The 115,343-nt window shown below is 70.9% G+C and carries 90 protein-coding genes, 1 tRNA gene, 3 rRNA genes and 1 other RNA gene (1 of these 95 only partly in view); 34 read left to right on the forward strand and 61 right to left on the reverse strand.

All coding sequences use genetic code 11. The features are described from left to right. Positions 1-22 precede the first annotated feature (22 nt). On the reverse strand, positions 23-2,461 hold the full coding sequence (locus OG514_RS08075) for an immune inhibitor A domain-containing protein (RefSeq protein WP_266892342.1): 2,439 nt from the start codon (positions 2,459-2,461) through the stop codon (positions 23-25). 359 nt (positions 2,462-2,820) lie between these two features. On the opposite strand from OG514_RS08075, the gene OG514_RS08080 reads away from it, so the two are divergent. Next, positions 2,821-3,135: a hypothetical protein gene (locus OG514_RS08080; protein ID WP_266892344.1), complete on the forward strand. Its 315-nt coding sequence runs from the start codon at positions 2,821-2,823 to the stop codon at positions 3,133-3,135. 9 nt (positions 3,136-3,144) lie between these two features. Here OG514_RS08080 and OG514_RS08085 read toward each other — a convergent pair whose 3' ends face one another. Both OG514_RS08085 and OG514_RS08090 read right to left on the reverse strand, forming a co-directional pair. Beyond that, positions 3,145-3,900, reverse strand: coding sequence for an RDD family protein (locus OG514_RS08085; protein WP_266892346.1), 756 nt, complete (start codon positions 3,898-3,900; stop codon positions 3,145-3,147). A gap of 97 nt (positions 3,901-3,997) precedes the next feature. Next, the gene (locus OG514_RS08090; RefSeq protein ID WP_266892348.1) at positions 3,998-5,479 is read right to left on the reverse strand and encodes an RDD family protein; all 1,482 of its coding nucleotides are present in this window, start codon (positions 5,477-5,479) and stop codon (positions 3,998-4,000) included. Between the two features lie 370 nt (positions 5,480-5,849). Here OG514_RS08090 and OG514_RS08095 point away from each other — a divergent pair, with 370 nt between their 5' ends. Further along, entirely contained in the window at positions 5,850-6,341 is a 492-nt protein-coding gene (locus OG514_RS08095) for an SsgA family sporulation/cell division regulator (protein ID WP_266892350.1), read from the forward strand. 29 nt (positions 6,342-6,370) lie between these two features. Here the strand turns inward: OG514_RS08095 and OG514_RS08100 are convergent, their stop codons facing one another. Beyond that, a complete protein-coding gene (locus tag OG514_RS08100) occupies positions 6,371-7,738 on the reverse strand; it encodes an FAD-binding oxidoreductase (protein ID WP_266892352.1) in 1,368 nt (455 codons plus the stop codon). Between the two features lie 98 nt (positions 7,739-7,836). On the opposite strand from OG514_RS08100, the gene OG514_RS08105 reads away from it, so the two are divergent. Beyond that, the gene (locus OG514_RS08105) at positions 7,837-9,279 is read left to right on the forward strand and encodes a lipopolysaccharide assembly protein LapB (protein ID WP_266892354.1); all 1,443 of its coding nucleotides are present in this window, start codon (positions 7,837-7,839) and stop codon (positions 9,277-9,279) included. Between the two features lie 169 nt (positions 9,280-9,448). On the opposite strand, the gene hppD is transcribed toward OG514_RS08105, so the two are convergent. Then, the gene (hppD, locus tag OG514_RS08110) at positions 9,449-10,594 is read right to left on the reverse strand and encodes a 4-hydroxyphenylpyruvate dioxygenase (protein WP_266892356.1); all 1,146 of its coding nucleotides are present in this window, start codon (positions 10,592-10,594) and stop codon (positions 9,449-9,451) included. A gap of 121 nt (positions 10,595-10,715) precedes the next feature. Here hppD and OG514_RS08115 point away from each other — a divergent pair, with 121 nt between their 5' ends. From OG514_RS08115 to OG514_RS08130, 4 genes are all read left to right on the forward strand, one after another. Continuing rightward, positions 10,716-11,192 carry an Lrp/AsnC family transcriptional regulator gene (locus tag OG514_RS08115; RefSeq protein ID WP_266892358.1) on the forward strand — a complete coding sequence of 159 codons (477 nt, stop codon included), beginning with the start codon at positions 10,716-10,718 and terminating at the stop codon, positions 11,190-11,192. A gap of 86 nt (positions 11,193-11,278) precedes the next feature. Next, positions 11,279-11,860, forward strand: a complete 582-nt coding sequence (locus OG514_RS08120; protein WP_266892360.1) for a transcriptional regulator — start codon at positions 11,279-11,281, stop codon at positions 11,858-11,860. Between the two features lie 19 nt (positions 11,861-11,879). Continuing rightward, positions 11,880-12,077, forward strand: a complete 198-nt coding sequence (locus OG514_RS08125) for a hypothetical protein (RefSeq protein ID WP_266892362.1) — start codon at positions 11,880-11,882, stop codon at positions 12,075-12,077. After that, positions 12,074-13,441 carry an MFS transporter gene (locus OG514_RS08130; protein ID WP_266892364.1) on the forward strand — a complete coding sequence of 456 codons (1,368 nt, stop codon included), beginning with the start codon at positions 12,074-12,076 and terminating at the stop codon, positions 13,439-13,441. Before OG514_RS08125 ends, OG514_RS08130 begins: the two co-directional genes overlap by 4 nt. Here the strand turns inward: OG514_RS08130 and OG514_RS08135 are convergent. Continuing rightward, entirely contained in the window at positions 13,374-14,168 is a 795-nt protein-coding gene (locus tag OG514_RS08135) for a S16 family serine protease (protein WP_266892366.1), read from the reverse strand. The two genes, OG514_RS08130 and OG514_RS08135, sit on opposite strands and share 68 nt — an antisense overlap. Before the next feature lie 40 nt (positions 14,169-14,208). Beyond that, the gene (locus OG514_RS08140) at positions 14,209-14,520 is read right to left on the reverse strand and encodes a hypothetical protein (RefSeq protein ID WP_266892368.1); all 312 of its coding nucleotides are present in this window, start codon (positions 14,518-14,520) and stop codon (positions 14,209-14,211) included. An 80-nt stretch (positions 14,521-14,600) separates the two neighbouring features. Between OG514_RS08140 and OG514_RS08145 the strand changes: the two genes are divergently transcribed. Next, positions 14,601-15,524, forward strand: a complete 924-nt coding sequence (locus tag OG514_RS08145) for a helix-turn-helix transcriptional regulator (protein WP_266900787.1) — start codon at positions 14,601-14,603, stop codon at positions 15,522-15,524. Positions 15,525-15,616: 92 nt separating this feature from the next. On the opposite strand, the gene OG514_RS08150 is transcribed toward OG514_RS08145, so the two are convergent. The 5 genes from OG514_RS08150 to OG514_RS08170 all read right to left on the reverse strand — a co-directional run bounded on the left by OG514_RS08150 (position 15,617) and on the right by OG514_RS08170 (position 20,965). Continuing rightward, complete coding sequence (locus OG514_RS08150) at positions 15,617-16,258, reverse strand: IclR family transcriptional regulator (protein WP_015033894.1); 642 nt, start codon at positions 16,256-16,258, stop codon at positions 15,617-15,619. 433 nt (positions 16,259-16,691) lie between these two features. Continuing rightward, complete coding sequence (locus tag OG514_RS08155; protein WP_266892372.1) at positions 16,692-18,482, reverse strand: DEAD/DEAH box helicase; 1,791 nt, start codon at positions 18,480-18,482, stop codon at positions 16,692-16,694. Positions 18,483-18,591: 109 nt separating this feature from the next. Next, positions 18,592-18,984: a type II toxin-antitoxin system death-on-curing family toxin gene (locus OG514_RS08160; RefSeq protein ID WP_266892374.1), complete on the reverse strand. Its 393-nt coding sequence runs from the start codon at positions 18,982-18,984 to the stop codon at positions 18,592-18,594. Next, the gene (locus OG514_RS08165) at positions 18,981-19,169 is read right to left on the reverse strand and encodes a hypothetical protein (protein ID WP_266892376.1); all 189 of its coding nucleotides are present in this window, start codon (positions 19,167-19,169) and stop codon (positions 18,981-18,983) included. The genes OG514_RS08160 and OG514_RS08165 overlap by 4 nt, the downstream gene beginning before the upstream one ends. Positions 19,170-19,459: 290 nt before the next feature. Next, positions 19,460-20,965, reverse strand: coding sequence for an MFS transporter (locus OG514_RS08170; RefSeq protein WP_266892378.1), 1,506 nt, complete (start codon positions 20,963-20,965; stop codon positions 19,460-19,462). A 202-nt stretch (positions 20,966-21,167) separates the two neighbouring features. On the opposite strand from OG514_RS08170, the gene OG514_RS08175 reads away from it, so the two are divergent. Next, a tRNA-Cys gene (locus tag OG514_RS08175) sits at positions 21,168-21,242 on the forward strand. 211 nt (positions 21,243-21,453) lie between these two features. After that, positions 21,454-21,741 carry a hypothetical protein gene (locus OG514_RS08180; protein WP_266892380.1) on the forward strand — a complete coding sequence of 96 codons (288 nt, stop codon included), beginning with the start codon at positions 21,454-21,456 and terminating at the stop codon, positions 21,739-21,741. An 18-nt stretch (positions 21,742-21,759) separates the two neighbouring features. On the opposite strand, the gene OG514_RS08185 is transcribed toward OG514_RS08180, so the two are convergent. From OG514_RS08185 to OG514_RS08195, 3 genes are all read right to left on the reverse strand, one after another. After that, positions 21,760-22,308, reverse strand: a complete 549-nt coding sequence (locus tag OG514_RS08185; protein ID WP_266892382.1) for a hypothetical protein — start codon at positions 22,306-22,308, stop codon at positions 21,760-21,762. A 92-nt stretch (positions 22,309-22,400) separates the two neighbouring features. After that, positions 22,401-23,054: a hypothetical protein gene (locus tag OG514_RS08190; RefSeq protein ID WP_266892384.1), complete on the reverse strand. Its 654-nt coding sequence runs from the start codon at positions 23,052-23,054 to the stop codon at positions 22,401-22,403. A gap of 59 nt (positions 23,055-23,113) precedes the next feature. Beyond that, positions 23,114-23,287: a hypothetical protein gene (locus OG514_RS08195; protein WP_266892386.1), complete on the reverse strand. Its 174-nt coding sequence runs from the start codon at positions 23,285-23,287 to the stop codon at positions 23,114-23,116. Positions 23,288-23,613: 326 nt separating this feature from the next. On the opposite strand from OG514_RS08195, the gene OG514_RS08200 reads away from it, so the two are divergent. From OG514_RS08200 to OG514_RS08210, 3 genes are all read left to right on the forward strand, one after another. Then, a complete protein-coding gene (locus tag OG514_RS08200) occupies positions 23,614-24,519 on the forward strand; it encodes a serine/threonine protein kinase (protein WP_266892388.1) in 906 nt (301 codons plus the stop codon). 56 nt (positions 24,520-24,575) lie between these two features. Then, on the forward strand, positions 24,576-26,759 hold the full coding sequence (locus OG514_RS08205) for a protein kinase (protein ID WP_266892390.1): 2,184 nt from the start codon (positions 24,576-24,578) through the stop codon (positions 26,757-26,759). A gap of 103 nt (positions 26,760-26,862) precedes the next feature. Continuing rightward, positions 26,863-28,980 (forward strand): protein kinase, encoded by a 2,118-nt coding sequence (locus OG514_RS08210; protein WP_266892392.1) that lies wholly within the window; start codon positions 26,863-26,865, stop codon positions 28,978-28,980. A 17-nt stretch (positions 28,981-28,997) separates the two neighbouring features. Here OG514_RS08210 and OG514_RS08215 read toward each other — a convergent pair whose 3' ends face one another. The 15 genes from OG514_RS08215 to OG514_RS08285 form a co-directional block, all read right to left on the reverse strand. Then, entirely contained in the window at positions 28,998-29,648 is a 651-nt protein-coding gene (locus OG514_RS08215; protein ID WP_266892393.1) for a hypothetical protein, read from the reverse strand. Next, positions 29,645-31,987, reverse strand: coding sequence for a DUF6571 family protein (locus OG514_RS08220; protein ID WP_266892395.1), 2,343 nt, complete (start codon positions 31,985-31,987; stop codon positions 29,645-29,647). Before OG514_RS08220 ends, OG514_RS08215 begins: the two co-directional genes overlap by 4 nt. 36 nt (positions 31,988-32,023) lie before the next feature. Continuing rightward, a complete protein-coding gene (locus OG514_RS08225) occupies positions 32,024-32,440 on the reverse strand; it encodes a hypothetical protein (RefSeq protein ID WP_266892397.1) in 417 nt (138 codons plus the stop codon). 47 nt (positions 32,441-32,487) lie between these two features. Next, positions 32,488-33,741, reverse strand: coding sequence for a type VII secretion-associated serine protease mycosin (gene mycP / locus OG514_RS08230; protein ID WP_266892399.1), 1,254 nt, complete (start codon positions 33,739-33,741; stop codon positions 32,488-32,490). Positions 33,742-33,758: 17 nt separating this feature from the next. Next, the gene (locus OG514_RS08235) at positions 33,759-35,249 is read right to left on the reverse strand and encodes a WXG100 family type VII secretion target (protein ID WP_266892401.1); all 1,491 of its coding nucleotides are present in this window, start codon (positions 35,247-35,249) and stop codon (positions 33,759-33,761) included. Positions 35,250-35,344: 95 nt separating this feature from the next. Further along, on the reverse strand, positions 35,345-35,815 hold the full coding sequence (locus OG514_RS08240) for a hypothetical protein (RefSeq protein ID WP_266892403.1): 471 nt from the start codon (positions 35,813-35,815) through the stop codon (positions 35,345-35,347). A gap of 120 nt (positions 35,816-35,935) precedes the next feature. After that, the gene (locus tag OG514_RS08245) at positions 35,936-38,221 is read right to left on the reverse strand and encodes a xanthine dehydrogenase family protein molybdopterin-binding subunit (protein ID WP_266900788.1); all 2,286 of its coding nucleotides are present in this window, start codon (positions 38,219-38,221) and stop codon (positions 35,936-35,938) included. A gap of 35 nt (positions 38,222-38,256) precedes the next feature. After that, positions 38,257-39,729, reverse strand: a complete 1,473-nt coding sequence (locus tag OG514_RS08250) for a (2Fe-2S)-binding protein (RefSeq protein WP_266892405.1) — start codon at positions 39,727-39,729, stop codon at positions 38,257-38,259. Next, positions 39,726-40,601, reverse strand: coding sequence for a xanthine dehydrogenase family protein subunit M (locus tag OG514_RS08255; protein ID WP_030324484.1), 876 nt, complete (start codon positions 40,599-40,601; stop codon positions 39,726-39,728). The genes OG514_RS08250 and OG514_RS08255 overlap by 4 nt, the downstream gene beginning before the upstream one ends. Positions 40,602-40,826: 225 nt before the next feature. Continuing rightward, positions 40,827-42,470, reverse strand: a complete 1,644-nt coding sequence (locus OG514_RS08260) for a beta-N-acetylhexosaminidase (protein ID WP_266892409.1) — start codon at positions 42,468-42,470, stop codon at positions 40,827-40,829. Positions 42,471-42,474: 4 nt separating this feature from the next. Beyond that, positions 42,475-43,314, reverse strand: a complete 840-nt coding sequence (locus OG514_RS08265; RefSeq protein ID WP_266892411.1) for a carbohydrate ABC transporter permease — start codon at positions 43,312-43,314, stop codon at positions 42,475-42,477. Then, the gene (locus tag OG514_RS08270; RefSeq protein ID WP_266892413.1) at positions 43,311-44,273 is read right to left on the reverse strand and encodes a carbohydrate ABC transporter permease; all 963 of its coding nucleotides are present in this window, start codon (positions 44,271-44,273) and stop codon (positions 43,311-43,313) included. The genes OG514_RS08265 and OG514_RS08270 overlap by 4 nt, the downstream gene beginning before the upstream one ends. Positions 44,274-44,278: 5 nt before the next feature. After that, entirely contained in the window at positions 44,279-45,583 is a 1,305-nt protein-coding gene (locus OG514_RS08275) for an extracellular solute-binding protein (protein ID WP_266892415.1), read from the reverse strand. A 251-nt stretch (positions 45,584-45,834) separates the two neighbouring features. Beyond that, the gene (locus tag OG514_RS08280) at positions 45,835-46,122 is read right to left on the reverse strand and encodes a DUF3039 domain-containing protein (RefSeq protein WP_015033918.1); all 288 of its coding nucleotides are present in this window, start codon (positions 46,120-46,122) and stop codon (positions 45,835-45,837) included. A gap of 52 nt (positions 46,123-46,174) precedes the next feature. Then, a complete protein-coding gene (locus OG514_RS08285) occupies positions 46,175-46,735 on the reverse strand; it encodes a YqgE/AlgH family protein (RefSeq protein WP_266892418.1) in 561 nt (186 codons plus the stop codon). Positions 46,736-47,036: 301 nt separating this feature from the next. Between OG514_RS08285 and murA the strand changes: the two genes are divergently transcribed. Then, positions 47,037-48,383 (forward strand): UDP-N-acetylglucosamine 1-carboxyvinyltransferase, encoded by a 1,347-nt coding sequence (gene murA, locus OG514_RS08290; protein ID WP_266892420.1) that lies wholly within the window; start codon positions 47,037-47,039, stop codon positions 48,381-48,383. A 170-nt stretch (positions 48,384-48,553) separates the two neighbouring features. Here the strand turns inward: murA and OG514_RS08295 are convergent, their stop codons facing one another. From OG514_RS08295 to OG514_RS08320, 6 genes are all read right to left on the reverse strand, one after another. After that, positions 48,554-48,835, reverse strand: a complete 282-nt coding sequence (locus OG514_RS08295; RefSeq protein ID WP_017237029.1) for an HU family DNA-binding protein — start codon at positions 48,833-48,835, stop codon at positions 48,554-48,556. 312 nt (positions 48,836-49,147) lie between these two features. Next, positions 49,148-50,578, reverse strand: a complete 1,431-nt coding sequence (locus tag OG514_RS08300; RefSeq protein WP_266892428.1) for an NAD-dependent malic enzyme — start codon at positions 50,576-50,578, stop codon at positions 49,148-49,150. A 433-nt stretch (positions 50,579-51,011) separates the two neighbouring features. Further along, the gene (locus tag OG514_RS08305; RefSeq protein ID WP_266892430.1) at positions 51,012-53,363 is read right to left on the reverse strand and encodes a UvrD-helicase domain-containing protein; all 2,352 of its coding nucleotides are present in this window, start codon (positions 53,361-53,363) and stop codon (positions 51,012-51,014) included. 95 nt (positions 53,364-53,458) lie between these two features. Continuing rightward, positions 53,459-54,595 carry a uroporphyrinogen-III synthase gene (locus OG514_RS08310; protein WP_266892432.1) on the reverse strand — a complete coding sequence of 379 codons (1,137 nt, stop codon included), beginning with the start codon at positions 54,593-54,595 and terminating at the stop codon, positions 53,459-53,461. A gap of 84 nt (positions 54,596-54,679) precedes the next feature. Beyond that, a complete protein-coding gene (locus tag OG514_RS08315; RefSeq protein ID WP_266892434.1) occupies positions 54,680-56,038 on the reverse strand; it encodes a NarK/NasA family nitrate transporter in 1,359 nt (452 codons plus the stop codon). Positions 56,039-56,218: 180 nt separating this feature from the next. After that, positions 56,219-57,211 (reverse strand): LysR family transcriptional regulator, encoded by a 993-nt coding sequence (locus OG514_RS08320; protein WP_266892436.1) that lies wholly within the window; start codon positions 57,209-57,211, stop codon positions 56,219-56,221. A gap of 83 nt (positions 57,212-57,294) precedes the next feature. On the opposite strand from OG514_RS08320, the gene OG514_RS08325 reads away from it, so the two are divergent. Next, positions 57,295-58,572 carry an MFS transporter gene (locus tag OG514_RS08325; protein ID WP_266892438.1) on the forward strand — a complete coding sequence of 426 codons (1,278 nt, stop codon included), beginning with the start codon at positions 57,295-57,297 and terminating at the stop codon, positions 58,570-58,572. Positions 58,573-58,701: 129 nt separating this feature from the next. Here OG514_RS08325 and ssrA read toward each other — a convergent pair. The 5 genes from ssrA to ftsE all read right to left on the reverse strand — a co-directional run bounded on the left by ssrA (position 58,702) and on the right by ftsE (position 62,674). Further along, positions 58,702-59,094: a transfer-messenger RNA gene (gene ssrA, locus OG514_RS08330) on the reverse strand. Between the two features lie 122 nt (positions 59,095-59,216). After that, a complete protein-coding gene (gene smpB, locus OG514_RS08335; RefSeq protein ID WP_266892440.1) occupies positions 59,217-59,756 on the reverse strand; it encodes an SsrA-binding protein SmpB in 540 nt (179 codons plus the stop codon). Between the two features lie 18 nt (positions 59,757-59,774). Continuing rightward, positions 59,775-60,962 (reverse strand): S41 family peptidase, encoded by a 1,188-nt coding sequence (locus tag OG514_RS08340; RefSeq protein ID WP_266892441.1) that lies wholly within the window; start codon positions 60,960-60,962, stop codon positions 59,775-59,777. A gap of 78 nt (positions 60,963-61,040) precedes the next feature. After that, entirely contained in the window at positions 61,041-61,961 is a 921-nt protein-coding gene (ftsX, locus tag OG514_RS08345; protein ID WP_266892442.1) for a permease-like cell division protein FtsX, read from the reverse strand. Positions 61,962-61,984: 23 nt separating this feature from the next. Further along, entirely contained in the window at positions 61,985-62,674 is a 690-nt protein-coding gene (ftsE, locus tag OG514_RS08350; RefSeq protein WP_266892444.1) for a cell division ATP-binding protein FtsE, read from the reverse strand. Positions 62,675-62,909: 235 nt separating this feature from the next. Between ftsE and OG514_RS08355 the strand changes: the two genes are divergently transcribed. Further along, complete coding sequence (locus tag OG514_RS08355) at positions 62,910-63,092, forward strand: hypothetical protein (protein WP_015033932.1); 183 nt, start codon at positions 62,910-62,912, stop codon at positions 63,090-63,092. Between the two features lie 132 nt (positions 63,093-63,224). Here the strand turns inward: OG514_RS08355 and OG514_RS08360 are convergent, their stop codons facing one another. The 4 genes from OG514_RS08360 to OG514_RS08375 form a co-directional block, all read right to left on the reverse strand. Next, on the reverse strand, positions 63,225-63,932 hold the full coding sequence (locus OG514_RS08360; protein WP_266892446.1) for an LPXTG cell wall anchor domain-containing protein: 708 nt from the start codon (positions 63,930-63,932) through the stop codon (positions 63,225-63,227). A gap of 391 nt (positions 63,933-64,323) precedes the next feature. Then, on the reverse strand, positions 64,324-65,427 hold the full coding sequence (gene prfB / locus OG514_RS08365; protein ID WP_266892448.1) for a peptide chain release factor 2: 1,104 nt from the start codon (positions 65,425-65,427) through the stop codon (positions 64,324-64,326). Between the two features lie 29 nt (positions 65,428-65,456). Beyond that, a complete protein-coding gene (locus tag OG514_RS08370) occupies positions 65,457-66,695 on the reverse strand; it encodes a serine/threonine-protein kinase (protein ID WP_266892450.1) in 1,239 nt (412 codons plus the stop codon). Between the two features lie 138 nt (positions 66,696-66,833). Beyond that, on the reverse strand, positions 66,834-68,564 hold the full coding sequence (locus OG514_RS08375) for a serine/threonine-protein kinase (RefSeq protein ID WP_266892452.1): 1,731 nt from the start codon (positions 68,562-68,564) through the stop codon (positions 66,834-66,836). A 548-nt stretch (positions 68,565-69,112) separates the two neighbouring features. On the opposite strand from OG514_RS08375, the gene OG514_RS08380 reads away from it, so the two are divergent. From OG514_RS08380 to OG514_RS08395, 4 genes are all read left to right on the forward strand, one after another. After that, entirely contained in the window at positions 69,113-72,898 is a 3,786-nt protein-coding gene (locus OG514_RS08380) for an FtsK/SpoIIIE domain-containing protein (protein ID WP_266892454.1), read from the forward strand. Between the two features lie 123 nt (positions 72,899-73,021). Continuing rightward, a complete protein-coding gene (locus OG514_RS08385; RefSeq protein WP_266892456.1) occupies positions 73,022-74,389 on the forward strand; it encodes an ABC transporter substrate-binding protein in 1,368 nt (455 codons plus the stop codon). A gap of 9 nt (positions 74,390-74,398) precedes the next feature. After that, complete coding sequence (locus OG514_RS08390; RefSeq protein WP_266892458.1) at positions 74,399-75,712, forward strand: carbohydrate ABC transporter permease; 1,314 nt, start codon at positions 74,399-74,401, stop codon at positions 75,710-75,712. After that, positions 75,709-76,629, forward strand: coding sequence for a carbohydrate ABC transporter permease (locus OG514_RS08395; protein WP_266892460.1), 921 nt, complete (start codon positions 75,709-75,711; stop codon positions 76,627-76,629). Before OG514_RS08390 ends, OG514_RS08395 begins: the two co-directional genes overlap by 4 nt. 105 nt (positions 76,630-76,734) lie before the next feature. On the opposite strand, the gene OG514_RS08400 is transcribed toward OG514_RS08395, so the two are convergent. Continuing rightward, complete coding sequence (locus tag OG514_RS08400) at positions 76,735-77,334, reverse strand: TetR/AcrR family transcriptional regulator (RefSeq protein ID WP_266892462.1); 600 nt, start codon at positions 77,332-77,334, stop codon at positions 76,735-76,737. A gap of 217 nt (positions 77,335-77,551) precedes the next feature. Between OG514_RS08400 and OG514_RS08405 the strand changes: the two genes are divergently transcribed. Genes OG514_RS08405 through OG514_RS08415 form a run of 3 tightly spaced genes read left to right on the forward strand, consistent with a single transcriptional unit; the run spans position 77,552 to position 80,575 of the window. Further along, a complete protein-coding gene (locus tag OG514_RS08405; protein ID WP_266900789.1) occupies positions 77,552-78,412 on the forward strand; it encodes an ABC transporter permease in 861 nt (286 codons plus the stop codon). Next, the gene (locus OG514_RS08410) at positions 78,405-79,214 is read left to right on the forward strand and encodes an ABC transporter ATP-binding protein (protein ID WP_266892464.1); all 810 of its coding nucleotides are present in this window, start codon (positions 78,405-78,407) and stop codon (positions 79,212-79,214) included. Before OG514_RS08405 ends, OG514_RS08410 begins: the two co-directional genes overlap by 8 nt. A 26-nt stretch (positions 79,215-79,240) precedes the next feature. After that, positions 79,241-80,575, forward strand: coding sequence for a glycosyltransferase 87 family protein (locus OG514_RS08415; protein WP_266892466.1), 1,335 nt, complete (start codon positions 79,241-79,243; stop codon positions 80,573-80,575). A gap of 58 nt (positions 80,576-80,633) precedes the next feature. On the opposite strand, the gene OG514_RS08420 is transcribed toward OG514_RS08415, so the two are convergent. After that, positions 80,634-85,607, reverse strand: coding sequence for an NAD-glutamate dehydrogenase (locus OG514_RS08420; RefSeq protein ID WP_266892467.1), 4,974 nt, complete (start codon positions 85,605-85,607; stop codon positions 80,634-80,636). A gap of 434 nt (positions 85,608-86,041) precedes the next feature. On the opposite strand from OG514_RS08420, the gene OG514_RS08425 reads away from it, so the two are divergent. Next, a complete protein-coding gene (locus OG514_RS08425; RefSeq protein ID WP_266892468.1) occupies positions 86,042-86,596 on the forward strand; it encodes a DJ-1/PfpI family protein in 555 nt (184 codons plus the stop codon). 138 nt (positions 86,597-86,734) lie between these two features. On the opposite strand, the gene OG514_RS08430 is transcribed toward OG514_RS08425, so the two are convergent. Then, the gene (locus tag OG514_RS08430) at positions 86,735-87,406 is read right to left on the reverse strand and encodes an HAD family hydrolase (protein ID WP_266892469.1); all 672 of its coding nucleotides are present in this window, start codon (positions 87,404-87,406) and stop codon (positions 86,735-86,737) included. A 45-nt stretch (positions 87,407-87,451) separates the two neighbouring features. Then, positions 87,452-87,958 carry a hypothetical protein gene (locus tag OG514_RS08435; protein WP_266892470.1) on the reverse strand — a complete coding sequence of 169 codons (507 nt, stop codon included), beginning with the start codon at positions 87,956-87,958 and terminating at the stop codon, positions 87,452-87,454. A 279-nt stretch (positions 87,959-88,237) separates the two neighbouring features. On the opposite strand from OG514_RS08435, the gene OG514_RS08440 reads away from it, so the two are divergent. Further along, positions 88,238-88,699 (forward strand): Rv3235 family protein, encoded by a 462-nt coding sequence (locus OG514_RS08440; RefSeq protein ID WP_266892472.1) that lies wholly within the window; start codon positions 88,238-88,240, stop codon positions 88,697-88,699. Between the two features lie 57 nt (positions 88,700-88,756). Here the strand turns inward: OG514_RS08440 and secA are convergent, their stop codons facing one another. Then, the gene (gene secA / locus OG514_RS08445) at positions 88,757-91,567 is read right to left on the reverse strand and encodes a preprotein translocase subunit SecA (RefSeq protein ID WP_266892474.1); all 2,811 of its coding nucleotides are present in this window, start codon (positions 91,565-91,567) and stop codon (positions 88,757-88,759) included. A gap of 238 nt (positions 91,568-91,805) precedes the next feature. Between secA and OG514_RS08450 the strand changes: the two genes are divergently transcribed. Both OG514_RS08450 and OG514_RS08455 read left to right on the forward strand, forming a co-directional pair. Next, a complete protein-coding gene (locus OG514_RS08450; protein ID WP_266892476.1) occupies positions 91,806-92,396 on the forward strand; it encodes a GNAT family N-acetyltransferase in 591 nt (196 codons plus the stop codon). Positions 92,397-92,471: 75 nt separating this feature from the next. After that, on the forward strand, positions 92,472-93,635 hold the full coding sequence (locus tag OG514_RS08455; RefSeq protein ID WP_266892478.1) for a winged helix-turn-helix domain-containing protein: 1,164 nt from the start codon (positions 92,472-92,474) through the stop codon (positions 93,633-93,635). A 24-nt stretch (positions 93,636-93,659) separates the two neighbouring features. Here the strand turns inward: OG514_RS08455 and OG514_RS08460 are convergent, their stop codons facing one another. The 6 genes from OG514_RS08460 to mtrA form a co-directional block, all read right to left on the reverse strand. Continuing rightward, positions 93,660-94,412: a response regulator transcription factor gene (locus OG514_RS08460; RefSeq protein ID WP_266892480.1), complete on the reverse strand. Its 753-nt coding sequence runs from the start codon at positions 94,410-94,412 to the stop codon at positions 93,660-93,662. 208 nt (positions 94,413-94,620) lie between these two features. Further along, positions 94,621-95,301, reverse strand: coding sequence for a ribosome-associated translation inhibitor RaiA (gene raiA, locus OG514_RS08465; protein ID WP_055603779.1), 681 nt, complete (start codon positions 95,299-95,301; stop codon positions 94,621-94,623). 295 nt (positions 95,302-95,596) lie between these two features. Continuing rightward, on the reverse strand, positions 95,597-96,418 hold the full coding sequence (locus tag OG514_RS08470; protein ID WP_266892484.1) for a ComF family protein: 822 nt from the start codon (positions 96,416-96,418) through the stop codon (positions 95,597-95,599). A 153-nt stretch (positions 96,419-96,571) separates the two neighbouring features. Further along, positions 96,572-98,377: an LpqB family beta-propeller domain-containing protein gene (locus OG514_RS08475; RefSeq protein ID WP_266900790.1), complete on the reverse strand. Its 1,806-nt coding sequence runs from the start codon at positions 98,375-98,377 to the stop codon at positions 96,572-96,574. Between the two features lie 118 nt (positions 98,378-98,495). Next, the gene (gene mtrB / locus OG514_RS08480) at positions 98,496-100,514 is read right to left on the reverse strand and encodes an MtrAB system histidine kinase MtrB (RefSeq protein WP_266892486.1); all 2,019 of its coding nucleotides are present in this window, start codon (positions 100,512-100,514) and stop codon (positions 98,496-98,498) included. 1 nt (position 100,515) lies between these two features. Beyond that, positions 100,516-101,193, reverse strand: coding sequence for a two-component system response regulator MtrA (gene mtrA, locus OG514_RS08485; protein WP_010356958.1), 678 nt, complete (start codon positions 101,191-101,193; stop codon positions 100,516-100,518). Between the two features lie 472 nt (positions 101,194-101,665). Here mtrA and OG514_RS08490 point away from each other — a divergent pair, with 472 nt between their 5' ends. The 6 genes from OG514_RS08490 (at position 101,666) to OG514_RS08515 (ending at position 107,524) form a co-directional block, all read left to right on the forward strand. After that, positions 101,666-101,896 (forward strand): hypothetical protein, encoded by a 231-nt coding sequence (locus tag OG514_RS08490; RefSeq protein WP_266892488.1) that lies wholly within the window; start codon positions 101,666-101,668, stop codon positions 101,894-101,896. Between the two features lie 214 nt (positions 101,897-102,110). Next, positions 102,111-103,331 carry a hypothetical protein gene (locus tag OG514_RS08495; protein WP_266892490.1) on the forward strand — a complete coding sequence of 407 codons (1,221 nt, stop codon included), beginning with the start codon at positions 102,111-102,113 and terminating at the stop codon, positions 103,329-103,331. A 4-nt stretch (positions 103,332-103,335) separates the two neighbouring features. Then, positions 103,336-104,028, forward strand: a complete 693-nt coding sequence (locus tag OG514_RS08500; protein WP_266892492.1) for a DUF4129 domain-containing protein — start codon at positions 103,336-103,338, stop codon at positions 104,026-104,028. Further along, on the forward strand, positions 104,025-105,221 hold the full coding sequence (locus tag OG514_RS08505; RefSeq protein ID WP_266892493.1) for a DUF4350 domain-containing protein: 1,197 nt from the start codon (positions 104,025-104,027) through the stop codon (positions 105,219-105,221). Before OG514_RS08500 ends, OG514_RS08505 begins: the two co-directional genes overlap by 4 nt. Then, a complete protein-coding gene (locus tag OG514_RS08510; protein WP_266892495.1) occupies positions 105,218-106,201 on the forward strand; it encodes a MoxR family ATPase in 984 nt (327 codons plus the stop codon). The genes OG514_RS08505 and OG514_RS08510 overlap by 4 nt, the downstream gene beginning before the upstream one ends. A gap of 12 nt (positions 106,202-106,213) precedes the next feature. Then, positions 106,214-107,524, forward strand: coding sequence for a DUF58 domain-containing protein (locus OG514_RS08515; protein WP_266892496.1), 1,311 nt, complete (start codon positions 106,214-106,216; stop codon positions 107,522-107,524). 71 nt (positions 107,525-107,595) lie between these two features. Here OG514_RS08515 and OG514_RS08520 read toward each other — a convergent pair whose 3' ends face one another. The 5 genes from OG514_RS08520 to OG514_RS08540 form a co-directional block, all read right to left on the reverse strand. Then, entirely contained in the window at positions 107,596-108,099 is a 504-nt protein-coding gene (locus tag OG514_RS08520; protein ID WP_266892497.1) for a hypothetical protein, read from the reverse strand. Positions 108,100-108,289: 190 nt separating this feature from the next. Beyond that, a 5S ribosomal RNA gene (rrf, locus tag OG514_RS08525) occupies positions 108,290-108,406 on the reverse strand. A 74-nt stretch (positions 108,407-108,480) separates the two neighbouring features. Next, positions 108,481-111,599 (reverse strand): 23S ribosomal RNA (locus OG514_RS08530). Between the two features lie 288 nt (positions 111,600-111,887). After that, positions 111,888-113,413 (reverse strand): 16S ribosomal RNA (locus OG514_RS08535). Together the 16S, 23S and 5S rRNA genes form the textbook arrangement of a ribosomal RNA operon. 589 nt (positions 113,414-114,002) lie before the next feature. After that, positions 114,003-115,010, reverse strand: a complete 1,008-nt coding sequence (locus tag OG514_RS08540; protein WP_266892499.1) for a stage II sporulation protein M — start codon at positions 115,008-115,010, stop codon at positions 114,003-114,005. Positions 115,011-115,129: 119 nt separating this feature from the next. Here OG514_RS08540 and OG514_RS08545 point away from each other — a divergent pair, with 119 nt between their 5' ends. Then, positions 115,130-115,343: the 5' end (the start) of an RDD family protein gene (locus tag OG514_RS08545; RefSeq protein WP_266892501.1), read on the forward strand. It continues 713 nt past the right edge of the window; 214 of the gene's 927 nt are visible here — the first part of the coding sequence; its start codon is at positions 115,130-115,132; the stop codon falls past the right edge of the window.

The following is a 115,343-nucleotide window of genomic DNA, read 5'->3' on the forward strand; positions in this document are numbered from 1 at the left end:
ATTTGACCTGCAGTTTTACTGCTTACTTCGTGGACGGACCCACGCGAACCGTGATCGTCTCGCCGTTCTTCGGCTCCTTGACGACCTGGATCTTGGTGTTGGTGTCAGTTACCTGGACACCGGCGCGCGCCGTCTCCTGGAGCCAGTACGTGCCCTTGCGGTCGTCGAAGACCGGGTTGCCCGGCAGCGACGGGACGAAGGCAGCGACGTCGGCCTTGTGGAGCAGGAGGCTGTCGGTCCGGTAGGTGCCGAAGGTGGAGTCGTAGGCCTGGACGCGGTTGCGCATCAGGCTGCCGTCCTTGAACTTCAGCGGGGTCGGGTGGGAGTCGATCGGAAGGATCAGACCCTGGCCCGGGTGGACCGCGGTGTTGTTGTCCTTCTGGGAGAGGTCCCACTTCCAGATGAGCAGACCGTTCTGGTACGGGTAGTGCTCGACCCAGCTCGCCTTGTCACCGGTGAACCCGAAGTTGTACGGGCCGACCTTGAGGGTGGCGTCGTACGAGACGTACTGGCGGTTCTCCGCGATGTAGTACTGGTCGTACGACTTCGTGAAGCCCTTGCCGACCCGCGAGAAGCCCTTCGCGACCCAGCCGTTGTCACCGTTCTCGGCGTTGTCCGAGAAGACGGTGGCACCGTCGGCGGTCAGCGTGATGGCGTCGGCCGTGAAGCCCTTGCCGCCGGCGCCGCCGTCCGTCTGGTAGCGGAAGCGGAGGTCGAACTTCTTGCCCGCGTAGGCGTCGAGGCCGTAGACGAGCTCCTTGTGCGTGCCCGAGACGTCGGTCAGCGCCGGGGCGCCGCTGGCGTCACGCGGGAGCGGCTTGCCGTCGGCGGTGCCGTCCAGGGCCGTCCAGTTGGCACCACCGTCGGTCGACACCTCGGTGTAGAGGTAGTCGTAGTCGAGCTCGATGTCGTACCAGCCCTTGAGGTTCAGGGAGGCGGACGTCTTGCCCGTCAGATCGACGGAACGCGTCAGGGTGTTCTTGAGGTCGTCACCCATGTTGCTCCACCACTGCGTGGCACCCTCGGCGGGCGCGACGACATCGGTGGTGACGGCCTTCTTCGGCAGCTCGACGACGAGCGCCTGGGGGTTCTTGGTGTTGTACGCGGCCACACCGAGCTTGTGCGTGGAGTTCCAGGCGCGAGCCTCGTTCGCCACCTTGGTGTAGTTCAGCCAGCCGAGCTGGAGCTTGTCCCAGGCGTTCATGTCGCCGGGCAGGTCGCCGATGGCGTCCTTGCCGCGGCCGAGCCAGGAACCCGAGGACATGAGCGACCAGAAGCCGGTCGAGTTCTCGGCACCCTTGGCACCGGAGGTGTCGTACAGGTCCGGCAGACCGAGGTCGTGGCCGTACTCGTGCGCGAAGACGCCGAGGCCGCCGTTCTCCGGCTGCATCGTGTAGTCGCCGACCCAGATGCCGGAGTCACCGATCTGCGTGCCGCCGGCCTTGTTGTTCGCCGGACCGGTCTTGCCCGCGTTGGTGCCGTAGGCGTACCAGCGGTGGGCCCACAGGGCGTCGCTCGCCTGGGCGCCGCCGCCCGCCGACTCGTCCTCGCCCGCGTGGACGATCTGGAAGTGGTCGATGTACCCGTCGGGCTCGTTGAAGTTGCCGTCGCCGTCGAAGTCGTACCGGTCCCAGAGGTCGTACTGGGCCATGTCGGCCTTGATCTGGGCGTCGGTGCGACCCTTGGCCTTCTGGTCGGCGACGAAGGCGGTGACGCCGTCGCGAACCGCGTCCCAGACGTTGGCGCAGTTGCTGTTGCCGCAGTAGTTCGAGCCGTAACGGGCCTCGTTGTACTCGACCTTGACCCAGTCGGAGACGCCGCCGTCGACCGAGTAACGGCCGGACGAGGTCTTCTCGTAGTAGGTCTTCAGCGACTGCTTGGGCTGTCCCTTGGCGTCCTTGCCGGTGCCGAAGTACAGGTCCTGGAAGTGCTTCTGGTTGTAATCCGCCTGCCAGGCCGTGGAGTTGTCGTGCTCACGGTCCGGCTGGGCTATCTGGTTGTGCAGGGGGCCGGGCGTGCCGCCGAACTTCGGCTTCGGCTCGGTCGTGTCGTCGTCGGCGCGGTCGACGAGGGTGGTGTTGTCCACCTTGTCGCCGAACTCGACGAGGATCGTGAAGATCTTGTCGGTCTTCTCGCGGCCCAGCTCGACGAACTTCTTGTCGTCGAGCTTGACCACCTGGGAGCCGCCTCGGCGCTCCACCTTCGACTCGCCGCTCAGCACCTGCTCCAGGGCAGCCTTACGCTGCTGATCCTGCTGCTCGCTGAACGGGCCCTCGAGGTCGTGGTCGACGGCCGTCTTGTCGATCCCGGCGCCGGGCGCCGGGTCGTGACGGACATCGGCCGACGTCACGCTGCCGTGATTGTCGGCCCAGGCGGTGGTGAAGGTCGAGGCGGTGGCGGCGGTGGCCGCGAGCGCTACGACGACTGCGGACGCTCTGATCGCCCGTCGTCTGTTGGTCACTTGATATGTCCTCCCCGGCGCCCGCGCTCTCGGACCGAAGGTGGGGTGTCCGTCCGGCGGGGTCGCGCGTCACAAGTGACGACATTCGACCGGAGGGAGACAAGAAAAGACAGATCTTGACTTGCACATACCAACTGCACTATGTGGGAGCGAGATTTCGATTATCGGACACTTTACGGTCCCTCCCCGGCTGCCTCTGCGACCTCAACAGGCGCATTGACGGCGGCACTTGCCCGCCCGGATGACTCCGTGCGCCCCCCGTGCACCCGGCACCGTGGGTTAGGTCACGCTTACGTTTGGTCCGCTCGGGCATCCCTGTCATAGAGCCGGACCATTGTCCTGAGAGGGCGGTATTTGTCATGCAGCGTCCGAACGCCGCGCAGCTCGCCTACGGTTCGGCCACCGTCGTCCTCGCGACCGTCGCCCTCCTGCTGCTCTCCGGTACGACGACCACGCTCGGGATCACGGTGATCAGCCTCGCCGGCCTGCTGCTCGGACTGCTCGTGGCGGTGACGATGCCGGTGCGGACGACGACCGTCAAGACCACCGCACCGACTCCGGCCCCGGCTCCGGCACCGACTCCGGCACCGACTCCGGCACCCGCCGTGAACGAAGAGGTCCGGGCACCGGCCGCACGCGTGGGCGTGGGGGCCGATACCCGGACCGGTTCGTAGCGGGTTCCGTCACTGCGGGACGGAGACCACCACCGTCTTCGCCGCCTTGTCGTGCAGACCCTGCTTGTAGGGCTTGTCGACCAGGATCAGGATCAGGATCAGCAGCGGCCACAGGCAGGCGCAGCAGATCAGCGCGGGCAGCCAGAGCACGATCGCGCGCAGCAGCGACTGGTTCATCGGGGGCGTCGAGCCGTCGTTGAGCATCGCGACCCGCAGCTTCATCCACTTCTTGCCGAGGGTCTGGCCGTTCCTGGCCACCATCACCGTGTCGTAGGCGACGTACGCGACGATCGTGATCAGCTGGAAGACCAGCTGGCTCCCGCCGTTGAGGCTGTTGACCGTGTCGCCGAAGTCGTTGCCGTCCCTGGTCGCCCGCGAGTAGATGTCGAGCGGGATGCCGATGATCGCCAGCGGGATCGCGATGATCAGCCAGTCGATGATCCGGGCGATGATGCGCTTCCCGGACTCGGCGAGCGGCGGCATCCCGGAGAGCGGATCGGTACCGCCGTAGCCGGCACCGTAGCCGCCGTACGGAGGCGGGGGCGGCGGCATGTTGTCGTACGGAGAACCGCCCGAGGGGCCGTACGGGGAACCTCCCGAGGGACCGTACGGACTCCCGGGCGGGGGGTCTCCCGGAGGAGGCCCCTCCGGGGGCGGACCCGACGGTGGCGGCTCGCCCGCGGAGGGCGGCGGGGGCTCCTGCGGCCTCTTGAGGAACGGGTCCTCCTCGGGCGGCTGGCCGGGCGGCGGCTGGTCGGTGCTCATGGGGGCAGTGCATCCCGGGTGCGGCGCCCCCGCAAGGAATCACCGCCCGTTCGGGGGACCCCACCCCCTGGGGGGGGTCCCGTCAGCCCTTCGGAGGTCAGCGCGCCACGAAGGTACGGGCGGCCTTGTCGTGCCAGCACTGGCGCCAGGGACGGTCGAACAGGCACCACAGGACGTTGAGGACGCCGATGGCCAGGAGCCCCAGGACGCTGTAGACGAGCCAGCGGCGCAGGGCCGCCCCGAACCTCGGCGGCTGGTGCGCCTCGATGTCCCGCACCTCGATCCCGCACAGCTTCTTGCCGAGGGTGCGGCCCCACTTGACGGTGGGCAGCACCTCGTACAGGACGCCGATGACGAACAGCGCGGCCAGCACGATGCCGAACTGGACGGAGGTCGTGCCGTCGAGCAGCCAGACCTGGACGGTGACCCCGGACTGTTTGGCCGCCTCGATCTTGCCGTTGATGTGGTCGAGGGCGGCGGTCACGAACGGGAAGGCGGCGGCGCCGACGAGCGCGCCCAGGACGACGGTGTCGATCAGCCGGGCGAGCAGCCGCCTGCCGTGCCCGGCGGGGCGTGCGGAGGCCTGCGCGCGGGCCGCCTGGACGAACAGGTCGTCGACGGGCGGCTTCCAGGGGACGACGGGCTGCTGCTGCTCCGGGGGCTGCGGCTGCTGGGCCTGCGGCTGTTGCGGCTGGGGCTGCTGGGCCCAGGAGGGCGTCGCGGGCGTGGGGGTCGGAGCGGGCGCCTGATGAACGGGCGTGGGGGCCGCTGCCGTGGGCTCAGGAGCCGGTTGGGCGGCCGGCTGGGGCCGAGGGGCCCGCGGGGTCGGCTGGGGCTGCTGAGGGGCCGGGGTGGGCGTGGGGATCCGCGTGACGGGCATCCCGCCGAGACGCGCCGCTCCCCCGGTCGCCCGGGGGTCCGCCGCCGGGGCGGCGGACCGCGCCTCGGCGGGCTCGCTCGCACCGGCGACCGGCCAGTCCGCGGGGGTACGCGGGTCGGGGGCCTGCGGCGCCCCCCAGGAGACCTTCTGGTCGCGGTCGCCGCCGAAGCCGGTCTGGCGGGAGGTGTCCGCCTGCCAGGCGGAGGCGGGTTCCGCGGCGACCGGCTCCTCGTCGAAGAAGACGGGCCCGGTCTCCTCCACGGCGGGGACGGGTGCGGGTGCGGGGACGGGCGCGAGGGCGGGCGGCTGCGCCCGGGCCGGCAGGGAGGCGACGGGGCGCACGGGTTCGAGCTCCGCGACGGGCTGCGCCTGGAGCTCGGGCCGGGGCTGCTGCGGCTGGTGCGGCTGCTCGTGGTGCTGCTGCTGTTCGTGGTGCTGCACGGGCTGGTACTGCTGCTCGTGCGGCTCGTGGTGGTGCGCGACGACCGGTGCAGGGGCCGGGCCGGAGGCCAGGATCGGGCCGGCCGGGATCGCCGAGGCCGGCGGATGCGGCGGAACCTCACCGTCCGTGGGGGCGGGCCTGCTCGTACCGGGAACCCAGGCGCCCCCGTTCCAGTACCGGATGTACCCGGGAATGGACGGGTCCGGGTAGTACCCCGCCTGCGGTACCTCTCCGCCGCCTCCAGGAGGAGTAGCCACTGCCCCGACTCCGTTCAGTCACAACGCCTTTGATCCGCACGGCCGCGTGCCGGGCGTGCCGCGCCCAAGGAGGACAGTAACGAAGAACGTCCCCGAGGGAACAAAGAGCCCGCGAGAAAGCCCGCCTTCGGGGGGACGCGTACCGGAATCGATCACTCCCGGTGATGTTCGGGCCGGTACATCCGGTCGGGCGTACGACCCGTCACCCCACCTCTCATCCGGACCGCCATCCGGCCCGTCATCCGGCCCGTCGTCCGGCCCGGAAAAACTTCCCGAAAAAACTTCCCGAAGTCGCGTAATGAAGTGCGGGCACCCCGCTCTCTCCCTGTGAAGGCCCGCACGGGGCCGGTCCGCGAGAGGGAGTACGACCATGCAGAACACCGACAACACCACCGTCGAGCGCGAGCTGGAACTGAAGCTGGTGCTCTCGCCCGAGCGCGCCGTCCCCGTCCCCGCCCGGCTCGCCTACCGCACCGGCGACCCGTACGCCGTCCACATCACCTTCCACATCGGCACGGACCACCCGGTCAACTGGACGTTCGCGCGCGAACTCCTCGTCGAGGGCGTGTTCCGCGCGTGCGGGCACGGTGACGTGCGGATCTGGCCCACCAAGGTCGACGGCCGCAGCGTCATCCTGATGGCGCTCTCCTCCCCCGACGGCGACGCCCTCCTCGAAGCCCCCTCCGCGCAGGTGTCCGCCTGGCTGGAGCGGACCCTGCGCGCGGTGCCGCCGGGCACCGAGTCCGAGCGGCTGGGCATCGACGACGGACTCGTCGAACTCCTGGCGACCACCGTGATCGCCGACGACCTGTGGCTGCGCGACCCGTGGCCGTCGGACGAGTCGCAGGACGGCGAGCTGTGAGCCCCGTACCGGACGAGTCCGTACGAACGTCAGAACAGCTTTCCGGGGTTGAGCAGCCCCAACGGGTCGAACGTGGCCTTGATCCCGCGCTGGAGCTCCAGACCGACCGGCCCCAGCTCCCGTGCCAGCCATTCCTTCTTCAGCACGCCCACTCCGTGCTCGCCGGTGATCGTGCCGCCGAGCTCCAGCCCGAGCGCCATGATCTCGTCGAAGGACTCCCGCGCGCGCCGGGACTCGTCCTCGTCGTGGTGATCGAAGCAGACGACGGGATGGGTGTTCCCGTCGCCGGCGTGCGCGCAGACGCCGATGGTGAGGTCGTACTTCTCCGCGACGGCCGCCGTGCCGTCGAGCATCTCGGCCAGCCGCGTCCGTGGCACGCACACGTCGTCGATCATCGTCGCGGGCTTGATCGTCTCCAGGGCCGTGAGGGAGAGCCGGCGCGCCTGGAGGAGGAGTTCGGACTCGGCCGCGTCTGCGGCCGGGACGACCTCGGTGGCGCCCGCCGCCACGCACAGCTCCCCCACGGCGGCCAGATCGGCGGCCGGGTCCGGGGTGTCGAAGGCGCACAGGAGCAGCGCCTCGGTGGTGTCGGGCAGACCCATGCGCGCCAGCTTGTTGACGGCCCGGACGGTGGTGCCGTCCATGAGTTCGAGCAGCGACGGGGTGTGGCCGCGCTCCATGATCGTGCAGACGGCGGCGCAGGCGGCGGCCGCGGAGGGGAACTCGGCGGCGAGCGCGAGCTGCGCCGGAGGCTGCGGCCGGAGCGAGAGCACGGCCTTGACGACGATGCCGAGGCTGCCCTCCGAACCGACGAAGAGCCTGGTCAGGTCATAGCCGGCGACGCCCTTGGCGGTGCGGCGGCCGGTGGTCAGGAGACGGCCGTCGGCGAGGACGACGTCGAGGCCGAGGACGTACTCGGCCGTCACCCCGTACTTCACACAGCACAGGCCGCCGGAGGCCGTGCCGATGTTCCCGCCGATGGTGCACGTCTCCCAGCTGGACGGGTCCGGCGGGTAGTAGAGGCCGTGTTCGGCGACGGCACGTGACAGCACGGCGTTGACGACACCCGGTTCGACGACGGCGATCCGGTCGACCGGGTTGATCTCCAGGATGCGGTCCATCTTGACCAGGGAGAGCACGATGCAGCCCTCGGAGGCGTTGGCGCCGCCGGAGAGGCCCGTGCGGGCTCCCTGGGGGACGACGGGGACACGGAGTTCCGTCGCGGTGCGCATGACGTGCTGCACCTGTTCGACGGTGCGCGGGAGCACGACGACCGCGGGGGCGCCCGCCTCGCAGAAGCTCGCCATGTCGTTCGCGTAGGAGGCGGTCACGTCCGGATCGGTGAGCAGCGCCTCGGCGGGGAGCCCGGCGCGCAGCCGCGTCAGAAGATCGTCCATGCGTCCAGCGTGGCACCCGGGGCCATCGGTGTGAACCCGCCGGGGCAGGCGCTTCGTGTGCTCTTCGTACAGGTGCGGGCGGGCGCACAGTGAGCGCCATGAAGACGCAGAACGTGTCGAGGACGGTCCTGGCGGCCGGAGTGGGCGCGGTGCTCGCGGCGACGGCACTGCTGTACGTCCCCGAGCTCGTCGGCCAGGGGCCGCCGCGCCCGCCCGGTCCGGCGGAGCGGGCGACGATCGCGGCCCACGCGGGCGCGCAGGCCTCGCTCCCTGACCTGGCCGCGCTGATCACGGACCGGGAGGAGTGGCTGCGGGCCCACCCGGACGACGAGGCGTCCTGGGCGGAGCTCGGCGCGGCGTACACGCAGCGGGGCGCGCGCCTGGGCGACGTACGGGACTATCCGCGGGCCGAGCGGGCGCTGCGGCGCTCCCTCGCCGAACGGCCCGCCGCGAAGGGCAATACGGACGCGCAGCTGGGGCTCGCGGCGCTCGCGGGGGCGCGCGGCGACTGGAAGTCGGCCAAGGAGTGGGGCGAGCAGGTCCGGAAGGCGGATCCGCGCCGCTGGCCCGCGTACCCGGTCCTGATGGACGCGTACAACGGTCTCGGGGAGTACAAGGCGGCCCAGAAGGCGATGGAGACCCTGGAGGGGCTCCACACGGGCGCGGTGGTGCGGGCCAGGGCCGCGCAGACGTTCCGCGACCGGGGCTGGCGCGAGGACGCCGAGGTGGCGGCCCTCGACGCGGTGGCGCTCGCGGTGACGGACGCGGACAAGGCGGCCTCGCTGGCACGGCTCGGTGACCTGGCGTGGGAGCGGGGCGAACCGGACGAGGCGCTCGCACGGCACGGGACGGCGCTGGCGCTCGTACGGGACCACGGGCCCTCGCTCGCGGGCCGGGCGCGGGCGCTCACGGCGCTCGGCCGCACCGACGAGGCGCTGCGGGACTGGCGGGCCGCGCTGGCCCGGCTGCCGCTGCCGGAATACGTCCTGGAGGCGGGCGAGCTGTCCGAGTCGCTGGGCCTGGACGGGGACGCCCGGGCGCTGTACGAGCGGCTGCGGACGGGCACGTGGGCGGGGGGCGAGGTGACCCTGGCGCTGCTCGACGCGGATCACGGCAACGCGGCGGCGGCGGTGACCCGGATGCGGGCGGAGTGGGCGCGCGGGCACCGCTCGGTGCGGGCGGCGGACGCGCTGGGGTGGGCGCTGTACCGGTCGGGCAAGACCGCGGAGGCGCTGGGGTACGCGAAGCTGGCCACGGAGGAGGGCCTGCGGAGCGCGCTGTTCTCGTACCACCGGGGCGAGATCGAACGTGCCCTGGAGGAACGCGGCCCGGCCCGCCGCCACCTGACGGAGGCGCTGCGGATCAACCCGTACTTCTCGCCGCTGCTCGCGCCGAAGGCGACGGAGGCGGTGACGGCCCTGGGCGAGCCCCCGGACGAACTCCCGAAGGAACTCCGCCCGGAGCCGGAGACGCCCCGGCGGGAGGGGTCGGGCGGCACGACGGGCACGTCGAGCACACTGGCGAGGCCCGCGGCGAGGTAGGGCTGGGGCGGAGAGTTGCGGCGTCCCGGGCAGGCCCCGTGTCCCGCCGGGACGCCGAGGGTCGCACCGGGGCGCTCGGCATCGGCCGGGCGTCCGGGACGGCCCGGTCGGTGGCGCGCGGTGAGGGGCCCGGGGCGTGGCCCCGGGCCCCTCACCGTGCGGGCAGCCTCTAGAGGTTGCCGCGCTTCTCCTGCTCGCGCTCGATGGCCTCGAAGAGCGCCTTGAAGTTGCCCTTGCCGAAGCCCATGGAGCCGTGGCGCTCGATCATCTCGAAGAAGACGGTCGGGCGGTCCTGGACCGGCTTGGTGAAGATCTGCAGCAGGTAGCCGTCCTCGTCGCGGTCGACGAGGATCTTCAGCTCGCGCAGGGTCTCGACGGGCACGCGGGTCTCGCCGGCCCACTCGCCGAGGGTGTCGTAGTACGAGTCGGGGGTGTCGAGGAAGGAGACACCGGCGGCACGCATCGCGCGCACGGTGGCGACGATGTCGTTGGTGGCGAGGGCGATGTGCTGGACGCCGGCGCCGCCGTAGAACTCCAGGTACTCGTCGATCTGCGACTTCTTCTTCGCGATCGCCGGCTCGTTGATCGGGAACTTCACCTTGAGGGTGCCGTCCGCGACGACCTTCGACATGAGGGCGGAGTACTCGGTGGCGATGTCGTCGCCCACGAACTCCTTCATGTTCGTGAAGCCCATGACCTTGTTGTAGAAGCCGACCCAGTCGTTCATCTTGCCGAGCTCGACGTTGCCGACGCAGTGGTCGATGGCCTGGAAGGTGCGCTTGGCCGGCGGCTCGACGATCGGCTTGGCGGCGACGAAGCCCGGCAGGTAGGGGCCGTCGTAGCCGGAGCGCTCGACGAGGGTGTGGCGGGTCTTGCCGTACGTGGCGATGGCGGCGAGGACGACGGTGCCGTTCTCGTCCTTGAGCTCGTACGGCTCGGTGAGGCCGGTGGCGCCGTGCTCGACGGCGTAGGCGTACGCGGCCCGGGCGTCCGGCACCTCGATCGCCAGGTCGACGACGCCGTCACCGTGCTCGGCGACGTGGTCGGCGAGGAAGCGGCCCCGGTCGGTCGCGACCTTGATGACGGAGGTGAACACGAACCGGGCGGCGCCGTTGGTGAGGACGTAGCTGGCGGTCTCGCGGGTGCCGTTCTCCGGTCCGGAGTAGGCGACGAGCTTCATGCCGAAGGCCGTGGAGTAGTAGTGCGCGGCCTGCTTGGCGTTGCCGACGGCGAAGACGACCGCGTCCATTCCCTTCACGGGGAAGGGATCGGCCTGCCGCGCGGTGGAGGGGGTGTGATCGATGGTCTCAGTCATGGCAGCAATGTCCCGCCGTTCTGCAAGGTGCGCAAGAGTTCGCTGATCCACTGGTCATGTTGCACAGCGACGGGCGAGTATGGCCGTGCGACTTGTACATCCTGACCATGGGGAGACCGCTGTGGCGATCGATCATTTGGACGGCCGGCTCATCACGCTCCTCGCGCGCGAGCCGCGCATCGGGGTCCTGGAGGCCTCCCGGCGGCTCGGGGTGGCGCGCGGCACGGTCCAGGCACGGCTCGACCGGCTCCAGGCGAGCGGGGTGATCAGGGGTTTCGGGCCGCAGGTGGACCCGGCGGCGCTCGGCTATCCGGTGACGGCGTTCGCGACGCTGGAGATCAAGCAGGGGCAGGGAGCGGACGTACGGGGGCACTTGGCGACGGTGCCCGAGGTGCTGGAGCTGCACACGACGACGGGCCACGGCGACATGCTCTGCCGCCTCGTCGCCCGCTCGAACGCGGACCTCCAGCGGGTGATCGACAAGGTGGTGGCGTTCGAGGGGATCATGCGGGCGTCGACGGCGATCGTGATGGAGAACCCGGTGCCGCTGCGGATCATCCCGCTGGTGGAGCAGGCGGCGGGCGAGGAGCCGCGGTAGACCCGCCGGACGCGAGGAACCGGTTGCAAAGAACCAGTTGCAAAAAAACCCTTGCAACTGGTTCTTTGCAACTCTACGCTCCGAGTATGTCCGAGCCCGAGGAATACCTGAGCCGCCGGCTGGACCCGCGCTCCCTGCGCGGGCTCGCCCACCCGCTCCGCATCCAGCTGCTGCGCACCCTGCGCCGACACGGCCCCGCCACCGCCTCCCAACTGGCCGAGCAGCTGGGCGAGTCCAGTGGTGCGACCAGCTACCACCTGCGCCAGCTCGCGGCCCACGGCTTCGTCGAGGACGATCCGACACGGGGCAAGGGACGCGAGCGGTGGTGGAAGGCCGGCCAGCAGGGCACGAGGGTCGACGCATCGCTCTACGAGAACCCGGACCCGGAGGTCCGCGGCGCCCTCGACATCTACGTCCATGAGATCGCGACCATCCACACGCAGGAGCTGAGCACCTACCTCGGCACCCGGCACGACTGGGACCAGGCCTGGCTCGCCGCCTCCGACATGAGCGACTTCACCCTGCGGCTACCCCCCGAGAAGCTCCGCGAGCTCGACGAGAAGATGCACGCCCTCATCGAGTCCTACCGGGACACCGAGGACGGAGACGCGCCGGACGCCGAGCGCGTACGGATCCATCTGCACGCGTTCCCGCAGCACGAGAACTGACGGAAGGAACCCCTCAGCCATGCACGCCGACATACACCTCCAGTTGCACGCCCTGACCGCCGCCGAACTCCACCGCGAGGCGGCCGCCGCCCGGCGCCACCCCGCCACCCGCCCGGCCCTCCCCACCCTCCGCGTCCAGCTCGGCTGGACCCTCGTCGAGCTGGGCCTGCGCCTGGCCACTCCCGCACACCGCCGTCCGGTCACCCTGGCCGCATGACCGCTCCGGGGGGACACGACACGGATACGACGAAGAAGGGGCCGGCGACGAGGGACCGGATCCCCCTGGCGACCGCCCTGGCCGCCAACGCCGTATCCATCACCGGCAATTCACTCACCCTCATCGGCGTTCCGTGGTTCGCGCTCGACACCACGGGAAGCCCCGGCAAGGCCGGGCTCGTCGCCTTCTGCGCGGCCCTGCCCGTCCTGGTCTCCGCGATCGCCGGAGGTCCGGTCATCGACCGGCTCGGCCGTCGCCGGGTCAGCATCGCCTCCGACCTGGTCTGCGGGCTGGCACTGGCCGCGATCCCGCTGCTCAACCGGGCCGGTCTCCTGCAGTTCTGGATGCTGTGCGCCTTGATGGCCGTCACCGGGCTCTTCCACGCCCCCGGCGAGACCGCCCGCAACGTCCTCATCCCCGACCTGGCCCGGCACGCCGGCACCCCGCTCTCCCGCGCCGCCAGCCTCTACGACGCCGTCTCACGCGGGGCCCGTATGACCGGCGCCGCCCTCGCGGGCCTCCTCGTGGCCTTCATGGGCGCCGACACCGTCCTGTACGTCGACGCCGCCACGTTCGGCGCCTCCGCGCTCCTCGTTCTCGCGGGACTGCGCGGCATCCCGTCCGCCGAGCCCTTGCGGGGAGCCCCGCCGCTCTCCCCGGCCGCCTACCGGGCCGATCTGCGGGAGGGCTACGCGTTCCTGCTGCGGACCCGGCTGCTCGTCGGCATCAGCCTCACGATCATGACGACCAACGGCCTTGCGCAGAGCTGGGGTTCGGTCCTCCTGCCGCTGCACGCCCGCGAGGAGCTCGGCGGTTCGGCCTCGCTCGGCCTGCTCGTCGCCGTCTCCGGGGGCTGCGCTCTCGTCGGGGCGCTGCTCTACGGGGCCGTCGGCCACCGCTTCCCGCGCCGCCCGGTCTTCGCGGTCGGATTCCTGCTCACCGGCGCCCCGGCGTACGTGACGGCAGCCTTCACCGATTCCACCGTGCCGTTGCTCGTGGTCATGGCCCTCGGCGGGCTCGGGGCCGGAGTGCTCAACCCGATCCTCTCCACGGTGTTCTACGAGATAGTCCCCGAGGAGCTGCGCAGCCGCGTCGGCGGGGCCAGCACGGCCTCCGTACTGATCACCACCCCGCTGGGCGGGCTCGCCGCCGGATTCCTGGTGGAGCGGGCGGGACTCACCTCGGCGTTGCTCGCCGTCGGCGGCGTGTACTTCCTGGCCTCGCTCTCACCGCTGGTGTTCCCCGCCTGGCGGGGGATGGAAGCCTCCCGGGCCGCCCCCGCGGGCAGTGCGGGGCTCAGCAGACCGGAACCTTCGACTCCTGCCCCTGTTCCAGGGCCCGCAGGGACGCCGCCGCGTCGCTGAGCGCGGTGACGGGGATGAGCCGCAGGCCCTGCGGCAGCTCGGCCTCGGCGTCCGAGCACTCGGCCTTCGGTACGAGGAAGACGGTCGCGCCGTCGCGGGCGGCCGCCTGGGTCTTCAGAGAGACCCCGCCGACGGCGCCGACCGTTCCGTCCGCGTCGATCGTGCCCGTACCGGCGACGATCCGGCCGCCGGTGAGGTCACCGCCGGAACCGTCGCCCGCGAGTTTCTCGACGATGCCGAGGGAGAAGAGCAGCCCGGCGCTGGGCCCGCCGATGTCGGCGAGGTGCAGGGTCACCTTCACCTTCTCGGGGTCCATCTTGAGGTAGTCGAGGGCGGCGAGGGTGGCCGAGTCCTGCGACTCCTTCATCTGGCCCAGGTTGTGCTTCTCGATCTCGGCGTCGGACTTCCCCGCGGGGTAGACGGAGTCGTGCGGCAGGACGGCCCGGTCGGTACGGAACCAGGCGTCGGCCACGTCCCCGAAGTCCACGTCCGTGGACGGCCCGGTCGCGACGATCGTCGTCATCCGCAGCTGCCCATCGGTGGGCCGGACCGGGGCGCCGGTGATCGTGATGATCTCCCGCCCCTTGTCCTTGCCGAGCACGTCGGCGGTCGTACCGGGCTGCGCGATGGCATAGGGCAGCGGCGCGAGGCCGACGACGGCGAAGAGCGCGGCGACGGGCAGGGCGCAGAGCGCGAGAGCACGGGGACGGGAGAGACTGGAGAGCACGCCCCCAATCTACTGGGGCGCGTCTCCCGGGACACCCGAGCTACCGGGGCACGGGCAGGTGGCGGGCGAAGAAGGACCGTACGAGCCCCCGCACCGCGGGCACCGAGACCCGGGGGTCGACGGTGCCGACCATCTCGGCACGCCCGGCGGCGGTCGTCAGACCGGCGGCCTGGAGCTGCGGGACGAGGGCCGCGTAGTCGGTGAAGACCCAGTGGTCGCTGCCGGCGAGCTGTCGGCGGGCGACGGGGCCGCCGTGGGCGAGCAGCGCCGACCAGGAGCGGTCGAGCCGGTCATCGCGGAAGCCGTCGGTACCGGCGAGGAGCAGCGGCCGGTCCGTGCCCTCGCGGGCCACCGGGAGGAGTGCGCCGTCCAGCCAGGGTACGGCTCGCGCCCCGCCCCTCCCCCGTGCCCGAGCTGCACGCGGCGCTGCTGATGCTGGGCGCCCCGCATGAGGGGCTGCTCTTCGGCCGCTGGCGGGGCAGGCTCCTGCGGGCCCTGCCGGGCGCGGCCGAGCCGCTCGCGGAGCTGTCGCCGGGCGGGACGGCCCCGTACTTCCTCGACGTCCTCGGCGAGACACGGGAGGAGGGCTTCGCGCTGATCCGGTCCGCGCGGCCGGAGGTCGTACGGTCCGAGCTGGCACGGGTGTACGCGGGACGGGGCACCGTCCCGCCGTGGATCCGGGCCCTGCGCGCCGGGGACGCCGAGGCCTGGGCAACGCTCGACCGGGCCCAGCGGGCGGCGTACGAGACGGTCCTCGCGCCGGTGTGGCCGCTGGTCCAGGACCTGCACCGGGCGGAGTTCACCCGGTACGCGCTGACGGCCGCCGAGTGGGGCCTCGCCGCCGCCCTGGCGGCGGTGGCCCCGGGCTCACGGCTGCGCAACGGGGTCTGGGAGTGGCCGGCGGGCCCGGCGGGCGGTGAGGTCCGGCTCGGCGGGCGGGGCCTGGTCCTGCTGCCGACCTTCCACTGGCGGGGTGGCCCACTGGTCCAGGACCTGCCGGACCGCCCGGTGGTCGTCGCGTACCCGGCGGGCGAGGGCCTGCCGCTCACCCCGGAACCCCGGGGAGAGGGCCTGGCGGCGATCCTGGGCCGCACGAGGACCGCCGTGCTGCACGCCCTGGCGCAACCCCGCACGACGACGGACCTGGCCCGCCACACCGGCACAAGCAACGCGACGGCCTCGGCCCACGCGACGGCCCTCCGAACAGCGGGCCTGATCACCACGACAAGAACAGGCAGATCGGTCCACCACGAACAGACCCCCTTGGGGGCCCTGGTCGTGGGCATGCGTTCCGCCGGGGCGGTGGGGGCACCCCCGGACGAAGTCCGGGGGAGGGTGGACACAACAACCCCGTAGGGCGGCACCGACGAACTGAAGGCCGCCCCCAGGGCCGTAACCGAGTGAGCCGCGCCCTAGGGGGTGTCTGACGATTCCCGTCGGGGCCGGCCCTAGCGCAACGCGTCGGCGACCTCGCGGGCCGCGTCCACCACCCGCGGCCCGACCCGCTCCGGCACCGCGTCCGCGAGCATCACGACGCCGACGCTGCCTTCCACGCCCGTGACGCCGACGAGAGGCGCGGCCGCACCGCTGGCGCCCGCCTCCAGTTCGCCGTGGGTGAGTGTGAAGCCCGGTTCGATCAGGCCGCCCTGGCGGGCTGCGAGGATGGCGCGGCCGGCCGCGCCCCGGTCGAGCGGGTGGCGGAAGCCGGCCCGGTAGGCGACGTGGTAGTCGGTCCAGGTCGGTTCGACGACCGCGACCGCGAGCGCCTCCGCGCCGTCGACCAGCGTCAGATGGGCCGTCGCACCGATGTCCTCGGCGAGGGAGCGCAGCGCGGGCAGCGCGGCCTCCCGGACCAGGGGGTGGACCTGGCGGCCGAGCCGGAGCACGCCGAGGCCGACGCGGGCACGCCCGCCGAGGTCGCGACGGACGAGGGCGTGCTGCTCCAGGGTGGCGAGCAGCCGGTAGACGACGGTCCGGTTGACACCGAGTTTGTTGGACAACTCGGTGACGGTCAGGCCGTGGTCGGTGTCGGCGAGCAGTTTGAGGACTCTGAGTCCCCGGTCGAGCGTCTGGGAGGTCTCCGCGGTCACGACGCCCTCTCCTTCGGAGTGAGTGGCGGCGGGGCTCTCACGGGGTTGCGTCACCGGTCCCGTCGGCGACGCACGTCAGAGGCCGCCGGCAGGAAGGGGTACACCGGCTGCGCTCCGCGGCGGCGCTGCCACGGGGCGATTGCTTTTGAGCCGGGACAGTAGCGACCCGCTCCGCTCAGCGGAAGACCTCGTCCAGAATCCGGGCGCCGCCGACCGTATAGAGACGGTTCGGGACCTTCGTCGGTCGGACGCGGGACTTTGGCGGACAAGATCGGCTTTGTCGTGCACGTAGCGTGGAGGTGCCCGGAGGCCGACCGTGGGGGCCGGTCTCCGACGCCGTTCCGCCGCCGCTCCTTCACCGGTTCCGCCGCGGTGGGACGAGTGAGGCCCGTACGAACGCCGTCGTACGGGCCTCAGCTGTTCATCCGACGGGTCACCGCATCCGGGTGGCCCACTCCTGCACCTTCTTGATCCGTTCCCGGATCTGGCCGGCGGTGGCCTCCGCGCTCGGCGGCCCGCCGCACACCCGGCGCAGCTCCGTGTGGATCACGCCGTGGGGCTTGCCGGTCTGGTGGACGTACGCGCCGACCATGGTGTTGAGCTGCTTGCGCAGCTCCAGGAGCTCCTTGTGGGAAACGACAGGACGCCGCTCGGCGGGAAGTTCGAGCAGATCCGCCTCGTCGTCCGGCTTCTTGCGGCTGTGCGCGATCTGCCGGGCCTGGCGCTTCTGGAGGAGCAGTTGGACCTGGTCGGGTTCGAGGAGGCCCGGGATGCCGAGGTAGTCCTGCTCCTCAGCGCTGCCGGGGTGGGCCTGCATGCCGAACTCGGCGCTGTTGTAGAGGACGCGGTCGAAGACGGCGTCGGACTCCAGCGCCTCGAAGGGCAGCATGTCCTGCTCGCCGGTGTCCTCGTCCTGCTGCCGCTCGGCCTCGGCGAGTTCCTTCTCGGACTCGGCGTACGGGTCCTCCTCGCCCTGCTTCTTGGGCTTGTCGAGGACGTGGTCGCGCTCGACCTCCATCTCGTTGGCGAAACCGAGGAGGCTGGGGATCGTGGGAAGGAACACGGAGGCGGTCTCGCCGCGCCTGCGCGAACGCACGAAACGGCCGACGGCCTGCGCGAAGAAGAGCGGGGTCGAGATGGTCGTCGCGTACACCCCGACGGAGAGACGGGGCACGTCGACGCCCTCGGACACCATGCGGACGGCGACCATCCAGCGGTCGTTGTTCTCGCTGAACTCGTCGATGCGGTTCGAGGCGCCGGTGTCGTCGGAGAGGACGACGGTGGCCTTGGTGCCGGTGATCTCGCGGATCAGCTTGGCGTACGAGCGGGCCGAGTCCTGGTCGGAGGCGATGACGAGCCCGCCCGCGTCGGGGATGGACTTCCGGACCTCGGTGAGCCGCTGGTCGGCGGCCCGGAGGACGTTCGGCATCCAGTCGCCCTTCGCGTCGAGGGCGGTGCGCCAGGCCTGCGAGACGGCGTCCTTCGTCATCGGCTCGCCGAGGCGGGCGGCGATCTCGTCACCGGCCTTGGTGCGCCAGCGCATGTTGCCGCTGTAGGAGAGGAAGATGACGGGCCGGACGACGCCGTCGCCGAGGGCGTTCCCGTAGCCGTACGTGTAGTCCGCGGAGGACCGCCGGATGCCGTCGTTCCCCTCCTCGTACGTGACGAAGGGGATGGGGTTGGTGTCGGAGCGGAAGGGGGTGCCGGTGAGCGCGAGCCGCCGGGTGGCGGGCTCGAAGGCCTCAAGGCAGGCCTCGCCCCAGGACTTGGAGTCTCCGGCGTGGTGGATCTCGTCGAGGATGACGAGGGTCTTGCGCTGCTCGCAGCGGTTGCGGTGGAGCATCGGTCGGACGCCGACACCGGCGTAGGTGATGGCGACCCCGTCGTACTCCTTGCTGAGCGGCCCGGCGCTGTAGTCCGGGTCCAGCTTGATGCCTATCCGCGCGGCTGCGGCGGCCCACTGCTTCTTGAGGTGCTCGGTGGGCGCGACGACGGTGATCTGCTGCACGACGTGGTGGTGCAGCAGCCAGGACGCGAGGGTCAGGGCGAAGGTCGTCTTGCCGGCGCCGGGGGTGGCGACGGCGAGGAAGTCACGGGGCTGCTCCTGGAGGTACCTCTCCATGGCGCCCTGCTGCCAGGCTCGCAGCTTGCCGGCGGTACCCCATGGGGCCCGGCCGGGGAAGGCGGGAGAAAGGTGATGGGAGGAGGTGGTGGTAGTAGTCACGATCTCCGGGTTCGACGCTCGTCCAGATATGACAACCGGGCCACCTTACCGGTGCGGGTGCCTCGCCCCACCCCCGGCGAGGGTGTGGCGAGGCCGCTTGAGAGAGTCCTCACAGCTCCCGCAGCCGCTGCGCAATGCCGGAAATGTCCCCCTCGGTGCCGGCCGCGACATCAATGACCAGCGCGTATGCCCGGTCCTGGTCGACCTCGGCGAGATCGACTCCGTTCACGGCGAGGAAGGTCGCCGCGGAGAGCCAGGCGGCGCGCTTGTTCCCGTCGACGAAGGGGTGGTTGGCGGCGAGCGCGTGGAGCAGCACGGCCGCCTGCTCCCAGAGATCGGTGTACGCGCTCTCGCCGAACATCCGGGCCCTCGGCCGGTGCACGGCGGACTCCAGGAGCCCGGGGGCCCGCAGCTCGGGCAGGCCCTCGCCGGTGAAGGCGATCCGGGCGATCTCCTCGACCTCTGCGACGGTCAGGAACCGAGTGGTCGCACGCGTGGTCATTCGCCGAGCCTCCTCAGGAGGGACTGGTGCCCCAGGGCGAGGCGCATGGCCTGCTGCCGCACGAAGGCGGCCTCGACGACCAGGAACCGGTCGAGGGCCTGCTCGGCCAGCTCCTCCGGGGTGACGCCACGGGCGTCGGCGAGGTCGGCGAACCCGTCGCCGACCGGAAGGGTCATGTCACGCATGGCCCGAGGGTACGGAGGCGGGCACACGGCCGCGAAGGCTTTACGGGCCGCGCCGGCTCCACGGGCCGTGGCTGACGGTCTCGGGGCCGGCCCCTGCACCGGGCCGGTGTGCGGCGTGCGTCGGGCACACGAGCCACCGCGGTCCGGGCCCCGCCGTACACCCCCGCACCCGCGCATCCGCGCCGCCCTGCGTACAGCCACAGCCCTGCCCCCGACGCCTGCCGCGTGCACCCCTACGCCCCCGCCCGGCCCGCGTACACCCCCGCACCCCGCCTGCCCCGCGTGCAGTCCTACGCCCGTACCTGCCCCTTCTCCCCGTGCAGCCGGGTCGCCACCCAGGCCCCCACCGCCGCGACCCCCGCCATCGGCAGGAAGACCGCCGCGAAGGCCCCCGGGTGGGAGCCCGAGCCGACCGAGGACGTGACCGCGTGGCCCACCGCGCCGCCGCCGAGCGCCGCGAAGGCCGCGCCGCCCGCGGCGAGGAGCAGGACGTTGGAGAGGCCGTCGGAGATCTGCAGGGCGGCCGAGTTCGCGCCGACTTCCTCGGGCGCGGAGAGCTTCATGAGCAGCACGCTCGTCGAGGCGATCACGGCCCCCATGCCGAGGCAGCCGAGGCCCCAGGCCACGGCGAGCACCCACACCGGCACCGCCGTGATCAGCACGGTCGGCGCCGCCGCGATGGCGAGCGCGACCAGGACCATGCCGAGGACCACGAGCCGCTCCCGGTACGGCTCCGTCCACGGCCGGGCCTGGATCCAGGAGCCGAGCGCCCAGGTGAGGCCGCCCGCCGCGAGGGAGAGCCCGGCCAAGGTGGGACTCAGACCGCGCTGGGTGACCAGCATCAGCGGCACGAAGGACTCGGCCGCGATGAAGGCGCCCGCGGCGATGCCGCGGAGCAGGACGACGGACGGCAGGCCGCGGGCCGCCCGGTAGGTGCCCTGCGGAAGGAGCCCGCGGACGGCGGGCACGAGGAGCGCGGCGCCCGCGGCCGCCGGGACCAGGGAGAGCCAGCGCAGCTCCTGACCCGCGTACTGGAGGAGCGCCGCGCCCGCCGAGATGCCGAGCGCGAGCAGGATCCGGCGCCGGTCCCAGGGGCCGACGGGCGCGGTCGGGTCGGCCGGGCCCGAGGCGGTGCGGCGTATCGCGGGGAGGGCGAGGGCCAGCGGAAAGACGACGAGGGCGGGGATGCCGACGAAGACCCAGCGCCAGCCGAGGTGCTCGGTGATCGTTCCGGCGGCGAGCGGCCCGACGACGGAGGGGACGACCCAGCTCGCGGCGAACGCGGCCATGATCGCCGGTCTGAGGTGCTCGGCGTAGGCCCGGCCGACGATCACGTACAGCGCGACGATGACCAGCCCTCCACCGAGGCCCTGGACGGCCCGGCCGAGGATGAACATCCACATGGCACCGGCGGTCCCGGAGAGCAGCAGCCCGCCGGCGAAGGCGCTGATGCCCGCGGTGAGGGGCGCGAGCGGCCCGCTGCGGTCGGACCACTGCCCAGCCAGGACCATGGCGAAGAGGCTGGTGGTGAAGTAGGCGGAGAAGGCGAAGGCGTAGAGGGGGATGCCGTTCAGCTCGCGGGCGGCGACGGGCATCGCCGTGCCGACGGCGGTGGCCTCGAAGGCGATGAGCAGGACGACGGAGACGATGCCGATGCTGAGCGCCCGGTGGGCCGGGTCGAGGACGGACCCCTTGGATTCGACGGTGTCGAGGATGTCGACGGTGTCGGCGTCGCGCGCGGCAAGGGGTCCGGGGCTTGGGGCGACGTCGGTGTCGCTGGGTTCGAGGGCGCTCATTCCCCCAGGGTAAGAGGTGAAGAGGTAAATGACCCCTGTCAGGAGTCCCGGTACGACTCAGCCCTTGGACGTACGACGGACGCCCGACGGCCGCAGGACTGTGAACGCGGTGTGGCAGCGTCATTGCAGTCGCATGGCACGACCCCGGAACCCCTTGAGCCCCTCCCGGCCCCCGCCTACGGTCGTACTCGTTGCACCACATGACCGTGTGCCCGAGTGGTTGAGGGGCTCGCCTGCAAAGCGAGTTACGTGGGTTCAATTCCCGCCACGGTCTCCAGCTGCCTGACCAGGCAGAAGCAAAGGGCGGCACCCCTCACAGGGTGCCGCCCTTTCGTTCGCCCGTCTCAGTCTCCGTCTCAATTGGCCGGCACGAGCACGCCGGCCGTCCCCTCTTCGCCATCGTCTGGCCGATCCGTTACGGGCTGCTCTTGCCATCGTCTGGCCGATCCGTTACGGGCTGCCAGATCAGGCCGTCCACCTGTCGGGCGATGTCCGTCCTGGCGGCCGCCACCCTGGTGATGGTGATGCTCGCCCAAGTGATCCACATCGGCCCCTCGGGCTGCGTCCCGCTCGTCCCCCTGGCCACCCTCGGCCTGGCGGGCTTCGTCCAGGACACCCTCATCCGGCGGCTGCTGTCCTGGCTGGGCCCGAAGATCGGCGACCTCCGGATCGAGGGCCTGGGCACGGTCCTCCTCGCGGCGCTGATCACCCGCGCGACGGTGCTCCTCCTGTCCCAGCTGTCCCCGCCGGCGATGTCGGGGACGGCGGAGGACTGATGGCGGAGGCCGCGCACGTCACGGGAGCAGATCGGCAGGGACGGACACCGTCTCCGTACAGCCGAGAAGCCGACGCGTGTTCTCGGCGAGGGCCCTCAGGAGCTGCTCCGTCGACACGGCCGAGTCCGCCTTCCGGCCCTCGTCCTTCACGGCGACCTGGAGCGGCAGCTCGCGACCCTGGCCGGCGGCGGCGCCCGGGACGGTGCAGGGCACGACGAGCGGCGTACCCCAGGCGTCGGGGCGGGAGGCCACGTGGACCCCGTCCGCGACGGTGCGCCAACGAAGCCTGCCGTCGCCGGAGCCCACGGAGTCGATGTCGTACATCGACCACCCGACGGTGCCGGTGACCCGAGCCGCGCCCGCTCCGCCCTCCATCTCGCACGGGTGATAGGTGGTACGCCGCAGATCGTCCCCAACGGCGCTCCAACTACGCGCCTCCACGACCAGGGCGTCCCGCATCCCGGCCGGCGAACGTCCGAACGCCCGAAACCCGCCACCGAACTCGGCCCGCACCGCCTCGACGCCGGCCACACCGAACACCTCCTGGCAGGACTTGAGAGCCGCCAAGTGCTCCACATCCGCCGCGTCGGAGGCCTTACCGGTGTCCCCGCCTCCGGAACACGCCGAGACGGCGAGAAGCACGGCGACCGCAGCTGCCGTTACTGCTCCCCGCGCCACTGCTTCACCTCGAACACGGGCTTCTCCGGGAGACCGGCGTTGTTCTCGCAGCCCAGTTCCTTCACGACGGCCAGCGTGACGGAGTGAAGGACGGTGAGGTACGCCTCGCGGGTGGCGGGGGTGTTGGCGGGGAAGGTCCCCTTCGTGATGGACTTCTCGAAGCTGAGCACGCTCTCGATGGGGGTCGGCTGCTCGTCCGACCCCTTGAGCCGCGGACTGGTGCACCCGACGAAGAGACGCGCCGTCTTGTTGTCGGAGCTCGCTTCTCGTCCCCACCCGTAGAGGTACCGGCCGTAAGCCGTCCACTTGGTGCCGTCGTCGTACAGGTCGGCCTTCTCATAGAGCCGGAAGTCGATCTCGACCCCCCGGCTCGGGCCGGCGTCGGCACTGACCCGGCACATCGGGCGATGGCCGGGCGGCCTGCCCTCCCTTGCCTGATCCTCGATCACCTCGTTCACGCTCCGATCCAGCCCACCGCTCCCGGCCTCCGAGAACTTCTTCGCGCCGAGCACCGACTCGAGCGCACCGGCTGCCGCGGGCGAGAGCGTGCCGTCGCACTGCTGCGCGGCGGTGACCCGCGGCGGCTCCTCCTCATCCCGCCCACAGGCGGTGAGGAGAAGACCGAGGGCAAGCACGGTCGACCCTGATACGGACGCTCTTCTCATCTGGTTCCTCGTGGAGTCGGGGCGGGATCTCAGCCGGTCTCGGGGGCATTGCCGATCTGCTTCGCATGGTCGTTGCCCAACCCGTAGCCGTTGCCCACGGACTCGACCATGTCCTGCCGGAAGCCGCTGCCCACCGTGGCGCCGAGCTCCACCCAGCCGGCCTTGGCGGCCTGCGCCTTCTCGTACTCCTCGTGCTTCTTCATGCCCTCGGCCTCGACCTGCGCACCCCCGTGACGTGATCGTTCCGGCTTCGCCTCAGCAAGTTCTGTTCCCACGGAAACATGGCGATCGTAGTCCTCCGGGGGAACGTCAGGGCACTACTCACCGGGAATCACCGACGCCCCCGAGATCTTCACGGGGTCCGCATGCCGCTTCGCCTTCGCAACCGGGACAGCCCGGACTTCCCGGACCACCACGCACCCGGGCCCCGCTCCCCCGCACCTCCCGGGCACAGCTCCCCACCCCCCTCTCGGTAGGCTCGTCCCGCCCCCGTCACCACGGGGTGCACGAAAGACGGGGGGCACGAACGGTGGAACAGTCGCGCACACAGCAGGAATCCGCGCGGCAGGAATCGGCGCGACGGATCGGACCGTACCGGCTGATCACCCGCCTCGATCCGCCCCACTCCGCCCTGCCCTGCCGCCGGTTCGTGGCCCGCAGCGAGGACGGCGAGCACACCGTGCTGCTCAGCACTCCGCTGCCCGGCACCGATCCCGACCGGTTCGCCGTGGAGGCCGGCGCCGCCCGTCACCTCCTCGGCCCCTGGATCGCTCCGGTGACGGGCGTGGCCGGCCCCGGCGAGGCCCCCTGGTACGCGAGCCCCTACGTCCCGGCGCTCCCGCTCCCCGTCGCCCTCGCCGTCCACGGCGGTCCGCTGCCCGAGACCACCGTCCGGGCCGTCGGCGCCACCCTCGCCGAGGCGCTGGCCGGCGCGCACGGCCAGGGCCTCACCCACGCCGGGGTCTCCCCCGCCGCCGTCCTGCTCACCGCGGACGGCCCCCGGCTGACCTGCTTCGGCGCGGTACGGGCCGCCTCGGCCGACGGCGAGCGGCGCACCGGCCTGCCCGGCCTCGACCCGGGCGCGCTCGCACCCGAGCAGGCCTCTGGGGGCCGGCCGCGCCCGCCCGGTGACGTCTTCGCGCTCGGCGCCGTCCTCGCGTACGCCGCTACCGGACACACCGTGCCCGAGCGGGACGAACTCCCGCCCGCCCTGCGCCCGGTGCTCGCCTCCTGTCTGGCCCGCGACCCGGCCGACCGGCCCACGGCCGCCGCCCTGATGACCGCCCTCGCCCCGCCCGCGACGCACGGAACGGTCCTGAACTCGGCCGGATCCCTCCTCGCCCCGGGCTGGCTGCCGGGCCGGGTGGTCGCCGCACTGGCCCGCCAGTCCTCGGAACTCCTCGCCGCGGAACTCCCCGCGCCGGCCCGGGTCTGATCCCCCCGGCACAGCCCGCCCTTCCATACGCCCCCGGACCTGACGGACCTCATCCCATGCTGTCGCCCCTGACCCACGACGACCCGGCCGCCGTCGCCACGTACCGTCTCCTCGCCCGCCTCGGCTCCGGCGGCATGGGCACGGTCTATCTGGCGCGCACCCCCGGCGGCCGTACCGTCGCGCTGAAGACCGTGCACGCGCGGCTCGCCACCGACCCCGCGTTCCGTGCCCGTTTCCGTCTGGAGACGGACGCGGCGCGGATCATCGGCGCCCGGCACGGCGCGGCCGTCGTCGACGCCGACCCGCTGGCCGAGACGCCGTGGCTGGCCACCGAGTACGTCCTCGGCCCGCCGCTCGACGACGCCGTGGCGCTCGGCGGCCCGCTCCCCGAGCCGACCGTCCGCGCCCTCGGCGCCGCGCTCGCCGGGGCGCTCGCCCAGCTGCACTCCTCGGACGTGGTCCACCGCGACCTCAAGCCCTCGAACGTCCTCGTCACCGCGTACGGCCCGAAGATCATCGACTTCGGCATCGCCCGCGCGGCCGGCGACGACCACCTCACCCGTACGGGAGCGGCGGCCGGCACACCCGCCTTCATGTCGCCGGAACAGGCGAGCGGCCAGGAACACCCGCCTGCGGGCGACGTGTTCGCGCTGGCCGGCGTCCTCGTCTTCGCTGCCACCGGCCACGGCCCCTTCGGTACGGGCTCCGCCGCCGACCTCCTCTACCGCGTCCGCTACGCCGACCCCGACCTCACCGGCGTACCGGAAGCACTGCTCCCGCTCCTGACGGCCTGCCTGTCCAAGGACCCGGCGGCCCGCCCCACGACCGGCGTCCTGGTCGACCACCTCCACGACGGCCACGGCGAGTTCGCCGACCACCTCCCGCCCCTGCTCCTCACCGACATCGCCCGCCGCGCGACCGACGTCTGGCTGCACGCCCCCCGCCGCCTGCCCGCCCCGGCGGAGTCGGCGGTGGCGGAGACCGTGGCTAGCACGCCGCTCTCGCGGCGACGGCTGTTCTCCCTGGGCGGCGGAGCCCTGCTCGGTGTCACGGCGGCGGGCGGAGGCCTCTGGGCGTGGCTGGGGTCGGAGGACACCCCGCAGGCCACCGGCAGCACCCCCACGCCCACGGGTCCCACCGCCATCCCTGCCCCGACTGCGGCCGACGGGTCACCGAAGGCGCTGTGGCAGGGGTCGACCCTCGATCGCGAGCAGCGGACGGTGCAGTTGCTCGCCGGCGATGCCGTCGGCTTCGCGGAGACCGTCTCCTTCCGGGTCCTCAACCCGCAGAACGGCCTCGAACTCTGGTCCGATGCCCTGGATCCGTTCCAGATCGTCAGCGACGGCACGAACTTCTACGCGTCGGCCGGCACCTACGAAGGTCCGGGTGCCCTGAAGATCCGTACGCTCGCCCCCGATACCGGCAAAGAGGCGGCCAAGCTGATCGTCCTCAAGGGGTTCGACGGCACGAACTCCGGCACCGCCCTCCTCGCCGCCTCCGGCGAAATGCTCTTCGCGGCCTCCCGGCTCGGCAAGAAGGAGATCGATTCGGACGCGAACGAGAAGGGCTGGCACCTGCTCGCCGTCAACCTCCGGACGGGCAAGGAGGCATGGCGCCAGGCATACGAGTGGGACGGCGTCCGCCCCTGGATCTCCAAGGTCGTCGGTGACCGGCTGATCCTCGGCAAGAACAGCGGCGACCTGGACTACTTCGTCGTCCAGGCGCGGGAGCTGAGCACCGGCCGCTCGCTCTGGCAGCGCCGCATCGCCCTGAAGGAATCCCAGGGCTTCAAGCCCGGCGAGCTCGCGGTCGACGAGCGGCACGTGTACATCGGCGGCAACCGGCTCCGCGCCCTGCGCCTCACGGACGGCAAGACCGCCTGGGAGCACGGCTCCGGGTCCACCTTCTTCGGTCTGCCGGCCGTCGCACGCGACGTCGTCTACGCGCAGGAGTCCAGGACCTCCCCGGGGCTCGTGGCCCTCAGCGCCGACAAGGGAAAGCCGATCTGGACGGAGCGGCCCGCGGAGCGCGCCCTGACCCCCTCCTATCTCACCGTCCCCGTGGTCGGCGACAAGTACGTGTACGCCCCGGTGCGCGGCGGGCTGAGCGCGGTTGAACTGGCGACCCACCGCTCGGCCTGGGTGTTCGCCACCGAGGCGTCCCGCTATGTCGTCGACAAGGAACGGACCCGGATCATCGGGGCGGGGGCGACGTCCGTCGTGGCCATCCCCTTCGCCTGATCCCCCGCCCTGCCCTTCACCCTGTCCTTCGCCCTGTCCCTCCCCCCTGCTTCGCCCCGTCCCTCGCCCCATCCCTCGTCACCCCCGATCCGGAGAGCACCCCGTGACCACGCAGCCCCTCGCCACCGGCGACCCGCTCCGGCTCGGCCCGTACCGTCTGCTCGGCGTCCTCGGCGAGGGCGGCATGGGCAAGGTGTACGTCGGCCGGGACGGTGACGGGGCCCCCGCCGCCGTCAAGGTCCTGCGGCCCGAGCTCGCCCACGACCAGCACCTCGCCCAGCGCTTCGTCCGCGAGGCCGACATGGCGCGGGCCGTCACCAGCGGCGGAGTGGCCCGGGTCCTCGGCGCGCAGACCGAGGGCGGACGGCCGTGGATCGCCGCCGAGTTCCTCGCCGGTCCGACGCTCGACGAGGCCGTACGGGCGTACGGACCGATGGACGTGCCGACGGTCCGCGCCCTCGCCGCCCAGCTCGCCCGCACCCTGCACGACATCCACGCGGCGGGTCTCGTCCACCGCGACCTCAAGCCCGCGAACATCGTCCTCACCTCCACCGGCCCCCGGATCATCGACTTCGGCATCGCGCGCCCCGAGCACGGACTCACGCTCACGACGACGGGCCAGATCCCGGTCACGCCGGGGTACGGGGCTCCCGAGCAGGTCCTGGGACAGCGGGTCGGACCGGCCTCGGACGTCTTCTCGCTCGGCGCGGTCCTCGCGTACGCGGCGAGCGGCCGGCGGACCTTCGACGGCGCCCATGTGCCGGCCGTCCAGTACGAGGTCGTGCACGGCACCGCGGACCTGAGCCTGGTGCCGCCGGAGCTCCAGGAGCTGATCGGGCCGTGCCTGGCGAAGGACCCGGCGTACCGCCCGCTGCCCCCGCAGGTCGCGGAGGCCTTCGCCCCGCCGAAGGGCGCCGACCGCGCCTGGCGCAAGGGCCCGCTCGCCGAGGACATCAAGCGCCGCGAGACCGCCACGAAGCGCCTGACCGCACCCGCGGACACCGTCGCACCCTCCTCCTCGCCGTCCCGCCGCCGCTTCCTCACCGGCGCGGCCGTTGGCGTGGCGGTCCTGGGCACGGCCGGCGGGGCGGGCGCGTGGTGGCTGAACCGCGAGAAGGGGCAGTCGAAGTCACCGACCGCCGATGTGCCGCCGGCCGTGGCGGTCCCGGAAGCGGCGTTCGTCTCGGCCATCGACACGCAGCAGGGCCAGGTCCCGAAGCCTCTGTGGGGACCGCTCGACGTGATGGCGGCCGGGGGAGAACTCCCCTTGCCCGTACGGGATGTGGTGATCGTGCAGGCGAGGGAGGGCGGCCTGCTCGCCCTCTCCGTCAAGAACGGAAAGGAGCGGTGGCGGGCCAAGGACATCGACGCCGACGCCGGTTTCGTCTCGGTCGCCGACCGGCTGGTCGTGGGTGTCGACAAGGAGGGCGGTCTGAAGGCCTTCGTCGCCTCCACCGGCGCCCCCGTCTGGCAGACCGGCAGCGATGTCGACGACCTCCTCGCCGCCGACGACACGCATGTCTACCTGGTGACGAAGGACAACGAACTCCGCGCCCTCAACGCCTGGACCCTCGCGACGACATGGTCCCGTCCGATGACCTCGCCCCGCTCCCCCAACGGTCCGGCGAAGGCCGCCGTGGGCAGGAAGCGGCTCGTGATCCACGGCAGGGACGGCTATGTCGCCGCGCTCTACACGGAGAACGGCGAGACGGACTGGTACATCAAGGGCCAGGGCACCGACGGCCAGGCCCCTGCGGTCGGCGAGAACAACATCGCCTACCTGGGCGGCCACAGCCTCATGGCCCGCCGCCTCGACCGCGGCGACTTCCTGTGGGAGGACGAAGCCCTGGGCGTGAAGCCCGGGGAACCGGGCTTCGGCTCCCCGGCCGTGGACGGGGAACTCGTGATCGCGGTGGAGGACTACGGTGTCCACCGCCTCGGCACCATTCCGGAAGCTCGCCTTCCGGATTCGAAGTGGTCCAAATTCCTTGACGGCTTCGGCCGCTCCGCCGATCCCATCAGCCCTCCGACAGTGCAGGGAACGACGGTCTGGGTCCACGGCCTCGAAGGCCGCGTCGAGGTCATCCACAAGGTGTCGGGCGACCTCCTCTTCATCACACAGATGAAGGGCGACGGCTCCTACCAGCTGGCGAGCGCCGGTAACCGCGTCTTCATCGCACGCGCGGGCCAGATCGCGGCGATGCCGGTGTTCGGGGTGTAGCACCGGCATCGCCACCCTCAGGACGACGCCTCGGCGGGCACGCCGTCGACGAGCCCCGTATCGGCACAGCCCAGCTCGTCGGCGACATGGCGGGCTGCGGCGTTGGCGAGGGTGATCTGCTCCGCCCGGATCCCCGGGCGATCGGCCTCGTTCTCGTCGGCCCGCTCCAACTCGGCGTCGATGACGATGTCATGGGCTGGCGCCTTCAACCGGCACGTGAAGTAGATCGAGCCATGGAGATCGGAAGACGAGGCCCGTCGACCGGTCGAGTAGAACGTCACCATTCCCTTGGAGGCATCATTTCCGGGAACGGCGAGGGCCTCGCGGAAGAAGAGAGTCAGAACGTTCTTCTCGTCCGCGGCTACCTCCAGCTCGCAGAACGGAACCCGCTCCATCCGCCGCTTGCCGTCCTGCGGCGTCCGCGCGGCCTTCCGCAGCTCATCGAGAACCCTGTCCGGCTCGGACTGCTCACTGGTCAGCGGTACGCCCTTGCCCGCGATGCCCTCGAGCGCCGAGGCGACCGCCGGCTCCGCGGCGAAGCCACCGCAGACCTCCGAGGCCGGCTGGCCCTTGGCTACCGCGTCGTCGCCGCCGGCGGAACAGGCCGTCGCCACGACCGAGAGCAGAGCCACCGCAGCCCACGCCCCCCATGCGCGCTTCGCCGTCATGTGACCTTGCCGTCCTTCTTCTCGTTGTACGGGTCGGGCAGGGAGTCGTCCCTGACGTGCCCCCTGCTGTCCTTCACGTACTTGGTCAGATCTTCCTCAAGGAAGTTGGCGTCGTCTTGGCTCCAGCCGGGAGTCCTTGCATACGCCTGACCGGGCATCAGCGCGTTGGCCTTGCCCGTATCCAGAGCCTCGTCCTTGAGGTCGTCCGACTTCCTCTTGAGGATCTTGTCCTCCGAGTACTTCTCCGCCATGTCATCGGCTTCCATACCGATGAAGGTCGTCACGGCGCCTCCGACGGTCTCCGCGGCCAGCGGGACCAAGACGCCCGCAGCACCACCGGTCAGGGCCACGACACCGCCCGCCGCTGCCGCGCCGACGCCGAATTTGACCCATTCCGTCGTCCTCCCGACGGCCTTCTTGTGCTCCTCGGAATCGATCTCGTACTGCTGGTCGATCTGTCCCATGCGGGACTGGTCGAAGATCGAGTGTGTCTCCGCGCCGATCCGAAGCGTGGTCTTGACATCGGTGAGGTCCAGTTCGCGCGCGGGTCCCGATCCCGGCTTGGGGGCCACCTCGTCCATGACACTCGTCGTGTAAATCGACTGGGCGGCCGACAGCTGTGCGTGACCGATCTCGCTCTGCGACACCGTGCCCAGGAAGTTGACGGCGTCGCCCCTGTTGAACAGCAGGCTGTCCTCGAACTCCTTGCCGAACCGTGGCTCGCCGTTCGCGTTGGGCCTCGCGCCGAACGGCGAGTTCGGCATCTCCTGCATCGACGTCTGGTTCTCCTGCTCCAAGGAGCGGTTGAACTCGTCGATGTAGGCGGCGCCCATCTTGCTCAGGCTGTCGTCGATGCCTGGCTGCTGGTGCATGAACTTGGGGTCGCTGCCGTACCGCTCCACGACCTTCTGCATGACCTCCGCGTTCTCCTTGGTCCGCACGTCCTTGAGGCCCTCGGCCTCGGCGTCGTACGGATGGCCGGTGGTCGCGGACTCCAAGGCATGGCCCAGCGCGTTGTAGCCCGGTTCCTTCGACAGGTCGCCCTTGTCGTTCAGCTCGTCGGGCCACTTGCGGTCCTTCGAGAAGTAGTCGAAGGGGTCGAGCTTCTTGTCGTCCTTGCCGTTCTCCGGCGTGAGGTCGATGTCGCTGCTGAAGAAGTCCGTCGACGCCTTCGGGTTGTGCCCGAGCGCCTCCATGAAGCCGATCATCGGGTCCTTGCCGATTCCGCCTCCCTGCCAGTTCAGGTGGCTCGGCATGCCGCCCATCTGCTGCCAGGCCCGGTCGGCGGGCAGACGGCCGTCGTGCGTCATCTTCCGCTCGGTGGCGACGAGACCGTTGCCGTAGTCCTTCAGGAACTTGTCGTCGTAGTCGCCGACCCGCATCAGGTTGCTCATGACCTGGAAGCCGTAGGGGCTGGTGCCGCGCGTCTGGATCGGCTCGGTGCCGGCCTTGATGACGTCGGCCTTCCACTGCTCCATCTCGGGGCTCGTGGAATGGGTCGCGGTGGCGAGCGTCATACTCCAGTTCGTCTGGAGTTCCTTCAGCTTGTCGCGGTGGTCGACGCCGAGCCGGGAGCCGTCGCTCGGGTCGCCCATGTCGGCCCAGTACTCCATGCTGCCCTTCGGCCCGACCTCCAGGGCGAACTTCTCGGCGAAGTACGGGTCCTTCTGATTGGCCTTGAAGAGGGCGTTGAGCTTGTCGATCTCCTCCGGAGTGGCCTCGTCGCCCTTCTTGTACAGCTCGTAGGCGGCGTGCGCGTCCTCGGCGTCTTGGGCCTTGGAGGCGGTCTTGAGGGAGTCGTAGTTCGTGCCGGAGAAGTTGTTCTTGTCCCCGCCGACAAGCGTGCGCAGGGCGCGGGAAGCGACGTCATCAGCGTCGTCGGCGCGGGCGATCGCAGCCTTGATCGCCGCCTTCATCGCATCGAAGTCGGCCACCTCGGGCTTGGGGCCATCGTAGTCCTTGGACCGGCTGTCCGGGCGGATCAAATGGGTGACATCACCCGCATCGTTGATACGCATTCCCTTGCCGGGCGCCTCCGCGACCAGCCTCTCCAGCTCGGTCTTCGCGGCCTGGAACTCGGTCTCCGCGTCCCGCAGGATGTTGCGGATGCTGGACGCCTCCGTCAGGGCGTCACCGAACTCCTTGGCCGTCTTCCGGACGAACGCCTGCGTCACGCCGGCGTTCTCGCCCTTCCAGTCGGCCTTATCGGCCTTGCCCTGGAGGCCCGTCTCCGCCTTCTCCTTGGCCTTCTCCAGCTTGGTGACCGTCTCGGACCAGCCCGTTATCGCCTCCTTGAGGCTCCCGAGATGGGCGTGGAGGACCTGGTCGAACTTCAGCATCTGTTTCCCTCGTCAGCCGCTGGCAGGCGCGTCGGCTCAGTTGAAGTGCTTGTCGATCGTGGACATGGAGAAGTTCGTGACCAGTACTTCTTCATGGTTGGCGTGGCTGATGACGGTGTCCTCAAGGTGGTTGTGGATGTGCGCGCACGCGCTGAGGAGCGTCTCGCACTGCTCCCGCCAGGTGTCCCACATGGTCCACATCGCCGACCCGGTCCGGAAGCCGTCACCGTCCAGGCTCTTGCCGGCCGCGTCGGTCTGGGCGCCCGCGTGGAAGGCGTCCCGCTCGAACCAGTGGAAGAGCTCCTGCGCCTCGTTGCCGATGGCCTTGAGGTCGGCGGACGTCACCTTGTAGTCGCTGGGACCACCGCCGCCGCCGGGGTCGCTGGGCACACTGTTGAGCCTCATCGCCGCAGTCTCGCTGCGGACCTGGCTCCACTCCTCGTCGAACGACATCTACTTCCTCATAAGTGAGTTACGGACGTCCACCGGCAGAGTCGCGCTCAGCTCCGCCGTGAACGGAGTACGGGTACGGCGACGGCGGCACCGATCAGCACGGCCGCGCCGATGCCGAGGCCGATCCAGAGGCCGGTGTTGCCACCGTCGTCGGTGGCGGCGGCCTGGGGAGCCGGGGCGGGCGCGGCGGACGACTCCGCAGGAGCCGGGTCGGCCGCCGGCAGGTCGGAGGGCGTGGGCGTAGCCGTCGCGGTCTCGGGTGCGGCCTCGGTGAGGTCGTCGATGGGCCGCACATCGGCCGGGCCGGGATCGCCGGGCGTCTTCAGGGTACGAAGCGGGCGGACGGCACCGAAGCCGATGTAGTCGCTGCGCTCCTCACCCCCCTTGGGCCCGGCGATCGTGTTGAGCATGACCTTCAGGACCTGGTTGTTGGTCCAGTCGGGGTGCTTCGCCCAGAGAAGCGCGGCGGACGCGGAGGCGAGGGCGGTGGCGTCACTGGTACCGGTGGTCGTGCACATGCCCGTGCCGCCGCCGCACGCATGCACCAAGTCCTTGCCCGGGGCGACGATGTCCACCTGGTCGCCGTGCTGGGACATCGGGATGCGCGTCAGCTCCTTGTCGATGGCGCCGACACCGACGACGCCGGGCGTTGCGGCCGGGTACATCGGCCTGTTGCCCTTCTCGGCGTCGTTGCCGACACCGGCAAAGACCAAAGCACCCTTGCCCAGGGCGTACTTCACCGATTCCGTGAGCTTCGGTGAGCCCGCGCCCACTGCCATCGAGATGTTGATGACCTTGGCCCCGGAGTCAACGGCGTAGCGGATCGCGTCGGGCACGACCCGGTTGAACTCCTCATCGGCTGCCGCCTGGCTCTTCGTGCCACTGTCCCCACCTGGCACACGTACAGGGAGGATCTTCGCCCCAGGGGCCAGCCCGAACGCTCCGTTACCGCCGTCACGTTCGCCGGTGCCCGCGATGAGCCCCGCCATGCCGGTGCCGTGGCCGTTGTAGTCGGTGAACTCGTCGCCCGGCTTGTCCGTGGCGAAATCCTTGCCCTTGAGGACCTGGCCCCGCAGGTCGGGGTTCTGCTTCTCCACCCCGGTGTCGATCACGGCTACTGTGACGCCCTTGCCCGTGCTGAGCTGCCAGATCTCCTCGGCGCCCATGGTGTTCAGGTGCCACTGCCGGCCGCGGAAGTCCTTCGCATGGGCGGGGACGGAAGCGATGCCCACCAGCAGCATCCCCAAGGCGGCCGAGGCGGTGACTCGGGCACGGCTCCGACGAATACTGCTGGTACGCATCTGCTTCCTCGCGCTGATCAGTCGATGACGGGCGGCGCCACGCGGCGCCCCTGCTGCCAGGTCTCCTCGTCCTCGACCAGGTAGTCGGGACGCTCTCCGTTCGTTTCCTCGCGGTCGCCGGCCTGCGTCGAGCCTCCGCGCACGAGGCCGGAGCCACCGGGCGTGAAGGGGCGTCCGGCGCCACCGGTGGTGCCGGCGCGCTGCGCCTTGCCTCCGACGACTCCGCCGCTCTCACCGGCGAGACGGCGTCCGCCGGTGATGCCGTTCTGCCCGGCGCCCGCGCCGCCCATCGGGCCGCCCATGCCGCCGCCGCCCATGGGGCGGCCCATGCCCATGCCGTTCCGTCCGCCCTGCTCGGCGCCGATGACCGTGCTGCGCGGGAGGCCGGTCTGAGGGCGCCCCGTGTGGGGCACCGCCTTGCCGCCGCTGATGCCCTCGCGGGTACCGCCCAGCGGGCCGGGACCGGTCGGAAGGCCGCGCGGTCCCCCGGGGTTCATCGGGTTGCGCATGCCGCCGGTGACGGGACCGGTGGGAGGCGGCAGCCCCGGACCGCCCTTCGAGGGCAGCGGGGGCATGCCGGTGGTGGTCACGAACGGAGGCGTGGAACCGTCCGGCTTCGTGATCGGCGGCGGAGTGCCCGTCGGTCCCGGCCCGTTCGTGGTGGGGGGCTGGTGCGGCAGCGTGTCCACGCTGTCGATGCCCAGGTCCACGGGACGGTCGGGCTTGACCTCGGTCGGGGCGTCGGGCCGGTCGCCGGGCTTGACCACGTGCGTCGGCCCGGTCGGGTCGCCAGTCGGCGGGATCACCGTCGAGTCGGGCGTGGTCCGGGTGTCCGGCTGAGTGCGCGAGCCGGACGTCCCTGTGCTCGTGTCCGAACCCGTGGAGCTCCGGTCACGCTGGGTCGAGGACCCGTTGTACGAGGAATCGCCACCGACGGTGCCGTCCTGCGCCGGCACGAAAGCCCCCGGCGGCGGCGGGAACGTCGGCGGCACGTTGTTGCCCATGTGGAGGGTCGACCACATGTACGCCTCCGAGAGGCGCTTCATCTCACCGGCCGCGGCCTCCCGGTTCGCCTCCTCCTTCGCCTTGATGGCCGCGAGCTCCTCGCTCGGCGCCATCGAGGACCGGGCGTTGTTGGCGACTGTCCGGGAGTCGGGGTCGTTGTGGTACTTCAGTGCCGCTTCGAGGTTCTCCTTGGCGGCCGCGTGGGACGCGTACCGGGGCATGGCGCTCTGCGCCGAGGCGATGGCGGAGGAGTTCTCCGCCATCCACTTGGCCCCGGCCTCGCTGTAGTCCGCGAGCCCCTTCGTCGAGTTGGCCACGTTGTTGGCCCACTCGGCGAAGGCCTTCTCGGCCTCGCCCTCCCAGTCCATGCGCTGCATGGAGGAGGTCAGGTCGGCGGCGATCCTCTCCAGTTGCGCCGCGACCGACTTCAGCCGCGTCGCCGCGTCGCCGACGTAGTAACTGCTGGCCTCGTCCAGCCATGCCAGCATCTGCTGATGGGACATGCCGCGGAAGTTGGTACCGCCGCCGCCTCCGCCGCCCTCTGCAGGCCTCATCTGTCGCCTCTTCCCCGTGTACCAGAAATTCCGTCCGCGCCTGCCTACTGCAAGGAGGCGTCGCCGCTGGCCGTCTGGTCGCCCTCGCTCGCCGGCGCCCCGCGGCCCGCTTCCTTGTCGGCCTTCTCCTTGGCGTCGAAGGTCCGCTGGTGGATGTCGATCATCTTGCGCTTGATGTCGTCGTCCATCTCCTCGAAGCCGTTCTTCGAGGCGACGACCGCGATTCCCAGGCCTTCCAGGCAGTCGTTGAGCAGGCCAGAGAGCTCCACGAGGCGCGAAAGGGTCCCGTCGTAGGCCGCGTAGGCGCCCTGGGCCTCACCCCAGGCCGCGCCGCCGCCGCCGAACTGGGTGCGGGTCACCGGGTCGGCCTTCAACTGGCCGGCTCCGGCGCCCGAACCCTGGAGCTCCTTGATGAGCCCCTCGACCTGCTTCCTGAACGTCTCCATGGAGTCGGCGCTGTACTTCACGGCCTGCGCCCGCATCCCGGACGCCATTCCACCGACGTAGGCTTCCATGCCCGCGCTCCTCCCCCGTGTGAACACCCGTGCGCTTCCAACCGAGTCTAGAAGTTCACTGTAGCCAGGAAGGACGACAACGCGCACCTCCGGGTTGCACAAGCAACGGGCATCACATGGTTACGAATTGGGCACGGCGACGGCCGCCTGGGGCCTGATCGGGAGGCGGTTGACCGGGCGGCCTGTTGCGGCGCGCACCGCTGAGGCCACTGCGGCGGGCGAGGTGACGACCGGGATCGCGCTCGCGGCCTTCGCTCCGAACGGGGCGACGACGTCTCGTTCTTCGACGAGTTTCACGATGCGAATGTCCGGGGCGTCCAGGGATGTCGGGAGTGCGTAGCCCGTGAAGTCGGGGTGCCGGACCAGGCCGCGGGCGGTGCGGAGGTTCTCCGTGAGGGCCGCGCCGACGCCCTGGGTGACGCCCGCTTCGATGCGGGTGGCGAGCTGGGCGGGGTTGAGGATGCGGCCGACGTCCTGGGCGACGGCCATCTCCACGACTCGTACGGCGCCGAGTTCGATGTCCACGTCGACCACCGCGCGGATCGCGCAGAACGCGAGACCGACGAACGCGTCGCCCTGGCCCGCCTCGTCGAGGGGCTCGGTCGGGTGGGGGCGGCACTGGGCGGTGGCCCAGAGTTCCTTGCCGTCCATCGCCTCGGTGACGGTCGTCGAGAGGACTCCGTCGTACGAGGTGATCTTGCCGTCGGTGATCTGGAGGAGCTCCGTCGACATGCCGAACTGGTGGGCCAGCGGCTGGAGGAGCTGCGTGCGGACCATCTTCGCGGCCCGCTCCACCGCCCCGCCGGAGACCCAGGTGTGGCGACCGTGGGCCGCGGGTCCCGCCGGCGGCTGGTCGGTGTCGACGGGGGCCACGTGGACCTCGTCGATGCCAAGGGTGTCCTGCACGATCTGGCGGGCGAGGGTCGAGAAGCCCGAACCGGTGTCCACGGCCGAGCAGATGACCGTCGCCACGCCCTCCTGGACGCGTACGGTCGCCGTCGACACCTCGTCGGTGCCCTCGGCGCCCAGCATGTGCACCATGCCCAGCGCGTAGCCCACGCCCCGCCGCACCGCGCCGGGTTCGCCCGCGCCCTCGGGGCCGCCGGGCAGCAGCCACTCGCCCTCGGGGGTGTCCTTGGGGAGCGGGGGCAGCGGGAAGTCCCGTACGGCGGAGAGGAGTTCGGCCACCGGGGCCGGGCACGTGACCGTCTGGCCCGTGGGGAGGATGTCGCCGGTCGACATCACGTTCCGCATGCGCAGCTCCGCCGGGTCGACGCCCAGCTTCGCCGCCAGTTTGTCCATCTGCGCCTCGTACGCAGCGCACACCTGCATCGCGCCCTCGCCCCGCACATGGCCGGACGGCGGGTTGTTCGTACGGACCGCCCAGCCTTCGACGAAGGCGTGCGGGACGACGTACGGGCCGCAGGCGAAGGCCACGGCCGCCGCGAGGGACTCCGACGAGGAGTCGGCGTACGCGCCCGCGTCGAGCAGGATCTGCGCCTCCACCTTCACCAGGCGCCCTTCCGCGTCCGCGTGGTGCCGGTAGCGCAGCAGGGTGGGGTGCCGGTGGGCGTGGCCGAGGAAGGATTCCTCGCGCGTAGCGGTGAGCTTGACCGGGCAGCCGGTACGCAGCGCGAGCAGGCCCAGCGGGATCTGGAAGCCCGGGTCCTCGCGGTCGCCGGTGGCGCCGGGGACGCCGGTGACGACCAGCTTGACCTGCTCGGGCGGCAGGCCGAAGCAGGCGGCGGCCAGGTCGCGGTCGGTGTGCGGGTCGGTCGAGGCGGTGTAGAGCTCCACCCCGCCGTCGGGACGCGGTACGGCGAGGCCCGCCTCCGCGCCGATCGGCGCCGGGTCCTGGCGGCCGATCCGGTACAGGCCCTCGACGACGATCTCGCCCGTCGCCTCCGGGTCGCCGAAGCGGAGCGGAATGTGCCGGATCAGGTTTCCGTCGGGGTGCAGCGCCTCCGCCGCGAACGCCTTCTCCGGGTCCGTGACCGGATCGAGCACCTCGTACTCGACGCTGATCGCGGCGGCGGCGAGGCGGGCCGTGTCGGGGTGGTCGGCAGCCACGGCGGCGAGTGCCTCGCCGTGGTGCCGGACCAGGTCGGCGGCGAACACCGGGCGGTCGGCGACCCGGCGACCGTACGTCGCCGCGCCGGGTACGTCGGCGGCCGTCACCACGGCCCGTACGCCCGGCATGGCGGTGGCGGCGCTGGTGTCGACGGAGACGATGCGCGCGTGCGGGTGCGGGGAGCGCAGGATCGCGGCCCAGAGCAGCCCCTCGGCCCACAGGTCGGAGGCGTACGGGAAGGTGCCCTCGGTCTTCGCCCGTGACTCGGCCTGCGGGAGCGAGGTGCCGAGGCCGCGCGCGGGCGGCTCCTGGCCGAGGGGCCCGGGGGTGTCCAGGGCCGGGACCGTGGGAACGGCGGTGATCGCGTCGCTCACGCCATGCCTCCGTCGTGCGGGTGGGGAATCTGGTGCGGGACACGGGGCTCGTCGGAGGCTTCGGCCGCGGCGCTCGCCTCGCGCTCGGACACGACGTCGCGTACGGCTTCGAGGACGCCCCGGTAGCCGGAGCAGCGGCAGAGGTTGCCGGCGAGCGCCTGGCGGGTCTCGAGTTCGCTGGGGGCGTGGTTGCCCTCCAGGAGGTCGTGCACGGTCATGCACATGCCGGGGATGCAGAAGCCGCACTGCACGGTGCCGCACTTGGCCATCGCCCGCTGCACGTCGGAGGGCTCCCCGTCGACCGCGAGGCCCTCGACCGTCCGCACCTCGCTCCCGGCGGCGGTCGCCGCGGGGACCAGGCAGGAGGCGACGAGCCGGCCGTCGACCTGCACGTTGCACGCGCCGCACTCGCCCTGCGAGCAGCCGTCCTTGGCCCCGGCGAGGCCGAGGCGCTCGCGCAGGACGTAGAGCAGCGACTCGCCGATCCAGGAGCCGGTGACGGGCCGGTCGGCGCCGTTGACCCGGAGGGTGTACGAGGTGTGGGGGTGCTCGTCGCTGTCGGTGGAGGCGGCGAGGTTCAGGCCGGGGGCCGGGTCGGGTGCGGGAACGGGGTCCTCGTGGGCGGCCGACATGTCGGGCTCATCCGGCCCGTCGCCCGGCTCCTCGCCGGGCCCCTCCGTCTCCGCCTCGGCCTGCTCGGCCTCCGGGCTCGCGCCCGGCTCGCCGTCGCCCGCGTCGGCGGCCGCCGCATCGGTCTCGGTGACGGCCTGCGCGGCCGGCTCCTCCGGAAGCGCCCACGGCGCCGGGGCGCCGCCCGGCAGGGTCGCAGGAGCCTCGGCGTAGGGCCTGACGGACGAGGCGGCGAACTCGCCCGGCTCCTCCGTCGGCTCGGCACCTTCGGCCTCGACCTCGGCCATGTCCGGTACGACCGGAATCTCCCACTGGCCGGTGGTGCCGGAGGCGGCGGGCGCCGTCACCTCCGTGAAGCGCCACTCGGCCGTCGCGTGCGGATCCTGCTCGAAGTGCTCGACGCGCTCCGTGTGGCCGGTGTGGCCGCCGTTGCCGGTGTGACCCGCCTGCTCGAAGTGTCCGGGCTGCCCCGCGTACCCCGTCTGCTCGACGTACTCGGCCGGCTGCCCGAAGGGCGCGCCCCGGTCGGCGTACTCCGCACCGTCGAAGTACTGGGTCTGCTCCGCGTACCCGGTCTGCTCCGCCTGCGTCGGCAGGTGGACCGTCCACGTGCCCGTCGCCGCCGGGTCCGTCGCCGCCTGGGTGAGCGGCTGCAGCGGGGTGATCATCGGCGGTACGTAGCCGTGGCCGGGGGCCTCCAGGGGGACGCCGTCCAGCATGAAGTCCGGGGGCAGCTGGACGAACGCGGTGGCGTCCCCGTCGTACCCCTCGCTCTGCGGGATCGGCTCCCAGCCGCCCGGGCTGCCGCCCTGGTTCCCGTGCTGTTCGTTGCTGCTCACGACAGTGCCCTCCCCAGTGCCCGTCGGGCGAGTGCGGCGACCGTGCGCCGCAGGTGCAGTACGGCCGGGGGCAACACTTCGTCGCCCGGCGGGTCCGGGATGCAGGCGGCGGCGACGTACTCGCCGAACGCCGCGAGCGCCTCGGGGGCGAGCCCCCGGTCGTTGTCCCAGTCGACCAGCGAGGCGATCCAGCGCTCCGCCTCCAGCGGGCGCAGCGGCATCGGCGCGACGGCGCCGACCGCGCAGCGCACCCCGCGCCTGGCCGGGTCGAGGACGACGGCGACGGAGGCGGTGGCGCGGGCCGGGCCGGTACGGCCGGTGGCCTTGACGAAGACCTGGGGGGCGTGGAGCAGCGGGACGCGGACGAAGGCGACGAGCTCGCCGGGAGCCAGCAGGTCGCGTCCTGCCAGCAGGTGGGAGACGGGGATCTCGCGGCTGCCGAGCGGCCCGAGGACGACCAGGTCGGCCTCCAGGGCGGCGAGGACGGGCAGCGAGTCGCCGGTGGGCGCGGCGGTGACGACGTTGCCGCCGAGGGTGCCCGCGTTGCGGATCTGGGGCGGTCCCGCCGCGCGGGAGGCGGCGGCGAGGGCGGGGATGAGGGCGGCGAAGTCGGGGCGGCCCATGCGCGCGTGCGTGAGGCCCGCGCCGAGGAGTGCGTGGCCGTCCTGGTACTGCCAGCCACGGATTTCGTTGATGCGGCTCAGGCCGACGAGTCCGGCGGGGCGGAGCTGGCCCTTGTTGACGGCGGCCATCAGGTCGGTGCCACCGGCGACGGGGACGGCGGCCGGCATGGCCGTGAGCGCCGCCACGGCCTCGTCCAGCGAGGCGGGCAGCGTCACGGACTGCGCCGTCTGTGGTGCGTGCGTGGTCAACCCGCTGCCCCTTCCCGGTGTCCCGGTGGTCCCCGAATGTGCCCGGCGGTCGCGCCTGCGTGTGGGCGTACCGTACGTGCTCACAGGCCGGACGTGGCAACTCTGGCACATCTTCCGAGCGGTCCGGCGCGAGGGTCCGCGAAGGACTGTTCCGTCCGGGACGCCCCGAGGAGCGACGGTAACTTCCGTTTCGCCGCTCTTGGGTGAAGGGGCTTGTCGGGTCCCTCACACGATCGGGGGCGTCCCCTCCAGAGGTCGCCCGAGGACTCCCGGGCGTTGCTGCCGGGGGTGGGGTCCGGCGGGCGGCCGGTAGTCCACGCCGAGGGCGTCGAGACGCCGGTAGTGGGTGCTCATCCGGCGCTCGAAGGCCGGGTAGTCGCGCGCCTCGGGCGCGGGCAGCGCGGACCAGGCGACCTCGGCGAAGGCGGCGAGGCGCGGGAAGACCTGGTAGTCGACGCGGGACCGGTTCTCCATGACCTCGGTCCAGACGTTGGCCTGGGTTCCCAGGATGTGGGCGGCGGCCTCCGGCGCGAGCCCCGGCGGGACGGGCTCGAAGCGGTAGACGTCCTCCAGGGTGCGGACGTACCCGATGGGCATCGGCTCGTCCTCGCCCGGCGCCTGACGGTGGTCCAGGTACACCTGCTGCTCGGGGCACATGACGACGTCGTGGCCGGCCTCGGCGGCGGCGATCCCACCCCCGTACCCCCGCCAGGACGACACGGCCGCGCCGTCGGCGAGGCCGCCCTCCAGGATCTCGTCCCAGCCGATGAGCCGCCGGCCGCGGGCGGCGAGCCAGCGGTCGAAGTGCCGGATGAACCAGGACTGGAGCTCGTCCTCGTCGGCGAGCCCGAGTTCCTTGATACGGGCCTGGGCGACCGGGGAGGCCTTCCACTGGTCCTTGGGGCACTCGTCGCCGCCGACGTGGACGAAGGGTGACGTGGCCGCCGGGAAGAGGTCGAGGACCTCCTCGAAGACGCCCTCGTAGAAGCGCAGGACGGCCTCGGTGGGGGCGAGGATGTTGGGGTTGACGCCCCAGGTGTCCCAGACGGTGAGGGCGGCGGTGTCGACGACGTCGGTGTTGCCGAGTTCGGGGTACGCGGAGATCGCGGCCTGCGAGTGACCCGGGAGGTCGATCTCGGGGACGACGGTGATGTGCCGCTCGGCGGCGTACGCGACGATCTCGCGGATGTCGTCCTGGGTGTAGAACCCGCCGTGCGGGGTCTCGTCCCAGAGCGGCGAGGCCCGGTGGCCCCACTTGCTGCGGGCCCGCCAGGAACCGACCTCGGTGAGCTTGGGGTGGCGCTTGATCTCGATGCGCCAGCCCTGGTCGTCGGTGAGGTGGAAGTGGAAGACGTTGAGCTTGTGGGCGGCGAGGAGGTCGAGGTAGCGCAGGACGTCGTCCTTGGGCAGGAAGTGCCGGGAGACGTCGAGCAGGAGGCCGCGCCAGCCGAAGCGGGGGGCGTCCTCGATCGTCTGCGCCGTCACGGCCGCGACGGCCCCCTTCTTCACCGGCGCCTCACGGAAGGCCTCGGGGCCGAGGAGCTGACGGAGGGTCTGGGCGCCCCAGAAGACGCCGGCCGGCCCGCCGCCGGTGATCTCGACGACCTGGTTGATCAGGACGTGGAGCCGGTACGCCTCGGGGGCCAGGGTGTCGTCGAGGCGCAGCCGGACGCTGTTGGTGGCGTTCTCGTCGTCCGTGTCCCGGAGCGGGAGCGCGAAGGCGGCGCCCAGCGTGGTGCGCAGCCAGCGTGCGGTGGTCTCGGTGCCGGCTGCCGCGCTGAGGGTCGTCCGCTTGTCCAGGATGAAGCCGCAGCGGTACGGCCCCTCCACGCGCGCGGGGGCCGGGATCAGGTCCATGGGGTGGGTCATCGCGTCAGTCCTTCACCGCCCCGCCCAGTCCCGAGACCAGGCGGCGCTGTACGAGTACGAAGAAGACGAGCACCGGGACGGTCATCACGGTCGAGCCGGCCATGATGCCTCCCCAGTCGTTCTCGTCGGGCTTGAAGAAGACGAGCAGGGCCATGGGCAGGGTCGACTGCGAGGTGTCGCTGATGATGAACGACTTCGCGAAGAGGAAGTCGTTCCAGGTCGAGATGAACGAGAAGACGCTCGTCGCCACGAGGCCGGGGAAGACCAGCGGGAAGAGGATCTGCCACAGGAACCGCGTGCGGCTGGCCCCGTCGATCTGCGCCTGTTCCTCCAGGGCCTCCGGCACCGCCTTGACGAAGCCCCGCAGCATCCAGATCGCGAAGGGCAGCGAGAAGGCGATGTGCGGCAGGATCAGCGCGCCGAGGGTGTTGAGCTGGCCGGTGTCCCGCATGAGGAAGAACAGCGGGATGGCCAGGGCCTCGACCGGCACCATCTGGGCGACCAGGAACATGATCAGGAGCGTCGTCCGGAACCTGAAGCGGAACCGGGTGACGGCCGTCGCCGCCAGGAAGGCGATCAGCGCGGAGGCGAGGACGACCGTGCCCGCCACGATCAGCGAGTTGAGGAAGTAGCGGCCGAAGTCCTGCTGTTCGAAGACGCGCCGGAAGGAGTCGAGGGACGGGGAGAGCGTCCACGGTCGGGGGTCGGTGGACTGGATCTCGCCGGCCGGTTTGAAGGCCGAGAGGACCATCCAGTACAGGGGGAAGGCGACGGCGGCCGCGACGAGCAGGGTGACGGCCTCGGCGGCGAGGCGCCCGGGCCGCCGCACTCGGAATGTGGTCACAGTGCTTCTCCCTGGCGTCGCAGCAGGCGCAGGTAGACGAGCGTCACGGCCAGCAGGATCAGCAGCATGACGACGCCGATCGCCGAGCCCAGGCTGTACTGGGACGAGGCGAAGGCCTTCTGGTAGGCGTACACGTTGAGGACGAGGTTCTGGCCGGCGATGCCGCCGCCGTTCGTCATCACGTAGATCTGGGTGAAGAGCTTGAAGTCCCAGATGATCGACTGGATCGTGACGACGACCAGGATCGGCCGGAGCATCGGCGCCATGACCGAGCGCCAGATCCGCCACTGTGAGGCGCCGTCGAGGGCGGCGGCCTCCAGGACCTCGGACGGGATGGCCTTGATGCCCGCGTAGACGGTGACCATCACGAACGGGAAGGAACACCAGACGACTTCGAGGAGGACGAGGGCGAAGGCGCTGTACTTGCCGTACGTCCAGGAGAAGTCGCCGAGCCCGAGCAGTTTGTTGACGGGGCCGAAGTCGGCGTCGAAGAGGAAGACCCAGACCGTCGAGCCGGTGATCGCGGGCGTGGCCCAGGCGCCGAGCGCGGCCATCATCAGAACGAACCGCGGCAGGGCACGCACGCGCGTGAGGAGTACGGCGAGGGCGCAGCCGACGGCGAGCGTGGTGACGACGCAGGCGGCGGCGAAGAGGACGGTGGCGAGGAGGACCTGCCGGAACTGGGGGTCGGCGAAGAGGGTCGTGTAGTTGCCGAAGCCCTTGAAGGAGGTGGGTTCGCCGCCGCTGACCTGGGCCTGGGTGTACTCCAGGAAGGAGATCAGGCCGAGCTGGTAGACGGGGTAGACGAGGAGTCCGCCGAGGACGGCGAGGGCGGGCACTAGGTACAGCCAGGGGGTCCAAGGGCGGTGGCCCCTGGGGGCGCCGCGCCGGGCCGGCCGGGGGGCCGGGGGCGCGGTCGGGCCCGGCCGCTTCTCGGTGACGGTGAGCTGGGTCGTCATGCGGCTCAGCCCGCCGGCGCGAAGGCCGCGTCCATCTTCTTCGCGGCGTCGTCGGCCGCCGCCTTGACGTCCTTACGGCCGCTGACGACCTCCTGGAACATCGTGGGCAGGACGAGGGAGGCGTCGATCTGGCCCCAGCCGGGGGACGCCGGGACGAACTTGGTGCCCGCGCCGAGGGTGTCGATGAAGGGCTTCACGAAGGGCTGCCGCTGGGCTGCGGCGGTCCGGACGTCGGTGTACGTGGGGAGGAAGCCCATCGCGTCGAAGAGCCGGCCCTGGGTCTCCTTGCCGGTGAGGGACTTGAGGAGGTCGACGGCGAGGCTGCGGTGCGAGGTGCTCTTGAGGACGCCGATGTTGTTGCCGCCGGCGAAGGCCGGGGCGATAGAGCCGGGGGTGGTGCCGGGCAGCGGGACGACGGCGTACTTGCCCTTGACGGTGCCGGCTTCGACGGCGGCGTGGCTGAAGTCGCCGCCGATGGCCATGGCGGCCTTGCCGGAGGCGAAGGCGGTGACGGTGGCGTTGCCGCCCATCTGGGCGCACTTTGCGGCGGGGCAGTTGTCGTCGCCGAAGAGCGAGGTGTAGGTGCCGATGCCCTTGAGGGCGGCCTCGCTGTTGACGGCGGCCTTGTACGAGTCGCCGTTCGCGGTGGCGAGTTCGCCGCCGGCCGCCCAGACGAAGGGCACGGCGCCGTAGGTGTACGCGCCGCCGACGGCGATGCCGTACAGGTCGGGCTTGGCCTTGCGGATCTTCTTCGCGGTGGAGACGAGTTCGGCCTGGCTCTTGGGGGCGGTCAGGCCGAGTTCCTCGAACACGTCGGTGCGGTAGTAGAGGGCGCGGACGCCGACGAAGAGCGGGGATCCGTAGACCTTTCCGCCGACGGTGACGGACTGCTTGGCGGTGGGGTCGGTGTCCTTGGCCTCGTCCCAGGCGCCGAACTCGGCGCTGATGTCGGCGAGTCCGCCGTCCTTCACGTATCCGGCGGTGTCGGTGTTGCCGTACTCGATGAGGTCGGGGGCCGACTTGGGGTCGTTGAAGGCGGCCTTGACGCGCTGGGCGCGGGTCTCGACGGGGATGTACTCGACCTCGACCTTCGCGCCCTGGTGCTGCTTCTCGAAGGCGGCGACGGCCTGTGCGACGACCTGTTCCTTGGGCTTGTTGCTCACCTCCTGGAAGAGCCAGACCCGCAGGGTGCCGGTCTTCTCGTCCGTCGTCGCCTTGCCGTCGGAGATCTGGGGCGCGCAGGCGGTGGCGGTCAGGCCGGCCAGCAGGAGTGCGGCGGCCGGGGCGGTGAGGCAGGCAGGAAGCTTCATGACGGATCCCCTCCAGGTGCGTGCGTTGCAGCATGCGCAATGCGCGTTTCGTTCTGCACAACACGCGTGAGGTTAGGCGCGCCTCAGGCGACCCGACAAGAGGTCTCGACCACCTCAACCACTCCGTGACCGGCGAATGCACCCTGCGCAACGCGCGCCGAAAGGCCCCCGGAACGCGAAACGGCCCCCGTCACCCGTACCGAAGTACGCGTGACGGGGGCCGCCCCCGACATCCCCGGACGTCAGGACACCTACTTGTCCTTGCCGCCCTTGTCCTTGTCGCCACCGCCGGCGCCCATGGAGTCGTAGATCTCCTTGCACATCGGACAGACCGGGTACTTCTTGGGGTCACGCCCCGGCACCCAGACCTTTCCGCACAGCGCCACGACGGGGGTGCCGTCGAGGGCGCTCGCCATGATCTTGTCCTTCTGGACGTAATGGGCGTAGCGCTCGTGGTCGCCGTCACCGTGGGACACCTGCGGCGTCGGCTCGACGAGGGTTCCCGTACCTGCCCCGCGCTCGGGCTCGAGAGTGCTCATAACCGCCAAGGGTACTGAAAGCCGGGGCCCGCGGTTGAGGGACGGGTCGCCGTCAGTTGAGGGACGGGTCGTCGGGGTACGTCGCGATCATCGCGAGGTCGCCGCGCTGCCGTCTGAGCACCTGCCGCCAGAGCGTCTCGGGCTGCGGCGAGGAGACGTCGCCGGGCTCCGACTCGACCACGTACCAGGCCCCGGCGCCGAGCTCGGACTCCATCTGGCCGGGGCCCCAGCCCGCGTATCCGGCGAAGATCCGCAGCGAGCCGAGGGCCGGTCCGAGCAGCTCGGGCGGGGTCTCCAGATCGACCAGGCCGATCGCCCCGTACACCCGCCGCCAGCCGAGCGGGCCCTCGTCGCCGGGGATCACGGCGATGCCGAGGGCCGCGTCGAGCGAGACGGGGCCACCCTGGAAGACGACGCCGGGTTCGCCGGCGAGTCCGGCCCAGGGGGCGAGGATGTCGCCGACGGTCACCGGCGTCGGCCGGTTGAGGACCACGCCGAGTGAGCCCTCGTCGTCGTGGTCGAGCAGCAGCACCACCGCGCGGTCGAAATTCGGGTCCGCGAGGGCGGGGGTGGCGACGAGCAGCCGTCCTGTGAGCGAGGACACCTCGGTCATGCGACACATGATCCCGCATCTTCGGCGTTCGCGGGGGTTGTCGGACGGGACGAACCGGAGCGATGGCGGGAAGTCGCCGACCACCGCAGATCAGATCGGTGACCGCCGCGATGAAGAGGGGGCCGCGGGCCGTCCCGGCGACGGAAACGGACGGTGACGCTCCGCAAGATCACGGGAACAGAGGGTGTTGTGCCGAATTCATTACATCTGACAGGCCCCCCGAGGCACTCCTTGGAGGTCTCATGGCCCCTTACCCTTTTCACTGGCCACCCGACCGACCCCACTCCGGAACGCGAGATTCATGACCGGCACAGACAGCCATGATGTACTGCTCGTCCATGGCGGAACCCCGCTGGAGGGCGAGATCCGCGTCCGCGGCGCGAAGAACCTCGTGCCCAAGGCGATGGTCGCCGCCCTGCTCGGCAGCGGCCCGAGCCGCCTGCGCAACGTTCCCGACATCCGGGACGTCCGCGTGGTCCGCGGGCTGCTCCAGCTGCACGGAGTGACGGTCCGCCCGGGCGAGGAGCCCGGCGAGCTCGTCCTCGACCCGACGCACGTCGAGTCGGCGAACGTCGCCGACATCGATGCCCACGCCGGTTCGTCCCGCATCCCGATCCTCTTCTGCGGCCCGCTGCTGCACCGTCTCGGCCACGCCTTCATCCCGGGCCTCGGCGGCTGCGACATCGGCGGCCGGCCCATCGACTTCCACTTCGACGTGCTGCGCCAGTTCGGCGCCACCATCGAGAAGCGGGAGGGCGGCCAGTACCTGGAGGCCCCGCAGCGTCTTCGCGGTTGCAAGATCCGGCTGCCGTACCCCTCGGTCGGCTCGACCGAGCAGGTGCTGCTGACGGCCGTGCTCGCCGAGGGCGTCACCGAGCTGTCGAACGCCGCCGTGGAGCCCGAGATCGAGGACCTGATCAGCGTCCTGCAGAAAATGGGCGCGATCATCTCCATGGACACCGACCGGACCATCCGGATCACCGGTGTCGACCGCCTCGACGGCTACACCCACCGGGCGCTCCCGGACCGCCTCGAAGCGGCCTCCTGGGCGTCCGCGGCGCTCGCCACCGAGGGCAACATCTACGTGCGCGGCGCCCAGCAGCGCTCGATGATGACCTTCCTCAACACGTACCGGAAGGTGGGTGGCGCCTTCGAGATCGACGACGAGGGCATCCGCTTCTGGCACCCGGGCGGCTCGCTCAACGCGATCCACCTGGAGACGGACGTGCACCCCGGCTTCCAGACGGACTGGCAGCAGCCGCTGGTCGTGGCCCTGACGCAGGCCTCCGGCCTCTCCATCGTCCACGAGACGGTGTACGAGTCCCGGCTCGGCTTCACCTCCGCGCTCAACCAGATGGGCGCTCACATCCAGCTGTACCGCGAGTGTCTGGGCGGCTCGGACTGCCGCTTCGGCCAGCGCAACTTCCTGCACTCGGCGGTCGTGTCCGGCCCGACGAAGCTCCAGGGCGCCGACCTGGTCATCCCCGACCTGCGCGGCGGCTTCTCGTACCTGATCGCGGCGCTCGCGGCCCAGGGCACCTCCCGGGTGCACGGCATCGAGCTGATCAACCGCGGCTACGAGAACTTCATGGAGAAGCTCGTCGAGCTCGGCGCCAAGGTCGAGCTGCCGGGCAGCGCACTGGTGTAAACGGGCGGTACGCGGGCGCGTGGCCGGCCCCTGGGGGCGCCACGCACCCGCGTACACCGCCTTCCGAAGGCGCCAAGGCCCGTCTGACGGGCAAACGGAAGGGCGGCCACCCCCTGACAGGGTGGCCGCCCTTCCTGCGCCTCCAGGCTGCTTACGCGGCCTTGGTGGCCTTACTTGCCCTTGGCGGCTTCCTTGAGCTTCGAGCCCGCGGAGACCTTCACGCTGTAGCCGGCCGGGATGTTGATCGGGTCGCCGGTCTGCGGGTTACGAGCGGTGCGAGCGGCACGGTGGGTGCGCTCGAAGGTCAGGAAGCCGGGGATGGTGACCTTCTCGTCGCCCTTGGCGACGACCTCACCGACGGTCTCGGCGAGAGCGGCCAGCACGGCGTCGGCGTCCTTGCGGGTCACCTCGGCGCGGTCGGCCAGGGCGGCCACCAGCTCACTGCGGTTCATGTTGTTACTCCCGTGTTCTTCTTGCCTGTGAGGCGTGCCACGCGGCGGAAGCCGCGTGATTGGGTACAGCGAAGCCGATGCTGCCAGGGCCTTCGGACAGTCCCCGGACCCGGGTCTAATGACAGACCCTCGCGCCCAAACACGCATCCTGCCCCCACCAGCGGCGGGAACGCCAATCCGGCACCCCCTGGGGTCACACGAAAAGCGCCAGAGCCCCGTGGTGGTGACGTTCTGTCGACTCCGCGAAAACCACGCGGAGCCGAAAAGCCACCCTAAAGGCGGGTTTACGGCTCCGCGAATCGCGACGCGCCGTCAGCGCCCGGTCGCCGCCGGGCCGCCGGCCGCCGCCTTCGCCGCGTTGCGCACGGCTCCGGCGACCGCACCCGCGACCTTGTCGTTGAAGACCGACGGGATGATGTAGTTCGGGTTCAGCTCGTCCTCGGTGACGACGTCGGCGAGGGCCGTGGCGGCCGCCAGCATCATCTCCGTGTTGACCGTACGGGACTGGGCGTCGAGGAGACCGCGGAAGACACCCGGGAAGACCAGCACGTTGTTGATCTGGTTCGGGAAGTCGGAGCGGCCGGTGGCGACGACGGCGGCCGTCTGACGCGCGGCGGCCGGGTCGACCTCCGGGTCGGGGTTCGCGAGCGCGAACACGATCGCGCCCTCCGCCATGGCGGCGACGTCCTGCGCGCCCAGCAGGTTGGGGGCCGAGACGCCGATGAACACGTCCGCGCCGACCACGGCCTGCTTGAGGGTGCCGGTGACGCCCTCGGGGTTGGTGTTGTCGGCGATCCAGCGCAGCGGAGTGCCGGGCGCGGCGTCCACGAGGTCCTCGCGGCCCGCGTGCACGACGCCGTGGATGTCGGCGACGACGGCGTGCTTGACGCCCGCGGCGATCAGCAGCTTCAGGATGGCCGTACCGGCGGCGCCGGCACCGGACATGACGACCCGTACGTCGCCGATGCCCTTGTTGACGACGCGCAGCGCGTTGGTGAGGGCGGCGAGGACGACGATGGCGGTGCCGTGCTGGTCGTCGTGGAAGACGGGGATGTCGAGGGCCTCGCGCAGCCGGGCCTCGATCTCGAAGCAGCGCGGCGCGGAGATGTCCTCCAGGTTGATGCCCGCGAAGCCGGGGGCGATCGCCTTGACGATCGCGACGATCTCGTCGGTGTCCTGCGTGTCGAGGCAGATCGGCCAGGCGTCGATGCCGGCGAAGCGCTTGAAGAGGGCGGCCTTGCCCTCCATGACGGGCAGGGCCGCCATCGGGCCGATGTTGCCGAGGCCGAGGACGGCGGAGCCGTCGGTGACGACCGCGACGGAGTTGCGCTTGATGGTGAGGCGGCGGGCGTCCTCGGGGTTCTCGGCGATCGCCATGCACACGCGGGCGACGCCCGGGGTGTAGATCATGGAGAGGTCATCACGGTTGCGGATGGGGTGCTTGGACGCCATCTCGATCTTGCCGCCGAGGTGCATCAGGAACGTACGGTCGGAGACCTTGCCGAGGACGACGCCCTCGATGGTGCGCAGCTGCTCGACGATCTCGTCGGCGTGCGCGGTCGAGGTCGCGGCGATGGTGACGTCGATGCGGAGCTTCTCGTGGCCGGAGGCGGTCACGTCGAGGCCGGTGACGGATCCGCCGTGGGACTCCACCGCCGTGGTGAGCTGGGAGACCGCGGTTCCGCTCGCGGGAACCTCCAGCCGGACCGTCATCGAGTACGAGACGCTGGGCGCCGTTGCCATGGCCGACTTCCTCTGCTTTCCCTGAGCTTCGTTGCTACGCCGCCCCGGCTGGTTGCCCGGCGGCGCCCTCCGATGGTCGCACCTACCTGCCGGTAGCAGGTAATGCGGTCATTTTGTTTTCGGAAAGTAGTTTCCACCATACGAGAAGCTGCCGGGAAACAGAAGAGGCCCCCGTCACCAGGGGTGACAGGAGCCTCGACTTCGTAGCTACGCACGAGAAAACGATTGAGTGGCACCGACCCGCCATGCTCGCCTCGCGGCAAGTGGTCCCTCAAAGGGACGAAGGTTGGGCCCGGGGGCTTGGATCGAGCCGGTGCCACGACAAGGCTAACAAACGACCCTGTGCAGTGATTCCAGCGCCACAGGTTGACCGGAAATCGGCCCTCCGCCCCCTCCCCACGGCGCCTCGGATCACTCCCCCGCGCCCCTCGGATCAGTCCCTCAGCAGGTCCGGAACCCCCGCCTCGTCCGGCATGTCCGCCGCCGCAGCGACCACCGTGAGCTGCCGCGTCGCCCGGGTGAGGGCCACGTAGAGGACCCGCAGACCCGCCGGGGACTCGTCGGCGATCTCCGCCGGCGAGACGACCACCGTGGCGTCGTACTCCAGGCCCTTCGCCTCCAGGGAACCGAGCGCCACCACCCGGTCGCCCAGCTCGGCGAGCCAGCGGGCCGCCTCCTGACGCCGGTTCATGGCGACGACGACACCGACCGTGCCCTCGACCCGCTCCAGGAGCAGCCGCGCCTCGGACCGTACGGTTTCGGCCAGATCCGGCTTCCCCGCCGTCTCCCGCACCGGTACGAAACGGGGCTCGACGCCCGTCGAGCGGACCGCGCGCGGCGACTCCTTGCCCGGCATGGCGAGGGCGAGCACCTTGGCGGCCAGCTCGGCGATCTCCGCCGGGTTCCGGTAGTTCACGGTCAGCTCGAAGCGGCGCCGCGGCCGTGACCCGAGGGCCTCGTCGCGGGCCTCGGCCGCCTCGTCCGGGTCCGACCAGGAGGACTGTGCCGGGTCGCCGACGACCGTCCAGGTGGCGTGCCGGCCGCGCCGTCCGACCATCCGCCACTGCATGGGCGTGAGGTCCTGCGCCTCGTCCACGATCACGTGCGCGTACTCGGTGCGCTCGGCGGCGAGCCGCTCGGCCCGCTCGCGCTGCGTCTCCTCCCGTACGGGCATGAGCTCTTCCAGACCCGTGAGCTGGTCGAGCGGGTCGTACTCCCGGCGCTTCCTCGGCCGGGCCGGGGCGCCGACCAGGGTGTGCAGCTCGTCGAGGAGCGCCACGTCGTGGACGGACAGCTCCTTGCGGCGCAGCGAGCGGGCGAGCCTGCGCACCTCGCCCGGGTTGAGGATGCGGCGGGCCCAGCGGCCGAGCCGCCGCTCGTCGGCCATCGCGTCGAGGACCCGGCGCGGGGTGAGTTCGGGCCACCATGCGTCGAGGAAGCCGAGGAAGGAGTCCTCGGTGGAGACGTCCTCGTCGAAGGAGGAGCGCAGTTCGGCGGCCAGCTCGGGGTCGCTGTGCCGACCGACCGCGCCCGACTTGGAGTACAGCGCGTCCAGGAGCAGCCTGCGGGCCCGCGGGCGCAGCAGGTTGACCGGAGCCGTACCGCCGAGGACGTTGTGCCGGATGCGCCGCAGCTCGTCGGCCTCCAGCTCCAGGCGACGGCCGAAGGCGACCACACGCAGGCGCGTGGGGGTGCCGACGGGCACGGTGGCCTCGTCGTCCTCGTCGCCCAGGGCGAGCTGGGCCTGAGCCCTGGGCGCCGGGGTCTCCAGGGCGCCACGGGCGGCCTTGCGCAGCACGTGGAGCATCCGGGAGGAGCCCTTGATCCGGGCGACGGCCGGGTCGTCGTAGGCGGTTGCCTCGGCCCCGTCGACGAGCGAGCCGACGGCCCGGATCGCCACCTGGCCCTCCTCGCCCAGCGAGGGCAGGACGCCCTCGGTGTACGAGACGAGGAGCGGGGTCGGGGAGACGATCAGGATGCCGCCCGCGTACCGCCGCCGGTCCTGGTAGAGCAGGTACGCGGCCCGGTGCAGCGCGACCGCCGTCTTCCCCGTGCCCGGACCGCCCTCGACGTACGTGACGGAGGCGGCGGGCGCGCGGATGACGAGGTCCTGCTCCGCCTGGATGGAGGAGACGATGTCCCGCATGGTGTGGCTGCGGGCCTGGCCGAGGGCGGCCATCAGGGCGCCGTCGCCGATCACCGGCAGTTCGCGCCCGTCGAGGGTGGCCCGCAGCTCGGGGCGCATCAGGTCGTCCTCGACGCCGAGGACCTGGCGGCCCTTGGAGCGGATGACCCGGCGGCGTACGACCCGGCCCGGGTCGACCGGCGTCGACCGGTAGAAGGGCGCGGCGGCGGGCGCGCGCCAGTCGATGACCAGCGGCGCGTAGTCGGAGTCGAGGACCCCGATCCGGCCGATGTGGAGGGTCTCGCCGATCTCGGCGGTGTTGTCGGGCCGTACGGCGTCCTCGGCGGGCTCGATCGAGGTGTAGGCCCCGTCGGGCCCCTTCTTCCCGTCCTTCCCGTACAGCAGATCGATCCGGCCGAAGAGGAAGTCCTCGAACTCGTTGTTGAGCCTGTTGAGGTGGATGCCGGCCCGGAAGACCTGGGCGTCGCGCTCGGCGAGGGCGCCGGGCGTGCCGACCTGGCCCCGCTGGGCGGCGTCGTTCATCAGGAACTCCGCCTCGTGGATCTTCTCCTCCAGTCGGCGGTAGACGTGATCCAGATGTTCCTGCTCGACACCGATCTCACGGTCTCTGACCGTGTCCACGGCTTCCTGCGCGGCCACCTAAGGCCCCCTTCTGACGTGCACTGGGCAGCCGTCGAGCGTACGCCACCACAGGCCACCGTGTCAGGCGGGTCACCCACGCGCCCCACGTCCGGCTACTCGTCGTACTTCGAGTCCGCCGTCGGGTCCAGTGCCAGCCGGTACCCCCGCTTCACCACCGTCTGGATCAGCTTCGGCGTGCCGAGCGCCGCCCGCAGCCGCGCCATCGCCGTCTCCACCGCGTGCTCGTCGCGCCCCGCGCCGGGCAGCGCCCGCAGCAGGTCGGCCCGGGACACCACCCAGCCGGGGCGACGGGCGAGGAGTCCGAGGAGGGCCATTCCGGCGGGCGGGACGGGCCGCAGGAGGCCGTCGACGAGGACGGCGTGGCCGCGGACCTCCACCTGGTGGCCGGCCACGGGCAGGGCCCGTGAGCGGGCCGGCAGTTCCTTGCAGAGGAGCTGGACGAGGGGGCCGAGCCGGAAGCGCTCCGGCTGGTACGTGGCGATGCCCTCGGCCTGCAGCGGGAGGGCCGTCACGGGGCCCACGCAGACCGCGAGGACGTCGTGCCGGAGCGCGGCGACGAGTGCGTCCCGTACGCCCCTCTCCGCGGCCCGGGAGAACAGCGAGGCCGCGGCGGGGGCGCTGGTGAAGGTGACGGCGTCCAGGCCGCCCGACAGGACTCCGTCGAGGAGCCGGTCGAGCGGGCCGACGTCCTCCGGCGGCATCCAGCGGTAGACGGGGACGCCGACGACCTCGGCGCCGCCGGCGGTGAGCGCCTCGACGAAGCCGGGCAGCGGCTCACCGTGCAGCTGGAGCGCGATCCGCCGGCCCGCCACGCCTTCGGCGAGGAGCCGGTCGAGGACCTCGGCCATGGACTCCGAGCCGGGCGACCAGGACTCGGTGAGTCCGGCGGCCCGTACGGCCCCCTTGACCTTGGGTCCCCGGGCGAGGAGTTCGACGTCCCGCAGGACGGCGAGGAGGTCCTCCCCGCACCCCCAGCCCTCCGCCGCCTCGACCCAGCCCCGGAAGCCGATCGCCGTGGTGGCGATGACGACGTCCGGGGCGTGGCCGATGAGTTCCTTGGTGGCGGCGAGGAGTTCGGTGTCGTCCGCGAGGGGCACGATCCGCAGGGCGGGGCCGTGGACGACGGCCGCGCCGCGTCGGCGCAGCAGCGCGATGAGTTCGTCCGCGCGCCGCGCCGCGGTGACGCCGACGGTGAAGCCGGCGAGGGGGCCGTGTTCTTGCTCGTCCATGAGGTCAGAGCCTGACGGGGACGCGTGACGGTCTCGGTTCGCCCGTATTTCCTGATCGTTACGGTCCGCGCCGGGCACCGGACATCACACCTTCGCGTAGCCGGGCCGGGGCTCCGGCTCGGTGACGGCCTCGGCGTTCTCGGGTACCGCGGCCGGAGCTCGAAGGTATACCGCCCAGGTGACGACCATGCAGGCCGCGTAGAAGGCGAGGAAGGCGACGAAGGCCGCGGTGCCGGTGCCGGAGGCCTGGAAGGACTGCCGGAAGGCGAGGTTGATGCCGAGGCCGCCGAGCGCGCCGACCGCCCCGATGAGGCCCATGGCGGCCCCGGAGAGGCGCCGACCGTAGGCCTCGGCGGCATCTCCGGCGAGGCCCTTCCGGTGCCCCTGGGCGAGGAAGATCGCCGGGATCATCTTGTACGTGGAACCGTTGCCGAGGCCGCTGAGGACGAAGAGTCCGATGAAGCCGATGAGGAAGACGGTGAGGGATTCGATCACGGAGGCGTAGATCACCACACCGGTCGCGGCGGCCATCGCGGCGAAGGTCCCCAGGGTGATGCGGGCGCCGCCGTGCCGGTCGGCGAGGGAGCCGCCGACGGGCCTGATGAGGGAGCCGAGCAGCGGGCCGATGAAGGTGAGCGAGGCGGCCTGCAGCGGGGTGCGGCCGAACTGGGTCTGGAGGACGAGTCCGAAGGCGAAGCTGTAGCCGATGAAGGAGCCGAAGGTCCCGACGTACAGGAAGGCCATGATCCAGGTGTGGCGGGCCTTCACGGCCTCCTTCGCGGCCCCGGTGTCGTTCTTGACGGGGGCGAGGTTGTCCATGAAGAGCGCGGCGCACACGGCGGCGACGACGATCAGGGGCAGGTAGACGCCGAGCACGATCCGGGGGTGCATGGCGCCCGCCGTGCCGATCACGAGGAGGCCGACGAGCTGGACGACGGGGACGCCGATGTTGCCGCCGCCGGCGTTGAGCCCGAGCGCCCAGCCCTTCTTCCGCAGCGGGAAGAAGGCGTTGATGTTGGTCATCGAGGAGGCGAAGTTGCCGCCGCCCACGCCGGTGAGCGCGGCCACCAGGACGAGGGTGGTGTACGAGGTCCCGGGCTCCATCACCGCGAACGCGAAGCCGGTGGGCAGCAGGAGCAGCAGGGCGCTGAAGACCGTCCAGTTACGGCCGCCGAAGCGGGCGACGGCGAAGGTGTACGGGATCCGGATCAGCGCGCCGACGAAGGTCGCGGTGCCGATCAGGAAGAACTTGCCGGCCGGGTCGACGCCGTACTGCGGCCCCATGAAGAGGACCATGACCGACCACAGGCTCCAGATGGAGAAGCCGATGTGCTCGGAGATGACGGAGAAGAGCAGGTTCCGCCGCGCGATCCGCTCCCCCTTCTCGCGCCAGAACGTCTCGTCCTCCGGCTCCCACTGCTCGATCCACCGGCTGCCGCCCATGTCGTACCTCCGCGGGTGTCGGGTCCTGGGGCGTCCACAGCCCCGGTCCACCTGCCACCGACCCTAGGGAGGTCGCGTTTCAGCCTGGTGCCGAGAAGTGACGGCAACGGAACCTTGCTCTCACCCGGCGCGCGACGGCCCTGTGAGCGCCTGTACGCGCCCCGGGGGCCCGGGCACCCGCTACGGCAGCCCCGGTTCCCCCTCCGGCAGCCAGGAGCCGGCCGGGCGGGTGTGCCAGCCCTCCCGGGCGCCGATCTCGGCGGCGGCGGTCCGCAGTGCGTCCAGGCCGGGGTGGCTCAGCCCCTTGCGCCACACCAGGCTCACGGGTGACAGGGGCACGGGGTCGACGAGCGGCCGCAGCACGCAGCCCGGCATGGGCGGGAAGTCGACGACGGCGAGCACCGGGTTGCGGTGCTTGGCCATGATGCGGCGGAACTCCTCCTTGCCGACCGCGAGCGGCGCGGGCGGGGCGACCTCGATGCCGCGCCCGGCGAAGAGCCGGGCGGCGAGGTCGGTCCACTCGGGCGTGCGGTCGTTCCCCGCGCCCGCGTAGATCCGTTCCCCGGCGAGAGCGGCGAGCGGTACTTCGGGCAGCCCGGCGAGCGGATGGTCCTCGGGCAGGATCACGGCCATCCGCTCGTACCGTACGAACTGGACGTCGAGCCGCGCCCGCAGCCCGGCGTCGAGCCCTCCGTACCGCCCGAAGGAGGTGTCGATCCGGCCGGCGAGGATCTCCCGTACGGCTCCGGTGAGTCCGCTCTCGTAGCGGGCCATCAGCTCCTGTTCCGGGGCGAGTTCGCGGGCCCGGCGCAGGACCTCCTCGGGGGCGAGGTCGGGGCTGTTGAGGTCGACGAGGAGGGGCCGGGGCGCGGCCCGGAAGGCCTCGGCCAGCTCGTCCTGGGCGGCCAACACCCGGTGCGCGTACGGGAGGAGGCGCTCGCCGTCCGGGGTGAGGGAGACCTGCCGGGTGGTCCGTACGAAGAGCTCGGCGCCCAACTCGCGCTCCAGGCGCCGGATGTCACGACTGAGGGCCTGCTGGGCGACGTAGAGGCGGGTGGCGGCGCGGGTGAAGTGCAGGTCCTCCGCGACGGCGGTGAAGGCGCGCAGGAGGCGGGGATCGATGTCACGCGGCGCGGCGGACGCCGACCTGGGGAAAGGCACCGGGGAGACCATCGCCGCATTTAACAACACAGCTGCGTGAATGGCCACCGAACAGGTGTTGGACCCACCCGGCCGACTCCCGCGAGCCTTGATCCATGCCGCAACCGGACCTCACCCTCACCCCGGCGGGCCCGGCCCTCGCCCCCCGCTACAGCGACCGGCGCACCGCCGTCCCCAGCAGCCCCACCGCTCCCCCCGCCTCCACCCCCGCCCCCCGCAATTCCTACCTCCGCCTCTTCGCCGTCCCCGGCGCCCGCGCCTTCATCGTCGGCAACCTGATCGCCCGGCTCCCCATGGGCATGTTCGGCGTCAGCGCCGTGATCATGATCGCGGCGGCGTACGACTCGTACGCCCTCGCGGGCGGCGTGACCGCCACCGGCATGGCCGCCGGGGCCCTCACCGCCCCCTGGATCGCCCGGCTCGTCGACCGGTACGGCCAGGCGCGGATCGCCGTCCCCGCCACCGTCTACGCGGTTCTCGGCCATCTGGTCCTGCTCCTCTGCGTCCACGAGAAGGCGCCCGTCTGGGCGCTGTTCGCCACCACGGCCCTCACCGCCACCTCCCCCAACACCGGCGGCATGTCGCGGGCCCGCTGGGCCCATCTCCTGAAGGGCGACCGGGACGCCCTGCACACCGCCAACGCCTTCGAGCAGGCCACCGACGAGCTCTGCTTCATGCTCGGCCCGGTCGTCGCCGCGCTGCTCTGTTCCACGCTCTTCCCCGAGGCGGGCACCCTCGGCGGCGCCGTCCTGTTCCTCACCGGCGTCCTGATCTTCGCGGCCCAGCGCTCCACCGAACCCCCGGTCTCGCCCGTCACCTCCGCCGGCTCCCCGCTCCGGGTCCCGGGCATGGCCCCGATCCTGGCGGTCTTCCTCGCCACCGGGGCGGTCTTCGGCTCCATGGAGGTGGTGACCGTGGCGTTCGTGGACGGCCCCGTCGCGGGACCGGTCCTCGCTCTCCAGGCCGCCGGTTCCTGCGCGGCCGGCCTCCTCTACGGCCGCGCCCACCGCACCGCACGGCTCCGCACCTGCCTGGCCGCCATGGCCCTCCTCATGACGATGCCGCTGCTCGCCGCCTCGACCGGTTCGCTGCCCGCCCTCGCCGCCGGACTGCTCCTGGCGGGCATGGCGACGGCCCCGACGATGGTGACGGGCATGGGCCTGGTCCAGCGTCTGACCCCGGCGTCCCAGCTCAACGAGGGCATGACGCTGGCCGTGACCGCCCTCCTCGGCGGCATCGCGGCGGGCTCCGCCACCGGCGGCTGGGCCGCCGACCACGCCCCCTTCGCGGCCTTCGGCTTCCTGATCCCGGCCGGGGCGGCGGCCCTCGCCCTGACCCTCTGCGCGACGACGCGAGTGGACGGCCGGGCATGACAAAGGCCGGGCATGACAAAGGCCGGGCATGACAAAGGCCGGGCATGACAAAGGCCCGGCAGTCTGACGACTGCCGGGCCTCTGCCCACATGGGATGAGGTGTCCGAGGGGGCTTGCCTCTCGGACGCTCGGTGGAGATGGCGGGAATCGAACCCGCGTCCAACGGTACGGAAACAGGGCTTCTCCGTGCGCAGTCCGCTACGAGTTTCTCAGCCCCGGAGATCACACGGACAAGTCTCCGACGGGCTCAGTCACTGTTTGATTTCCCTCTAACCCCCGTGACCGGGGCTAGAGGTTTAGATCCCTAAATGACGCCAGGATCCGGGTCGGGACCACCCCCGGGCTGACGCTCCTCACAGAGGCTTCTTGTCGTTACCTAAAATTAGGCAGCGAGGGCGAAGCGGGAGTTATCGCTCTTGGAGTTGGCGATTATTGGTTGCGACATATGGTTAACGAGATCATTGCCGCTTCCTCGACACGCTTCCCCTGCATCGGTATCCGCTGTCGAAACCGATCATCCCCATGTTTATTTTTCAAAGCACACCTCTTGCGAGGTGGGCACGACCCATCGTACGTGACCGACGGGTGCTGTCGCCAGCGTATTACCCGCGACCGCGCCGCTCCGCCGAACAGCGCCGAGGGGGCTACGCGGCCTGCGCCGCCCGCTGCTTGCGCTTGGCCGCCGCGATGGCCCGGTTGGTCTCGCGCGTGTCCTGCTTCTCCCGCAGGGTCTGACGCTTGTCGAACTCCTTCTTGCCCTTGGCGAGCGCGATCTCGACCTTGACGCGGCCGTTGAGGAAGTACAGCGCGAGGGGCACGATCGTGTGACCCGTCTCCTGCGACTTCGCCTCCAGCTTGTCGATCTCCTCGCGGTGCAGCAGCAGCTTGCGCTTCCGCTTCGCCGAGTGGTTGGTCCAGCTGCCCTGCATGTACTCGGGCACATGGATGTTGTGCAGCCACGCCTCGTGCCGGTCGATCTGCACGAAGCCGTCGACCAGGGAGGCACGGCCCATCCGCAGCGACTTCACCTCGGTGCCCATGAGCACCACGCCGCACTCGTAGGTGTCGACGATGTGATAGTCGTGGCGCGCCTTCTTGTTCTGCGCGATGATCTTGCGCTCGGGCGCCTTGTCCTGGTTCTTCTTCGCAGGCTTGCCCTGCACGTTCACGAGTCCCTTTGCCATAGTGCAGTCATTTTCGCACTACGAGCCCCCTCCGAGGCCACTCAATACCGTCTTCGCCCGTTCTTCCGCCCGTTCCCCGGCCGTCAGGTCGGGGGTGATGCCCCGGCCGTCCACGGTGTGACCGGCCGGTGTGCGGTAGTGACCGACGGTCAGCTCGGCGACGGAACCGTCCGGCAGGGCGCTCGGCATCTGGACCGAGCCCTTGCCGAAGGTGCGCGAACCGACCGTGACGGCCCGGCCCCGGTCCTGGAGGGCGCCGGTGAGCAGCTCGGCCGCGCTCATCGTGCCGCCGTCGATCAGCGCCACCAGAGGCCGGACGGTGTCGCCGCCGCCCTCCGCGTACACGGCCCGCTGCTCGCCCTCCACGTCGTACGTGGCGACCAGACCACCGTCGAGGAAGGCGGAGGCGGCCACGGCGGCCTCGGCGACCAGTCCGCCGGCGTTGCCCCGCAGGTCCAGGAGGACGCCGGCGCCGGCCGGGGCGTCCCGTACCGCGTCACGCACGCGCGTGCCCGCGCCCTTGGTGAAGGCGGCGACCCGGATCATCAGGGTCCCGTCGTCGAGGCGGCGGACGGTGACCGGGTCCGTGGCCAGCCGGGCCCGGCGCAGGGTCTGCGTCCAGACGGCGCGGCCGCGCTCGACCCGGAGGGCGACGGTGGAGCCGGGTACGCCGTCGCCGCGCAGGAGGGCGACGACCTCGGAGACCGAGAGTCCGTCGACGGGGCGCCCGTCGACGGAGACCAGCCGGTCGTCGGCCCGGAGCCCGGCGCGCTCGGCGGGGCCGCCGGACTGCACCCGGGTCACCCGGACCCGGCCTTCGGCGGCCCGGCCCGCGGAGAGCCCCACGCCCGTGTAGGCGCCGTCGAGGGCCTGCTCGAACTCGGCGTACTCCCGCTTGTCGTACACCGCGCCCCAGCGGTCGCCGCTGCGGCTGACGAACTCCTCCGCGGCCTTCTTGCCCGACTTGCCGTCGGCCATGGCATCGGCGGCGGCCCGGCTCAGGGCGGCGCTGTCGACGGTCGTGGAGTCCCGGGACCCCTCCCCCACGCGCAGGGCCGCCTCCGCCCGCCCGGCCGCGGACTCCTGCCGGGGCAGGGAGCCGGTGGCGGCGGCGGTGGCGAGGACGCCGGTGAAGACCAACGTCAGAACGGCCCCACGGAACACTCCGCGGGGCCGGATACAGAGGTGGTCGGTGCCGGCCGGCATGGCGCCCACTCTAGGACAAGGCAACGGCGCCGCACGGGCTTTGCCCGTACGGCGCCATCCACCGTCAGAAGTGTCTTCTCACACCTTCAGGTACTTGCGCAGCGCGATGAAAGCGGCCACGGCGGGCATCAGCAGCCCGATGGCGATCACGAGCGGCAGCTTGGCGAACACGGCGTCCCAGCCGATGAAGTTGACGAGCTGCATCTTCTCCGCGAGCGCGATGCCGTGGTCGATCAGGAAGTACCGACCGACGAGCAGCAGCACACAGGCGACCGCGCCACCGAGGAGTCCGGCGAACGCCGCCTCCATGATGAACGGCATCTGGATGTAGAAGCTGGACGCGCCGACCAGCCGCATGATGCCGGTCTCACGGCGACGGCTGAACGCCGAGACGCGCACCGTGTTGACGATCAGCATCAGCGCGATGACCAGCATCAGCCCCATGACGCCGAGGGCGGCGATGTTCATGCCGTTCATCAGGTCGAAGAGGTTCTGCAGGATGCCCCGCTGGTCCTGGACCGACTCCACGCCGTCACGCCCCGCGAAGGCGGTGGCGACGACCTTGTACTTCTCCGGGTCCTTCAGCTTCACCCGGAACGACTCGGGCATCTGGTCCGGCGTGATGACGGAGGCGATGGCGGTGTCGCCGTACTCCTCCTTGTAACGCTTGAACGCTTCGTCGGCCGACTCGTAGAAGACGGTCTCGACGATGTTCATGTCCTTCAGGTCGGCCTGGAGCTGCTCCTTCTGCTGGGCCGTGACCGCGCCCTTGCCGCACTTGCCCGCCGCGGAGGCGGCGTCGGCCTTGGTGCAGAGGTAGATGGAGACGTTGACCTTGTCGTACCAGTAGTCCTTCATCGTGCTGACCTGCTCGCGCATGAGCAGCGCGCCGCCGAACAGGGCGAGCGAGAGGGCCACGGAGACGATGACGGCGAACGTCATCGTGAGATTGCGCCGGAGACCGACACCGATCTCGGAGAGCACGAACTGAGCGCGCATGGTGTGTTGAGTCCCCTACCTGCTCAGTGCTGGTAACCGTAGACGCCGCGGGCCTGGTCTCGGACGAGTCGGCCCTTCTCCAGCTCTATGACGCGCTTGCGCATCTGGTCGACGATGTTCTGGTCGTGGGTCGCCATGACGACGGTGGTCCCTGTCCTGTTGATGCGGTCGAGCAGCTTCATGATGCCGACCGAGGTCTGCGGGTCGAGGTTGCCGGTGGGCTCGTCGGCGATCAGCAGCATCGGGCGGTTGACGAAGGCACGGGCGATGGCGACGCGCTGCTGCTCACCACCGGAGAGCTCGCCCGGCATCCGGTCCTCCTTGCCGCCGAGCCCGACCAGGTCGAGCACCTGCGGCACGGCCTTGCGGATCTCGCCGCGCGGCTTGCCGATGACCTCCTGGGCGAAGGCCACGTTCTGGGCGACGGTCTTGTTGGGCAGCAGGCGGAAGTCCTGGAAGACGGTGCCCAACTGGCGCCGCATCTGCGGCACCTTCCAGTTGGAGAGCCGGGCCAGGTCCTTGCCGAGGACGTGCACCTGGCCCTGACTGGCGCGCTCCTCACGCAGGAGCAGTCGCAGGAAAGTCGACTTACCGGAGCCGGAGGAACCGACGAGGAAGACGAACTCCCCCTTCTCGATCTCCAGGGAGACATCCCGGAGCGCGGGGCGGCTCTGCTTCGGATAGGACTTGGAGACGTTGTCGAATCGGATCACGGATGCACCACGGTCGGCCGGGAGTAGGTGTGCGTGACCTTACGCGAACGGGGAAGGACCGCGCAGTCGCGGTCCTGGCTTGCGAGGTTTATCCTTTTCGCCCTTCGGGACGGAACGGGGGCAATCCGGTGGGGCGCGCCGAAACGCCGTCGAGCTGGCACAGTGGTAGGGGGAACGTCGGGACCCCACCGGACGTTGTCCTGGTGTGAAACCCAGTGCGGGAGGAGGAGAGCGCATGACCTACGACCGACTGGTGTGCGCCAACTGCGCGGCCCCGGTCGCCGAGGGCCGCTGCCCCGTCTGCCGCGCGAACCGGGAGCGACTGACCCCGCAGGGTCTCTCGCCCGCGATGCTGCTGACGCTGGCGATCGCCCTACTGGCCGCGATCGCACTGCTCGCGGCGGTCCGTACGGTCTAGCGGGACCGCACGGCGTCCACACGAGCCGGAACCATGAGGAAGGGCCGGGGAGAAGCTCCCCGGCCCTTCCTCATGCTCTGTACGTCATGCGCTGCACGTCACGCGCCGTACGGATCCACGCTCGCGGCTGGATCAGACGGCGGCACGGCCACCGCCGACGAGACGCGGCAGCATACGGAAGCCGATGCCACCGGCGATCATGGTCGCGGCGCCGATGATCAGGAACGAGGTCTCGGCCGCACCGGTCTCGGCGAGCTCCTCCTTCGCCTGACCCTGCTGCACGGGCTGCGAGCCGGCGTTGTTGGTGTCGGTGTTGTTGTTGCCGGTGTCCACGCACTCGGCGCCGTCGAGGTCGACGGTGCAGGTGCCGGCGTCACCGTTGTCGGTGTTCCCGCCGTCCTCGTCCGGGGTGACGGGCGCCTCGGTCTGACCGGGGCCGTCCGTGTCGCCCGGCTCCGGGGCGGTGGTCGGCGGCGTGGTGACCGGCGGCTCCGTCGTGGGCTCCGTGGTGGGAGGCTCCGTCGTGGGCTCCGTGGTGGGAGGCTCCGTCGTGGGCTCCGTGGTGGGAGGCTCCGTCGTGGGCTCCGTGGTCGGAGGCTCCGTCGTGGGCTCCGTGGTCGGAGGCTCCGTCGTGGGCTCCGTCGTCGGCGGCTCGGTGGTCGGCGGCGGCGTGGTCTCCTCGCAACCGAGGTCCCCGGGGAGGCACGTGGGCTCCGGGGTCGGGCCCTCGCCGAAGGCGCCCACGGCCTGCGCGGCACCCGCCGCGGTGAGCGACGCGCCGGCGGCGATCACCGCACCGGCGGCGATGCGCGCGATACGGACTCGCAACTGCTTGGTCATCTGGCTGCTACCCCCAGTAGCTCATCTCGTCATGGGGCAGCGCTCGGGGCACGCGGCAGAGGCGGCTCACTACTGGACCGGCCCCCGCTCGCACGCGCCCCAGAAATGCGCATGCCAGTACGCCACCCTTCCGATTTTCCGATGAAGCGTCAAGGTCGTTGCGCGTGCGATGCCCGAAAGATCACTAGCTGTCCCACATACGACGATGCAACTGTGACGTAAACCCAGAACTCCGGGCCCCGCACCGCCAGTTCCCTTGTCGACAAAGCGTCCCCGTGGCGCTGTTTCCGCTTGCGTCAGCGAATCCGCCGACCGGACCGACATGACCGGACGGAACGACGACGGGCCCCGCACCTGACGGTGCGGGGCCCGAACGCGGGGTACTTCGGGGCTACTTCTCCTGCTGCTTGCGCCAGCGGATGCCGGCCTCCAGGAAGCCGTCGATCTCGCCGTCCAGGACGGCCTGCGGGTTGCCGACCTCGAACTCCGTACGGAGGTCCTTGACCATCTGGTACGGGTGCAGGACGTACGAGCGCATCTGGTTGCCCCAGGAGCTGCCGCTGTCCTTGAGGGCGTCCATCTTGGCCCGCTCCTCCTGGCGCTGGCGCTCAAGGAGCTTGGCCTGGAGGACGTTCATGGCGCTCGCCTTGTTCTGGATCTGCGAGCGCTCGTTCTGGCAGGAGACGACGATGCCGGTCGGGAGGTGCGTGATGCGCACGGCCGAGTCGGTCGTGTTGACGCCCTGGCCGCCGGGGCCCGAGGCGCGGTAGACGTCGATGCGCAGCTCGGACTCGTCGATCTCGACGTGGTCCGAGGACTCGACGACCGGCAGGATCTCGACACCGGCGAAGGAGGTCTGGCGACGGCCCTGGTTGTCGAAGGGCGAGATGCGGACCAGGCGGTGGGTGCCCTGCTCGACTGAGAGCGTGCCGTAGGCGTAAGGCGCCTTCACCACGAAGGTGGTCGACTTGATGCCGGCCTCTTCCGCGTACGAGGTCTCGTAGATCTCGGTCGAGTAGCCGTGGCGCTCCGCCCAGCGCAGGTACATGCGCTGGAGCCGCTCGGCGAAGTCGGAGGCGTCGACGCCACCGGCCTCGGCGCGGATGTTGACCAGGGCCTCGCGCTCGTCGTACTCGCCGGAGAGGAGGGTGCGGACCTCCATCTCGTCGAGGGCCTTGCGGACGGAGGTCAGCTCCGTCTCGGCCTCGGCGAGGGTGTCCGGGTCGTCCATCTCCTCGGCGAGCTCGAAGAGCACCGCGAGGTCGTCGATGCGCCCGCGCAGGGTCTCGGCCTTGCGGACCTCGGCCTGGAGGTGCGAAAGCTTGCTCGTGATCTTCTGCGCCGCCTCCGGGTCGTCCCACAGGGACGGGGCCGCGGCCTGCTCTTCGAGCACGGCGATGTCGGCCCTCAGCTTATCGAGGTCCAGGACGGCCTCGATCGACCCCATGGTCGAGGAGAGGGACTTCAGCTCTTCGGATACATCGACGACTGCCACGCGTCCAGCGTAACGGCTCGCCGCCGCTGTTACGGCAGCGAGGACTGCTTCGAGTCCTGCGGCGGGGTGTCCGCGTCCCCGGAGGTCGCGAGGTAGCCCCCCGCGCCGAGGGCGCCCGCGACGACGACCGCGGCGATGGTGAGGGTGATCCGGCGCTTGCGGACCGCCTCGGCCTTGTGACGGGCCGAGCCGGGTCTGCGGGCGCCCGCGGGGCGCGGGGCGCGGGCCGTGCCCAGGGGGCCGCCGGAGAGCTCGTCGGGGGCCGGGACGCGCATGGAGGTGTGGGTGTCGCGGTTGGAGTCGGCCGAGGCGCCGGGGACGAGCGGGACGGCGGCCCGGCGCGGTCCGGGCTCACCGGTGCCCGTGCCGGCCGGGTACACGTCCTCCTCGTACGGATCGGGCGCCGGCTCGGCGTCCGGCTCGTCCACGTCGAGCGGCGGGATGCCCTTGAGCAGCGGCAGGACGTCCTTGAGGCGGGCGGCGAGCTCGGAGGCGCGCAGCCGGGAGGCCGGGGCCTTCGCCAGGCACTGCACCATCAGCTGCCACAGCTCCTCGGGGATGCCGGGCAGCGGGACGACGGTCTCGGTGACGTGGCGGCGCAGGACGGCGCCGGGGTGGCCGCCGCCGAACGGGGTGAAGCCGGCGAGCAGCTCGTACAGGACGGTCGCGAGCGCGTAGATGTCGACGGCGGCGCGCGGCGGGAGGCCCTCGACGATCTCGGGGGCGAGGTAGTCGGGGGTGCCGATGATCCGGGTGGCCTTGGTGCGGCCCGGGGTGTCGATCAGCTTGGCGACGCCGAAGTCGGTGAGGAGGGCGGGGTGGGCGCCACCGGGCCCGAGCGGTCCCTCCATGTCGAGCAGGATGTTCTCCGGCTTGACGTCCCGGTGGACGATCCCGGCGGCGTGCGCGGCCGCGAGGGCGTCGGCGACGTCGGCGACGATCGCGACGGCGGCCTCGGGGGCGAGCCGCCGTTCCCGGTCGAGGCGGGTGCGCAGGTCGGTGCCGCGGACGAGGTCCATGACGAGGGCCAGGTCGTTGCCGTCGACGACGAGGTCGCGGACCTTGACCACCCGGGGGTGGTCGAGGCCGAGCAGGGCGGTCCGCTCCTGCACGAAGCGGCCGACGAGCTCCTGGTCGGAGGCCAGGTCCTCGCGCAGCAGTTTGACGGCGACGGGACCCTCGGGCCCCTCGCCGAGCCACACCGTTCCTGCACTGCCCCGCCCCAGGATCTGGTGGGTGGTGTAGCGGCTGCCGATGTTCCGTGCCAAGACTGCTCCCTCAGCGGCTGCGGTTCGCGTGCAAAGTTACGCGTCCGCAGCCGCCGGACGTCACTTCCGAGCGGAAATCACCCCTCGGAAGTCGATAAATCGGCAGTATTACGTGGTCCTACGCGGTGCAGCGCGGTGTCACTGCCCTGTCGTACCGCCGGTAGTACTCCCGGAGTCGGTGGCCTCGCCGATCGTGGAGATCCAGTCGGTCACCGCCGAGATGCCGTCGCCGATGGCCTCCCAGTAGCCCTTGCCCTCGGCGATCCAGTCCTGGAGCGGGGTCAGCTCCCAGATCAGCCAGCCCGCGACCACGAACAGCACGATCATGACCAGGCAGCCCTTGAGGCAGCCGAGGCCGGGGATCCGCACCGGGTTGGCGCTGCGCTGACGCGGCGGCCGCGGCTCGCGCGGGGCCGGGGCCTGGGGAGGCGGCTGCGGCGGGGTGTACTGCTGCTGGGGCGGCGCGTACTGCTGCGGGGCGGGCGGCGGCGCGTACTGCTGCGGCTGGTGCTGCTGCTGCGGCGGGTACGGCTGCTGCTGCCGCTGCGGGGCGGGGTGCTGCTGCTGGTACGGCTGCGGCGGCTGCTGCCCGTACTGGCCGGGCCGCTGGTCCTGCGGGGGCTGCTGGGGCTGCCGCTGCGGGCGTCGGCGCAGCGGGTCCTGGCTCGGGTCCAGGTACTGCACCTGCGTCTGCTCGTTGCGGTCGCGGGCCGCGCGCAGCTGGTTCTGCCAGGGGTGCGGCTCCTCGGACTGCGCGCCCTGCCCGGACTGCGGCGGGCCCGGCGGTACGGGGGGCATGACGGCCGTCGGGTCGGCGGTGCCCGCCGGGCCGCTGGTCGGCATGACGCTGGTCGCGCCGGCGGGGTCGTACCGGGGCGGCATTCCGGCGCCGCTGGGCAGCACCTGGGTGGGGTCGGCGGCCCCCTGGGCCTCCGGGGTCCCCGGGACCGGCGCGGGTGCCGGGTCCGGGGCGAGGAGCGCGCCGACGCCGTCGGCCGCCTCGATCTGGGCGGGCGTGGAGTGCACGCCGATGCCGGCGGCGACCGCGCGCAGACCGCGCGCGAGGTTCACCGCGCTCGGCCGCCGGTCCGGGTCCTTGCTGAGGCAGCGCTCTATGACCGTCCACAGCGGTCCGGGCACGGTCGAGGGGCGGCGCGGCTCCTCGCTGAGGTGCCGGTGCAGGACCTCCAGGGCGGTGCCGCCCGCGAACGGGGGCCGGCCGGTGACCAGCTCGTACAGCAGGATGCCCGCGCCGTAGATGTCGACGGCGGAGGTCTGCGGGCGGCCCTCGGCGGACTCCGGCGCCACGTACGCGGGCGTGCCGACGAACTCGTGGGTGCGGGTCAGGCCCGGGGAGTCCGCGAGGCGCGCGATGCCGAAGTCGGTGAGCATCGGGTGCATCTGGCCGCCCTGCTCGGCGAGCAGGACGTTGGCCGGCTTCAGGTCGCGGTGGACCACGCCGTCGGCGTGGCTGGCGGCGAGCGCGTCGGCGATCTGGGCGGTCAGGAGGGCGGCGGCGACCGGGGTGAGCGGGCCGCTCTCCCTGATGTACCGGTGCAGGTCGGGGCCCTCTACGAGGTCCATGACGAGCGCGAGGACATCGCCCTCGACGACCAGGTCGCGGGTGCGCACGATGTTGGGGTGGGTGAGCCGGAGCAGCACGGACCGCTCGCGCAGGAAGCGCATCACGATGTCCGCGTCGTTGGCCAGCTCCTCCTTGAGGACCTTGATCGCGACGGTCTCGCCGGGCTGGCCGGCCACGGCCGCCTCGGCGCCCGCCGTCTCTCGCTGGCGGGCTCGCCAGACGGTGCCCGTGGCGCCGCGGCCGAGCGGCTCCTCGAGCAGGTACTTGCTGCCGATAGGCCGCACGTCACGCGCTCCCTGCTGATCGTGGTCCTGGGGTGGTCCGGTGGTGTTTCCCGGGGTCCCTGTCCTCTGTTGTGACCCGTCCGGGTGTCCGACCCACTTTAGTGCCGCCGAACGGGGTGGAGACCGGTCGTCCACAGGCAGGTTCTGATGTCGGTGGACGGGGCCGGTGGGGTTCCGGCTCCTGTCCGGGGTGGGCCGGGCGGGGGCCGCGACGGACCGGAGGCGTCCGGTCCGGACCCGTCCTTCTGTCCGGCTTCTGTCCGGAAGAAGACGCTTCGGGAGGCGCGACGGTTGCCGGGCACGTTCCGAAGGCATGCCCAACCAGGCACTTTTGCGTTCACAGCCGACCATTCAAGATCACTTCCGGCCGACCCGGGGGCGGGTTGTCGGTGGCAGGTGCGAGGATGCCTCCAGCACGTCGCATCGGTGGGGTCGGGAGCCCCCGCGCCGTGCCGACCTGTACCGGGCGACGCGTCCGTGCCGGGTGGGGGGAGTCACAGGGCGGTCCCCCTGCCGGGCATCTCGCGCAGAAGGGACCGCTGACGGCGATGCAGATCCGGCTGACCGTCCTCGCGCCGTACGCCGGCCATGGCGCCGGGCGTACGTGCGACGTGCTCGTCACGGCCCCCGCCGGGACGGCCCTGGCCGCCGTGGCCTCGAATCTCGCCGCCGCCGTCACCGGCCCCGACACCTCCGCCTCGGGCACCACCGTGCTCTACGCGGGCGCGGAGCGGCTCGACGGCCGCCGCTGCGTCCTCGGCGAACCCCCGCTGGTCGACGGCGCGGTCCTCTCCCTCCAGGTCCCCGGCCCCGACGACCGGGTCGGCGAGACGGCCGCGGCCCGGCTGCACGTGGTGGCGGGCCCGGACGCGGGCGGAGTGCACCTGCTGCACGGCGGACCGATCAGAATCGGCCGTTCCGTGGATGCCGACGTACCGCTCGACGACCCGGACGTCTCCCGCGCCCACTGCACCGTGACCGTCGGCGAGGACGGCCGCGTCACGGTCGCCGACCGGGGCTCGACGAACGGCACGACCCTCGACGGCGTACCGGTCGGCGACCGCCCGGTCGGCTTCCGCCCGGGCGCGCTGCTGCGCCTCGGCGAGTCCGCCCTCCGCCTGACCGGTCCCGGCGACGACCTCGGCGGCACGGACACGAGGGCGACGGCCCCGGACGGCGAGGGCCACCTGCGAGTCTCGCCGCCGGGAGCCGACGGACGGGCACCGGCGGACCTGGGCGACCGGCCCTCCCACGCGGGCGTGCCCCGCACGGCGGCCGGCGGCCCGGCGGACGACACCACCCACGGCGGGGCGCGCGGCGTCCCGCTCGGCGGGACCCCCGAGAGCGCGTACACCGACCCGTACGCCCCGGGCACCCCTCGCGGTACGGACTCCCCCGGCGCCGGTCACGCGCGCTCGGGCGACCAGGCCGGCGGTGACGACGGGCCCGGCGGCGAGGCCCACAGCAGGACCCGCCCGTCCCACGCCGACGCGCCCTCGGAACCGGCCGACTCCCCCTCCCCGCGCCCGGGTGGCAAGCGCGGCCTCGGCGCCTGGGCGCGGCGACTGGCGGGCGGGCGCGAGGAGCTCCCGGCCCACGCCGCCGGCCCCCGCACCGCACCGGCCACCCACGCGGGCGCCCGGACCGGCACCGGCGCGCGGGACGGCGCGGCCGCGCCCGTACCGGTGGCCGACACCTGGCCCGATCCGGCCACCGTCCTGCTCACCGCCCTCGGTCCCGGCCCCCGGCTCTGGGAGCGCGGCCAGGACCACCCCGAGTCCCTGGTGGTGCGGCTCGGCACGACGGACCGCGCCGAGCTCTCCGGCGTGCCGGTCACGGTGGGACTCCGGGAGGCCGGTTCGCTGGGCCTCGCGGGCCCCGCCGACCGGCTCGCGGGGCTCGCCCGCTCGGTGGTCGCCCAACTCGCCGCCCTGCACTCCCCGGCCGATCTGGAGATCGTGCTCATCAGCGCCGACCGGAACCGCTCCCTCGACGAGCGGCGCCGGGCCTGGGGCTGGCTCGGCTGGCTCCCGCACGTCCGGCCCGCCCACGGCCAGGACTGCCGGCTGCTCCTGGCGTACGACCGCGAGCAGGCCCAGGCCCGTACGGCGGAACTGACCCGACGGCTCGACGACGGCCCGCTCGGCCCCGGCTGGCCCAGCGCCGACCGCTCGTCCGTCGCGGAAGCGGCCGTCCGCCACACGGGGCCGACGACGGTCGTGATCGTCGACGGCGACCCCGGTTCCGCGGCGCTGCGCGAGACGGTGGCGCGGCTGGCCGGAGCCGGAGCGGCGGCCGGCATCCATCTCCTCTGCCTCGCCGAGGCGCCCTCGGCCTCCCCCGTCTCCCCGGTGGCCGCCACGTACGAGACGGCGTGCGCCGCCTCCCTCGCGTTCCGCGAGTGCGGGGCCGCCGCGCTCCTCAGCGGCGATGTGGCGACGGCGCTGCGGCTGCTCCGGACCTCCGGCGGGCGGGTCGCGGGCCACGGGACCGTCGGCGTGGTCGACGCGGTCTCCGTCGCCTGGGCCGAGCGGTTCGGCCGCGCGCTGGCCCCGCTGCGTACGGACACGACGGCGGCTCCGGGCGCGCGTGCCGCCGCGCTGCCCCCGTCGGCCCGTCTCCTCGACGAACTCGGGCTCGCCCGTGCCACCCCCGCCTCCTTGATGGCCCGCTGGGCCTCGGCCGGGGACGGCACGGCCGTCCTGGGCGCGGGGCCGCGCGGCCCACTGGCCGTGGACCTCACCAAAGAGGGTCCGCACCTCCTGATCGAAGGCCCGGCGGGAAGCGGACGCACGGAACTGCTCCGTTCGATCGCGGCCTCGCTCGCGGCCGGTGGCCGCCCCGACCGGCTCGGCCTGCTCCTGGTGGACGGGGCGGGCGGCGAGCGCGGCGAAGGACTCGCGGTCTGTACGGAGCTGCCGCATGTCACCGAGCACCTGGTCGCCTCGGACCCGGTGCGGATGCGGGAGTTCGCGCAGGCACTCGGTGCGGAGCTCAAGCGCCGGGCCGAGATCCTGGGTGACGGCCACTTCGCCGACCGCCGGGGCCCGCGCGCGGCGCCCGCCGCCGACCGGCTGATCGGCCAGCGCGCCCCGAGCGCGGCGGAGTCCGTGCCGCAGGGCGCCCGCGCGACCGTCCGCCTCCGGGACTCCGGCGACCTCGCGGACCGACCGGTCGGCCGCACCCTGCGCACGGGCGACGGCACGATCGGCGCCCTCCCGAGCACGAGGAGCGGTCGCACGGACGGCCCGTACCCCGGTGCGGACGACCTCGGTGGCCGGCCCAGTGGCCGGATCACGTACTCCGGCGACCTCGACGGCCGGCCGAGCGGCCGGAGCCCGTACCCCGGGTCGGAGGACGTGGGCGGGCGCCCCAGCAGCCGCACGCTCCGCACGGGCGACGACGACCTGACGGGGCCCTCCAGCGGCCGGGTCCCGTACCCCGGGGCCGACGACCTCGGCGGCCGCTCCAGCGGGCGCGTGTCCCGTGCCGGGGACGGCTCGCTCGACGAGCGGTCAAGTGCCCGTACGCGGGCGGGTGGCGACGCCTATCTGGCCGATACGCCCAGTGGGCGGCTGCCGCGCAGGGACGGCGACGACCGCGCGAGCAGCCGCACCCTTCGTACCGGCGACGGTGACCTCACGGACCGCCCCAGCGGGCGCGTGCACCGCTCCGGAGCCGAGGACATCGTCGGCCACGGCAGCGGGCGCGTGCTCCGCTCCGCGGGTGAGGAGACGGCCGGGCGGATTCCCCGTCCCGCGACCGGTGAGCACGCCCCCGTGCGCGCCGCGAGCCCCGCCCACCTCCCCCGGCTCATCGTGCTCGTCGACGACTACGACGCCCTCGTCGCGCCCGCGCTCGGCGCCTCCGGGCGGCCCGCCGCCGGTTCCGTCGTGCGGGCTCTTGAGGCCGTCGCGCGCAACGGCGAGCGGCTCGGCGTGCACCTCGTCGCGACCTCCGCGCGCCCCGACCGGACGGCCGACACCGAGCTGGCCCACGGGGCCCGGCTGCGGATCGTGCTCGACGCGCCCCCGGTGACCGCCGGACCGGACGTACCGGCCGCCGGGCGCGGACGCCTCGGCCATCCGGACGGCCGGGTGACCCCCTTCCAGGCGGGCCGCGTCACCGGACGGATCCCCCGGACGGCGACGCTCCGGCCCACCGTCGTCCCGCTGGAGTGGGAGCGGATGGGTGATCCGCCGACCCGCCGTCCGGTGCGCGAGCTGGGCAACGGACCGACGGATCTGGCCCTCCTCGCCAGCGCGCTGGACCGGGCCGCACGCTCGGTCGAGGCGGCCCCCGTGCCCCCGCTGACCCCTGCGGCCCACAGCTGACATCACGTCACGAGGGCGTCACGATCGCCCACTTGACACGGAAGGCGGTATTGCGGGGCCCGGTCACCGGGCGTAGACCTGTCGGCACGGGACAGCGAAGCGCACGGGAGAGACGGGGCAGCGATGCGTACAACTCTTCGTCCACGCAGCAAGACCGCGGTGACCATCACGGCGTTCACGGCGATCACCGCACTCACCCTCGCGGCGTGCGGTGGCGGCGGGGCCGAGAAGGATCCGGGGGAATCCGGGCCCAGTGGCGGCGCCCTCCCCCTGAAGGGCGAGAAGATCGAGGTCGCCGCCGTCTGGACGGGCCCCGAGCAGGAGAACTTCACCAAGGTCCTGAAGGAGTTCGAGAAGCGCACCGGCGCGACCGTCACCTTCGTGCCCGCCCAGGACCCGATCGTGAACTTCCTCGGTACGAAGATCGCGGGCGGTTCGCCGCCGGACGTCGCGATGCTCCCGCAGGTCGGCGCGATCCAGCAGGCCGCCGCGCAGAAGTGGCTGAAGCCGGTCGGGCCGGAGGCCGAGGCCCAGCTGGCCGCCAACTACTCGCGTGGCTGGCGGGAGCTCGGCGCGGTCGACGGCACCCAGTACGGGGTCTACTTCAAGGCCGCGAACAAGTCCCTGGTCTGGTACAACTCCGCCGTCTTCGAGAGCGCCGGCGCCACCGAGCCGAAGACCTGGAAGGAGTTCCTCACCACCGCCGAGACGATCTCGGCCTACGGCGTCACCCCGGTCTCGGTGGGCGGCGCGGACGGCTGGACCCTCACCGACTGGTTCGAGAACATCTACCTCTCCCAGGCGGGCCCGGCCAAGTACGACCAGCTCGCCAAGCACACCATCAAGTGGACCGACCCCTCCGTCACCGCCGCCCTGACCACCCTCGGCGAACTGTTCGGCAAGCCCGCGCTGCTCGCGGGCGGCACGAGCGGCGCGCTGCAGACGGAGTACCCGGTCTCGGTCACCCAGACGTTCACGGGCGGCGACCAGCCCAAGGGGGCGATGGTCTTCGAGGGCGACTTCGCCGCCGTCAACATCGCCCAGACGAAGGCGAAGATCGGCACGGACGCGAAGGTCTTCCCGTTCCCCACCGTCGGCACGGGCACCACCCCCGTGGTGACGGCCGGCGACGCGGCCGTGGCCCTCAAGGACACCAAGGGCGCTCAGGCGCTGCTCGCCTTCCTCGCCTCCGCGGACGCGGCGAAGATCTGGGCGGCCGAGGGCGGCTTCCTCTCCCCCAACAAGAACCTGGACCCGTCGGCGTACCCGAACGACGTCCAGCGGGAGATCGCGAAGGCGCTCATCGGCGCCGGTGACTCCTTCCGCTTCGACATGTCGGACCAGATGCCGCAGTCCTTCGGCGGGACGCCGGGCAAGGGCGAGTGGAAGGCGCTCCAGGACTTCCTGAAGAACCCGAAGGACATCGCGGGGACGCAGGCGCGTCTGGAGAAGGACGCGGAGAAGGCGTACCGGGCCGCGGCGAAGGGCTGAGGCCCCGGCATGCCGAGGCACACCACGCCCCGCAGGACCAGAAGCAGGAGCAGGACGGTCGCGGCGGGGTTCCTGCTCCCCGCCCTGCTCCTGCTCGGCGCGCTCGTGGTCTACCCGATCGGGTACTCCGTCCAGCGCTCGTTCTTCGACCGCTCGGGCACCTCCTTCGTCGGCCTGGACAACTACCTCGCCCTGGTCACCGACGACTCGCTGCGCACGGCCGTCCGCAACAACGTGATCTGGCTGGTCTTCGCCCCGGCGGTCGCGACCGCCCTCGGCCTGGTCTTCGCCGTGCTCACCGAACGCGTGCGCTGGGGTACGGCGTTCAAGCTGGTCGTCTTCATGCCGATGGCGATCTCGATGCTCGCCGCCGGGATCATCTTCCGGCTGGTCTACGAGCAGGACCCGGACCGCGGCGTCGCCAACGCCGTCTGGGTCGGGGTCCACGACACCTTCGCCGAGTCCTCCGGCTTCCCCCGGGCCCGGCCACTGCCCGCCCATCCGCTGAAGGCGGCCGGCGGCGGCGCGTTCGTCACCGAGGAGCCGGTCCGCGCCGGGGAGCCCGTACGGCTTCCGCTGATCGGGGTGGCGCCGGGGCAGATGCCGGAGGAGGCCCGCCCGGCCCGGCAGCCGGCTCCCGTGCCGGACACGATCTCCGGCACGGCCTGGCTGGACTTCACCCGGGGCGGCGGCGGTCGGCAGAACGCCGTCGATCCGACCGAGCTGGGCCTCGCGGGGCTGCGGATCGAGGCCGTTCGGGACGGAAAGGTGGTCGCCAGGGCCACGGCGGCGGCCGACGGCAGCTTCACGCTGCCCGCCGACCGCGCCGACGGAGCCGTACTGCGTCTGCCCGCGAGCAACTTCCGGGAGCAGTACAACGGCGTGGAGTGGCTCGGCCCCTCGCTCGTCACCCCGGCCGTCATCGGCTCGTACGTGTGGATGTGGGCCGGGTTCGCGATGGTGCTGATCGGCGCCGGGCTCGCGGCCGTCCCGCGCGAGCTGCTCGAAGCGGCGCGGGTGGACGGGGCGAACGAGTGGCAGGTGTTCCGCAGGATCACGGTGCCGCTGCTCGCCCCGGTCCTGGCGGTCGTCCTCGTCACCCTGATGATCAACGTGCTCAAGGTCTTCGACCTGGTGTTCGTCATCGCGCCGGGCTCGGCCCAGGACGACGCGAACGTGCTCGCGCTCCAGCTGTACCGCTCGTCGTTCGGTACGGACGCCGATCTCGGGATCGGCTCGGCCATCGCCGTCCTGCTGCTGCTCCTGGTGGTCCCGGTGATGGTCCTCAACATCCGCCGCCTGCGCCGGGAGGCCCGCCGATGAGTTCCCCCGCCACCCGCACGCGCGCGCGTACCGACGTCTCCGCGCCGCCCGCGGGCTCCCCTGCCCGCCCGACGCTCGCCGCGCGGGCGGCGGCCCGTGCCGCCGGGGGCGCGGTCCGGGTGTTCCTCGTCCTGGCCGGCCTTTTCTGGCTGCTGCCGACGATCGGGCTGCTGCTCTCCTCGCTCCGCTCCCCCTCCGACATCGCGGCGAGCGGCTGGTGGCAGGTGTTCACGGCCCCGGCCCAACTGACCACCGAGAACTACACCCATCTCCTCGCCGACGACACGATCACCGGCTCTCTCGTGTCCACCGTCCTGATCACCGTCCCGTCCACCCTGCTGGTCCTCCTCCTCGGTTCGTTCGCCGGGTACGCGTTCGCGTGGCTGGAGTTCCCGGGCCGGGACTGGTGGTTCCTCGGGGTGGTCGCCCTGCTCGTGGTCCCGGTGCAGGTCGCCCTCGTCCCGGTGTCGAAGCTCTTCGGCGCGGTGGGCCTCTTCGAGACGACGCTCGGGGTGGTCCTCTTCCACACGGCCTTCGGACTGCCGTTCGCGATCTTCCTGCTGCGGAACTTCTTCGCGGAGATCCCGCGCGAACTCCTGGAGGCGGCGCGGCTCGACGGGGCGGGCGAGCTACGGCTCTTCACCCAGGTGGTGCTGCCGCTCGGCGGTCCGGCGATCGCCTCACTGGGGATCTTCCAGTTCCTGTGGGTCTGGAACGACATGCTGATCGCGCTGATCTTCGCGGACTCGCAGTCGCCGCCGATCACGGTGGCGCTCCAGCAGCAGGTACGGCAGTTCGGCAACAACGTCGACGTGCTGGCGCCGGGGGCGTTCGTGTCGATGGTGGTGCCGCTGATCGTCTTCTTCGCGTTCCAGCGCCAGTTCGCGTCCGGGGTGATGGCGGGCGCGGTGAAGTAGGGCCTGTCCGGCGGATCGGCCCCGGCCCCGTCCGGCGGATCGGGGTCGGCCCCGTCCGGCGGATCGGGGTCGGCCACGGCCGTGGTCCGCCGGGCACCCCCTGGTTCAGGCCTTGAGCGCGGCCACCGCCGACCGCGCCAGATCGTCCACGTACCCCGGAGGCAGCGGCGTACGGACGACGACGAGGCGCCAGTAGAGCGGCCCGACGACCAGGTCGAGGGCGCGGCCCGGGTCGGTGCCCGCCGGGAGTTCACCGCGCGCGACGGCCTCGCGGACGACCTGGCTCACGACGCCCTGCTGGCCGTCGAGCAGTGCGGCGGTGACGGCCTCGGCGATCTCGGGGTTCCGGGCCGCTTCGACGAGCAGGTCGGGGATGACCTGCGAGGCGACCGGGTGGCGCAGGGCGTGCGAGGCCACTTCGAGGAGCGCGCGCACGTCCCCGTACAGGGAGCCGGTGGCGGGCGCCGGCAGGCCCTGGGTGGCGAAGGCGCCGACGAGGTCGAGGACGAGGGCGAGCTTGGACTTCCAGCGCCGGTAGACGGCGGTCTTGCCGACGCCCGCGCGGCGCGCGATGCCCTCGATGGACATCCGGGCGAAGCCGACGGCCGCGAGCTCCTCGAAGACGGCGGCGCGGATGGCCTCGGTCACGTCCTCGCGGAGTACGGCGGCTCCGGCGGGGGCGCGGCGGGGGGTCGGTTCGGTCATGAACGGCATCCTAACCAACGGCGACGCCCCGGGTGCGTCACGACGATACGGTTGCGTTCCGACGTCCTGTCGTCCTACTCTCCCCGTAACGACGATACGGACCCGTTCCATCGCCGAGGTTGCCCGCACCCTTCGTCGAAAGCGCCCGCCCGTGACCACCCAGACCCTCTCCCCACCCACCGGGAAGGCCCCTCCGCAGGCGGCCCCCACCGAGGACCTGCGCGCGCTCGCCCTGCGCCACGGCCTCACCGTCAGCGGGGCCCGCCCCTCACTGCCCGCCTACGCCCGGCAGCTCTGGTCCCGCCGCGACTTCATCACGGCCTTCGCGACCGCTCGTCTGACCGCGCAGTACAGCCAGGCGCGCCTCGGCCAGGTCTGGCAGGTGATGACCCCGCTGCTCAACGCCGCCGTCTACTACCTGATCTTCGGCGTCCTCATGGACGCGAAGCAGGGCGTCGCCGACTACGTGCCCTTCCTGATCACCGGCGTCTTCGTGTGGACGTTCACCTCCAACACGATCCTGGCCGGCACCCGGGCCATCAGCGGCAACCTGGGCCTGGTCCGCGCCCTGCACTTCCCCCGCGCGAGCCTGCCGATCTCGCTGGCGCTCCAGCAGCTCCAGCAGCTGCTGCTCTCGCTCGCCGCGCTCGTCATGATCCTGTTCGGCCTCGGCGAGTTCCCCACCTGGAGCTGGCTGCTCGCCGTCCCCGCGCTGGCCTGCCAGGCGCTGTTCAACACAGGCGTGGCGCTCGCCCTCGCCCGGTTCGCGGCCCGCACCCCGGACATCTCCCAGCTGATGCCCTTCGTGCTCCGCACCTGGATGTACGCCTCGGGCGCGATGTGGTCGATCCAGAACCTGGCGAGCAGCGGACGCTTCCCCGACGGCGTGGTGCTGGCCCTCCAGTGCAACCCGGCGGCGGTCTACATCGACCTCATGCGCTTCGCTCTGATCGGGAGCTACACCTCGGCACAGCTGCCGCCGCACGTCTGGGCGCTCGCCGCCGGCTGGGCCCTGCTGACCTTCGGGGGCGGTTTCATCTGGTTCTGGAAAGCGGAGGAGACGTACGGCCGTGGCTGACACAGAGAGCATCCCCACCGTCGTGGTCGACGGCGTCCACATCACGTACACCGTCCACGGCGGACGCACCGGCGGTCGAGGTGCCGCGACGGCCGCGCTGAGCCGGATGATCCGGCGCGGCGAGAAGCGGCCGGCCGGCCGCCGCGTCCACGCCGTGAAGGGCGTCAGCTTCGTCGCGTACCGGGGCGAGGCAATTGGCCTGATCGGTTCGAACGGATCTGGGAAATCCACCCTCCTGAAGGCCGTGGCGGGCCTCCAGCCCGTCGAGCGGGGCCATGTCTACACCCACGGCCAGCCCTCGCTCCTCGGCGTCAACGCTGCCCTCATGAACGACCTCACCGGCGAGCGGAACGTGATCCTGGGCGGTCTCGCGATGGGCATGAGCCGCGCGGAGGTCCGTGCGCGCTACGACGAGATCGTGGACTTCTCCGGCATCAACGAGAAGGACGAAGCGATCTCCCGCCCCATGGGGACGTACTCCTCCGGGATGGGGGCGCGACTGCGCTTCTCCATCGCCGCCGCGAAGAGCCACGACGTGCTGCTCATCGACGAGGCCCTGTCCACCGGCGACGCCCGCTTCCGCCGCCGCAGCCAGCGACGGATCGACGAGCTGCGCGCGGAGGCCGGCACGGTCTTCCTGGTCAGCCACTCGAACTCGACCATCACGGAGACCTGCGAGCGGGCGCTGTGGCTGGAGGCGGGCACGCTGCGGATGGACGGCCCGGCGAAGGAGGTGGTGGCGGCGTACGAGGAGTTCACGGCGACAGGGTCCGGAACAGAGCCCGGAGAAACGGGCAAATGACACATTAAGGGCTACAGTACGGAGGGATGACGAACGATCACCCTCAGTCGCCCCACGGGATCGGGACCGGGCCCCCCGCCCCGCACCGGACCGGGACCGAGCCCCCCCACCGCACCAGGTCGCCGTTCGACTCGGACACCTTCACCTCCGCCACCTTCGTCACGGTCGGCCGCGGCCCCTACCTCGCCCTCGCCTCCGTCTGGCTGCTGACCCGCGTCGGCATGGTGCTGCTGCTCCTCCGCGACACCCTCGGCATCGGCGGGGTCGGCCGTGAGGTGGACCTCTACCGGTACTGGTACGGGCAGTTCGCGCAGGGGACCTTCCCGCCCGGCGACGTCACCTGGCAGTACCCGCCCGGCGCGGGGCTCGTGATCATGGGCCCGGGCCTCCTCCCCTGGCTGACGTACTTCCAGGCGTTCGTCGCGATCACCCTGCTCGCCGACGCGGTCGTCACCACCGCCCTCGCCCGCGCCGACAGCGCCCGCCTCACCCACGGCGCCTGGGTCTGGGTCTGCGGCCTGCCGCTCCTGCTGCACCTGCCGCTCGCCCGGTACGACGTCCAGACCACCGCCCTCGCCGTCCTCGCGCTGCTCGCCGTCAACGCCCGCTCGACCGCCGCCCACCACATCGGCGGGGCGCTCGCGGGCATCGGCGCGATGGTCAAGGTCTGGCCGGCACTCACCCTGATCGGCACCCCCCGGGGCCGTACCACCCGCGAGGCCTGGACCGCCGCGGTCGTCGCGGCCCTCGCCCTCCTCGCCACCCTCGGGCTCTTCTTCTCCGAGTCCCTCGGCTTCCTGCGCCAGCAGGGCAGCCGCGGCATCCAGATCGAATCCCTCGGCGGCACGGCCCTCGCGCTGGCCAAGGCCACCGGCGGGTGGCCGGGCAGGGTCGAGTTCCGCTACGGGGCCTTCGAGTACGTCGGCCCATACGTCTCCAGCCTCGGCCACCTCGCCCTGCTGCTCACCGTCATCGCCTTCGGCTGGCTGCTCCTGTGGCGCCTGCGGGCCCACCGCTGGACCGCGGCCACCCCGCTCGACGCGGCCCTCACCGCCGTCCTGCTGTTCACCGCCACCAGCCGGGTGATCAGTCCCCAGTACATGATCTGGCTGCTCGGCCTCGCCGCCGTCTGTCTGACCTCACGCGACACCGTGATGCGCCCGGTGGCCCTGCTCCTCCTCCCGGCGGCCGCGCTGAGCTCACTCGCGTACCCCGTCCTGTACGACCAGGTCATCGAAGGCACCGCCCAGGGGCTGACCGTCATGGTGCTCCGCAACGGCCTGTTGCTCGCGGCGTCCCTGCTCGCCACCCGCCGCCTGTGGACGTCGACGGTCACGGGCCCCCCGGAGGAGTCCGCGTAGGACGCACAACGGGAAGGGCCCCGCCGCACATCCGGCGGGGCCCTTCTCGCTCAAGCCACTAGCTGTGCGAACGAAGCAGCGTGCGCATGGTCCGCATCGCCACCGACAGGTTCGCCAGGTCGAAGGTGTCCGAGCCCTGGATCTCCTCCAGGGTCGACTTCGCGCGGCCCAGGATCGCCGCGTTCTTCTCCTCCCAGTCCTTGAACCGCTGCTCCGGGCTCGACGTGCCGTTCCCGGCCGCCAGGACGTCCGCGGTCAGCGCCGAGTGCGCCGCGAACAGGTCCTCGCGGATCGACGCGCGGGCCATCGACTGCCACCGGTCACTGCGCGGCAGCTCGATGATCCGGTCCATCAGGTCGGTGATCCGCAGCCGGTCGGCCAGGTCGTAGTAGACCTCGGCCACGGCGAGGGGGTCCTTGCCCGTCCGGTCCGCGATCGCGACGACGTCGAGGATCGGGAAGGCGGAGGAGAAGCCGGCGACCCGCAGCGCGAGCTCCTCCGGCACGCCGACCTCGGTCAGCTCCTCCACGATCGACTGGTACCACTCCAGGTCCGCGCCGCGCAGCAGGTTCGGCAGCTGCGCCCAGACCTGCTCGACCCGCTCGGAGAAGAACTCGATGGTCTCGGTGAGCTGGAGCGGCTGCGGCCGGTTGTTGAGCATCCAGCGCGTGCCGCGCTCGACGAGCCGGCGGGAGTGCAGCCGCATCCGGGTCTGCACGTCGGCGGGCACCTGGTTGTCGAGGGCCTCGACGGAGTCCCAGACCTGGCCGAGGCGGAAGACGACACGGGCGGCGGTCTGCGCCCGGACGATCTCCTCGATCGACGCGCCGGTCTCCTCACGGAGGCGGTGCAGGAAGGTCGAGCCACCGGTGTTGACGGTGTCGTTGACCAGGACGGTGGTGATGATCTCGCGGCGCAGGGCGTGGTTGTCGACGGCCTCGGTGAACTTCTCGCGCAGCAGCGTCGGGAAGTACGCGTGGAGCAGCCCGCGCAGGTACGGGTCGTCCGGCAGCTCCGTACCGATGAGCTCGTCGGCCACCGTGATCTTGGTGTACGCGAGGAGGACGGCGAGCTCCGGCTGGCTCAGACCGCGGCCGTTGTTGAGCAGCTCGCGGATCTGCCGGTCGTTGGGCAGGAACTCCAGCGACCGGTCGAGGGCCCCGTCGCGGCCCAGGCGGCGCATGAAGCGCTGGTGGGCGTGGAGCAGGGACGGCGACTGGGTGACGGCGTTGGCCAGGGCCGTGTTCTGCGCGTAGTTGTTGCGCAGGACGAGCGTGCCGACCTCGTCGGTCATCTCCGCGAGGATCTTGTTGCGCTGCTTGACGGTCATGTCGCCCTCGGCGACGAGCCCGTTGAGCAGGATCTTGATGTTGACCTCGTGGTCGGAGGTGTCGACGCCGGCACTGTTGTCGATGGCGTCGGTGTTGACCTTGCCGCCCTGGCCCTCGGGGCCGCCGGTGCGGGCGAACTCGATGCGGCCCAGCTGGGTCGCGCCGAGGTTGCCGCCCTCGCCGATGACCTGGGCGCGCACGTCCTGGCCGTCGACGCGGATGGCGTCGTTGGCCTTGTCGCCGACGTCGGCGTTGGACTCGGCCGAGGACTTGACGTACGTACCGATGCCGCCGTTCCACAGCAGGTCGACGGGGGCGTGGAGCACGGCCTTCATCAGCTCGGCCGGGGTCATCTTGGTGATGCCGTCCTCGATGCCGAGGGCGGCCCTGACCTGTGCGTTGACCGGGATGGACTTGGCGCTGCGGGGGTGGATGCCGCCGCCCGCGGAGAGCAGCGAGGTGTCGTAGTCGGCCCAGGACGAGCGGGGCAGCTCGAAGAGCCGGCGGCGCTCGGCGTACGAGACGGCCGCGTCCGGGTTCGGGTCGATGAAGATGTGCCGGTGGTCGAAGGCGGCGATCAGGCGGATGTGCTCGCTCAGCAGCATGCCGTTGCCGAAGACGTCACCGGACATGTCGCCGACGCCGACGACCGTGAAGTCCTCGGTCTGGGTGTCGTGGCCCAGCTCGCGGAAGTGCCGCTTGACGGACTCCCAGGCGCCGCGGGCGGTGATGCCCATGCCCTTGTGGTCGTAGCCGGCGGAGCCGCCGGAGGCGAAGGCGTCGCCGAGCCAGAAGCCGTACGACTCCGCGACGCCGTTGGCGATGTCGGAGAAGGTCGCGGTGCCCTTGTCGGCGGCGACCACCAGGTAGGTGTCGTCCTCGTCGTGGCGGACCACGTCGAGGGGCGGCACGACCTCGCCCGCGACCAGGTTGTCGGTGATGTCGAGCAGCGCCGAGATGAAGGTCTTGTACGAGGCGATGCCCTCGGCCAGCCAGGCGTCACGGTCCACGGACGGGTCCGGGAGCTGCTTGGCGACGAAGCCGCCCTTGGCGCCGACCGGCACGATGACGGTGTTCTTCACCATCTGCGCCTTGACCAGGCCGAGGATCTCCGTACGGAAGTCCTCACGGCGGTCGGACCAGCGCAGACCGCCTCGGGCGACCTTGCCGAAGCGCAGGTGTACGCCCTCGACGCGCGGGGAGTACACCCAGATCTCGAAGGCCGGGCGGGGCGCCGGAAGGTCCGGGATGGCCTGCGGGTCGAACTTCATCGACACGTACGAGTGCGGCTTGCCGTCCGCCGTCAGCTGGAAGAAGTTCGTCCGCAGGGTGGCCTTGATGACGGTCAGGAAGGACCGCAGGATGCGGTCCTCGTCCAGGCTCGCGACCTGGTCGAGGGCTGCGTCCAGCTCCTCCAGGAGCGCGTCGATCAGCTCGGTGCCGGCACGCTGGCGCTCCGGGGCCATCCGGGCCTCGAAGAGGTTGACGAGCAGCCGGGTGGTGTGGACGTTGTTGCGGAGGGTGTCCTCCATGTAGTCCTGGCTGAACGTCGAACCGGCCTGGCGCAGGTACTTCGCGTAGGCGCGCAGCACCATCGCCTCGCGCCAGGTGAGCCCGGCGGAGAGGACGAGCGAGTTGAAGTTGTCGTTCTCGGCCTCGCCGGTCCAGGTGGCGGAGAAGGCCTCCTGGAACCGCTCACGGGCGTCGTCGCCGAGGTAGTCGCCGCCGTTGGCGGTGGCGATGGGCATCCGCAGACCGAAGTCGTAGACCCAGGCGTGCGTACGGTCGGCGCAGCGCAGCTCGTACGGCCGCTCGTCGGTCACCTCGACGCCGAGCCGGTTGAGCACCGGGAGCACGGCGGAGAGGGAGATCGGGTCGCCCGTCTTGTAGATCTTGAAGCGGCGCTCGCCGGGGCCCGCGCCGACCGGCTCGTAGAGCGAGAGCGCGAAGTCCTTGCCGCCGCCGGTACGGGCGAGGGCCTCCAGGTGGACCAGGTCGGCGACGGCCGCGCGCGGCGAGTGGTCGGCCTTGTAGCCCTCGGGGAAGGCGTTGCCGTATCGGCGCAGCAGCTCGGCGGCACGCTCCTCGCCGCACTCGGCGTTCAGCGCCTCGCCGAAGCCGTCGGACCAGGAGCGGGCGGCCTCGACGAGCCGGGTCTCGATGCGGTCGACATCGGCGTCGGTGAGCTTCGCCAGCTCGGTGCCGGGCTGGACGCGGACGACGAAGTGCAGCCGGGACAGGATCGACTCGGTGTTCCAGGCGGTGAAGTCGACGCTGGTGCCGTCGAGCTCCTCCTTCAGGATGTCGATGATCCGCAGCCGGACGCGGGTCGTGTAGCGGTCGCGCGGCAGGTAGACGAGGGCGGAGTAGTAGCGGCCGTACTCGTCCTGGCGCAGGTAGAGCCGCAGCCGGCGCCGCTCCTGCAGGTACAGGACGCTGGTGACGACGGACTGGAGCTGGTCGGCCGGGGTCTGGAACAGCTCGTCGCGCGGGTACGTCTCCAGGATCTGGAGCAGGTCGCGGCCGTCGTGGCTGTTGGGCGAGAAGCCCGCGCCCGCCAGGACCTCCTGGACCTTGCGCTTGACGACGGGAACGCGGCGCACGGACTCGGTGTAGGCGGCCGAGGAGAACAGACCGAGGAAGCGGCGCTCGCCGATGACGTTGCCGTCGGCGTCGAACTTCTTCACACCGACGTAGTCGAGGTACGAGGGGCGGTGCACGGTCGAGCGGCTGTTGGCCTTCGTCAGGATCAGCAGCTTGTGCTCGCGCGCCTTGGCGCGGACGTCCTCGGGCAGCCGGCTGAAGGACGGCGAGACGGGGTGGGCGTGGTGGCCCTGGTCGTCGCCCGCGTGCTGCGGGTCGGAGCGCAGGATGCCGAGGCCGGTGCCGGGCACGGCGGACAGGGCGTCGCCGTTGACCAGCTGATACTCGCGGTAGCCGAGGAAGGTGAAGTGGTCGTCGGCGAGCCAGCGCAGCAGCTCGCGGGCCTCCTCCACCTCGGTCGGGCGCAGGTCGGAGGCGGTGGGCTCGGCCGGGAGGCCCTCGGCGATCCGCAGCGCGGCGTCGCGCATCTTGTCCCAGTCCTCGACCGTCTCGCGGACGTCGGACAGGACGCGCAGCAGATCGGCGGTGATCTGCTTGAGGTCGGCGCGGTCGGTCTCACGGTCGATCTCGACGTGGATCCAGGACTCGGTGAGCGCGTCGTGCGGCAGATCGCCCTGGATCTGCGCCGACAGGACCTCGATGAGCTTGCCGGTGACATCGCGGCGGACGAGGACCTGCGGGTGGATCACGACGTGGATGCCGCGGCCCTGGCGCGAGAGCTCGTTGGTGACCGAGTCGACCAGGAACGGCATGTCGTCGGTGACGACCTCGACGACGGAGTGGCTGCTCGTCCAGCCGTTCTCCTCGACCGTCGGGGTGTGCACGCGCACGTTGGCCGTGCCCTGCGGACGGTTCTCCGCGAGCCGGTAGTGAGAGAGCGCGGCACCGAACACGTCGACCGGGTCCCGGTCGCCGAGGTCCTCCGGTGCCGTGTGCAGGTAGTAGCGCTGGAGGTACTCGAGCACGGTGTCCCGGTCCGGGCGCTCCCCGGCACCCTCCGGGCCCGTCGGAAGTCGCCCCCCGACCGGGCTGTGCTCAGCTACCCGAGCGGCCCTTTCGAGCAGCTCGGCCTTGGCTTCGTCCAGCTTGGTCTGCATGTCCTCTGACTCCTGTCGCGCGCCGTTGCGTGACGTCGGTGGAAGAAAGGACACAACGACGCCTCGACGCGGTGATTCCGGTCGAAGACGACGTTATGCCCGAATGAGAGATGCCCGGGTCGTTATCGGCCACGGAGAGCGGCGCGCCCGGACGGAGAGGATCGGCGAACGCACTGTCGGCCCGGCCGCTGTCGCGGACCGGGCGGCAGCCGGGGGCTTCACTGCCCCCTCGGCGTATCGCGCTGATCACGGCAAAAGCCTATCGCCCTCGCCCCCCGAACCGTCATGGTCCGTATGTGTACAAAAGAGGGGGTGGAAGTTTGACGTTCTGGACAGCGACACATGTCCTCTTGGCAAAGCGCCCCGTCGGGGGCAGCACGTGCGCGAGCATGGACGCAGCACGGCAGACCGACCATCTGTGATCTGGGAGAGCCATGGCGAAGATCCTGATCGTGACCGGTGACGCGGCGGAGTCGCTGGAGGTGATGTACCCCTACCAGCGGCTGCTGGAAGAGGGCTACGAGGTCGACATCGCCGCCCCCGCCCGCAAACAGCTGCGCTTCGTCGTCCACGACTTCGAGCCCGGCTTCGACACGTACACCGAGAAGCCCGGCTACACCTGGCCCGCCGACCTGGCCTTCTCGGAGGTCGACCCGGGCGCGTACGTGGCGGTGGTGATCCCGGGCGGAAGGGCCCCGGAGTACCTGCGCAACGACCCTGAGCTCCGCAAGATCCTCAAGGCCTTCTTCGACGCGGACAAGCCGGTGGCCCAGATCTGCCACGGCCCGCTCCTGACGGCGGCGATCGGCAGCCTGGAGGGCCGCCGGGTCACGGCGTACCCCGCGCTTGAACTGGACATGCAGGCGGCCGGCGCGACCTTCCAGGACAGCGCGGCGGTGGTGGACGGCCTCCTGGTCTCCTCAAGGGCCTGGCCGGACCACCCCACCTGGATGCGCGAATTCCTGAAGGTCCTCCGAGCCAAGAGCTGACCCGCGCCGCGGTTGTGGGCGGCGCACCCGCCGCCCGGTGGTTGTGGGCATCCATTCCGCAGGGCGGAGCGGATGGGCACAACCACCCACCGGCCGGCGCAGGGCCCACCACCTCGCCCCACCACCGGGCGGAGCCGGTCAGACCAGCTCCTCCGCGACAGCCACGGCCTCGGCGAGCGAGTCCACCACCGGCACACCCACCCGCTCAAGCGACGCCCGACTGTGCGACCCCCCGGTATAGAGCACCGCCCGAGCCCCCACATGCGCCGCGGCCAACGCATCGTCCGCGGCGTCACCGATGACGACGATCCGATCCGCCGGCACATCGCCCAGCGCGGCAAGGTGCCGCACCATGTGCCCCGACTTCCCGTCCGTGGACGCGTCGACCCGCCCGTCCATCCGCACGAACCGCTCCGCGATCCCGTGCCGCCGCACCAGCGGTATCAACTCCGTGTGCGGCGCAAGTGACAACAGCGACTGCGTGAACCCGGACTCCTGCCGCGCCGCAAGCAGCTCCGCGGCCCCGGAGGTCAGCCCACACGCCTCGGCCCGCTCCCAGTAGTGCCGGTGGAAGGCGCCGTCCATGACGGACCACTCGGCGTCGGTGGGCAGCCGCCCCATGAGTCGCTCGTAGAACTTGGGCACCGGCACCGTGTACAGCTCGCGGTACCGCTCAAGAGTGATCGATTCGAGCCCGAGCTCGGCGAACGCGGCGTTGGTCGCCCCGATGACCGCGCCGATGTCGTCGAGCAGTGTGCCGTTCCAGTCCCAGACCAGATGCTTGCCCCGCAAGCCGTCGTGCTTCCCCATGGAAAGACGGTACCCGCCGCCACCGACACCCAAGACCCGGGGACCTCAGCCCAGCAGCGCGGGAATCTCCTGCACGCCGAACCACAGCAGCTCGTGGTCCTCGGCCCCGTCGACGACGAACTGCGCGTCGTCGTCCCCCTGGTCCGCCGCGCCCAGCGCGTCCGCCGCCGCCGTCACGTCCGCCTCCGCGTCGTCCGCGTCCGCGTGCACGGCCGCCGCCTTGGCGAGCCGGACGGGCCCGGCGATCCGGACCTCGCCGATGGAGCTCACGGTGAGAGCCCCGTCGGGGTCCGTGGCGGCGTCCTTGTCCGCGACGTCGATCGCGACGACGATCCGGCGCCGGGGCACCTCGGGGTCGCCGGCGAGCAGCCGCAGGGAGGCGGACGCGGCCCGGTTGAGCGCCGCGTACTCCAGTTCCTCGATGTCGTCGGAGACGTACCACTCGCGCAGGGCGGGGGTGACGGCGTAGGCGGTCAGCGGGCCGGGGCCCAGCTCGCCCGCCTTGTGCGCCTGTGCGAGACCGGGGAGGGTCAGGGGGACGTACACGCGCATGGCTGGCCGCTTTCGTAGACGGAGAGGCCCTCAGGATATCCGCGGAGTCCCCCTTCGGGGTGGCCGGTCGGAGTCGCCGTACGTCCACCCCGTGAGGCCCTTCTCAGGACCCCCGAGAGTCGATTTTCTCCCGCGTCACCCGGATAGGTGATTCCGTTTTCGCCCCGCCGAGCGGCGGGGGACTCCTTGCGGCCCCTCCGAGCCCACCCGTACAAGATCCCCAACGGAAAGTTACTGACCGGTATCACTCGGTGACGCGACAACAGGGGCAGGCCCACCATGAGCACCACCACCCTCACCACCACAGGCACCCCACGCCCCCGCCGGGCGCCCGGCGGCCCCGCGGGCACGCGCCCCCGCGGCCCCGCGGGCACCCACCCCCGCACGAGCCGCCCGCGCGCCCTCCCCCCGCACACCGTCTTCGCCGAGCGCCTCCTCGCCGTGCTCAGCGGCGAACGCCCGGTCCACTGGATGCTCGGCCACACCGTCGGCGAGGCGTACGAGCAGCTCGTCCGGATCGCCCCGGAGACGCCCCTGCGCTCGCTCGGCCCCCGCCCCGTCCTGCGCCGCTGCTCGGTCCAGGTGGACGACGGCCGGACCGCGGTGGAGGCCTTCGCCACGATCGCCACCGGCGCCCGCGTACGGGCCATGGCGTTCCGCCTGGAACGCGGCGAGGACCAGCGCTGGCGCTGCGCCGCGGTAGAACTCGACGGCCTGGGCACGGCACCCCACCCCGCATGACGGAGGGGCCGGCCGCCCACCGGGCAACCGACCCCTCCGCTCAGCCCTCAGCCGGCGTCACTTCTTACGGCGACGCCCGCCACCCGCGTTCTTCTGCGCCTTGCGGCGCTCCGCCCGCGTCATCCCGTCACCCGAGTCGACGTCGTCCGAGGCGAAGTCACCCTCGACGACACCGCCGTCACCGTCCACGGTCGGCGCGGAGAAGTGCAGCCGGTCCGGCCGCTGCGGGGCATCGAGCCCCTTGGCGCGGATCTCCGGACGACCGGCGCCGGCGGGCACCGCGTCCTCCTTGGCGAGCGACGGACCGCTCGCCTGCACCGGGACCTCCTCGACCTGCTGCTCGACCTGGACCTCCAGGTTGAACAGGTAGCCGACGGACTCCTCCTTGATGCCCTCCATCATGGCGGTGAACATGTCGAAGCCCTCGCGCTGGTACTCGACCAGCGGGTCCTTCTGCGCCATGGCACGCAGGCCGATGCCCTCCTGGAGGTAGTCCATCTCGTAGAGGTGCTCGCGCCACTTGCGGTCCAGGACCGACAGGACCACGCGCCGCTCCAGCTCGCGCATGATCTCCGAGCCGAGCTGCTTCTCGCGCGTCTCGTACTGCTCGCGGCCGTCGTCCTTGATCGACTCGGCGATGAACTCGGCGGTGATGCCGGCCCGGTCGCCGGCCGCGTCCTCCAGCTCCTCCACCGTGACCTTCACCGGGTAGAGCTGCCTGAACGCGTTCCACAGACGGTCGAGGTCCCACTCCTCCGCGAAGCCCTCGGCGGTCTCCTGGCGGATGTAGTCGTCGATCGTGTCGTCCATGAAGTGCTGGATCTGCTCGTGCAGGTCCTCGCCCTCCAGGACGCGGCGGCGCTCGCCGTAGATGACCTGGCGCTGCCGGTTGAGCACGTCGTCGTACTTCAGGACGTTCTTGCGCGTCTCGAAGTTCTGGGTCTCGACCTGCGACTGGGCGGAGGCGATCGCCCGGGTCACCATCTTGTTCTCGATCGGCACGTCGTCCGGCACGTTGGCCATGGCCATCACGCGCTCGACCATCTGCGCCTTGAACAGGCGCATCAGGTCGTCACCGAGCGAGAGGTAGAAGCGGGACTCGCCGGGGTCGCCCTGACGGCCGGAACGACCGCGCAGCTGGTTGTCGATACGGCGGGACTCGTGGCGCTCGGTACCGAGGACGTACAGCCCGCCGAGGTCCTTGACCTCCTCGAACTCCGCCTTCACGGCCTTCACGGCGCGCTCCAGGGCGGCGGGGAGGGCCGCGGCCCACTCCTCGACGTGGTCGACCGGGTCGAGACCCGCCTGGCGCAGCTCGGCCTCGGCGAGGTCGTCCGGGTTGCCGCCGAGCTTGATGTCCGTACCGCGACCGGCCATGTTCGTGGCGACGGTGACGGCGCCGCGACGGCCGGCCTGGGCGACGATGCTGGCCTCGCGGTCGTGGTGCTTGGCGTTGAGGACCTCGTGCTGCACACCGCGCTTGGAGAGCTGCTGCGAGAGGTACTCGGACTTCTCGACGGAGGTCGTGCCGACGAGGATCGGCTGCCCCTTCTCGTGCTTCTCCGCGATGTCGTCGACGACGGCGGCGAACTTGGCGACCTCGGTCCGGTAGATCAGGTCGGACTGGTCCTTGCGGATCATCGGCCTGTTCGTGGGGATCGGGACGACGCCCAGCTTGTAGATCTGGTGGAACTCGGCGGCCTCGGTCATGGCCGTACCGGTCATGCCGGAGAGCTTCGAGTACAGCAGGAAGAAGTTCTGCAGGGTGATGGTGGCGAGGGTCTGGTTCTCGTCCTTGATCGCCACCCCTTCCTTCGCCTCGATCGCCTGGTGCATGCCCTCGTTGTAGCGGCGGCCGGCGAGGATACGGCCGGTGTGCTCGTCGACGATCATGACTTCGCCGTCCATGACGACGTAGTCCTTGTCCTTCTTGAACAGTTCCTTCGCCTTGATGGCGTTGTTCAAGTAGCCCACGAGCGGGGTGTTCACCGACTCGTAGAGGTTGTCGATGCCGAGCCAGTCCTCGACCTTGGCGACACCGGCCTCGTGGATGGCGACGGTGCGCTTCTTCTCGTCGACCTCGTAGTCGCCGGTCTCCTCGATGCCCTTGAGCTGGTTGCCGGGCTCGCCCTTGGAAAGACGGGTGACGAGCTTGGCGAAGTCGCCGTACCACTTCGTCGCCTGGTCGGCCGGGCCGGAGATGATCAGCGGCGTACGGGCCTCGTCGACGAGGATGGAGTCGACCTCGTCGACACAGGCGAAGTTGTGGCCGCGCTGGACGAGCTCGTCCTGGGACCACGCCATGTTGTCGCGCAGGTAGTCGAAGCCGAACTCGTTGTTCGTGCCGTACGTGATGTCGCAGTTGTACTGCTCACGGCGCTGGGCCGGCGTCATGTTGGCGAGGATGCAGCCGATGGTCAGACCCAGGAAGCGATGGACCCGGCCCATGAGCTCGGAGTCACGCTCGGCCAGGTAGTCGTTGACCGTGATCAGGTGCACGCCCTTGCCGGAGAGCGCGTTGAGGTACGCCGGGAGGGTGCCGACGAGGGTCTTGCCCTCACCGGTCTTCATCTCGGCGACATAGCCGAGGTGCAGCGCGGCGCCGCCCATGATCTGGACGTCGTAGTGGCGCTGGCCGAGGACGCGCTTGGCGGCCTCGCGCACGGTCGCGAAGGCCTCGGGCATCAGGTCGTCGAGGCTCTCGCCGTCGGCGTACCGCTGCTTGTACTCCTCGGTGAGCGCCCGCAGGTCGGCGTCGGAGAGGTTGACGAAGTCCTCTTCGATGGAGTTGACCTGGTCCGCGATGCGGTGCAGTTTGCGCAGGATCTTTCCTTCGCCTGCACGCATGAGCTTGTTGAAGACGGACACTGAGGCTGGTCTCCTTGCCGGTCGGGCCTGGCACTGGTCTTGTGATGGACGCGAGCGCGGGCACGGCAGGTGGTCCCCACCGCAACGGCCATCGTAAGCGAGACCACCCTCGCGAAGGGAGGCCCACAGTGCCGGAGCCGTACGTCCGCCCGGAAAGAGAACGCACGAGGTGGGCGGAAGGTGCCGCCCCACCCGAAAAGTGTTCGCGTCCGGTCCGGCGGCTCACCAGAATCCACGCATGGAGCCGATCACCCTCACCACCGACCGACTGCGTCTGCGGAACTTCGTTCCCGAGGACGCCGACGCGGTGTTCGCCATCTGCCAGGACCCGGACATCCGGCGCTGGACCGTCGTCCCCGACCCCTACACGCGCCAGGACGCCGAGTTCTTCCTGAACCGGCTCGTGCCCGACGGCTGGCGTGACGACACCGAGTACACCTTCGCCGTCGAACCGCTGGCCGGCGGACCGCTGCTCGCCGCCGTCACCCTGAGCAGCCGCGGCATGGGCGTCTGGGAGGTCGGCTACTGGCTGGCCGGCGAGCACCGCGGCAGCGGCTACATGACGGAGACCGTCCGGGCCGTCGCCCACTGGGCCTTCACCGGGCTCGGCTGCACCCGCCTGGTCTGGCGCGCCGAGATCGGCCACGTCGCCTCGCGCGCGGTGGCCGAGCGGGTCGGCTTCGTCATGGAGGGCGCCCAGCGCGCCGCCCTGACCAACAAGGGCACGCTCCGGGACGGCTGGATCGCCGCCCTGCTCCCCTCCGACTTCGGCCTCCCGAGCCCCCTGCCGTACCTCCCGGCCCGCGAGGAGCCCGTCTCCAGGCCGTAGCGGTGTCCCTGCCGGTCAAGGACCTGGCCTGGCACGCGAGTCCGGCTGTCAGTGCCGGGGCCTAGGGTGCGGTCCATGACGACTGTGCCGCGCGCCGCCGCCGAACTGTCCGCCGACGAAGCCCGCCGGATCGCGTTGCGAGCCCAGGGCTTCCTGGGTGCGCCCGACCGCCGCGCCGGGGTGCGCGGGGTGCTGCGCGGGCTCGGCCAGGTCCAGCTCGACACGATCTCCGTCCTGGCCCGCTCGCACGAGTTGATTCCGTACGCGCGCCTGGGCGCCGTGGGCCGTACGACGGTCGAGGACGCCTACTGGACCGGCTCCCACGCCTTCGAGTACTGGTCGCACGCGGCCTGCGTGCTGCCCGTCGAGGAGTGGCCGCACTTCGCCTTCCGCAGGCGCGCCTACCGCGACCGCCCGCACTGGGGCCACGAGCTGTCGGCGGGGGCGTACGACAAGGTGATCGACCAGCTGCGGGCCGAGGGGCCGCGGACGGCGACCGAGCTGGGCGGCGCGAAGAACAAGGGCGAGTGGTGGGACTGGTCGGACGCCAAGATCGCCGTCGAGCGGGCGCTGATGTACGGCGAGGTGGTCGTGGTCGAGCGGCGCGGCTGGAAGCGGGTGTACGACCTGGCGGAGCGGGCGATCCCGCAGGCCCTGCTCCATGACGACCTGGACGACACCGAGTGCGTGCGGCGGCTGGTCCGGCAGGCGGGCGAGGCGCTGGGCGTGGGCACGCGCGCGGACATCGCCGACTACCACCGGCTCAAGGGCGAGCAGTTCGACGCGGTGGTCGAGGCCGCGGGCCTCGTGCCGGTCACGGTGGCGGGCTGGGGGAAGCCCGCCTGGGCGGACCCGGCGGCGCTGGCCTCGGAGCCGCGCGGCCGGCACCGTACGACCCTGCTGTCGCCGTTCGACTCGCTGATCTGGGAGCGGGCCCGCACCGAGCGGATCTTCGGCTTCACGCACCGCCTGGAGGCGTACGTGCCGAAGCAGAAGCGCATTCACGGCTACTTCGCGATGCCGGTCCTCGCCGGCGGCCGTCTGGTCGGCCGGGTGGACCCGGCACGGGAGGGTGGCACGCTCGTCGCCCGCCAGGTCACGCTCGACGGCCCGAAGGCCGTACCGGCGGTGGCACGGGCGCTGCGCGAGGCCGCCGAGTGGGTCGGCTGCGACGCGGTGAAGGTGGAGCGGGTGGACGCCCCGGAGCTGGCGAAGGACCTGGTCGCGGCCCTGGGCTAGGGGGTGTTCCCGGACACGGCCCGGCTACCGGATCTCCAGGATCTTCTCCCGCATCGCGTAGACGACGGCCTCCATCCGGGAGTGCAGCTGAAGCTTCTCCAGGATGTTCCGGACGTGGTTCTTCACGGTGTTCTCGGAGATGAACAGTTCCTTGGCGATGTCCCGGTTGTTCATGCCGGTCGCGACCAGCTTGAGCACCTCCAGCTCACGGTCGGTCAGCCGGGGCGCGGGCACGAGTCTGCGCTCGTCGGTGCGCTGGATCATCGACTTGAACTCGGTGAGGAGCTTCGACGCCATCGAGGGGCTGATCTGCGACTGCCCGTCCGCGACCGCGCGGATGGCCGTCGCGACCTCGTCGGTGGAGATCTCCTTGAGGAGGTAGCCGGTGGCCCCCGCCTTGATCGCGTCGTAGAGGTCGGCCTCCTCGTCGCTGATCGTCAGCATGATGATCTTCGCGCTGGGGGCCACCTCCTTGATGGAGGTGCACGCCTCGATGCCGCCGCGCCGGGGCATCCGTACGTCCATCAGGACGATGTCCGGCAGCAGATCGGCCGCCTTGTCGACGGCCTCCGCCCCGTCCCCGGCCTCCCCGACGACCTGGATGTCCTCCTCCTGCGCGAGGACGATCTCGAGTCCGCGACGGAAGAGGGCATGGTCGTCCACGACGAGGACCCGGATCGGCTCCTTGCGGAATGCGCTGCTGTCCGAATCCGATCCCTCCGGGACCGCGCCACCGTGCTCGCGCCCGCTGAGCACCGGTCCGAAGCTGTCCGCCATCGTTCCTCCCCCTGAAGGCCGTGGCCTGAATTCGTTTCCGGTCCTCCAACCGCTACTCAGGGAGCACCGGTTGGCGTGCACGCCATGCTTTCATGCTCCGGCGGCAACGGGGTGATCCGCAGGCGCACGGGGGTGCCCCTGGGGGCGCGAAGAGCGCTCCAGGGGCACCGTGAGAGGCAATTGGGGTGTGGGGGGCGCGAAGCGGCGGTCAGCCGCCGAGCGCACCGCCGGCGCCGCCACCCTCGGCGAGCGGGTCGCTCTCCACGTGGATGACGCCGTAGTCGTACGCGTGCCGGCGGTAGACGACACTCGGCTGCTTCGTGTCGGAGTCGACGAAGAGGTAGAAGTCGTGTCCGACCAGCTCCATCTCGTAGAGAGCCTGGTCGAGCGTCATCGGTGCGGCCCGGTGGGTCTTCTCGCGGACCACCAGCGGGCCTTCGCCCTGGACTTCGATCGAGCCCATCATCGTGGTGGGCACCTTGTCGGACTCGTCGGCGACGAGCTGGCCGTCTCCGTTGAGCTGGGCGGCGCCGGGCACCACGTCCCCGACCTCCGCCGCCGAAAGCCTGCCGTTTCCACGGCGGGTGTACCGCTTGTCGTGCTGCTTGCGCAGCCGTGCCTCGAGCTTGTCACTGGCGAGGTCGAGCGCCGCGTACGGGTCGGCCGCAGCGGCTTCCGCCCGGATCACCGGGCCTCGGGAGTGGAGGGTGATCTCCACGCGGTCCGACCTGTCGGCCTGCCGCGGGTTGTGTTCCTTGGACACCTCGACGTCGAGGCTGATCACCTTGCCGTCGAGCTTCTGGATCTTCTCCAGCTTCAGCTTCTCGGCCACGTGCTTGCGGAACCGCTCGGGCACCTCGGTCTTGCGGCCCTTGACGACGATGTCCACGCAGAACTCCGTTCCCGGATCGCCCTGGTCGGCTCTCTCGGCCGCCGGGCATCTCCCTTTGCACCAGACTCCGGTGGTTACCGGAGCTCGGACTTGGCGACTTTCACCTCCTCCTCCCCAGTCGACAAGATCCCCACCCCATCGACAAGAGGTTAATTCGCCCTGAACTCCTGTCCTGTAGGCGCAACCATGTATTCGGTGAGGCGATGGCTTTCACCATTCCTCACAACCGAACATAGCCCCTTCGGACGGGTGTCGGCACCCGCTACCGCGACATAGCTCCGTTCGAGTGCTTTCACCTCTCACCACCTGCAACGATCCAAGTTCCTGGCGAGTTCCGGTTTATTTCGAACGAGGCGGGAGAGGATGCGATCACAGCCGCTGCCCGCTGTTCGAATCCGTGCTGCGCCGAACCGTCCGGTAAACCTGCCGGTAACCCGTGCGGTATTCCAGGAATGAACGGAAGGTGTACGGCTCCGAGGGCGCGCGCCGCCTCCGCCAGCGAGGCTCCCGTGGTCATCAGATCGTCGACGAGCACCACCCTTCCCGCCCCGAGAAGCCGCCCGCCGCCGGGCACGACCTCCAGCGCGCCGGCGAGGTTGGCGAGCCGTCCGCGCGCTCCGAGCCCCGCCTGGTCCGCCACGTACCGCCGCTGCCGCAGCACGGGCACGACCCGCGCCGACCGTCCCGCGCTCCGCAGCCGGGCAGCCGCGGCCAGTGCGATCCGGCGCGTCGGATCGTGGCCACGCGCCCGCACGGAGCGCCGCGAGGACGGCACCGGTACAAGGAGCAGCGGTCGCGCCCCGGGGCCCTCGGTGACCCCGGCAGCGGTCTCCACAGCGGCGGCAAGCGCGCCGCCCAGGGGTCGGGCGAGAGGGAGCGCCCCGCGTTCCTTGTGGGCGATGAGGAGTTCACGTACGGCATCGGCGTACGGCGCGACTGCATGGACGACGGGCAGCCCGGCCGGCTCGGGCGACGGCCGCACCCTGCGCGGCCCCTCCCCCGCCCCGTTCAGAGCGTCCTCGCACGACGGGCACAGCTCCGTGCTCGGCCTGCCGCAGCCTCCGCAGGCGACCGGCAGCACCAGCCCGGCGATCTCGCGCCACCACCCCCGCATGGCTCCACTGTGCGCCTTCCCGAGCACCCCGGCCACCCCTGTGGAAAACCCGCGGGTGCCCCCGGAGTACGTCAGGTGCGCCCCGCCCCGCCCACCGCGGAGGTCACGCGGCGGGGGTGGCGGGGGCGGCCCCCGACGGGTGGTGGGAGTCCGCTAACCCGGATAGACGGGCGAGGTCCCGGTCTTGACCACCGGCTGCCAGTTCGTGCCCGGCGCGAGCCGCACGATGCCGTCGTTGCCCGAGTCGGCGACCACCGGCACGGAGTCGTCGTGCGGCGCGGCCACCGAGGTGACCCCGTTCAGACCGGGGAGCACCGAACTCGCCGAGGTCGAACCGTCCGTCTGGAGGTAGCGGATCTGCTGGACGCCGCCCGCCTCCTTGCCGACGACGACCAGCCGGCTCGGCCCTGCCCAGGAGACGGCCGTGACCGACTCCATCCGGGGCGCGGCGGGCTGGAGGTCGTCCACGGAGACGACCGGTTCGTCGCCCGACGTCTGCCGCTGGATCCGGCCGATCTGCAGGGTCGTGTCCCCGCCCCGGGTGACCACGAGGGCGATCCGGACCCCGTCGGCGGAGACCCGCAGCGACTCGATCCTGACGTCGTCCGCCGGCCACGGTGTCCGCACCTTGACGGGGTCACCGGTGCCGTCGGGCACCATCCACAACTGGGGCGCGGCGGGGTCGCGGTCGGCGATCCACAGGTCGCCCCGGCCGTCCCAGCTGGGCGCGGACAGCCGCTCGGTGGGCTTGGCGGCCTTGCTGCGCAGGATCGCCGACGCCGCTTCCTGCTCGGTGGTGATGGAGGAGACGTACAGCTCGCGGCCGCCCTCCCCGACCCCGGCGGCGCGGGTCTCGCCCCGGTCGACGGCGACCGACTGGAGCCGCGTGGTGCCCTTGCCGAGCGGGCCGGGCACCTCGGTGGGCGCGTTCGCCTCCTTGCCCCCGACATCCAGCATCATCAGCTTGTGGTGCTCGTCGACGAAGTACGGGTTCTCGTCCCGGTCCGTGTTCCGGACCGCGGCGAACTCGGCCGCCTGCCCCTTGCCGAGCCTGCACAGCGGGCCCTTCGACCCCTGGAGCTCCACCTGCTCGACGCGTACGGAGGTCAGGTCGCCCAGCGTGAACAGCAGTTGCGCCGCCATCCGGCGGCACGGCTCGCCGCCCACCAGGTCCGCCTTGGCGTTGAGCGGCACCTTGAGCGTGGACTGGTCGTCGGTCGTGAGCGTGGTGACGCCCTTCTTCAGCTCCGTACCGGAGGGGAAGCTGGAGTCGACGGCCGGCTTCAGCCAGTCCGTGGGGCCTTCGAGGAGCGCCCTGACCGTCTGCGTCACCGGGTCCATCCGGGTGACGGGGTCCTGGCGCTGCCGGATGTAGACCGGGTCGGCGACGACCCAGTCCTCTCCGGAGGCGAAGTAGTACTTGTTGACCGACCGGTAGTTGCGCAGGAAGTCGGCCTCGCCGAGCACCAGGCCGGGCGGCAGGCTGTCGATGCGCCACTCCCTGCCCTTGCCGTTGGCGGTGGGCTGCTGCACGACGTGGATCGACTGCAGGTACTTGGCGGGGCTGATCGGCTGGTACGCGTGACGGTCGTCCACGGTCGCGATCTTGCGCCCGGACAGCGGATAGGCGCGGCCCTGGTTGTCGGGGTCGGCGTTGCGGTCGGCCTGGTCGCGGTCGGGCGCGGTGGTGAGCACGGTGATGCTCTGCTCGGGCTTCCAGGTCTGCGCGGCGTGCTTCGTCAGGTACTTGCGGGCGGTGGCGAAGCCGGGGTCGTCACTGGTCATCGCTTCGAGGAAGCCGTCGACGATCTCGTCCGGGTCCGCGGTCTCCCGGGGTGCGACGGCGTAGACCCGCACCTGCGAGTCTCCCTGGTTGGCGCCCTTGACGGGCTGGACGTCCCCGTTGTCGGGCATCGTCGCGCACCCGGTCACCAGGAGACCGCCGCACGCGGCGATCATCACCGCGCGCACACTCCGTCCCTGCCCCGGGTGGAGTCCCTGATCCGGGTGCCCCACTCGGAAGCCCCACACTCCGTGCCTCATTCGGAAGCCCCGCCCCGCGTGCCCCTTTCGGGAGTCAGCGCCCACGTGTCCCGTCCTCCCACTCCGCGTTCCCGTGTGCGTCTGCCGTCGCCGGACCCGTCCCGCCGCCGTCGTTCTCCGTCGCCGCGCGCGCCACGACCCGGGAGCCGCTGCCGGGCAGGGCGGTCGGGTCGACGGTCGCCCGCGTCGGCGCGGGCAGCCTCGGCGGTACGGGGAGCTGGGGCCGGTCGCCGGCGGGCTGCACCGGCACCGCGGTGAGGCGGGCGCTGTCCTGGGCGCGCCCGGCGGCCGCCTGCTCGCGGTTGCGCCGTGAGTCCTCGGGCTCCAGGGGTATCGGGGAGCCCCGCAGCGGCTCGTCCGCGGTACGCGGCAGGGTGAGCCGGAACTGCGAACCTCCGCCGGGCTCGCCCCAGGCCTGGAGCCAGCCGCCGTGCAGCCGCGCGTCCTCCACCGCGATCGACAGGCCGAGGCCGGTGCCGCCGGTGGTGCGCGCACGGGCGGGGTCGGCGCGCCAGAAGCGGTTGAAGACCCGGGTCGCCTCGCCCGGCTTGAGTCCGACGCCGTAGTCGCGCACGGCGACGGCGACGGCTCCACCGGCGGCGGCCAGCTTCACCACCACATCCTTGCCCTCGCCGTGTTCGACGGCGTTGACGACGAGGTTGCGCAGGACCCGCTCGACCCGGCGGGCGTCCGCCTCGGCCACCACGGGCTGCTTGTCACCGACCACCACGATCCGGGTGCCCTTGCGTTCGGCGAGGGGTTCGGCGCCGCCGATGACCCGGCGCACGACCTGCCGCAGGTCTATCGGCTCGGCCTCCAGGGCCGCAGCTCCCGCGTCGAAGCGGCTGATCTCCAGGAGATCGGAGAGCAGCGACTCGAAACGGTCGAGCTGGTCGCCGAGGAGCTCGGCGGAACGGGCGGTGATCGGGTCGAAGTCGACCCGCGCCTCGTGGATCACGTCGGCGGCCATCCGGACCGTGGTGAGCGGGGTGCGCAGTTCGTGCGAGACGTCCGAGACGAACCGTCGCTGCATCCGCGACAGCTCCTCCAGCTGCTGGATCTTGAGCTGGAGGTTCTGGGCCATCTTGTTGAAGGCCTCGCCGAGCCGGGCGATGTCGTCCTCGCCGGTGACCTTCATCCGTTCCTGGAGGCGGCCGGCCGAGAGCCGTTCGGCGATCCCTGCGGCCATCCGTACGGGCGTGACGACCTGGCGCACCATGAGCCAGGCAATGGCGCCGAGCAGCACCACGACGAACAGCCCGGCGGTCGCGAGGGTGCCCTTGACCAGGGTGAGGGAGTCCTCCTCCTGGGTCAGCGGGAAGAGGTAGTACAGCTCGTACTGGGTGCCCTCGGCGTCGTTGAGCCGCTTGCCGATCACCAGACCGGCCTCGGACGCCTTGCCGTTGGTGTAGTGGATGCGGGTGAACTTCTGGACGGTGTCCGTGCCCTGGGCCACCGAGTGCCGTAGTTCGGCGGGGATGCTGGTGGTCGGGTCGACCTCGCCGGAGGCCCGGGCGCCGCGGCTCGCGGCCTCACCCGTGTCGAGGGAGAGCGCGACCACGTTGAAGGCGCTCTGGCCACCGCTGGCGAGCTGCTCGACGAGCGTGGAGCGCCAGTTCACGGAGGCACCCGCGCGCCCGCCGTCCTGCTGGCCGGGTGCCGAAGGGGTCGTCGCCGCCCGGTCCTGGGCAGCCGAGAACCCGCCGGCGGCCTGGCTCTGGGCGGCCCTCTCCTTGGCGTCGAGCAGTCCGTTGCGGACCTGGCCGATCACGACCAGGCCGAGCAGCAGCACCACTCCCAGGGACATCAGCAGGGTGCCCGCGACGATGCGCAGCTGGATGTTCCGCCGCCACAGCCGCACGGCGGGCAGCAGCGGTCGGCGCACCCAGCGCGCGAAGAGCCGGAGGACCGGTCCACCCGGCGCCCCGTCCCTGAACAGCCTTCCACCGCGCGGCGGGCGGCCGGAACGCGAGCCCCCCCGCCCCGGTCCGGCAGCCCGCCCCGTACGGTCTCCCGGGTCCCCGGGCTTCGGAGCAGTACTGCCTCTACTCATGTCAGCTCGGTCCCGCCTTGTACCCGACACCACGGACGGTCACCACGATCTCCGGGCGCTCCGGGTCCTTCTCGACCTTCGAGCGCAGCCGCTGGACGTGCACGTTCACCAGCCGGGTGTCGGCCGCGTGCCGGTAGCCCCAGACCTGCTCCAGGAGCACCTCGCGGGTGAACACCTGCCACGGCTTGCGCGCCAGCGCGACGAGCAGGTCGAACTCCAGCGGGGTCAGGGCGATGGACTGCCCGTCCCGCTTCACGGAGTGCCCCGCCACGTCGATGACCAGGTCACCGATGGTGAGCTGCTCGGGAGCCGGCTCCTCGGACCGCCGCAGGCGTGCCCGGATACGGGCCACGAGCTCCTTCGGCTTGAACGGCTTGACGATGTAGTCGTCGGCCCCGGACTCCAGACCCACGACCACGTCGACCGTGTCGCTCTTGGCCGTGAGCATGACGATCGGCACACCCGACTCGGCCCTGATCAGGCGGCACACCTCGATGCCGTCCCTTCCGGGGAGCATCAGGTCGAGCAGCACCAGGTCAGGCTTGGCCTCCCGGAATGCGGCAAGCGCCTTGTCACCGTCCGCGACGAACGACGGCTCGAACCCTTCTCCCCGCAGCACGATGCCGAGCATCTCGGCCAGTGCGGTGTCGTCGTCGACGACAAGAACGCGTCCCTTCATATCGACATCATCCCATTTCCGTATCAGTCTCAAGGCGGCTGGTGAGATACCTCACTGACCTGCGGTGACGTCCTGGATCGGTACTGATGACCGTCCGTGTCCGTGGGTGTCGATGTCAGTCATGGCTGTCACCCCCGTGGCCGCCCCGAACCGTACCGCGTGCCGCCCTGCCCAGCCCATGCATCGCACGCGACCGCGCGATCCCGCCCCATCCCGCTCCCCCCAACGGCCGTCAAAGCTCGGAAAAACCTCTGAGCACGGCAGATACCCGAGCCAGAGCTCCCCCGCCGCGAACCCATGCGCGCAACGGCGCGTCCGCGGAGGGGAGGCGGTAGGGCAACGACGTACCACCACACACCCGAGGCCCTCAGGCGCTCCCCCGAGGTGGACGAACTCGCCCGCCGACTCGTCTCCCTCGGCCTTGTCCGCGGCCGGCGACGACGGACCACCCGGTCGGGGCGGCGCCGACCGGGTGACCGCGGCATCTGCGGGAAGCCTCCCCGCGTACGCAGGTGAGGGCCCCGCAGCGCTCGACCCGGGCCCCGTCCGGTCCGGACTGCTCAGCACCCGCACCGTCCCCGACAGCCTGGGGCGCACGCTGCTCCGCATGGGCAGGGCCCTCGACGACGGCCCCGCCCACACCACGGACAGCGGTCAGGACGGCAGCGTCGGCTTCGGGGGCGGAGCGGGTGGTGGGGACTGATTCGACCGTGATGATCGGTTATCCGCACGGTCCCCTCCGCCGCTCGCACACCGAAGGTCCGGACAAAGGTACGAAGGACAAGGCTGCTCCCGCCCACGGGCGGGCCCCGCGTGGCACGATGGCACCCGGCCCGCCGCCGTGCCAGGTGTCGGCCGCCGTGACCGAGCCGGTTCGCCGATCCGGCACCGCGACCATTCCTCCGAGGTGGACGACCGTGAACGACACTCCGGGCTGGACCTCGCCCGGATCCGCCCCCTCCGACGACCAGGACGGCTCCGGGGTCCCCCGGCCCGCCGCTCCGGCCGACGCGAACGGCTCCGCCCCTCAGTGGTCCAAGGACCAGCCGCCCGCCGGCCAGTGGTCCCCGCCGACCGGCCAGACTCCGCCCCCGGCACCCGGCCAGAGCCCGGGCTGGGGTGCTCCTCCCCCGAACGTCCACTGGGGCAGGCCGCCGGCCGCGAAGCCCGGTGTGATCCCGCTGCGCCCGCTGGGCATGGGCGAGATCCTCGACGGCGCGGTGAAGACCCTCCGCACCTACTGGCGCACCGTCCTGGCGATCACCGTCACGGTCGCGGTGATCTCCCAGATCGCCGACATCCTGGCCCAGCGGTATCTCGTCCCCGACGTTCCCGCGGCGAGCCCGGACGCCACCCCCGCCGAGGCGCTCGAGCAGTCCCTCGAAGCGGCCCAGGCGTCCCTTGTCGGCCTGGGACCGGCCTTGCTCGTGACCCTGATGGCGTCCCTGGTCAGCGCGGCCCTGCTGACCGTCGTCATCAGCCGCGCCGTCCTCGGCCGCCCGGTCTCGCTGGGCGCCGCCTGGCAGGAGGCCCGGCCCAGGCTCCTCCAGCTGATCGGCCTGACCCTGCTGCTCGCGGCGCTGAGCGCCGGCATCGTCATGGTCGGCCTGCTCCCCGGTCTCCTGATCGGCGGCCCGGCAGGCGTGGCCCTGACCCTCCTCGGCGGACTCGGTGCCGTGGCGGCGGCCATCTGGCTGATGATCCGCTTCAGCCTCGCCTCCCCCGCCCTGATGCTGGAGCGCGGGGGCGTGATCCCCTCGCTGAAGCGCTCGGCGAAGCTGGTGCAGGGCTCGTGGTGGCGGATCTTCGGCATCACCCTCCTCACCCAGCTGCTGATCTTCATCTTCGCCATGATCATCGCGATCCCGTTCACCATCATCGGCATCGCGGTCGACGGCGACGGCTTCTCCGGCATGCTCTCCGGGTCGTCCACCACCTTCGGCTGGCCGTTCCTCATCATCACGGGCATCGGCGGCGTGATCACCAGCGCGATCACCTACCCGATCTCGGCCGGCGTCACGGTCCTCCTGTACGTGGACCAGCGCATCCGCCGTGAAGCCCTGGACCTCGAACTGGCACGGGCCGCGGGTCTCCCCGGTTACGGCCCCACACCGGGCGACCAGACCGTCGGGGGCTGATGCCGTGACGGTCACGGGGGGAACGACCACGGCTTCGGCGCGGCTCCGCGCCGACGGCGACATCCCGGTGGACATCTCCCGCGTCCCCGCCCGCGAGGCGGCGGAACGGGAGCTGTCCGAGCCGATGTACCACGAGAACGACCCGAACCTGCTCCAGCGCGGACTCAACCGCTTCTGGGAGTGGCTCGGCGACCTCTTCGGCGCCGCGTCCGGTGCCACCCCCGGAGGCGTGATCGGCCTCGTCGTGGTCGTCCTGCTCGTGATCGCCGTGGTCGCCGCCCTCTGGTGGCGCCTCGGCACCCCCCGCCGGACCCCCGGCACCACCGGCGACTCCCTCTTCGCGGAAGGCCCCCGAACCGCCCGCGAACACCGCGCGGCCGCCGCCCGGCACGCCTCGGCCGGCCGCTGGAACCAGGCCGTCCAGGAACGCACCCGGGCCATCGTCCGCTCCCTCGAAGAACGCGCCCTGCTCGACCCCCGCCCCGGCCGCACCGCGGACGAGGCCGCCGCCGAGGCAAGCCGCTCCCTGCCCTCCCACGCCGACGACCTGCGCCTCGCCGTCCGCGTCTTCGACGACGTCACATACGGCGGCCGCACCGCCGACGAGCCCGCGTACCGCCGCATCGAGGAACTGGACACCGCCCTGGAGCGCACCCGTCCCACCCTCGACACCGCCTCCACGGGGACGCGCGCATGAGCCGCCCGGCCACCAGCACCACGTCGACCGCCCCCTCCGCCCGTCAGGTCTGGACCCGAACCCGCGGCGCTGCTCTCGTCCTCGCCCTGGTCCTCATCGGAGGCCTCGTCCTCGCGACGGTCCGGTCCACCGAGGCACACGGCGCCCTCGACCCCCGCTCCGCCGACCCGACCGGCAGCCGGGCCGTCGCCGAACTCCTCAAGGCCCGCGGTGTCACGCTCAACCTCGCCACCACCCTCGACGAGGCCACGGCCGCGACCGACCTCGACTCGACCCTCCTGGTCACCACACCCGACCTGTTGACGGAGACCCAGCAGTCCACGCTCCGCCGGACCATGACCGACTCCGTCGGCCGCACGGTCCTCCTCGGCGCCGGTCAGTCCTCCCTCCCCACCCTGGCCCCGGGGATCACCGGCGCCACCAGCGCCCCCGTGGAGAACCGCGCCCCCTCCTGCACCCTGGCGGCCGCCACCCGCGCCGGCAGCGTCGACCTCGGCGGCGAGCGCTACGCCACCGCCCCGGGCACCTCCGCGGACTCCTGCTACCCCTCCGACGGCCTGCCGTCCCTGCTCCGGCTCCCCGGCCCGAACAGCACCGACACGGTGCTCCTCGGCTCGCCCGACATCCTCTACAACAACCGTCTCGACCAGCAGGGCAACGCCTCGCTCGCCCTGCAACTCCTCGGCTCCCGGCCCCATCTCGTCTGGTACCTCCCCTCCCTGACCGATGCCTCCGCCGACGCCTCCGCCGACGACACGACGGGCGACTTCCTCGCCCTCGTCCCCTCCGGCTGGCTCTGGGGCACGCTCCAGCTCGCGATCGCGGCCCTGCTCGCCGCCATCTGGCGCGGCCGCCGCCTCGGCCCCCTGGTCACCGAGCGCCTCCCCGTCGCCCTTCGCGCCTCCGAGGCCACCGAGGGCCGCGCCCGCCTCTACCGCAAGGCGAACGCCCGCGACCGCGCCGCCTCGGTGCTGCGCACCGCGACCCGCACCCGGATCGCCCCGCTGTTGGGCGTCCCCGTCCAGGACGCCCACTCCTCCGATCGCCTCCTCCCCGCACTCTCCGCCCGTCTCCCCGAGACCACCGCGGACCCCAAGAACCTCCTCTTCGGCCCGACTCCCGCCGACGACGCCACTCTCATCCGCCTGGCGGACCAACTCGACGCCCTCGAAAGAGAGGTACGCACCTCATGAGCGCCCCGACCCCCGAGACCGCTACGAACTCGGACAGCGCCCGCGCCTCCCTGGAGGCCCTGCGCACCGAGATCGCGAAGGCCGTGGTCGGCCAGGACCCCGCCGTCACCGGTCTCGTCGTCGCCCTGCTCTGCCGGGGGCACGTCCTCCTCGAAGGTGTCCCCGGCGTCGCGAAGACCCTGCTGGTCCGCGCGCTCGCCGCCACACTCGAACTCGACACCAAGCGCGTCCAGTTCACCCCCGACCTGATGCCGAGTGATGTCACCGGCTCCCTGGTCTACGACACTCGGACCTCCGAGTTCTCCTTCCAGCCCGGCCCGGTCTTCACCAATCTCCTGCTGGCCGACGAGATCAACCGCACGCCCCCGAAGACCCAGTCCTCCCTCTTGGAGGCGATGGAGGAGCACCAGGTCACGGTCGACGGCACCCCGCGCGCCCTGCCCGAGCCGTTCCTTGTCGCCGCGACCCAGAACCCCGTCGAGTACGAGGGCACCTACCCTCTCCCTGAGGCCCAACTGGACCGGTTCCTGCTGAAGCTGACGGTCCCTCTGCCCTCCCGCACGGACGAGATCCAGGTCCTCACCCGTCATGCCGAGGGCTTCGACCCCCGCGATCTGAAGGCCGCCGGAGTCCGCCCCGTAGCGGGCCCCGCCGAACTCGAAGCCGCCCGGGCCGCCGTCGCGAAGGTCTCGGTCTCCGCCGAGATCGCCGGCTATGTCGTCGATATCTGTCGTGCCACGCGTGAATCCCCCTCACTCACGCTCGGGGTCTCCCCCCGAGGCGCCACCGCCCTGCTCTCCACCGCCCGCGCCTGGGCCTGGCTCACCGGCCGGGACTACGTCACCCCGGACGATGTGAAGGCCCTCGCTCTCCCCACCCTGCGTCATCGCATCCACCTGCGGCCCGAGGCCGAGATGGAGGGAGTCACCCCCGACTCCGTCATCAACTCGATCCTCGCCCACGTCCCCGTACCCCGCTGAGAACGGCGCCCCATGGCCCTCACCGGACGAACCGCGCTGATCGCCGCCCTCGGATCGCTCCCCGTCGGCATCCTCGCCCCCAGCTGGACGGGGATGCTCGCGGTGAACATGCCCCTCTCCCTCGCAATTCTGTGCGACTACGCCTTGGCCGCGCCAGTACGAACGCTCCAATTCACCCGAAGTGGTGATACATCCGTTCGACTCGGTGACGCGGCAGGCGTCCAGCTCACGGTCACCAACCCGTCCCGCCGCCGCCTCCGCGCCCAGCTCCGCGACGCCTGGCCGCCCAGCAGCTGGCTCCCCGGCACCGAACACGCTTCCTCGCGCCGGCGCCTGACCGTGCCCGCCGGCGAGCGCCGCCGCCTGACCACCAGCCTGCACCCGACCCGCCGCGGCGACCGCCGCGCCGAGCGGATCACCGTCCGCTCGTACGGCCCCCTCGGCCTCGCGGCCCGCCAGGGCAACCACGAGGCCCCCTGGACCATCCGGGTCCTGCCTCCGTTCACCAGCCGCAAGCACCTGCCCTCCCGCCTGGCCCGACTCCGTGAACTCGACGGCCGCACCAGCGTGCTGACCCGCGGTGAGGGAACGGAGTTCGACAGCCTCCGCGAGTACGTCCCCGGCGACGACACCCGCTCGATCGACTGGCGTGCCACCGCCCGCCAGACCACGGTCGCCGTCCGCACCTGGCGCCCCGAACGCGACCGCCACATCCTCATCGTCCTGGACACCGGACGGACCTCGGCCGGCCGCGTCGGAGACGTCCCCCGCCTGGACGCCTCCATGGACGCCGCGCTGCTCCTCACCGCGCTCGCCTCCCGCGCCGGTGACCGCGTGGACCTCCTCGCCTACGACCGGCGCCTTCGCGCCCAGGTCCAGGGCCGCTCCGCCGGCGACGTCCTTCCCGCCGTGGTCAGCGCCCTCGCCCCACTCGAACCCGAGCTGGTGGAGACCGACGCCCGCGGCTTGGCCGCGACGGCCCTCGCCCGCGCGCCCCGCCGTTCCCTGATCGTCCTTCTGACCAGCCTCGACGCCGCTCCGATCGAGGAGGGTCTCCTCCCGGTCCTGCCGCAGCTCACCCAGCGCCACACGGTCCTGATCGCCTCGGTCTCCGACCCCCACATCGCTCGCATGGCCGCGACCCGCGGCACGATCGAGGGCGTCTACGAGGCCGCGGCAGCCACTCAGACCCAATCCCAGCGCTCCCGCACCGCAGAGCAGCTCCACCGCCACGGCGTGACCGTCGTCGACGCCACCCCCGACACGCTCGCCCCCGCGCTGGCCGACGCGTACCTCGCCCTCAAAGCAACCGGCCGACTGTAGCGCCCCAAGCGCCGATGGCCGACACGGCGAACAGCACCGCACCGGCCATCGATCACGCGTGGCGCCCCGACTCAACGAAACACGACGGAGGCCTCCCCGGCCGCGGCACTGAAGGACCCCGGGCACAGGAACGAGCCCGAGACCTTGGTGGCGGTGAAGGGGGTGTTCACGTACTTCCTGGTGGCCCCGTCCCGGTTCCAGACGATGTTCGTCACCTTGTAGCGGCAGGAGACGAACGACTGCTTCCCGGTGAGGTCGATGGCGTCCGTCGTCGCCGTGCCGGCGGCGTCGTCAAAGGTGAACGCCGGGTTGTTGTTGAGCGAGGCGGTGATGCCCCCGCCGCAGGTCAGGTTCCCGCCCGGCTTGTTGATCGTGGACCGGTCGACGGTGAGCGCGCTCGGCGGAGCCGCACTGGCGTCGGCACCGGTCCAACTACAGGTGTTCCCAGAAACGACGATCACGCCGTCGACCTCCGCGCCGGCAGCGGTGCCGCTCGCGTAGGCCGACGTAGGAACACCGATGCCGACCGCCATCACCAGCGCGGCCAAGCCAGTCAGGGTGGGGGTGTACTTCATGTCGCTCTCCTTGCCACAGCTTGTGGGTGGGGGAACCCAAGCCGCTCAGCGGAGCCGCCCGGGTTCGGAGTGCGCCACGGAGCGTGTCACAACAGGCATGAAATGTCATGCACGCATCAATCTTTGGCTGAAAGTAGCTGAACGCAGAAAAGCCCCGCACCATAAGGTGCGGGGCTTTCCCACAATGATTGTTCGGCGGCGTCCTACTCTCCCACAGGGTCCCCCCTGCAGTACCATCGGCGCTGAAAGGCTTAGCTTCCGGGTTCGGAATGTAACCGGGCGTTTCCCTAACGCTATGACCACCGAAACTCTATGAAGTTAACCAACCGGATATCGGCACGGTTCGTTACTTCAGAACTAACACAGTGGACGCGAGCAACTGAGGACAAGCCCTCGGCCTATTAGTACCGGTCAGCTCCACCCATTACTGGGCTTCCACATCCGGCCTATCAACCCAGTCGTCTACTGGGAGCCTTACCCTCTCAAGGAGGTGGGAATACTCATCTCGAAGCAGGCTTCCCGCTTAGATGCTTTCAGCGGTTATCCCTCCCGAACGTAGCCAACCAGCCATGCCCTTGGCAGGACAACTGGCACACCAGAGGTTCGTCCGTCCCGGTCCTCTCGTACTAGGGACAGCCCTTCTCAATATTCCTACGCGCGCAGCGGATAGGGACCGAACTGTCTCACGACGTTCTAAACCCAGCTCGCGTACCGCTTTAATGGGCGAACAGCCCAACCCTTGGGACCGACTCCAGCCCCAGGATGCGACGAGCCGACATCGAGGTGCCAAACCATCCCGTCGATATGGACTCTTGGGGAAGATCAGCCTGTTATCCCCGGGGTACCTTTTATCCGTTGAGCGACGGCGCTTCCACAAGCCACCGCCGGATCACTAGTCCCGACTTTCGTCCCTGCTCGACCCGTCGGTCTCACAGTCAAGCTCCCTTGTGCACTTACACTCAACACCTGATTGCCAACCAGGCTGAGGGAACCTTTGGGCGCCTCCGTTACCCTTTGGGAGGCAACCGCCCCAGTTAAACTACCCATCAGACACTGTCCCTGATCCGGATCACGGACCGAGGTTAGACATCCAGCACGACCAGAGTGGTATTTCAACGGCGACTCCACCATGACTGGCGTCACGGCTTCAAAGTCTCCCACCTATCCTACACAAGCCGAACCGAACACCAATATCAAACTGTAGTAAAGGTCCCGGGGTCTTTCCGTCCTGCTGCGCGAAACGAGCATCTTTACTCGTAGTGCAATTTCACCGGGCCTATGGTTGAGACAGTCGAGAAGTCGTTACGCCATTCGTGCAGGTCGGAACTTACCCGACAAGGAATTTCGCTACCTTAGGATGGTTATAGTTACCACCGCCGTTTACTGGCGCTTAAGTTCTCAGCTTCGCCCTGTCGAAACAGAGCTAACCGGTCCCCTTAACGTTCCAGCACCGGGCAGGCGTCAGTCCGTATACATCGCCTTACGGCTTCGCACGGACCTGTGTTTTTAGTAAACAGTCGCTTCTCGCTGGTCTCTGCGGCCACCCCCAGCTCACGGAGTAAATCCGATCACCAGACGTGGCCCCCCTTCTCCCGAAGTTACGGGGGCATTTTGCCGAGTTCCTTAACCATAGTTCACCCGAACGCCTCGGTATTCTCTACCTGACCACCTGAGTCGGTTTAGGGTACGGGCCGCCATGAAACTCGCTAGAGGCTTTTCTCGACAGCATAGGATCATCCACTTCACCACAATCGGCTCGGCATCAGGTCTCAGGCTATGTGCTGTCCGGATTTACCTGGACAACGCCCTACACCCTTACCCCGGGACTACCACCGCCCGGGTTGGACTACCTTCCTGCGTCACCCCATCGCTTACCTACTACCACCTTGGGTCAGCGGCTCCACCACTTTCCTTTCCCCGAAGGGTCCGGAACGGCTTCACGGCCTTAGCATTAATGGGCTCGATATTGGGCGTTTCAAAGCGGGTACCGGAATATCAACCGGTTGTCCATCGACTACGCCTGTCGGCCTCGCCTTAGGTCCCGACTTACCCTGGGCAGATCAGCTTGACCCAGGAACCCTTAGTCAATCGGCGCACACGTTTCTCACGTGTGTATCGCTACTCATGCCTGCATTCTCACTCGTGAACCGTCCACAACTCGCTTCCGCGGCTGCTTCACCCGGCACACGACGCTCCCCTACCCATCACAGCGGGCGTTGGCCCTCATGCTGCAATGACACGACTTCGGCGGTACGCTTGAGCCCCGCTACATTGTCGGCGCGGAATCACTTGACCAGTGAGCTATTACGCACTCTTTCAAGGGTGGCTGCTTCTAAGCCAACCTCCTGGTTGTCTCTGCGACTCCACATCCTTTCCCACTTAGCGTACGCTTAGGGGCCTTAGTCGATGCTCTGGGCTGTTTCCCTCTCGACCATGGAGCTTATCCCCCACAGTCTCACTGCCGTGCTCTCACTTACCGGCATTCGGAGTTTGGCTAAGGTCAGTAACCCGGTAGGGCCCATCGCCTATCCAGTGCTCTACCTCCGGCAAGAAACACACGACGCTGCACCTAAATGCATTTCGGGGAGAACCAGCTATCACGGAGTTTGATTGGCCTTTCACCCCTAACCACAGGTCATCCCCCAGGTTTTCAACCCTGGTGGGTTCGGTCCTCCACGAAGTCTTACCTCCGCTTCAACCTGCCCATGGCTAGATCACTCCGCTTCGGGTCTTGAGCGCGCTACTGAATCGCCCTATTCGGACTCGCTTTCGCTACGGCTTCCCCACACGGGTTAACCTCGCAACGCACCGCAAACTCGCAGGCTCATTCTTCAAAAGGCACGCAGTCACGAGATACAGCAAGCTGTATCCGACGCTCCCACGGCTTGTAGGCACACGGTTTCAGGTACTATTTCACTCCGCTCCCGCGGTACTTTTCACCATTCCCTCACGGTACTATCCGCTATCGGTCACCAGGGAATATTTAGGCTTAGCGGGTGGTCCCGCCAGATTCACACGGGATTTCTCGGGCCCCGTGCTACTTGGGTGTCTCTCAAACGAGCCGTTAATGTTTCAGCTACGGGGGTCTTACCCTCTACGCCGGACCTTTCGCATGTCCTTCGCCTACATCAACGGTTTCTGACTCGTCTCACAGCCGGCAGACTGTGAAAGAGAGATCCCACAACCCCGCATGCGCAACCCCTGCCGGGTATCACACGCATACGGTTTGGCCTCATCCGGTTTCGCTCGCCACTACTCCCGGAATCACGGTTGTTTTCTCTTCCTGAGGGTACTGAGATGTTTCACTTCCCCTCGTTCCCTCCACATGCCCTATGTGTTCAGGCATGGGTGACAGCCCATGACGACTGCCGGGTTTCCCCATTCGGAAACCCCCGGATCAAAGCCTGGTTGACGGCTCCCCGGGGACTATCGTGGCCTCCCACGTCCTTCATCGGTTCCTGGTGCCAAGGCATCCACCGTGCGCCCTTAAAAACTTGGCCACAGATGCTCGCGTCCACTGTGTAGTTCTCAAGCAACGACCAGCCACCCATCACCCCGCCACATAAGCAGCGAGTTCACTGGGGCCGGCATCGCGAAGATACAAACCTTACGGCCGTACCCTCAGATACCCAACAACGTGCCAAGCACAGTCCGTTCCTCGAAGCCCGTTTTCCACGCCGAAGCAGTACTAACGATTTCTCGGAGAGAGACTGTGCCAACTAATCAACGTTCCACCCATGAGCTGACCGTGCAGAACATTTGCCTGCAATCGGTACTGTGCTCCTTAGAAAGGAGGTGATCCAGCCGCACCTTCCGGTACGGCTACCTTGTTACGACTTCGTCCCAATCGCCAGTCCCACCTTCGACAGCTCCCTCCCACAAGGGGTTGGGCCACCGGCTTCGGGTGTTACCGACTTTCGTGACGTGACGGGCGGTGTGTACAAGGCCCGGGAACGTATTCACCGCAGCAATGCTGATCTGCGATTACTAGCAACTCCGACTTCATGGGGTCGAGTTGCAGACCCCAATCCGAACTGAGACCGGCTTTTTGAGATTCGCTCCGCCTCGCGGCATCGCAGCTCTTTGTACCGGCCATTGTAGCACGTGTGCAGCCCAAGACATAAGGGGCATGATGACTTGACGTCGTCCCCACCTTCCTCCGAGTTGACCCCGGCGGTCTCCTGTGAGTCCCCATCACCCCGAAGGGCATGCTGGCAACACAGGACAAGGGTTGCGCTCGTTGCGGGACTTAACCCAACATCTCACGACACGAGCTGACGACAGCCATGCACCACCTGTATACCGACCACAAGGGGGGCACTATCTCTAATGCTTTCCGGTATATGTCAAGCCTTGGTAAGGTTCTTCGCGTTGCGTCGAATTAAGCCACATGCTCCGCTGCTTGTGCGGGCCCCCGTCAATTCCTTTGAGTTTTAGCCTTGCGGCCGTACTCCCCAGGCGGGGAACTTAATGCGTTAGCTGCGGCACCGACGACGTGGAATGTCGCCAACACCTAGTTCCCAACGTTTACGGCGTGGACTACCAGGGTATCTAATCCTGTTCGCTCCCCACGCTTTCGCTCCTCAGCGTCAGTAATGGCCCAGAGATCCGCCTTCGCCACCGGTGTTCCTCCTGATATCTGCGCATTTCACCGCTACACCAGGAATTCCGATCTCCCCTACCACACTCTAGCCTGCCCGTATCGGATGCAGACCCGGGGTTAAGCCCCGGGCTTTCACACCCGACGTGACAAGCCGCCTACGAGCTCTTTACGCCCAATAATTCCGGACAACGCTTGCGCCCTACGTATTACCGCGGCTGCTGGCACGTAGTTAGCCGGCGCTTCTTCTGCAGGTACCGTCACTTTCGCTTCTTCCCTGCTGAAAGAGGTTTACAACCCGAAGGCCGTCATCCCTCACGCGGCGTCGCTGCATCAGGCTTTCGCCCATTGTGCAATATTCCCCACTGCTGCCTCCCGTAGGAGTCTGGGCCGTGTCTCAGTCCCAGTGTGGCCGGTCGCCCTCTCAGGCCGGCTACCCGTCGTCGCCTTGGTAGGCCATTACCCCACCAACAAGCTGATAGGCCGCGGGCTCATCCTTCACCGCCGGAGCTTTCAACCAGCTCCCATGCGGAAGCCGGTGTTATCCGGTATTAGACCCCGTTTCCAGGGCTTGTCCCAGAGTGAAGGGCAGATTGCCCACGTGTTACTCACCCGTTCGCCACTAATCCACCCCGAAGGGCTTCATCGTTCGACTTGCATGTGTTAAGCACGCCGCCAGCGTTCGTCCTGAGCCAGGATCAAACTCTCCGTGAATGTTTACCCGTAATCGGGTGACACTCGCGTTGAGCGGGACAGTCAGGCCGGAATAAGGCCGACTGTCCACAGCGTCCTCGCTGTGTATGTTGCCTACCCGCCACAAGGGCCGGCAGGACTTTCAAAGGAACCTCGCCATCCGAAGATGGACGGGGTATCAACTAATCTGGCGTTGATTTTTGGCACGCTGTTGAGTTCTCAAGGAACGGACGCTTCCTTTGTACTCACCCTCTCGGGCTTTCCTCCGGGCTTCCCTTCGTTCTTGCGTTTCCGACTCTATCAGATCTTTCCGATCCGATTTCCTCGGTGCTTTCCGGTCCCTTTTGTTTTCACTCCGGGGGCCTTTCGGCGTTTCCGACTTTACCAGAATCATTTGGGCCGACCTAATCGGTGGCTTTCGTGATTCGAATAAGAATCGGGGTGACTCCGTGGAATCGAATTCCCGACCGGAGTGAGTGAGACTCTACTTGATTGCTGCCGAACTGTCCAGTTCCAGGCAACCGTTTGAATCTACCTCCCCACGTCCGCCATGTCAATGGCTTTTGTGGGCACCGGAGGACACTAGCAGGTCAGCGGGGTCGTACGCACATCAGGCAGCGGTCGGGAGCTCCGCGCTGCGGTCGGGCTCTTCGAGGTCACCCTGGTGGCCGGCTCGGGAGGCGCGGCCGCCGAGGACGTAGACGTAGACGAGGAAGGCCAGCTCAGCGGCGATGCCGATGGTGATGCGGGCCCAGGTGGGCAGGCCGGAGGGGGTGACGAAGCCTTCGATCAGGCCCGACACGAAGAGGACCAGGGCCAGGCCGATCGCCATGCCGACGGCGGCCCGGCCGCGTTCCGCGAGGGCGGCGCGGCGGGTGGTCGGGCCCGGGTCGATGACGGTCCAGCCGAGGCGGAGGCCCGTGCCGGCGGCCACGAAGACGGCGGTCAGTTCGAGCAGGCCGTGGGGAAGGATCAGGCCCAGGAAGACGTCGAGGCGGCCGGCCGAGGCCATCAGGCCGATGCCGACGCCCACGTTCAGCATGTTCATGAAGAGGATCCAGAGCACCGGGATGCCCAGGAACGCGCCCAGGACCAGGCACATGGCGGCGGCCTTGGCGTTGTTCGTCCAGACCTGGGCGGCGAAGGAGGCCGCCGGGTGGCTGGAGTAGTACGTCTCGTACTGGCCGCCGGGGCGGGTCATCTCGCGAAGGTCCGTGGGAGCGCCGATCGAGGCCTGGACCTCCGGGTGCGTACCGATCCACCAGCCGATGAGGACGGCGAGCAGGGTGGAGAGGACGGCGGTGGGGATCCACCAGTGGCGGGAGCGGTAGACGGCCGCCGGGAATCCCGCGGTGAGGAAGCGGGCCGCGTCGCGCCAGGAGGAGCGGCGGGTGCCGGTGACGGCGGCGCGGGCGCGGGCCACGAGCTGGGTGAGCCGGGCCGTGAGCATCGGGTCCGGGGCGCTCGACTGCACGATCGAGAGATGGGTGGCCGTGCGCTGGTACAGGGACACGAGTTCGTCGGCCTCGGCGCCGGTGAGCTTGCCGCCCCGGCGCAGGAGGTGGTCGAGGCGTTCCCACTCGGCGCGGTGGGCGGTGACGTAGACGTCGAGGTCCATGATCGGCTGCTGCTCCAGGCATCTGCTGCGGACGGGTCCGTACTGCTGCGGCGCGCTGCGGGTCAGCTTGGCAGACTGGCGTTCGGAGGGGTCGGGAAGGGCGGAGAAGGGTGGGTGCCGTGAGTGGCTTGGTGACCGGGGATGCCGTCGTACTGGGGTTGCAGCCCGCGCGGCTGCCGAGTCGTGCGCTGGCGGTGCTCATCGACCTGACGGTGGTGGTGGCCGCGTATCTGCTGATCTCGATCGGGCTGGCGGTCGCGACCGCCTCGCTCGACGAGGCGGCGGTGATGGCGGTGTCCATCGCCTCCTTCCTGCTGATCCTGGTGGGGGCGC

This window comes from Streptomyces sp. NBC_00572 (assembly GCF_026341815.1).
Lineage (GTDB): Bacteria > Actinomycetota > Actinomycetes > Streptomycetales > Streptomycetaceae > Streptomyces.

What these genes read in the sequence shown, in the direction of transcription:
- OG514_RS08080 (WP_266892344.1), top strand. Translation starts at nt 2,821, where the DNA reads ATGCAGCGTCCGAACGCCGCGCAGCTCGCCTACGGTTCGGCCACCGTC.
- OG514_RS08085 (WP_266892346.1), bottom strand. Translation starts at nt 3,900, where the DNA reads ATGAGCACCGACCAGCCGCCGCCCGGCCAGCCGCCCGAGGAGGACCCG.
- OG514_RS08095 (WP_266892350.1), top strand. Translation starts at nt 5,850, where the DNA reads ATGCAGAACACCGACAACACCACCGTCGAGCGCGAGCTGGAACTGAAG.
- OG514_RS08100 (WP_266892352.1), bottom strand. Translation starts at nt 7,738, where the DNA reads ATGGACGATCTTCTGACGCGGCTGCGCGCCGGGCTCCCCGCCGAGGCG.
- OG514_RS08105 (WP_266892354.1), top strand. Translation starts at nt 7,837, where the DNA reads ATGAAGACGCAGAACGTGTCGAGGACGGTCCTGGCGGCCGGAGTGGGC.
- hppD (WP_266892356.1), bottom strand. Translation starts at nt 10,594, where the DNA reads ATGACTGAGACCATCGATCACACCCCCTCCACCGCGCGGCAGGCCGAT.
- OG514_RS08120 (WP_266892360.1), top strand. Translation starts at nt 11,279, where the DNA reads ATGTCCGAGCCCGAGGAATACCTGAGCCGCCGGCTGGACCCGCGCTCC.
- OG514_RS08125 (WP_266892362.1), top strand. Translation starts at nt 11,880, where the DNA reads ATGCACGCCGACATACACCTCCAGTTGCACGCCCTGACCGCCGCCGAA.
- OG514_RS08130 (WP_266892364.1), top strand. Translation starts at nt 12,074, where the DNA reads ATGACCGCTCCGGGGGGACACGACACGGATACGACGAAGAAGGGGCCG.
- OG514_RS08145 (WP_266900787.1), top strand. Translation starts at nt 14,601, where the DNA reads ATGCTGGGCGCCCCGCATGAGGGGCTGCTCTTCGGCCGCTGGCGGGGC.
- OG514_RS08160 (WP_266892374.1), bottom strand. Translation starts at nt 18,984, where the DNA reads ATGACCACGCGTGCGACCACTCGGTTCCTGACCGTCGCAGAGGTCGAG.
- OG514_RS08165 (WP_266892376.1), bottom strand. Translation starts at nt 19,169, where the DNA reads ATGCGTGACATGACCCTTCCGGTCGGCGACGGGTTCGCCGACCTCGCC.
- OG514_RS08170 (WP_266892378.1), bottom strand. Translation starts at nt 20,965, where the DNA reads ATGAGCGCCCTCGAACCCAGCGACACCGACGTCGCCCCAAGCCCCGGA.
- OG514_RS08180 (WP_266892380.1), top strand. Translation starts at nt 21,454, where the DNA reads ATGTCCGTCCTGGCGGCCGCCACCCTGGTGATGGTGATGCTCGCCCAA.
- OG514_RS08195 (WP_266892386.1), bottom strand. Translation starts at nt 23,287, where the DNA reads ATGAAGAAGCACGAGGAGTACGAGAAGGCGCAGGCCGCCAAGGCCGGC.
- OG514_RS08205 (WP_266892390.1), top strand. Translation starts at nt 24,576, where the DNA reads ATGCTGTCGCCCCTGACCCACGACGACCCGGCCGCCGTCGCCACGTAC.
- OG514_RS08215 (WP_266892393.1), bottom strand. Translation starts at nt 29,648, where the DNA reads ATGACGGCGAAGCGCGCATGGGGGGCGTGGGCTGCGGTGGCTCTGCTC.
- OG514_RS08220 (WP_266892395.1), bottom strand. Translation starts at nt 31,987, where the DNA reads ATGCTGAAGTTCGACCAGGTCCTCCACGCCCATCTCGGGAGCCTCAAG.
- OG514_RS08225 (WP_266892397.1), bottom strand. Translation starts at nt 32,440, where the DNA reads ATGTCGTTCGACGAGGAGTGGAGCCAGGTCCGCAGCGAGACTGCGGCG.
- mycP (WP_266892399.1), bottom strand. Translation starts at nt 33,741, where the DNA reads ATGCGTACCAGCAGTATTCGTCGGAGCCGTGCCCGAGTCACCGCCTCG.
- OG514_RS08235 (WP_266892401.1), bottom strand. Translation starts at nt 35,249, where the DNA reads ATGTCCCATCAGCAGATGCTGGCATGGCTGGACGAGGCCAGCAGTTAC.
- OG514_RS08240 (WP_266892403.1), bottom strand. Translation starts at nt 35,815, where the DNA reads ATGGAAGCCTACGTCGGTGGAATGGCGTCCGGGATGCGGGCGCAGGCC.
- OG514_RS08260 (WP_266892409.1), bottom strand. Translation starts at nt 42,470, where the DNA reads ATGACCCACCCCATGGACCTGATCCCGGCCCCCGCGCGCGTGGAGGGG.
- OG514_RS08270 (WP_266892413.1), bottom strand. Translation starts at nt 44,273, where the DNA reads ATGACGACCCAGCTCACCGTCACCGAGAAGCGGCCGGGCCCGACCGCG.
- OG514_RS08275 (WP_266892415.1), bottom strand. Translation starts at nt 45,583, where the DNA reads ATGAAGCTTCCTGCCTGCCTCACCGCCCCGGCCGCCGCACTCCTGCTG.
- OG514_RS08280 (WP_015033918.1), bottom strand. Translation starts at nt 46,122, where the DNA reads ATGAGCACTCTCGAGCCCGAGCGCGGGGCAGGTACGGGAACCCTCGTC.
- OG514_RS08285 (WP_266892418.1), bottom strand. Translation starts at nt 46,735, where the DNA reads ATGACCGAGGTGTCCTCGCTCACAGGACGGCTGCTCGTCGCCACCCCC.
- murA (WP_266892420.1), top strand. Translation starts at nt 47,037, where the DNA reads ATGACCGGCACAGACAGCCATGATGTACTGCTCGTCCATGGCGGAACC.
- OG514_RS08295 (WP_017237029.1), bottom strand. Translation starts at nt 48,835, where the DNA reads ATGAACCGCAGTGAGCTGGTGGCCGCCCTGGCCGACCGCGCCGAGGTG.
- OG514_RS08300 (WP_266892428.1), bottom strand. Translation starts at nt 50,578, where the DNA reads ATGGCAACGGCGCCCAGCGTCTCGTACTCGATGACGGTCCGGCTGGAG.
- OG514_RS08310 (WP_266892432.1), bottom strand. Translation starts at nt 54,595, where the DNA reads ATGGACGAGCAAGAACACGGCCCCCTCGCCGGCTTCACCGTCGGCGTC.
- OG514_RS08315 (WP_266892434.1), bottom strand. Translation starts at nt 56,038, where the DNA reads ATGGGCGGCAGCCGGTGGATCGAGCAGTGGGAGCCGGAGGACGAGACG.
- OG514_RS08320 (WP_266892436.1), bottom strand. Translation starts at nt 57,211, where the DNA reads ATGGTCTCCCCGGTGCCTTTCCCCAGGTCGGCGTCCGCCGCGCCGCGT.
- OG514_RS08325 (WP_266892438.1), top strand. Translation starts at nt 57,295, where the DNA reads ATGCCGCAACCGGACCTCACCCTCACCCCGGCGGGCCCGGCCCTCGCC.
- smpB (WP_266892440.1), bottom strand. Translation starts at nt 59,756, where the DNA reads ATGGCAAAGGGACTCGTGAACGTGCAGGGCAAGCCTGCGAAGAAGAAC.
- OG514_RS08340 (WP_266892441.1), bottom strand. Translation starts at nt 60,962, where the DNA reads ATGCCGGCCGGCACCGACCACCTCTGTATCCGGCCCCGCGGAGTGTTC.
- ftsX (WP_266892442.1), bottom strand. Translation starts at nt 61,961, where the DNA reads ATGCGCGCTCAGTTCGTGCTCTCCGAGATCGGTGTCGGTCTCCGGCGC.
- OG514_RS08355 (WP_015033932.1), top strand. Translation starts at nt 62,910, where the DNA reads ATGACCTACGACCGACTGGTGTGCGCCAACTGCGCGGCCCCGGTCGCC.
- OG514_RS08360 (WP_266892446.1), bottom strand. Translation starts at nt 63,932, where the DNA reads ATGACCAAGCAGTTGCGAGTCCGTATCGCGCGCATCGCCGCCGGTGCG.
- OG514_RS08380 (WP_266892454.1), top strand. Translation starts at nt 69,113, where the DNA reads ATGCAGATCCGGCTGACCGTCCTCGCGCCGTACGCCGGCCATGGCGCC.
- OG514_RS08385 (WP_266892456.1), top strand. Translation starts at nt 73,022, where the DNA reads ATGCGTACAACTCTTCGTCCACGCAGCAAGACCGCGGTGACCATCACG.
- OG514_RS08390 (WP_266892458.1), top strand. Translation starts at nt 74,399, where the DNA reads ATGCCGAGGCACACCACGCCCCGCAGGACCAGAAGCAGGAGCAGGACG.
- OG514_RS08395 (WP_266892460.1), top strand. Translation starts at nt 75,709, where the DNA reads ATGAGTTCCCCCGCCACCCGCACGCGCGCGCGTACCGACGTCTCCGCG.
- OG514_RS08400 (WP_266892462.1), bottom strand. Translation starts at nt 77,334, where the DNA reads ATGACCGAACCGACCCCCCGCCGCGCCCCCGCCGGAGCCGCCGTACTC.
- OG514_RS08415 (WP_266892466.1), top strand. Translation starts at nt 79,241, where the DNA reads ATGACGAACGATCACCCTCAGTCGCCCCACGGGATCGGGACCGGGCCC.
- OG514_RS08420 (WP_266892467.1), bottom strand. Translation starts at nt 85,607, where the DNA reads ATGCAGACCAAGCTGGACGAAGCCAAGGCCGAGCTGCTCGAAAGGGCC.
- OG514_RS08425 (WP_266892468.1), top strand. Translation starts at nt 86,042, where the DNA reads ATGGCGAAGATCCTGATCGTGACCGGTGACGCGGCGGAGTCGCTGGAG.
- OG514_RS08430 (WP_266892469.1), bottom strand. Translation starts at nt 87,406, where the DNA reads ATGGGGAAGCACGACGGCTTGCGGGGCAAGCATCTGGTCTGGGACTGG.
- OG514_RS08435 (WP_266892470.1), bottom strand. Translation starts at nt 87,958, where the DNA reads ATGCGCGTGTACGTCCCCCTGACCCTCCCCGGTCTCGCACAGGCGCAC.
- OG514_RS08440 (WP_266892472.1), top strand. Translation starts at nt 88,238, where the DNA reads ATGAGCACCACCACCCTCACCACCACAGGCACCCCACGCCCCCGCCGG.
- OG514_RS08450 (WP_266892476.1), top strand. Translation starts at nt 91,806, where the DNA reads ATGGAGCCGATCACCCTCACCACCGACCGACTGCGTCTGCGGAACTTC.
- OG514_RS08455 (WP_266892478.1), top strand. Translation starts at nt 92,472, where the DNA reads ATGACGACTGTGCCGCGCGCCGCCGCCGAACTGTCCGCCGACGAAGCC.
- OG514_RS08460 (WP_266892480.1), bottom strand. Translation starts at nt 94,412, where the DNA reads ATGGCGGACAGCTTCGGACCGGTGCTCAGCGGGCGCGAGCACGGTGGC.
- OG514_RS08470 (WP_266892484.1), bottom strand. Translation starts at nt 96,418, where the DNA reads ATGCGGGGGTGGTGGCGCGAGATCGCCGGGCTGGTGCTGCCGGTCGCC.
- OG514_RS08475 (WP_266900790.1), bottom strand. Translation starts at nt 98,377, where the DNA reads ATGATCGCCGCGTGCGGCGGTCTCCTGGTGACCGGGTGCGCGACGATG.
- mtrB (WP_266892486.1), bottom strand. Translation starts at nt 100,514, where the DNA reads ATGAGTAGAGGCAGTACTGCTCCGAAGCCCGGGGACCCGGGAGACCGT.
- mtrA (WP_010356958.1), bottom strand. Translation starts at nt 101,193, where the DNA reads ATGAAGGGACGCGTTCTTGTCGTCGACGACGACACCGCACTGGCCGAG.
- OG514_RS08505 (WP_266892493.1), top strand. Translation starts at nt 104,025, where the DNA reads ATGAGCCGCCCGGCCACCAGCACCACGTCGACCGCCCCCTCCGCCCGT.
- OG514_RS08510 (WP_266892495.1), top strand. Translation starts at nt 105,218, where the DNA reads ATGAGCGCCCCGACCCCCGAGACCGCTACGAACTCGGACAGCGCCCGC.
- OG514_RS08515 (WP_266892496.1), top strand. Translation starts at nt 106,214, where the DNA reads ATGGCCCTCACCGGACGAACCGCGCTGATCGCCGCCCTCGGATCGCTC.
- OG514_RS08520 (WP_266892497.1), bottom strand. Translation starts at nt 108,099, where the DNA reads ATGAAGTACACCCCCACCCTGACTGGCTTGGCCGCGCTGGTGATGGCG.
- OG514_RS08540 (WP_266892499.1), bottom strand. Translation starts at nt 115,010, where the DNA reads ATGGACCTCGACGTCTACGTCACCGCCCACCGCGCCGAGTGGGAACGC.